The sequence below is a fragment of the Micromonospora sp. PRAS1 genome (genome assembly GCF_059553435.1).
Map to the genome: position 1 here is coordinate 169,473 of NZ_JCANNB010000004.1, position 106,454 is coordinate 275,926.

The 106,454-nt window shown below is 70.9% G+C and carries 103 protein-coding genes, 1 tRNA gene, 2 pseudogenes and 1 riboswitch (1 of these 107 only partly in view); of the genes and pseudogenes, 57 read left to right on the forward strand and 49 right to left on the reverse strand.

What is annotated here, in order from left to right; genetic code table 11:
* The 6 genes from AC507J_RS06075 to AC507J_RS06100 all read right to left on the reverse strand — a co-directional run.
* A protein-coding gene (locus AC507J_RS06075) for a hypothetical protein (RefSeq protein WP_496288063.1) crosses the window boundary here: on the reverse strand, window positions 1-717 show its 5' portion. It extends 618 nt beyond the left edge of the window; only the first 717 of its 1,335 coding nucleotides appear in the window; it begins with the start codon at window positions 715-717; the stop codon falls past the left edge of the window.
* A complete protein-coding gene (locus AC507J_RS06080) occupies window positions 714-1,514 on the reverse strand; it encodes an ABC transporter ATP-binding protein (protein WP_496288064.1) in 801 nt (266 codons plus the stop codon). Before AC507J_RS06080 ends, AC507J_RS06075 begins: the two co-directional genes overlap by 4 nt.
* Window positions 1,515-1,666: 152 nt before the next feature.
* Entirely contained in the window at window positions 1,667-2,470 is an 804-nt protein-coding gene (locus tag AC507J_RS06085) for a hypothetical protein (RefSeq protein ID WP_496288065.1), read from the reverse strand.
* A complete protein-coding gene (locus AC507J_RS06090; protein WP_496288066.1) occupies window positions 2,467-3,024 on the reverse strand; it encodes an RNA polymerase sigma factor in 558 nt (185 codons plus the stop codon). Before AC507J_RS06090 ends, AC507J_RS06085 begins: the two co-directional genes overlap by 4 nt.
* 60 nt (window positions 3,025-3,084) lie before the next feature.
* On the reverse strand, window positions 3,085-3,660 hold the full coding sequence (locus AC507J_RS06095; protein WP_496288067.1) for a hypothetical protein: 576 nt from the start codon (window positions 3,658-3,660) through the stop codon (window positions 3,085-3,087).
* A gap of 70 nt (window positions 3,661-3,730) precedes the next feature.
* Window positions 3,731-4,339: a TetR/AcrR family transcriptional regulator gene (locus AC507J_RS06100; RefSeq protein ID WP_496288068.1), complete on the reverse strand. Its 609-nt coding sequence runs from the start codon at window positions 4,337-4,339 to the stop codon at window positions 3,731-3,733.
* Between the two features lie 154 nt (window positions 4,340-4,493).
* Here AC507J_RS06100 and AC507J_RS06105 point away from each other — a divergent pair, with 154 nt between their 5' ends.
* On the forward strand, window positions 4,494-5,051 hold the full coding sequence (locus tag AC507J_RS06105) for a DUF6506 family protein (protein WP_496288069.1): 558 nt from the start codon (window positions 4,494-4,496) through the stop codon (window positions 5,049-5,051).
* Between the two features lie 24 nt (window positions 5,052-5,075).
* Here AC507J_RS06105 and AC507J_RS06110 read toward each other — a convergent pair whose 3' ends face one another.
* The 3 genes from AC507J_RS06110 to AC507J_RS06120 form a co-directional block, all read right to left on the reverse strand.
* Window positions 5,076-5,198, reverse strand: a complete 123-nt coding sequence (locus AC507J_RS06110; protein ID WP_496288070.1) for a hypothetical protein — start codon at window positions 5,196-5,198, stop codon at window positions 5,076-5,078.
* Between the two features lie 311 nt (window positions 5,199-5,509).
* Window positions 5,510-5,582, reverse strand: a tRNA-Arg gene (locus AC507J_RS06115).
* 374 nt (window positions 5,583-5,956) lie between these two features.
* A complete protein-coding gene (locus AC507J_RS06120; protein ID WP_496288071.1) occupies window positions 5,957-6,229 on the reverse strand; it encodes a hypothetical protein in 273 nt (90 codons plus the stop codon).
* Between the two features lie 15 nt (window positions 6,230-6,244).
* Between AC507J_RS06120 and AC507J_RS06125 the strand changes: the two genes are divergently transcribed.
* Window positions 6,245-7,069 (forward strand): helix-turn-helix domain-containing protein, encoded by an 825-nt coding sequence (locus AC507J_RS06125; protein ID WP_496288072.1) that lies wholly within the window; start codon window positions 6,245-6,247, stop codon window positions 7,067-7,069.
* 179 nt (window positions 7,070-7,248) lie between these two features.
* Here AC507J_RS06125 and AC507J_RS06130 read toward each other — a convergent pair whose 3' ends face one another.
* A complete protein-coding gene (locus AC507J_RS06130; RefSeq protein ID WP_496288073.1) occupies window positions 7,249-8,625 on the reverse strand; it encodes a macro domain-containing protein in 1,377 nt (458 codons plus the stop codon).
* Window positions 8,626-8,796: 171 nt separating this feature from the next.
* On the opposite strand from AC507J_RS06130, the gene AC507J_RS06135 reads away from it, so the two are divergent.
* The 3 genes from AC507J_RS06135 (at window position 8,797) to AC507J_RS06145 (ending at window position 12,677) form a co-directional block, all read left to right on the forward strand.
* Window positions 8,797-10,713: a 5'-methylthioadenosine/S-adenosylhomocysteine nucleosidase family protein gene (locus AC507J_RS06135; RefSeq protein ID WP_496288074.1), complete on the forward strand. Its 1,917-nt coding sequence runs from the start codon at window positions 8,797-8,799 to the stop codon at window positions 10,711-10,713.
* Window positions 10,714-10,783: 70 nt separating this feature from the next.
* A complete protein-coding gene (locus AC507J_RS06140) occupies window positions 10,784-11,356 on the forward strand; it encodes a hypothetical protein (RefSeq protein ID WP_496288075.1) in 573 nt (190 codons plus the stop codon).
* A gap of 43 nt (window positions 11,357-11,399) precedes the next feature.
* Window positions 11,400-12,677 (forward strand): DUF4407 domain-containing protein, encoded by a 1,278-nt coding sequence (locus AC507J_RS06145; RefSeq protein ID WP_496288076.1) that lies wholly within the window; start codon window positions 11,400-11,402, stop codon window positions 12,675-12,677.
* An 11-nt stretch (window positions 12,678-12,688) separates the two neighbouring features.
* Here AC507J_RS06145 and AC507J_RS06150 read toward each other — a convergent pair whose 3' ends face one another.
* Together AC507J_RS06150 and AC507J_RS06155 are read right to left on the reverse strand one after the other, a co-directional pair.
* The gene (locus AC507J_RS06150) at window positions 12,689-13,726 is read right to left on the reverse strand and encodes a macro domain-containing protein (protein WP_496288077.1); all 1,038 of its coding nucleotides are present in this window, start codon (window positions 13,724-13,726) and stop codon (window positions 12,689-12,691) included.
* Window positions 13,727-13,973: 247 nt separating this feature from the next.
* The gene (locus AC507J_RS06155; protein ID WP_496288078.1) at window positions 13,974-14,387 is read right to left on the reverse strand and encodes a hypothetical protein; all 414 of its coding nucleotides are present in this window, start codon (window positions 14,385-14,387) and stop codon (window positions 13,974-13,976) included.
* Window positions 14,388-14,861: 474 nt separating this feature from the next.
* Between AC507J_RS06155 and AC507J_RS06160 the strand changes: the two genes are divergently transcribed.
* From AC507J_RS06160 to AC507J_RS06175, 4 genes and pseudogenes are all read left to right on the forward strand, one after another.
* On the forward strand, window positions 14,862-15,902 hold the full coding sequence (locus AC507J_RS06160; RefSeq protein ID WP_496288079.1) for a macro domain-containing protein: 1,041 nt from the start codon (window positions 14,862-14,864) through the stop codon (window positions 15,900-15,902).
* 74 nt (window positions 15,903-15,976) lie between these two features.
* Window positions 15,977-16,366: pseudogene (locus AC507J_RS06165) on the forward strand (hypothetical protein); the annotation flags it as partial.
* A gap of 3 nt (window positions 16,367-16,369) precedes the next feature.
* Window positions 16,370-16,998 (forward strand): annotated as a pseudogene (locus tag AC507J_RS06170) (nucleotidyl transferase AbiEii/AbiGii toxin family protein).
* 623 nt (window positions 16,999-17,621) lie between these two features.
* Window positions 17,622-18,182, forward strand: coding sequence for a hypothetical protein (locus AC507J_RS06175; RefSeq protein ID WP_496288080.1), 561 nt, complete (start codon window positions 17,622-17,624; stop codon window positions 18,180-18,182).
* Between the two features lie 33 nt (window positions 18,183-18,215).
* Here AC507J_RS06175 and AC507J_RS06180 read toward each other — a convergent pair whose 3' ends face one another.
* From AC507J_RS06180 to AC507J_RS06195, 4 genes are all read right to left on the reverse strand, one after another.
* On the reverse strand, window positions 18,216-18,935 hold the full coding sequence (locus AC507J_RS06180) for a hypothetical protein (protein WP_496288081.1): 720 nt from the start codon (window positions 18,933-18,935) through the stop codon (window positions 18,216-18,218).
* Between the two features lie 128 nt (window positions 18,936-19,063).
* Window positions 19,064-19,645 carry an RNA polymerase sigma factor gene (locus tag AC507J_RS06185; RefSeq protein ID WP_496288082.1) on the reverse strand — a complete coding sequence of 194 codons (582 nt, stop codon included), beginning with the start codon at window positions 19,643-19,645 and terminating at the stop codon, window positions 19,064-19,066.
* Between the two features lie 130 nt (window positions 19,646-19,775).
* Window positions 19,776-20,066: a hypothetical protein gene (locus AC507J_RS06190; RefSeq protein WP_496288083.1), complete on the reverse strand. Its 291-nt coding sequence runs from the start codon at window positions 20,064-20,066 to the stop codon at window positions 19,776-19,778.
* A gap of 390 nt (window positions 20,067-20,456) precedes the next feature.
* The gene (locus AC507J_RS06195; protein ID WP_496288084.1) at window positions 20,457-21,044 is read right to left on the reverse strand and encodes a hypothetical protein; all 588 of its coding nucleotides are present in this window, start codon (window positions 21,042-21,044) and stop codon (window positions 20,457-20,459) included.
* A gap of 252 nt (window positions 21,045-21,296) precedes the next feature.
* On the opposite strand from AC507J_RS06195, the gene AC507J_RS06200 reads away from it, so the two are divergent.
* Window positions 21,297-21,656 carry a hypothetical protein gene (locus AC507J_RS06200; protein ID WP_496288085.1) on the forward strand — a complete coding sequence of 120 codons (360 nt, stop codon included), beginning with the start codon at window positions 21,297-21,299 and terminating at the stop codon, window positions 21,654-21,656.
* Between the two features lie 244 nt (window positions 21,657-21,900).
* Here the strand turns inward: AC507J_RS06200 and AC507J_RS06205 are convergent, their stop codons facing one another.
* Window positions 21,901-22,221, reverse strand: coding sequence for a DMT family transporter (locus AC507J_RS06205; RefSeq protein WP_496288086.1), 321 nt, complete (start codon window positions 22,219-22,221; stop codon window positions 21,901-21,903).
* Window positions 22,222-22,298: 77 nt separating this feature from the next.
* Window positions 22,299-23,168, reverse strand: coding sequence for an NmrA family NAD(P)-binding protein (locus tag AC507J_RS06210; protein ID WP_496288087.1), 870 nt, complete (start codon window positions 23,166-23,168; stop codon window positions 22,299-22,301).
* 88 nt (window positions 23,169-23,256) lie between these two features.
* Between AC507J_RS06210 and AC507J_RS06215 the strand changes: the two genes are divergently transcribed.
* Window positions 23,257-23,706: a MarR family winged helix-turn-helix transcriptional regulator gene (locus AC507J_RS06215; protein ID WP_496288088.1), complete on the forward strand. Its 450-nt coding sequence runs from the start codon at window positions 23,257-23,259 to the stop codon at window positions 23,704-23,706.
* Between the two features lie 120 nt (window positions 23,707-23,826).
* On the opposite strand, the gene AC507J_RS06220 is transcribed toward AC507J_RS06215, so the two are convergent.
* The 3 genes from AC507J_RS06220 to AC507J_RS06230 are packed head-to-tail and all read right to left on the reverse strand — an operon-like array spanning window position 23,827 to window position 26,461.
* Window positions 23,827-24,396, reverse strand: a complete 570-nt coding sequence (locus AC507J_RS06220) for a hypothetical protein (protein WP_496288089.1) — start codon at window positions 24,394-24,396, stop codon at window positions 23,827-23,829.
* On the reverse strand, window positions 24,393-25,730 hold the full coding sequence (locus AC507J_RS06225) for a hypothetical protein (protein WP_496288090.1): 1,338 nt from the start codon (window positions 25,728-25,730) through the stop codon (window positions 24,393-24,395). Before AC507J_RS06225 ends, AC507J_RS06220 begins: the two co-directional genes overlap by 4 nt.
* Window positions 25,727-26,461, reverse strand: coding sequence for an ATP-binding cassette domain-containing protein (locus AC507J_RS06230; RefSeq protein ID WP_496288091.1), 735 nt, complete (start codon window positions 26,459-26,461; stop codon window positions 25,727-25,729). Before AC507J_RS06230 ends, AC507J_RS06225 begins: the two co-directional genes overlap by 4 nt.
* A gap of 181 nt (window positions 26,462-26,642) precedes the next feature.
* Here AC507J_RS06230 and AC507J_RS06235 point away from each other — a divergent pair, with 181 nt between their 5' ends.
* From AC507J_RS06235 to AC507J_RS06275, 9 genes are all read left to right on the forward strand, one after another.
* Window positions 26,643-27,896, forward strand: a complete 1,254-nt coding sequence (locus tag AC507J_RS06235) for a sensor histidine kinase (RefSeq protein WP_496288092.1) — start codon at window positions 26,643-26,645, stop codon at window positions 27,894-27,896.
* Window positions 27,893-28,570, forward strand: a complete 678-nt coding sequence (locus AC507J_RS06240) for a response regulator (RefSeq protein WP_496288093.1) — start codon at window positions 27,893-27,895, stop codon at window positions 28,568-28,570. The genes AC507J_RS06235 and AC507J_RS06240 overlap by 4 nt, the downstream gene beginning before the upstream one ends.
* A 182-nt stretch (window positions 28,571-28,752) precedes the next feature.
* A complete protein-coding gene (locus tag AC507J_RS06245; protein ID WP_496288094.1) occupies window positions 28,753-29,454 on the forward strand; it encodes a GntR family transcriptional regulator in 702 nt (233 codons plus the stop codon).
* Window positions 29,451-30,425, forward strand: a complete 975-nt coding sequence (locus AC507J_RS06250; protein WP_496288095.1) for a carbohydrate ABC transporter permease — start codon at window positions 29,451-29,453, stop codon at window positions 30,423-30,425. Before AC507J_RS06245 ends, AC507J_RS06250 begins: the two co-directional genes overlap by 4 nt.
* Window positions 30,425-31,246, forward strand: coding sequence for a carbohydrate ABC transporter permease (locus AC507J_RS06255; RefSeq protein ID WP_496288096.1), 822 nt, complete (start codon window positions 30,425-30,427; stop codon window positions 31,244-31,246). The genes AC507J_RS06250 and AC507J_RS06255 overlap by 1 nt, the downstream gene beginning before the upstream one ends.
* Window positions 31,243-33,954, forward strand: a complete 2,712-nt coding sequence (locus AC507J_RS06260; protein ID WP_496288097.1) for a family 78 glycoside hydrolase catalytic domain — start codon at window positions 31,243-31,245, stop codon at window positions 33,952-33,954. Before AC507J_RS06255 ends, AC507J_RS06260 begins: the two co-directional genes overlap by 4 nt.
* A gap of 59 nt (window positions 33,955-34,013) precedes the next feature.
* The gene (locus tag AC507J_RS06265) at window positions 34,014-35,279 is read left to right on the forward strand and encodes an ABC transporter substrate-binding protein (RefSeq protein WP_496288098.1); all 1,266 of its coding nucleotides are present in this window, start codon (window positions 34,014-34,016) and stop codon (window positions 35,277-35,279) included.
* A 92-nt stretch (window positions 35,280-35,371) separates the two neighbouring features.
* Window positions 35,372-36,244 carry a dihydrodipicolinate synthase family protein gene (locus AC507J_RS06270; RefSeq protein WP_496288099.1) on the forward strand — a complete coding sequence of 291 codons (873 nt, stop codon included), beginning with the start codon at window positions 35,372-35,374 and terminating at the stop codon, window positions 36,242-36,244.
* 76 nt (window positions 36,245-36,320) lie between these two features.
* Entirely contained in the window at window positions 36,321-38,108 is a 1,788-nt protein-coding gene (locus AC507J_RS06275; protein ID WP_496288100.1) for an exo-alpha-sialidase, read from the forward strand.
* Between the two features lie 63 nt (window positions 38,109-38,171).
* Here AC507J_RS06275 and AC507J_RS06280 read toward each other — a convergent pair whose 3' ends face one another.
* Window positions 38,172-39,194, reverse strand: a complete 1,023-nt coding sequence (locus AC507J_RS06280; protein WP_496288101.1) for a LacI family DNA-binding transcriptional regulator — start codon at window positions 39,192-39,194, stop codon at window positions 38,172-38,174.
* 232 nt (window positions 39,195-39,426) lie between these two features.
* Here AC507J_RS06280 and rhaI point away from each other — a divergent pair, with 232 nt between their 5' ends.
* The 7 genes from rhaI (at window position 39,427) to AC507J_RS06315 (ending at window position 48,766) form a co-directional block, all read left to right on the forward strand.
* Window positions 39,427-40,620: an L-rhamnose isomerase gene (gene rhaI, locus AC507J_RS06285; RefSeq protein ID WP_496288102.1), complete on the forward strand. Its 1,194-nt coding sequence runs from the start codon at window positions 39,427-39,429 to the stop codon at window positions 40,618-40,620.
* A gap of 37 nt (window positions 40,621-40,657) precedes the next feature.
* Complete coding sequence (locus AC507J_RS06290) at window positions 40,658-42,691, forward strand: bifunctional aldolase/short-chain dehydrogenase (RefSeq protein ID WP_496288103.1); 2,034 nt, start codon at window positions 40,658-40,660, stop codon at window positions 42,689-42,691.
* Window positions 42,688-44,121, forward strand: coding sequence for a rhamnulokinase (locus tag AC507J_RS06295; RefSeq protein WP_496288104.1), 1,434 nt, complete (start codon window positions 42,688-42,690; stop codon window positions 44,119-44,121). Before AC507J_RS06290 ends, AC507J_RS06295 begins: the two co-directional genes overlap by 4 nt.
* Before the next feature lie 2 nt (window positions 44,122-44,123).
* Window positions 44,124-44,903, forward strand: a complete 780-nt coding sequence (locus AC507J_RS06300; protein WP_496288170.1) for a (Fe-S)-binding protein — start codon at window positions 44,124-44,126, stop codon at window positions 44,901-44,903.
* The gene (locus tag AC507J_RS06305; RefSeq protein ID WP_496288105.1) at window positions 44,900-46,330 is read left to right on the forward strand and encodes a lactate utilization protein B; all 1,431 of its coding nucleotides are present in this window, start codon (window positions 44,900-44,902) and stop codon (window positions 46,328-46,330) included. Before AC507J_RS06300 ends, AC507J_RS06305 begins: the two co-directional genes overlap by 4 nt.
* The gene (locus AC507J_RS06310; protein WP_496288106.1) at window positions 46,327-46,956 is read left to right on the forward strand and encodes a LutC/YkgG family protein; all 630 of its coding nucleotides are present in this window, start codon (window positions 46,327-46,329) and stop codon (window positions 46,954-46,956) included. Before AC507J_RS06305 ends, AC507J_RS06310 begins: the two co-directional genes overlap by 4 nt.
* Before the next feature lie 550 nt (window positions 46,957-47,506).
* Window positions 47,507-48,766: an SGNH/GDSL hydrolase family protein gene (locus AC507J_RS06315; protein WP_496288107.1), complete on the forward strand. Its 1,260-nt coding sequence runs from the start codon at window positions 47,507-47,509 to the stop codon at window positions 48,764-48,766.
* Window positions 48,767-48,785: 19 nt separating this feature from the next.
* Here AC507J_RS06315 and AC507J_RS06320 read toward each other — a convergent pair whose 3' ends face one another.
* The gene (locus tag AC507J_RS06320; protein WP_496288108.1) at window positions 48,786-49,253 is read right to left on the reverse strand and encodes a MarR family winged helix-turn-helix transcriptional regulator; all 468 of its coding nucleotides are present in this window, start codon (window positions 49,251-49,253) and stop codon (window positions 48,786-48,788) included.
* 169 nt (window positions 49,254-49,422) lie between these two features.
* Here AC507J_RS06320 and AC507J_RS06325 point away from each other — a divergent pair, with 169 nt between their 5' ends.
* Both AC507J_RS06325 and AC507J_RS06330 read left to right on the forward strand, forming a co-directional pair.
* Entirely contained in the window at window positions 49,423-49,731 is a 309-nt protein-coding gene (locus tag AC507J_RS06325) for a GNAT family N-acetyltransferase (protein ID WP_496288109.1), read from the forward strand.
* Between the two features lie 33 nt (window positions 49,732-49,764).
* Entirely contained in the window at window positions 49,765-50,184 is a 420-nt protein-coding gene (locus tag AC507J_RS06330; protein WP_496288110.1) for a (4Fe-4S)-binding protein, read from the forward strand.
* A 223-nt stretch (window positions 50,185-50,407) separates the two neighbouring features.
* On the opposite strand, the gene AC507J_RS06335 is transcribed toward AC507J_RS06330, so the two are convergent.
* The 4 genes from AC507J_RS06335 to AC507J_RS06350 all read right to left on the reverse strand — a co-directional run bounded on the left by AC507J_RS06335 (window position 50,408) and on the right by AC507J_RS06350 (window position 53,996).
* Window positions 50,408-51,130 (reverse strand): SDR family oxidoreductase, encoded by a 723-nt coding sequence (locus AC507J_RS06335; protein ID WP_496288111.1) that lies wholly within the window; start codon window positions 51,128-51,130, stop codon window positions 50,408-50,410.
* Between the two features lie 163 nt (window positions 51,131-51,293).
* On the reverse strand, window positions 51,294-52,463 hold the full coding sequence (gene grrM / locus AC507J_RS06340) for a cyclophane-forming radical SAM/SPASM peptide maturase GrrM/OscB (protein WP_496288112.1): 1,170 nt from the start codon (window positions 52,461-52,463) through the stop codon (window positions 51,294-51,296).
* Window positions 52,464-52,470: 7 nt separating this feature from the next.
* The gene (grrM, locus tag AC507J_RS06345) at window positions 52,471-53,670 is read right to left on the reverse strand and encodes a cyclophane-forming radical SAM/SPASM peptide maturase GrrM/OscB (protein WP_496288113.1); all 1,200 of its coding nucleotides are present in this window, start codon (window positions 53,668-53,670) and stop codon (window positions 52,471-52,473) included.
* 32 nt (window positions 53,671-53,702) lie between these two features.
* Window positions 53,703-53,996: a hypothetical protein gene (locus AC507J_RS06350; RefSeq protein ID WP_496288114.1), complete on the reverse strand. Its 294-nt coding sequence runs from the start codon at window positions 53,994-53,996 to the stop codon at window positions 53,703-53,705.
* Between the two features lie 236 nt (window positions 53,997-54,232).
* On the opposite strand from AC507J_RS06350, the gene AC507J_RS06355 reads away from it, so the two are divergent.
* The 3 genes from AC507J_RS06355 (at window position 54,233) to AC507J_RS06365 (ending at window position 56,367) form a co-directional block, all read left to right on the forward strand.
* Window positions 54,233-54,781 (forward strand): DUF5872 domain-containing protein, encoded by a 549-nt coding sequence (locus AC507J_RS06355; RefSeq protein ID WP_496288115.1) that lies wholly within the window; start codon window positions 54,233-54,235, stop codon window positions 54,779-54,781.
* Between the two features lie 82 nt (window positions 54,782-54,863).
* Window positions 54,864-55,574 carry a GlxA family transcriptional regulator gene (locus AC507J_RS06360; protein ID WP_496288171.1) on the forward strand — a complete coding sequence of 237 codons (711 nt, stop codon included), beginning with the start codon at window positions 54,864-54,866 and terminating at the stop codon, window positions 55,572-55,574.
* Entirely contained in the window at window positions 55,567-56,367 is an 801-nt protein-coding gene (locus AC507J_RS06365) for a DJ-1/PfpI family protein (RefSeq protein ID WP_496288116.1), read from the forward strand. Before AC507J_RS06360 ends, AC507J_RS06365 begins: the two co-directional genes overlap by 8 nt.
* A 40-nt stretch (window positions 56,368-56,407) precedes the next feature.
* Here AC507J_RS06365 and AC507J_RS06370 read toward each other — a convergent pair whose 3' ends face one another.
* Window positions 56,408-57,364, reverse strand: coding sequence for an LLM class flavin-dependent oxidoreductase (locus AC507J_RS06370; protein ID WP_496288117.1), 957 nt, complete (start codon window positions 57,362-57,364; stop codon window positions 56,408-56,410).
* Window positions 57,365-57,426: 62 nt separating this feature from the next.
* Window positions 57,427-57,720 carry a hypothetical protein gene (locus tag AC507J_RS06375; protein WP_496288118.1) on the reverse strand — a complete coding sequence of 98 codons (294 nt, stop codon included), beginning with the start codon at window positions 57,718-57,720 and terminating at the stop codon, window positions 57,427-57,429.
* Window positions 57,721-57,798: 78 nt separating this feature from the next.
* Between AC507J_RS06375 and AC507J_RS06380 the strand changes: the two genes are divergently transcribed.
* Window positions 57,799-58,575: a spermidine synthase gene (locus tag AC507J_RS06380; RefSeq protein ID WP_496288119.1), complete on the forward strand. Its 777-nt coding sequence runs from the start codon at window positions 57,799-57,801 to the stop codon at window positions 58,573-58,575.
* Window positions 58,576-58,610: 35 nt separating this feature from the next.
* On the opposite strand, the gene AC507J_RS06385 is transcribed toward AC507J_RS06380, so the two are convergent.
* Window positions 58,611-59,387: an IclR family transcriptional regulator gene (locus tag AC507J_RS06385; protein ID WP_496288120.1), complete on the reverse strand. Its 777-nt coding sequence runs from the start codon at window positions 59,385-59,387 to the stop codon at window positions 58,611-58,613.
* A 53-nt stretch (window positions 59,388-59,440) separates the two neighbouring features.
* Between AC507J_RS06385 and eda the strand changes: the two genes are divergently transcribed.
* The 3 genes from eda to AC507J_RS06400 all read left to right on the forward strand — a co-directional run bounded on the left by eda (window position 59,441) and on the right by AC507J_RS06400 (window position 63,534).
* Window positions 59,441-60,097 carry a bifunctional 4-hydroxy-2-oxoglutarate aldolase/2-dehydro-3-deoxy-phosphogluconate aldolase gene (eda, locus tag AC507J_RS06390; RefSeq protein WP_496288121.1) on the forward strand — a complete coding sequence of 219 codons (657 nt, stop codon included), beginning with the start codon at window positions 59,441-59,443 and terminating at the stop codon, window positions 60,095-60,097.
* A 6-nt stretch (window positions 60,098-60,103) separates the two neighbouring features.
* Complete coding sequence (locus tag AC507J_RS06395; protein ID WP_496288122.1) at window positions 60,104-61,204, forward strand: sugar kinase; 1,101 nt, start codon at window positions 60,104-60,106, stop codon at window positions 61,202-61,204.
* A 152-nt stretch (window positions 61,205-61,356) separates the two neighbouring features.
* Window positions 61,357-63,534, forward strand: coding sequence for a sigma-70 family RNA polymerase sigma factor (locus tag AC507J_RS06400; protein ID WP_496288123.1), 2,178 nt, complete (start codon window positions 61,357-61,359; stop codon window positions 63,532-63,534).
* A 31-nt stretch (window positions 63,535-63,565) separates the two neighbouring features.
* Here AC507J_RS06400 and AC507J_RS06405 read toward each other — a convergent pair whose 3' ends face one another.
* The 3 genes from AC507J_RS06405 to AC507J_RS06415 form a co-directional block, all read right to left on the reverse strand.
* Window positions 63,566-64,780 (reverse strand): ABC transporter substrate-binding protein, encoded by a 1,215-nt coding sequence (locus AC507J_RS06405; RefSeq protein ID WP_496288124.1) that lies wholly within the window; start codon window positions 64,778-64,780, stop codon window positions 63,566-63,568.
* Entirely contained in the window at window positions 64,777-65,181 is a 405-nt protein-coding gene (locus AC507J_RS06410; RefSeq protein ID WP_496288125.1) for a roadblock/LC7 domain-containing protein, read from the reverse strand. Before AC507J_RS06410 ends, AC507J_RS06405 begins: the two co-directional genes overlap by 4 nt.
* Window positions 65,182-65,244: 63 nt before the next feature.
* On the reverse strand, window positions 65,245-67,770 hold the full coding sequence (locus AC507J_RS06415) for a sensor histidine kinase (protein WP_496288126.1): 2,526 nt from the start codon (window positions 67,768-67,770) through the stop codon (window positions 65,245-65,247).
* A 390-nt stretch (window positions 67,771-68,160) separates the two neighbouring features.
* Between AC507J_RS06415 and AC507J_RS06420 the strand changes: the two genes are divergently transcribed.
* Window positions 68,161-70,266: a heavy metal translocating P-type ATPase gene (locus AC507J_RS06420; protein ID WP_496288127.1), complete on the forward strand. Its 2,106-nt coding sequence runs from the start codon at window positions 68,161-68,163 to the stop codon at window positions 70,264-70,266.
* On the opposite strand, the gene AC507J_RS06425 is transcribed toward AC507J_RS06420, so the two are convergent.
* From AC507J_RS06425 to AC507J_RS06445, 5 genes are all read right to left on the reverse strand, one after another.
* Complete coding sequence (locus AC507J_RS06425; RefSeq protein ID WP_496288128.1) at window positions 70,220-70,594, reverse strand: AraC family ligand binding domain-containing protein; 375 nt, start codon at window positions 70,592-70,594, stop codon at window positions 70,220-70,222. The genes AC507J_RS06420 and AC507J_RS06425 overlap by 47 nt on opposite strands.
* A 124-nt stretch (window positions 70,595-70,718) precedes the next feature.
* Window positions 70,719-71,885 carry an ABC transporter ATP-binding protein gene (locus AC507J_RS06430; RefSeq protein ID WP_496288129.1) on the reverse strand — a complete coding sequence of 389 codons (1,167 nt, stop codon included), beginning with the start codon at window positions 71,883-71,885 and terminating at the stop codon, window positions 70,719-70,721.
* The gene (locus tag AC507J_RS06435) at window positions 71,882-72,697 is read right to left on the reverse strand and encodes an ABC transporter permease (protein WP_496288172.1); all 816 of its coding nucleotides are present in this window, start codon (window positions 72,695-72,697) and stop codon (window positions 71,882-71,884) included. Before AC507J_RS06435 ends, AC507J_RS06430 begins: the two co-directional genes overlap by 4 nt.
* A 24-nt stretch (window positions 72,698-72,721) precedes the next feature.
* A complete protein-coding gene (gene modA / locus AC507J_RS06440) occupies window positions 72,722-73,492 on the reverse strand; it encodes a molybdate ABC transporter substrate-binding protein (protein WP_496288173.1) in 771 nt (256 codons plus the stop codon).
* 14 nt (window positions 73,493-73,506) lie between these two features.
* Entirely contained in the window at window positions 73,507-73,929 is a 423-nt protein-coding gene (locus tag AC507J_RS06445; RefSeq protein WP_496288130.1) for a TOBE domain-containing protein, read from the reverse strand.
* Window positions 73,930-74,201: 272 nt separating this feature from the next.
* Here AC507J_RS06445 and AC507J_RS06450 point away from each other — a divergent pair, with 272 nt between their 5' ends.
* Genes AC507J_RS06450 through AC507J_RS06460 form a run of 3 tightly spaced genes read left to right on the forward strand, consistent with a single transcriptional unit; the run spans window position 74,202 to window position 76,655 of the window.
* Window positions 74,202-74,801, forward strand: coding sequence for a copper chaperone PCu(A)C (locus AC507J_RS06450; RefSeq protein ID WP_496288131.1), 600 nt, complete (start codon window positions 74,202-74,204; stop codon window positions 74,799-74,801).
* The gene (locus tag AC507J_RS06455) at window positions 74,798-76,012 is read left to right on the forward strand and encodes a Dyp-type peroxidase (RefSeq protein ID WP_496288132.1); all 1,215 of its coding nucleotides are present in this window, start codon (window positions 74,798-74,800) and stop codon (window positions 76,010-76,012) included. Before AC507J_RS06450 ends, AC507J_RS06455 begins: the two co-directional genes overlap by 4 nt.
* A gap of 16 nt (window positions 76,013-76,028) precedes the next feature.
* Window positions 76,029-76,655, forward strand: coding sequence for a copper resistance CopC family protein (locus AC507J_RS06460; protein WP_496288133.1), 627 nt, complete (start codon window positions 76,029-76,031; stop codon window positions 76,653-76,655).
* Window positions 76,656-76,671: 16 nt separating this feature from the next.
* Here the strand turns inward: AC507J_RS06460 and AC507J_RS06465 are convergent, their stop codons facing one another.
* Window positions 76,672-77,772: an L-dopachrome tautomerase-related protein gene (locus AC507J_RS06465; RefSeq protein ID WP_496288134.1), complete on the reverse strand. Its 1,101-nt coding sequence runs from the start codon at window positions 77,770-77,772 to the stop codon at window positions 76,672-76,674.
* A 113-nt stretch (window positions 77,773-77,885) separates the two neighbouring features.
* Window positions 77,886-79,844, reverse strand: a complete 1,959-nt coding sequence (locus tag AC507J_RS06470) for an ABC transporter ATP-binding protein (protein ID WP_496288135.1) — start codon at window positions 79,842-79,844, stop codon at window positions 77,886-77,888.
* Between the two features lie 160 nt (window positions 79,845-80,004).
* Between AC507J_RS06470 and crcB (AC507J_RS06475) the strand changes: the two genes are divergently transcribed.
* Genes crcB (AC507J_RS06475) through AC507J_RS06495 form a run of 5 tightly spaced genes read left to right on the forward strand, consistent with a single transcriptional unit; the run spans window position 80,005 to window position 86,388 of the window.
* Entirely contained in the window at window positions 80,005-80,487 is a 483-nt protein-coding gene (gene crcB / locus AC507J_RS06475; protein WP_496288136.1) for a fluoride efflux transporter CrcB, read from the forward strand.
* Complete coding sequence (gene crcB / locus AC507J_RS06480) at window positions 80,484-80,858, forward strand: fluoride efflux transporter CrcB (RefSeq protein ID WP_496288137.1); 375 nt, start codon at window positions 80,484-80,486, stop codon at window positions 80,856-80,858. Before crcB (AC507J_RS06475) ends, crcB (AC507J_RS06480) begins: the two co-directional genes overlap by 4 nt.
* Window positions 80,849-81,103: a hypothetical protein gene (locus AC507J_RS06485; RefSeq protein WP_496288138.1), complete on the forward strand. Its 255-nt coding sequence runs from the start codon at window positions 80,849-80,851 to the stop codon at window positions 81,101-81,103. The genes crcB (AC507J_RS06480) and AC507J_RS06485 overlap by 10 nt, the downstream gene beginning before the upstream one ends.
* Before the next feature lie 60 nt (window positions 81,104-81,163).
* The gene (locus tag AC507J_RS06490) at window positions 81,164-83,608 is read left to right on the forward strand and encodes a glycoside hydrolase family 65 protein (RefSeq protein ID WP_496288139.1); all 2,445 of its coding nucleotides are present in this window, start codon (window positions 81,164-81,166) and stop codon (window positions 83,606-83,608) included.
* Window positions 83,605-86,388 carry a cation-translocating P-type ATPase gene (locus AC507J_RS06495; protein WP_496288140.1) on the forward strand — a complete coding sequence of 928 codons (2,784 nt, stop codon included), beginning with the start codon at window positions 83,605-83,607 and terminating at the stop codon, window positions 86,386-86,388. The genes AC507J_RS06490 and AC507J_RS06495 overlap by 4 nt, the downstream gene beginning before the upstream one ends.
* Here AC507J_RS06495 and AC507J_RS06500 read toward each other — a convergent pair.
* Entirely contained in the window at window positions 86,354-86,824 is a 471-nt protein-coding gene (locus tag AC507J_RS06500; protein ID WP_496288141.1) for a sensory rhodopsin transducer, read from the reverse strand. The genes AC507J_RS06495 and AC507J_RS06500 overlap by 35 nt on opposite strands.
* Window positions 86,824-88,044, reverse strand: a complete 1,221-nt coding sequence (locus AC507J_RS06505) for a D-arabinono-1,4-lactone oxidase (protein WP_496288142.1) — start codon at window positions 88,042-88,044, stop codon at window positions 86,824-86,826. Before AC507J_RS06505 ends, AC507J_RS06500 begins: the two co-directional genes overlap by 1 nt.
* A gap of 108 nt (window positions 88,045-88,152) precedes the next feature.
* Here AC507J_RS06505 and AC507J_RS06510 point away from each other — a divergent pair, with 108 nt between their 5' ends.
* Both AC507J_RS06510 and AC507J_RS06515 read left to right on the forward strand, forming a co-directional pair.
* Window positions 88,153-89,952: a glycoside hydrolase family 15 protein gene (locus AC507J_RS06510; RefSeq protein WP_496288143.1), complete on the forward strand. Its 1,800-nt coding sequence runs from the start codon at window positions 88,153-88,155 to the stop codon at window positions 89,950-89,952.
* 70 nt (window positions 89,953-90,022) lie between these two features.
* Window positions 90,023-90,835 (forward strand): zf-HC2 domain-containing protein, encoded by an 813-nt coding sequence (locus AC507J_RS06515; RefSeq protein ID WP_496288144.1) that lies wholly within the window; start codon window positions 90,023-90,025, stop codon window positions 90,833-90,835.
* Between the two features lie 46 nt (window positions 90,836-90,881).
* Here AC507J_RS06515 and AC507J_RS06520 read toward each other — a convergent pair whose 3' ends face one another.
* Window positions 90,882-91,463 carry a sigma-70 family RNA polymerase sigma factor gene (locus AC507J_RS06520; protein ID WP_496288145.1) on the reverse strand — a complete coding sequence of 194 codons (582 nt, stop codon included), beginning with the start codon at window positions 91,461-91,463 and terminating at the stop codon, window positions 90,882-90,884.
* A 116-nt stretch (window positions 91,464-91,579) separates the two neighbouring features.
* Between AC507J_RS06520 and AC507J_RS06525 the strand changes: the two genes are divergently transcribed.
* Together AC507J_RS06525 and AC507J_RS06530 are read left to right on the forward strand one after the other, a co-directional pair.
* Window positions 91,580-92,407, forward strand: a complete 828-nt coding sequence (locus tag AC507J_RS06525; protein WP_496288146.1) for an MEDS domain-containing protein — start codon at window positions 91,580-91,582, stop codon at window positions 92,405-92,407.
* The gene (locus AC507J_RS06530; RefSeq protein ID WP_496288147.1) at window positions 92,404-93,363 is read left to right on the forward strand and encodes an anti-sigma factor RsbA family regulatory protein; all 960 of its coding nucleotides are present in this window, start codon (window positions 92,404-92,406) and stop codon (window positions 93,361-93,363) included. Before AC507J_RS06525 ends, AC507J_RS06530 begins: the two co-directional genes overlap by 4 nt.
* 83 nt (window positions 93,364-93,446) lie before the next feature.
* Here the strand turns inward: AC507J_RS06530 and AC507J_RS06535 are convergent, their stop codons facing one another.
* The 4 genes from AC507J_RS06535 to AC507J_RS06550 form a co-directional block, all read right to left on the reverse strand.
* A complete protein-coding gene (locus tag AC507J_RS06535; RefSeq protein ID WP_496288148.1) occupies window positions 93,447-93,620 on the reverse strand; it encodes a CsbD family protein in 174 nt (57 codons plus the stop codon).
* Window positions 93,621-93,698: 78 nt separating this feature from the next.
* Window positions 93,699-95,948, reverse strand: coding sequence for a heavy metal translocating P-type ATPase (locus AC507J_RS06540; protein ID WP_496288149.1), 2,250 nt, complete (start codon window positions 95,946-95,948; stop codon window positions 93,699-93,701).
* Window positions 95,949-95,959: 11 nt separating this feature from the next.
* Window positions 95,960-96,940, reverse strand: a complete 981-nt coding sequence (locus AC507J_RS06545; protein WP_496288150.1) for a DUF8832 domain-containing protein — start codon at window positions 96,938-96,940, stop codon at window positions 95,960-95,962.
* Window positions 96,941-96,954: 14 nt separating this feature from the next.
* Window positions 96,955-97,182 (reverse strand): heavy-metal-associated domain-containing protein, encoded by a 228-nt coding sequence (locus AC507J_RS06550; RefSeq protein ID WP_496288151.1) that lies wholly within the window; start codon window positions 97,180-97,182, stop codon window positions 96,955-96,957.
* Window positions 97,183-97,300: 118 nt separating this feature from the next.
* Here AC507J_RS06550 and AC507J_RS06555 point away from each other — a divergent pair, with 118 nt between their 5' ends.
* The 3 genes from AC507J_RS06555 (at window position 97,301) to AC507J_RS06565 (ending at window position 100,600) form a co-directional block, all read left to right on the forward strand.
* Entirely contained in the window at window positions 97,301-97,597 is a 297-nt protein-coding gene (locus tag AC507J_RS06555) for a metal-sensitive transcriptional regulator (RefSeq protein ID WP_093408543.1), read from the forward strand.
* A 320-nt stretch (window positions 97,598-97,917) separates the two neighbouring features.
* Window positions 97,918-99,282: a YibE/F family protein gene (locus tag AC507J_RS06560; protein WP_496288152.1), complete on the forward strand. Its 1,365-nt coding sequence runs from the start codon at window positions 97,918-97,920 to the stop codon at window positions 99,280-99,282.
* Between the two features lie 166 nt (window positions 99,283-99,448).
* A riboswitch (cyclic di-AMP (ydaO/yuaA leader) is annotated at window positions 99,449-99,580 on the forward strand.
* Window positions 99,581-99,583: 3 nt separating this feature from the next.
* Complete coding sequence (locus AC507J_RS06565; protein WP_496288153.1) at window positions 99,584-100,600, forward strand: coiled-coil domain-containing protein; 1,017 nt, start codon at window positions 99,584-99,586, stop codon at window positions 100,598-100,600.
* Window positions 100,601-100,703: 103 nt separating this feature from the next.
* Here AC507J_RS06565 and AC507J_RS06570 read toward each other — a convergent pair whose 3' ends face one another.
* On the reverse strand, window positions 100,704-101,393 hold the full coding sequence (locus AC507J_RS06570) for a carbonic anhydrase (RefSeq protein ID WP_496288154.1): 690 nt from the start codon (window positions 101,391-101,393) through the stop codon (window positions 100,704-100,706).
* Window positions 101,394-101,585: 192 nt separating this feature from the next.
* Between AC507J_RS06570 and AC507J_RS06575 the strand changes: the two genes are divergently transcribed.
* The 3 genes from AC507J_RS06575 (at window position 101,586) to AC507J_RS06585 (ending at window position 103,412) form a co-directional block, all read left to right on the forward strand.
* Window positions 101,586-101,924: a helix-turn-helix transcriptional regulator gene (locus AC507J_RS06575; protein WP_496288155.1), complete on the forward strand. Its 339-nt coding sequence runs from the start codon at window positions 101,586-101,588 to the stop codon at window positions 101,922-101,924.
* Between the two features lie 114 nt (window positions 101,925-102,038).
* A complete protein-coding gene (locus tag AC507J_RS06580) occupies window positions 102,039-102,437 on the forward strand; it encodes a hypothetical protein (protein ID WP_496288156.1) in 399 nt (132 codons plus the stop codon).
* Between the two features lie 189 nt (window positions 102,438-102,626).
* Window positions 102,627-103,412, forward strand: a complete 786-nt coding sequence (locus AC507J_RS06585) for a hypothetical protein (protein WP_496288157.1) — start codon at window positions 102,627-102,629, stop codon at window positions 103,410-103,412.
* Here the strand turns inward: AC507J_RS06585 and AC507J_RS06590 are convergent.
* The gene (locus AC507J_RS06590) at window positions 103,375-104,601 is read right to left on the reverse strand and encodes an MFS transporter (RefSeq protein ID WP_496288158.1); all 1,227 of its coding nucleotides are present in this window, start codon (window positions 104,599-104,601) and stop codon (window positions 103,375-103,377) included. The genes AC507J_RS06585 and AC507J_RS06590 overlap by 38 nt on opposite strands.
* A gap of 92 nt (window positions 104,602-104,693) precedes the next feature.
* Here AC507J_RS06590 and AC507J_RS06595 point away from each other — a divergent pair, with 92 nt between their 5' ends.
* Window positions 104,694-105,314 (forward strand): CGNR zinc finger domain-containing protein, encoded by a 621-nt coding sequence (locus AC507J_RS06595; RefSeq protein WP_496288159.1) that lies wholly within the window; start codon window positions 104,694-104,696, stop codon window positions 105,312-105,314.
* Between the two features lie 83 nt (window positions 105,315-105,397).
* On the forward strand, window positions 105,398-106,454 hold a 1,057-nt coding region (locus AC507J_RS06600), incomplete at its 3' end, for an AI-2E family transporter (protein ID WP_496288160.1).

Below are 106,454 nucleotides of genomic sequence, written 5' to 3' on the forward strand. Positions count from 1 at the left end.
CCCGAGCACCAACGGCACCAGCGCCGCCGTACGGCCACGCCAGCCACCGGCCACGAACAGCAGCAGGCCGGTGACGGCGAGCGTGGCCATCGAGATCGCGAGCGCGCCGCTGACCCGGTTGTCGATCGTCTGATAGGCGTGGAACGGGGTCGAACCGTGGACCGGGGTGAGCGCCGCAGCCAGCCAGTCGTCCAGCCGGACGGCGCTGAAGAAGACGAGCAGGACGCCAGCCACCCCCAGCGCCGGGGCGGTCACCAGGGCGGGAAGCATGCGCCCGATGCCCAGTCCGAGCCAGGCCGCGGCGACCAGGGAGAGCGCACCTACCCCGGTGGCGACGGCGAAGTTCAGCAGGGGCAGGTGCTGGGCGGTGGTGATGATCCAGGCGATGCCCGCCGCGGTCACCAGCAGGTAGGCGATCGCGAGGGTGAGGGCCATCGCACCGAGGACCGGCAGCATCCGCTGAGCGCGGGGCCGGGCGGTGGTGGTGAAGAGTTCGCCGACCTTCGCCCGGTGCTCCCGGCGCCCCTGCCAGGCACCGGCGGCCAGGGCCAGCGGCCACAACAGGAGCAGGTACTCCCGGATGGACATGGCCAGTGCCATCCAGCCACTCGACCAGCGGCCGGTTGCGGCATAGAGCGCACCGACCCCGATCGCCACCGTGATCAACGCGGTGCCGAGCGCGGCGGAACGACGCAGTTCGAGACCCAGAATCCTCATCGGGCGGCCTCCTCGCGGTGCCGGCGCAGGATCGCGGAGTAGCCCCGCTCGGCCGGGCTGTCGCCGGCGTGCCCCTGGTCGCCCTGCCCGATCAGCACCTCGGGGGTGCCCTGCCACACCAGACGTCCCTCGTTGACCAGGACGACGTCGGTGCACGCCGCCGCGACATCCTCGACCAGGTGGGTGGAGACCAGCACGCAGCTGTCGGTGCCGAGGTCACGCAGCAGCTCGCGGAAGTCGAGTCGCTGTTCCGGGTCCAGCCCCACGGTCGGCTCGTCGAGCAGCAGGATCCGCGGGTCGTTGACGATGGCCTGCGCGATGCCGGCCCGGCGCAGCATGCCACCGGAGAGCGTCTTCATCCGGGCGTCGGCCTTGGCGGTCAACCCGACCCGGTCGATGGAACGCTGCACCGCCGCCGGGATGGCGGCCTTGGGCATCTCCTTCAGCCAGGCCATGTACCCGACGAACTCGCGTACCGTGAACCGTGGGTAGAAGCCGAAGTGCTGCGGCAGGTAACCCAGCGTGCGGCGCACCGTTCGCAGCTCGGAGCGGCCGTCGACCGAGTGCCCGAGCAGCGTCAGACGCCCGCCGGCCGGCGTCAGCACGGTCGCCAGGGCGCGCATCAGGGTGGTCTTCCCAGCACCGTTCGGGCCGAGCAGTCCGTGCACGCCGGTGGCCAGGGCCAGATCCAGGCCGTTGACGGCCAGGTACCGGCCGGCCCGGACCTTCAGGCCCTCCGCGTGGATCGCCCAGGGATGGGTGGTGGCGGCCGTCTCGACCGCGCTCACGGCACGCATCGTCATCATCTCCTTCATCGATCGCCAGCAATGCAGCGTGGCGGTGTCAGGGCATGGCGGTACTGCGGTGCGGCCGGATGGCCGTGGTGAAAGGTTCGGCGGTCAGTCGTGGTGGCAGGTTCGACGGTCAGTCGTGGTGGCAGGTTCGGCGGTCAGTCGTGGTGGGAAAGTCGCCGGAAGCCGTTGACCCGCAGGAGGGCCATGATGGTCAGCACGACGGTGGCCAGCGCCCAACTGCGGACACTCTCCGCCGCCAGCACCACCGGCATCCGGGCCGCGGCAAGGCTGGGTGCGATCACCGCGCACGTCCAGACCACGACCAGTCCGATGGCGGCCCGACGTACGCCGACGAGGGTTCCCAGCAGCAGGGTGGCGGCGGTGAACGCCAGGCAGGGCAGCAGCATCAGGGCCAACGACGCCCCGGTGCCGGCACCCGCCAGGACGAGCGCGGGAATGACGAAGACCAACACCGCCGCCGTACGCCGCAGCAGCATCGTCAGACCGGCGGCGGGGGTGGCGGCGATGAGTTCCCAGGCCGGATCGGCACGACGATGCCAGGCGACCGCCACGCCGGGCAGCGGAGCCAGGGGGGCGATCAGCAGCACCAGCGAGGGCGACCCGGTCCACAGCACGCCGAGCAGAGCAGCGCAGGCGAGCACCGTGGCGGTCATGGCCAGCCACGGCAACAGCGTGCCGACGAACCAGCGGTGCCGCAGCACCGACCAGGACCAGCCCGGGCCGGCGGGCGCCGGGGTGGCCGCAATCTCGCGATCCAGGCTCATCGCGACCTGCTCGATCACGGCCCGGGTGTCCGTGGTTGTGCTGCCGGCCAGCCGGGCCCGGCAATCGGGGCACTCCTCGAGGTGCACCTCGATCGCCCAGACGCTGGGCTCGTCGAGACCGGGGTCGCCGGCCGCGTACCTGTCGATCTGGGCAAGGGTGGGATGGGTGGTCATGACAGCGCCTCCCGCAGGGCGATCCGGGCTCGGCGTACGCGGGACTTGACGGTGTTCTCCGGTACGCCCAGCAGCACCGACGCTTCCCGGGGTGAGAGCCCGTCCAGGACCGTGGCCCGCAGGGCGGCCCGCACCTCGGGTGGCAGGACGAGCAGTGCCTGCTCCAGTTCCTGACCGACCCGGGCGGCCATCACCTCGTCCTCGGCTGCGGGTGCCGTGCTCGGCATCAGCTCCACCTGCGGCACCCGGGCCTTACGCGCCCGGCGGCGGAACGCGTCGACCAGCCGGTGCGCGGCGATCGTCCACAGCCAGCCCACCGCACTCCCCTTTGCCCCGCCGCTGCTCTTGGCCTGGACACCGGCGAAGCTGCCCGCCGCCCGCCAGACCGTCAGGTAGGTGTCCTGGAGCACCTCGGCGACCACGTCCGGGTCGGCGCAGCGGCGGCGCAGGCGCACCTCCAGCCACGGCGCGGTACGCCGATAAAGCTCGTCGAACGCCCGCCGATCTCCACGGGCGACGCGGCGTACAAGTTCGCCCTCGTCAGCCGCGTCCATGCCTCTCTTCACACCTGGTAAGACGACGGGCCCATCCGGCCAGGGTCCCGATCGACGCCACTATTTTTCCGTGCCGTCCGCGCCGACGACGACTGCGGTTGCCCAGAGCACGACGGCGGCACCGAACGCGGCGACGACCGCCGCGAGATCCGGCCTGCCCAAGACGTACGCCCCCAGGGACGCGCCGGCCACCAGGGCGAGCGCGAGCGCCGTTCCCGCGTACTCACGTTGCCGGAAGATCGCGACGAGCGGCACGAAGTGCGCCGCGACCACGAACAGGACGAGGGTGGGGATGAGCCTCGGCTGCCCGGCCGGCACGGCGACCAGGCAGACGCCCCCGATCAGCAGCCCTTGCACGATGCCGACCTGGTTGAATCGGCGCATCCAGTCCGCCGACAGCCGGCGGCTGCCCGACGGCAGACGGGTCAGCCGCAGGACGAGGACGACCGCGGTGACCACCCCGGCGGCGACGACGAGCGGGAGGCGCGCGGCGGCCGGCGCCAGGCCCGTCGCGGACAGCGCCCAGAGCAGCGCGAACCCGGCGAGCACGATCGTCCTGGTCCGGGCCAGCGACCGCGCGGAGACGCTTACGTCAGCAGCCGGGGTACGGGTCTGCGTGGAGGTTGTGGTGAACATGGCCGCCGCTCGTTCGAGGACTGGGTGAACTATCAGTCAGGATAGTGCACATCCGTTCACCCGCCACTTCTCAGTCGTCGGCCGGCGTCGGCTCCTGGATCGCGGCGCCGGAGTAGAGCCGGCCGATCGTCTCCCACCAGCGCCGCAGACCGTCCCGGCTCATCGGATCAGCACCGAGCACGTCGGCGATGCGATCCCGCAGCAGGATGATCGACAGCTCATGGGCCAACAGCACCACCGCAAGCTGCGCCCGGTCCACATCCCCGGCGACCGCGCCAGCGTCGGCCATCCGCCGCAGCAGCGAGTCGGCAAAACCCTGCAACATCCGGTACGCCTCAACCGAACGCGACGTGTTGCCGACGAGGAGATGCGCGAGATATCGGCTGGCCGCCGGTGCGGAAAGCGCGTCAGCCGAGGCGAGGAAGCCCTCGGGCGGACCGGCCCCGGCAGAGTCGGCGAGCGCCTCCAACGCGTTACCCAACACCCCGAGCACATGGGCGTCCACCGCCGCGACCAGGCCGTCACGCGACCCGTAATGCTTGATGATCAGCGACTGCGAAACTCCCGCCCGCTCCGCCACCTGCTTGAGTGACGCCGCCGCCGGCCACTGCTCACCGAAGAGCTCCAGGGCAGCGTCCCGAATGATCGCCTTCGCGGTGCGATCCTCCGGTGCATACATGTTCACCACCCTAGCCCGCAGCGCCGCGATAGCCGGACCGGGCCGCCCCCGACCAGCGGGCCACACCGCGTACGGCCGAATTGACCTCAACCTCGGTTGAGGTCATAACGTCGGCTGATCAAGCAAGCCCATTCCGACGCTCGGAAGGACCATTGTGGCCACCGAACTCTTCCTCGTCCTCGACCCCCATGTCACCGCAGGCGGCGAGCGCGAGCCGCTCACGGACACCTCTGACGTGGTATGGGTCCCCGATCCCGCCACCGCCGCGACCATCGCCGCCGACGGTGCCCGCTCCGAGGTGCGACTCATCGAGCTGTACGGCGGGTTCGGCTTCGCCGGTGCCCGGCAGGTGATCCACGCGGTCGACGGTCTCGCGCCGGTCGGCGTGACCGGGCACCCGGCACCACCGCGCGGGTCGTTCACCATCCTGATCGAGGACGACACCGCCGACCCCACCACCGACCGCCTCGTCCGACGACACGCGGACGGCACTCGTACCAGCATCATCCGCGTGCCGCGCGCGGACATGGCCGAACTCGCCGCAGCCGACATCGCCGGCGGCGCGACCCGCGTCGAGCTGTGCGGCGGCACCGACCTGGTGACCGCCGCCGACGTCGCCGACCGGGTCGGCCCTGACGCCGACATCGCGCTGGTCACCTGGCCGTTCGAGTCGATCAGAGGAGCCGCCGCCTACGCGGCCTCGTTCGCGTGAGCAGCTTGACGCGTCCCCACCAAGCTAAAGAAAGGGCCTCCGGACGGCGCCGACGACGCCGAGGGTGTCGGCGTCGGGGGTGGCGAGGGTGTGGGTGTCCACCGCAGCGGCCAGGCCAGTACGCAAGGCGGTGAGCCGGTGCGCCAAGCGGTGAGACTGGCCGAATCGGCCAGGGCAAGCAGCTCTCCGTTGTGCAGGTCGTGCAGCCAGACCACGCCGCGCAGGGCCAGCACGGCGTCGGGAAACTTCGCGTTGACTTTGAGCGGTCTACGCGGACACACCCGGTAGCAGGCAGCGTCAATCGGCGCTCGCCGCCGCCTGCCGGTGCTGCCCGCCAAGCGGGCAACCTCGATCGTTGGATGGGGCGAGGCGCAGTCGGCTGCCAGCGCGTACAGCTGTTACTGAAAAGGGGTCCGCTGTACCCGGCGGGCCCTGACCAGGGGAAGCAAATGAGTCGGTGCCCCCGGCAGGATTCGAACCTGCGACACACGGTTTAGGAAACCGATGCTCTATCCCCTGAGCTACGAGGGCGCGAGGGCCCAGTCTAGCGACCTGCGGGTTGACCCGGGGTGGCAGGGAGTGGCCCGCGTTGACCTGCGTTGTCCCGACCGGTCGGGGCGGCCCGTGACCACACGCTGATCACACGGGCCGCGCCTGCGGCCATGATCATTGGCCCGTGTTGACCCGGCGTGGCCCCGGTTGACCCACGGTGGCATCTGCTGGAGAGCACACAGCGCACACATCAAATCAAGATCGTGAGCCCCGCCAGCTTCCCCCGGCTCGGGCGTCGCCGGCTGGAGGAAACTGGCAGGCGTTGTCATTCCACTCGCGCGCAAGGACGACGTGGTTCGACCTCGCAACAGCCTGCCGGAACTTGAGGACGCTAAGAAATGGCGACAGACGGGTCAGGCAGCGTGATCGCGTGGCAACGCCTCTGCGGGCAGAACCAGCACCTTCCCGTCCGTGCGCTGGATGAGGCCGATCTCAACGTCGGGAAGCTCCGAGGCTGTCACCGACTCCTCGGCCGCTAGTTGCCGCAGGCGGCCCGGCCAGGCGAGTAGGTTGTTCACTTCACCTTGGGTCAGTAGACGGTCCGTGAAGCTTTTGGTGGGAGCACGGAGCCGGAGTTCCGCCAGGTCGACCAGCAGCGCGTGCAGTTCGCCCTGGAGTTCGTCCACGCTTCGCTGACGTGAATGACTACATCACCCGAAACGCCGGACCGAGGCGAGGAGCGGCCCGAGCCCGGCTGGTCCGTCCTGCTGACCCGGAGGGTTGCTGCCGAGGTCCGGTACTGGCGTGAGCGACGCGGCATGACTGCGCTCCAATTGGCGAGGAGAACCGCTCAGCTCGGATGTCAGTTGCCCCGCAGTGTCCTCGCGAACCTGGAGAACAACCGGCGCGACACCGTCACTGTCGCCGAGTTATTGATCTTGGCTGCCGCGCTTGACGTCCCCCCAGTTCTGCTCATCGCACCAGTAGGACGTAAACGCGAGATCGAGGTGTTGCCCGCAACGCGAACCACACCGTGGCAGGTCCGCGGATGGATCCACGGTGCGGTCGAACCCAACTACCATGGCTTTTCGGCCACGATGTGGCAACAGAGCAGGCGCGCCATCACGCTCTACGACATCCATCGACTTCTAGTCAGGGAACATCAACAGATTCAGCAACGGATTCAGCAGTTAGCCGATCAGGAGCATCTCGTCGTCGGTGAGATCGCATCGGATGACCTTCGTCTAAGCCGAGGCCCGCTGGCAGACTTCGTCAACGAACTCGCTTACAGTCTCGACCGCCTGCGCGTGCATCGCGGCTTGATCAATTCCGAGGGATTCCAGTTACCCGACCTGCCACCAAGTATTTCAGCGGCGCTCAAGGAGACCGCACCAAGCGGCAGGCACCACCAGGCAACCGGAGATCATCAGGATGATGGTCTCTTGCCTCCCCTGTTCTACCAGGAGTTGATGGCGTCCAGGCCAGATCTTGGCGGCGACGAACCGGAACAAGAATCGCGCGGGTGATCACCCTCATGACTGGCCCGGCTGGTGAGTCACCGCCAGCAAGCCAGTTTTCGTGGCATCAAAACGGGTCGCAACGGGCAGACCGCCCGCGCGAATGGGCAGACCCTCCAGGCCCTGGCAGTACTGGTCAGATCGGCGCTGGTCCGATCCGGGATGCCGGCCGAAAACCGTCGGCGACGCTATGAGCGCCGCAGCGACCGGCGGACCTGACCGGAGCCGCGATCGCCGGACGGCCGGTGCCCGCCGCCCGGTCTGGGCGGAACGGGTCCGCGCCGGACCTGGCCCGAACGGCTGGCGGGAACCTCCCGGGAGAGGGCCGGCACCTGGTCGAGTGCCCGCAGGCAGGCCCGCAGCTCGATGTCGGTATACGCGAGGAACAGCACGGTGGCGACCCGGCTCGCCGGCACGGAGCGGAGGTGGTTGACGGCGGTGTGGATCAGAGTCTGGGCCGTCGGTGCGAGTTCCCCGCCGGCCTCGCCGCAGCTCAACAGTGGGAACAGGACGGTCGCGGGGGACTCCGGGTGGATTAGTTCCTCCGCTGCGGTAAGGGCGTTCGCGACGCTGCGGCCGATCTCCTTAACCGGCTGGAATCCGGCCCCGGGCGCGCCGTGCACGGCTGCGGCGTGGATCACGAAGCGTACCCCGTTGCGGCGCGCCAATTCGCCGGCGCCGGTCACGACGACCTCGCCGGGGCCGAGCGGTCGCAGCGACGCGACCTTGGCTTCCAGTTCGTCGGCGATGTGGTCCACCACGACCCGGCCGCTCGCGTCCCGCTCGGCCCCCTCGTACCGGATGATCGCGGACACCGAGCACTCCTGCACGCGCGCCATGACCATGTCGGTGTTTTCAGAGTTCACCCAGATGTCAGCGCATCGAACCTGGCGGATGTCCGAGGTGACCACTCCGATCCGCAACCGGCGTCCGTCCGCGTCGGGCGGTAGTCGATAGGTGATCACCTCCTGCACCGTCAGCACCCGGCCGCCGCCGTCACCGCGGAGGCGGACCGCCTCTGCCGGCGATGCGACCGCCGGACGATCGCGGGTCTTCTCGTGCAGATGTACCAGCAGGCCGTGCTCGCGCCTCCAGTATTCAAGGTCAGCGGGAAGGGAAAGACTCGCGCGGTTGGCATGCGCCGTGCACTTCCATACAAAAGCCTGAACGAATTCCCAAGACGGCGGTAAGGAAACTCGACCGCGTAGGGTGTCATATATTTGACTGCGACCGAGTGGTATCCGGGAGTCTCTGGCGAACACCTCGACGCTGATTCCAGCCTCTCTGCGCAATCGGGAGAGCCGAGCACAGAAGTCGCCGAGCGTACGCGTGAAGTCACTTTCGGCACTGAGATGCGTAGCCACCTCTACGTCCGTCCGGGCGTCCGGTGCGTGTCCGGCCGCCGCGCCGGAGGCCCGCCCATTGAACTGGAGAATCTCGCCCGGCGCCCACATCTTCGTCCGGTGCTCGTCGCGCGACTTCGGCATGCTTGCCATGATCCTTTCTAGGTGGATCGAGGGGAAGCGAGTCCATTCGTGATGCGGGCCATTGGTAAAGCTGGCCAAGAGATTTCCCGTAAATGTTACTAGACGCCCCGCACGCCCGCGTGTTGAGCATTCGTGCCTACGGCGTGCGCCATTCGGCGCGCAAGGCATGGAAGTTCGATCGGGCAGAGCGGCAGAACGGGTGGCTGAACCGGCGGACTGGTCAGCGGACCAACGATGAGGAGGTGAGGTGTGGTGGTCGGCTTCGCGCAGTGCCGTGCCGCCGCCCGGGCGGCTCGCGCCGCGCCGCACGGCCGGGAGGCCGTCCGTGTCGTCCGATCCCGCAGCGTCTTAGGCATCGTCCGGTCCCGTGGTCCGCTGTCCGTGCTGCTGTGGGTGGCCGCGGCGGAGGGTCGGCTGGTCTGGCGAGGGCCGGACAGTTTCGCCTTGCTGGAGCGCCCGCCAGCCAGCCCCGTGCCAGCGGCGCGCGGCGGCCTCAGGCTGGGTGCCCTCCGGCTCGTCGACCAGCACTGGGACCTGCTCCTGCTCGTCGTGCCGCCAGCGCTCGGGCTGCTCGTCGTCGCCGCGGCGGCGTTGGTACCGGGTATACACGAAGCGCTCTCGCCGCCTGCCGTCCTCTGGCTCACGGTCGTCGCGGTGTCGTACGTCAGCGTCCTCATGCTCGGCCGACTGACGCACGAGTCGGCGTGGCTGCGCCGCACCATGGGCCGCCGGCCGCCTGAACTCGACGATATTGCGGCCTGTTCCTACCCGGGCTGGAACTGGTCAGTGCCGCTGTGCCACCACGTCGCGCCAGAACCAGGGCAGCGACTGATCGAGCTGGCCGCAGACCGGATGACCGACCTCGTCGGGAGGGATGCGCGCCACGAGGCCGAGCGGCGGGGCATAGAGACGGACCGAGTGCGCGTGCGGGAGGTGCTGGTGTTCCTCACCCGGGGCCTTACCACGGACGCCATGCGCAGCACCGTCGACGCGGCGCTGGCGCAGCCCTTCGGTCCGGGATCGCGAGTGGCGTTGCGGCTGCCGTCTGGGCCCGTTCAGGACTACCAGACCGCTCCCCGGGCCGGCGGCGGCTTCTTCGCGCTCTGGGTAGGTGTCGTCCTGATCGTCGTGCCCCTGCTGGCCTTTCTCGTGGCGTCCTGGGAGAGCCAGGCCTGCGGGGCGGGCACCTGCCCGGGGCGGCCAGCCGACTACCCGGCCGCCCTGGAATGGCTCGCTTGGCGCCTGCTGCTGACGAACACGCCCGGAGTCGAGCCGGCCACGGCTACGGCGTCGGCCTACGGCTGGCTGACCAGCCTGCTCGGGATCATGACCGTCCCGGTGGCGTGGGTCTCTGCGCGACTAGCAATCGCCCGACACGAGAGATCTTTGACAGTCTTCGATGAACTGAGGCGTTCCCTGATGAATACGCGGGTGCTGCTGCTGACGGTCACGCCCACCGAGCGGGACGCCGTCCTACGGACCGTCAACCGGGTCACCGGTCGGCCGCCCGAGCGGTCGTTTGTGGGCAACCTGGCGATCTACGAGCTCGGCGAGATCGGCCGTACGACGCTGGCGATGGTGCAGTGTGCGCGGCAGAGCGCCGGCGCGCCCGGCGGCGGCCAGGCGACGGCCACCGAGGCCATCGACCGCTGGCGGCCCGACCTCGTGATCATGGTGGGGATCTGCTACGGGCTGCGCGACGACTGGACGCCGCCGCACCGGCTGACGGACGTTGTCGTGGCGACCACGGTCTACGACCTCGACCACCGGATCCAGTACGACGACCGTGCCGAGTTGCTGGGTGACCGGGTGAGCACCGACTCGTCGGTGGTGGGGCGTCTTCAGGCCGCCTCGGTCGATTTTACGGACACGAGGGTGCACTTCGGGCTGATGCTGTCGTCCCGCACCCTCCTCGACTCCGCAGCGCTGCGCGACCAGCTCAAGCGCGAGCACAGCCGCGCCCTGTGCGGCGAGATGGAGGCCCAGGGCCTTTACGCGGCGGCGGCCGATGCCAAAGTGCCGTGGATCGTCGTCAAGGCCATCTCCGACTGGGGCGTCAACCGGGACGTCTACTACGAGCCGGTCGGCGCGGCGACCAACGCCGCGGCGTTCGTTCTGCACGCGATCGGCATCGGCGCGTTTGCGGCGAAACCGGAGGCGGTCTGACGGGCATCCGCACAACCAGCACCTGCGCTCCGTCCCCGGCGGCGCTCTCCCCTCTACAGGAAGGTCACCAATGACGCTTCAGCCGATTTCGCAGATGCCCGGCACCAGCCTCGATGAGCTCGAACAGGTCTCCAACGGCATGCAGGAGTTCATGCGCGCAGCCAGCGCCGAGGCGCGTGAGACCGCGTTAGAGACGATGAACCGCAGCGGAGTGTTCCAGCGGCTCTTCCCCAGCCGATACCAGAAGGAGACCCAGGAGCTCGCCGTACAGACGCTGCGCCAGTTCGGCGCGGCAAAGCGGGAGTTCATCGAGGTGTTTACCCGCACCCAGCTGGAGATCGCCCGGAAGCGGGCGGACGCGCTGATCGCAACCCAGGGCATGCACCTGCAGACGCAGCTGGCGCGTTTCGCCGCCGAGCGTATCCAAGACCTGAACGAGACCATCAACGCCGCACTGGAACGGTTCATGAGCCAAATGGCGCCGCAGTTCGACATGATCGAGCGGTTCCAGAACCGGCCGGAGCTCTACGAGCCGGCGCGCCGATCCCTGAACCACCAGATCAAGGTCTACTTCGACAGCACCAGCGCACTTCTCAACGGGTTTAACGAGTCCCTGCACAAGAAGGTCGGCTCGGCACAGTAGGGGCGGCCCGCTCCGTCGCCCCGAAATGGGAAGGATTGCAACCTTGCGCCGTGCGTTCACCTGGCTTTCCGGGGCCGACCCGACGATCCTGAAGGACTGTGCCTCGCTGTCCAACACCGAGAAGATTCGGTTCGCCGGTCTCGGCTCGCTGACCCTGATACCGGCAGTGTTAGGCACGTTCTCCATGGCTTACGCGATCTCCACCCTGACCCGGCACGCCGAGTTGTATGTCCTGGCCGGGGTTTGCTGGGGCTTCATCGTGCTTATGATCGACCGGTACCTCATCTCGACCCTGCACAAATCGACCGTGCCCGGGACGGGGGGCCGCGCCGTCCCGATCGTCGCCCGGCTGATGTTCGCGGTGCTGGTCGGAATCGCGGTCGCCCACCCGCTGGTGTTGTTGTGGTTCGACGACAGCCTGGTACAGACCATCGACGAGAACCGCCGGTCGAAGGTCGAGGAGCGCCAAGCCAAAGCGAAGGCCGACGTGGCAGCGGTCCCGGTTCCGGTCGCTTCGGCGAAGCCGCTAGAGGTTGAGCGGCTCGGACGCGTCGAGCGGCTGGACTGCCTCAGCCAGCTGAAGACCTACGAGCAGAGCAACGTGCAGAAACGACTGCCCTGCGGCATCAGCTCTGGCGAAAAGAATTGCGGTCCGCGCTGCCGCGACATTCAGCTCAAGTTCGACCAAGTCGCCGCCGGGATAAAGACGTTGGAAGACCGGATCACCAAGGCCAGAGAGGAGGATCAGACGGCGAAGGATACGTACGACGATCAGGTCCGGGACATCAGGGACCAGGCGGCGCAGGATGTCGCCGATATCAACGCGAGGCATAGCACCGACTACCTGGCCCGGGTCGCTGCCCTGGACCAGCTTAAGAAGGACAGCGGCCACGTGCTCGCGGTCGAATGGTTCATGATCTGCTTCTTCGTCTTCATCGACATCCTGCCTGTGACGATGAAGATCACCACGGGGGTGGGGGCGTACGAGCACGTCCGCGACTCGCGGCTGCTCCAGGTGATAGCGACGGAGCGGGCCCGGCAGGCCGTCATCGGCAGGACGGAGGAGTCGCTCGCGAGGGCGAACGCCGACGCAGAGCGGGTGCTGGGCGAGATGGAGGCGCTCACCCGCGTCCCGGTGGAGGTGCTGGCTGCCCGGGAGGCCCACGTAGCCGCCTTCGAACAGGGGGTGCGGACGCTGCGAGCCCGGTCCCGCAACGACCCGGCGAGCACCGAGGCGGAGATCCTGTACATTCGCGACCTCGACCAACAGGCGTTCGCCCGAGCTATGTCCCGCACCCAGGACTTCATTCGGCAGCGCTGACACCCGCCGAGTCAGGTCGGGCTACGCCGCCGCCGGACCAGGTCGGGCGACATGGCCAAGACCCGCAGGCACGCCGCCAACTCCGCGTCGGTGTACGCAAGCACGAGCACACGCTCCAGCCGGGGCGACGCGCCGCGCTTTAGATGGTCGACGACGGCGGCCATCAGCCGCTCGGCCGTCGCCTCGACTGACGCGCCGCCTGACCCCGCGCCAAGCAGCGGAAACAACATGGTGCGCGCCGGCTCAGTGAAGCCGGGTGCCGCCGCAGCGGCTAGCGCCCGGGCGACAGCTAAGCCCAAATCGCGGATCGGGCGATAGCCCGCCCCCGGCTGCCCCTCCACTGCCGCCACGTGGACGAGAAACCGCACCCCGTGGCTCTCGGCGAGCGCGCCGGAGGACGTGACGATCGCAGAACCGGGGGCCACCGGCCGGCGGTCCCGGACAGTCTCCGCCAACTCCTCGGCGATCAGGTCGTGCAGGACGTGGCCAGCGACATCGCGTCGGGCGCCCTCGTACCGAATGATGCTGGACACGGAGAAGTCGTGGACGCGGGCCATCACCATGCCGGTGTTCTCCGCGTTCACCCAGACATCCACGCCGCGGACCGCGCGCAGGTCGCCGGTGATGACGCCGACCCACGGACCTTTGGCGGTACCGTCCCTGACTTGAAACCAATGGGTGTTCTGCTGGACCAGCACGGCCGGCGTTGGCCGTTGGGCGTCCGTCGCAGCCCGGCGCGCCGCCGCCTCGACGCGCCGGGCTGCCTGCGCCTCGTGCGTATCCCGCCGGGCGGCGACGTTCCCCGCGCGTACCGCTGCCGTCCACAGCAGCAGGACGAAGGCACCCGCGCCGCCTAGGCTTATCCCCAGAACCGTGCCGTCCGCCGTGGTGGACGGGAATACAGAGAAGACCACCAGGGTGGCCGCCAACGCCGCACAAAGCCACGCGAACACGAAGAGGGTGTGCCGAATTCCGACCGCCGAGGCCCGGCTACCCCACGCGAAGCTGCCGAGGCAGAGCACGAGGAAGATGCTGGCTGCGATGCCCACCAATGTACGTCACCGTCCCAGAAGGTAGCCGAAGCCGCGTCCGGGCAACTGGAAGAAGCTCACCTACCTGCTGAGTCCGGGTGGGGTGGGGGCATGACGCCCCACCCCACCCGGATCGCCGATCAGTAATGGTCGATGCCGAGGCTATTCCTTATGTCGACGCAGGCCCTGCACGGAAGTCGAGTGACATTGGAGTATTTGGCCCTAATCGAATGCGGCAGCGGCGGTGATCCCACGTTGTCGCAGGTCAGCCGGCCGTGTAGGAGCCCGAGGGATATCCCATGAAGAACGTCTGTCCGGTTCGGACGGGCTTGATTGAGGTAGTCGCTCCCTGAGGCGTGGTCCTGCTGCACTGCACCGTCATCACGACGGTCTGCGACACGTTGAGGTTGACCTTTGCGTACACGATGTCGTCGCCGCTGTCGCCGCCACTACTGATGCTGGAGTTGACCCAGCCAACCCATGTGATGGCGTTGTTGCTTCCAGGGCACCATCCCCACCACTTGGGCGTCACGAGGTAGACGTAGCCCGTTGTGGCGGCGTTTGCCGGTGCAGGGGCGACGACGAAGGCCGCACAAAGGCTGGCCGCCGCAGCTAGCGCGCCGGCGAGTGAGCGTGAAAGCCGACGTCGGGATCGAGTGGTCTGCATGGTGACCTCCATAGGAACTGCTGGCAAGTGGTCCGAACACAGCATGCCCCGGGTTGGAAGGGACCAGCTCTCGCCTCGTACATCTGCGGTCAACCGCGGACAGGAATCCAGCGCAGTGACGAGGACTGGTTCAGCAGGCAGGCGAGCCACCCAGGCGGCGACGGACGATGGAGTGGCAGCCGCCACGCAGCCACACAGGATGAAACGAATGCGGCAGGAGTACCTCATATCCCAGCGGCATGCCATCACATCTGGTCTTTGATCGCGTTGCTGAGACGGAGCGTCGATGCGAGAGTGCGTACCCAGATGGCCGCGTGGCGGTCGCTTGAGACACTGGGGCACCCACGAACATACCGGCGCCGACATGCCCCGGCCCACTTGTGTGGAGTGCCGCTATCGGCGATCGACGGACAACCAGGTGGACTGACCGAAGGGGTTAGACGGATGGGTGACGGCGACAACGGGCCCGGGCCCAACCCTAGGCAGGTGCGGAATCTGTCTGATCTGGTCCAGCAGCTTGAACTGCTGCGTCGGCGGGCAGCGGGCACCGGCCAGGTAAGGCTCTCTCTTCGCGACATCAGCCGGCGTACCGGCTTGGCGCACAGCACGCTCGGTCCCTACTTCCGTGGCCAACGGATGTGCCCGATGAAATCGTTTGAGTTAATTCTCGCCGCACTCAGCGTGCCTTCGATGCAGATGCAGGCCTGGCTGACTGCGTGGGATCGGGTTGCCGACGGCCGGGTGGCTACGCGACCGACGCCTTTCGTGCCGTTGCAGGAGCCGCGGATGGCCGGTCACCGCCCCGCTCCGCGAGCGGTGGTGCGGCTTGTTGAGCACCGGGACGAGCAGTACTACAGCGTTCAAGGGGGACCGGCCAAGGTTGGCATCGTCTCTGGCAACCTGCGCGATGTTGACATCGCCGACATCTGGGTCAACTCAGAGAACAGCGACATGGAAATGTCGCGTCACAATGAGTACTCGGTCTCGGCAGTGATTCGGTTTGGAGGGGCCCGCCGCGACGAGACGGGCCGCGTGGTGGAGGACTTGATCGCCGATGAGCTACGTCAGCGGACGGCCGGACGCCGGCCGGTCTGCCCTGCGGCGGTCTTGACCACCAGGCCGGGTATGTTGGCCGAGAGCAACAGGGTCCGCCACGTGATCCATGTGGCGGCAGTACAGGGGGAGCCAACCGACGGGTACCGACAGGTCATCGACGTCGGCCGGTGCGTCAGCAATGTGTTAGCTGAGGCTGAGCGGCTCGCCTGCAACGATCGTGAGGTCTCAAGCGTTGTCTTGCCGCTTCTGGGTGTCGGGGCCGGCGGGGGCAACGTGAGCTCGACGGTGCGGGCCATGCTCGGCGCCTCCATTCAGCATCTTCGCCATCGTCACCACGGCGCGGCTGGACGCATCCAAACGGTCTTCTTCCTCGCTCACACCGAAGACGAACTGGAGGCATGTCAGGCAATCTTCGGAGCACACCCTGCCCTGTGCCTGGATGTCATTGTGCCGAAGGAGGTCGAGTCGTGATTGGCGAGCATCGCGGGCATCTGCCAACTGCGATCGCGGCGCAGATGACGGACCTGTCATCCTGGCGCTACCACCAACCGGAAGTCCGGCGGGCGACCAACATCAACCGGCGCAGGACATCACCCCAGCCGCCAGCGCACTACCGGCCCTACGGCGACCGAAAGCCCTACCTGGTGGCCGAAACCCTTGCCGCACTTCACGGCCCGACCGAAGGCACGGTGACGCTTCCGCGTCACCTCGACTGGTCCGGGCACGCCGAGTACGACCTGAACCGGACCGCACGCCTGGCCAGCATGTACAAGGTGGTGCTCACCGAAGCCGGCACGGTCGAGGACCTGAACACCTGGCTCGACGCCGACCTCCTCCGGCGACTCTGGCCCACCCTCTGGCTACCACCCCAACTGCGCCAACGCTGGGAGGAAGCCTTCCCCGAACTCACCGCGACCCGCAACAACGCGGCATAGTGGTTGGACCCCATCCACGAACGCCTCGCCGCACCGGGCTCGCCGCCGCCGACCGATACGGCTTCGCTCTGGCTGGCGGCGCCGCCGTCCAGGCCGCCGGACTTCTCGAACGACCCAGCGAGGACGTCGACCTGTTCACCGCCTGGGACCGCCGCGAGGAGTTCACCAGCGCCGTCCTGCACGCATCCCGAGGTGACGGCCTCACCGTCGAGACCGAGCGGCAGTACGACACGTTCGCCCGCCTGGCCGTCACCGACGGTGTGCGGGTTTCCAAGGTCGAACTCGGCGTGGACTGGCGTGCCAACGAACCGATCCTCATGGCGATCGGCCCGGTACTCCACCCCGACGACGCAGTCGCGAACAAGATGAGCGCCCTCTACGGACGAGCATTCGCCCGGGACTTCATCGACATCGACGCCACCCTCCGATCCGGCCGCTACACCCGCAACGCCCTTCTCGCCCTCGCGCAGCGCGCCGACCGTGGCTTCGACCGGCGAATCTTCGCCGACGCCCTCGGACAAGCCACCCTCCTCGATCCCGACGACTTCGCCCAATATGGCGTCACCGGCCACGCGCTAAAAAATCTTCGTAGCCGATTCACCGAATGGCGCCGTGAACTGCTCGGCGAGTAGAAACCCGCTCGACTTAAAACTGCTCGTCCGCTCATCCCGCAGCACTCCGTTGACGCCCGGAAGGCACCCTGCACTCTCGGCCAAATAAGGGCATTACCAGGACAAACGCCGCTTCAGCAATAGACCACAGCAGCGCCGCTAAGCGACAGGCGAACGTGGGGAAACTTGCGGAAAGTTGCCGGTAATCGGCCTGCATAAGGGGGCAGCGACCAGTATTAGGAAACCGATGCTCTATCCCCTGAGCTACGAGGGCGCGAGGGCCCAGTCTAGCGACCTGCGGGTTGCCCCGGGGTGGCAGGGAGCGGCAGGCGTTGACCTACGTTGTCCCGGCCGGTCGGGGCGACCCATGACCACACGCCGATCACACCGCCGGGCCTGCGACCATGATCATTGACCCGCGTTGACCCCGAGCCACCCCCGGCCCTGCCGCACGGCAACACCGAGCCTGCCGCCGTCGCCGGCCGGCACCCCGGACACGATGTGCGAGACCTGCACAGCATCAGCGCTTCACCGAGCGCGGGCAGGCGTACGGCATCTTGGCCCACGACGGCTGGTCGCCGGTCACCGCTCCGAGACCGGCCAGATTCCTACCCAACCGTCGCCGCAGCGGCTTGAATAGCGGTGTGCAGGTCAACAAGGACGGGCGGGACTGGCGCGTCGGCACCGCCGCCGACGTGGACTGGATCGCCGGGCACACCACTGCCGGCGTCTCGATCACCACCGCCATCCCGCCGGTCTTCGACGCCTACGCCACCACGTACCAGACCGACCACGTCACCGCCGCCGCCTACGAGCACGCCCTCATCGAGGACCTCACCACGCACACCTCCGACCAGCCGTGGTGGCTGGCCTACCTCGACACCGGCGCCCACGACGTCGTCTTCCCCCACGCCCCGAGGGTGTTCCTCTACTGGAACTGGCCGTACGTGTTGGTTCAAGCCGGCCCCGAGCAAGCCCTCACCTGGCGCAGCGGTGGTCACATCCGCCACCCGCACGGCGCGCTACCCGACCTGTTCTTTCCCGCCGACCGGTCATGGCTGGTCTCCGCGCTCTGGGACGACACCTGGACCTGCATCGGCGGCCCCGCAGCATTGATCCACACCCTGGAGCGCGACCCCGTGGCCAATGCCCGCCAGGTCCGACCCGACGAAGACGCGCTGCCACCGGGGCTGGTCCGCGAGTGACGATCCCCGCCCCGGGCAGCGGTCAGCCTCCGATCAGGGCTCACGCCCCCACTTCTCGGCGGCACGGCAATCGCTGGTCGGTTTGCCGTAGATCCGCTTCCCGTCCGGGCCCGCGTAACAGTGCTCGAGTTGGTCCTCGGCCTGGAACAGCGGACGCCTGTCGATCTCCGTCCCGTGGGCGTCGTAGCTGACCAATTCAGGGTCATTGCCGGCCTTGAGTCGGGCATCGCTGGTCATCAGGCCGAACACGCCCTCAGAGAGCCGCGCTGTGGTGGTGCGGCCGTCGCCGTGATCGAGCACGAGCCGGTGGACGCGGCTGCTGACCCGACCGCTGACGCTGACGTCTCCACCGTCGAACTCGGTGGAGGTCAGCAGCAGCCGCTGCACCGGCCCGGGCAACAGGTCACCGTGCGGCCACGACTTGGTGGCGCCCCCACCGGACTCCCGGGCCGTTCCCGCCCCTTCCACGTCGCAGGTGGCATAGCCGACGTCGTTCATGAACAACACCAGCGCGCGGTCACCTCGCTCCGTGGCCACTGCCAGGTCGGCCAGGGACACCGGGACGGGTTGCTCGCTCGGGTTCTGCCGCGTCTGCCGTTGCGGGGTATTCCACTGCATGCACCGCTCGGCCGCATCCCGCAGCGTCGGCGACAGTTCCCCGGCTCCCATGGCCAACACCTGCACAGTCGAGCGGTCCGGCCGGCCCCACACCACCGCCGCGGCACCAGATCCCACGGCCAGCAGCACCGCCACGGCCACGGCGATCCTCACTCGGGGAGTACGCGCTGGAGACGGGCTCGCGAAGCCGAGGAGCCGGGCCCGCATCGCGAGCGCTGCCTCCGGCGGCAGGTCCCGCTCCGCGGGCAGGTCGAGAATACTGTTCACCGTTTCCCCTTCTGGATCTCTTGCGGCATCAGACGGGCCAGGCGGCTGCGCGCACGACTCACCCTCGACCGCACCGCCACCTCGCTGATGCCCAAAACGACTGCCGCGTCCGGGTACGACACGCCGGACCACAGGCACAACGCCACCGCCTCCCGCTCGGCCGGCGGCAACCCGCGGACCACCGAGAGGACCTCGGTCATCCGCCTTTCGTCGTCGAGCCGCGCGCAGACGTCCTCGGCGAGGTCACCATCGGCAAAGCGCTCCGCCGGTAGACGCCGTAGCAGCGCCAGGCACCGGCGCGCCGACCGCCACTCGGAGCGGACCGCGTTCGTGGCGACGACCAGCAACCACGGCAGAGCCGATCCGTCCACGAGTCGGGCGTCGTGCCGGCGGCGCCATGCGACGAGGAACGTCGCCTGGGTGACGTCCTCGGCCGTCGACCACGACCCGGTCAACCGGAACGCGTGGTTGTAGACCGGACGGGAGTACCGGTCGAAGAGCCGACCGAACGCCACCTCGTCACCGGCGGTGATCGAAGACCACAGTTCCTCGTCCGACGGCCGTAACTGATGCCTCACACCACACTATGGCCGCGCACGCTGGATCTGTTGCAGGCCGACGGTCATCCTCTGAGGCCGTGGCGCCGGGCGCGAAAGCTGCAGCGCGTGTAGGCGATGGTGGCCAGCTCACCGGGCGGCGAATCATGCGTCAGGTTTCGAAGCCCGCGAGGTTGAGGCGTTCGAGCAGGCTGGGCTTGCGGGCGTGCACCGCCCGTAGCTCGGCCAGCCGGTCTCGGAACGATGCGCTGTCTCCGTCGCGTTCGCCGACGTCGCGCAGGTCGACGAGGAGTTGAACGGCGGTGTCGTACTCGCGGGGTTTCTTGGTGGAGATGAGTTCGTCGACCCGCTGCCGGGCGGCGGGTTGCTGGGAGGACGCCTTCCCCGAACTCGCCATCACCCGCAACAACGCGACATAGCGGTAGACCCCTGGCAAAAACACCTCAGAGTTCCCGCAAATCGAACACCAAGGAGCCGCATTTCGAACGCAGTATCGCCGCAAATCGAATGTGAATGCCCTCGCAGATCGAAACCAGCACGTTGCAAGAGACCGCAACAGCAGTCGATGGGAAAGTGGAGCTGAACAGCACTTATGCACTCCGCTGGGCTTTCGCAGGCGATCACAGCGGCGCGCGGGTGCGACCTACGGGTTGTCCCGGGGGTGGCAGGGAGCGGCAGGCGTTGACCTGGGCTGTCCCGGCCGATCGCGGCGGCCGATGACCACACGCCGAACACACGCGCCGCGCCTGCGACCATGATCATTAGGCCGCACTGCCCGGCGTGGTACCGGATGGCCCACGGTGGCACGCGCTGGAGAGCACACGCCGCACACTCACCCGAGATCGCGTTTTGCCGACTGCTGTGCCTTTAAGGCGTGTAGGACAAGAAGGGTCCAGAGCACGGATATGGCCAGGATGCCCACATACAGTCCCCAGTCGACGTCGTAGTGCAGGCCGTCGAGGTGCATGATCTGCAGCCGATCCCGAGGGATGTCGCCTACCTCGCCAGCGGCACCGCCGGTGGTCCATCCTCCGCTGACGATCGAGTCGATGCGGGGCAGGTCGATCCACGTCCAGAGCACGAGCGCGATGCTGATCAACCCCAGGGCCGGAGGCGTCCAACGCACGACGGCCCATCCGGACGGTACGGCGCGGTGGAGACGGGACAGATAGAGCGAGATCGCGGCTGCCGCCACGCTGAGCACCACGGCGATGCTCCATGCGCTGGAAGCGGCCCACGCCGATGCGGTGTTGGTCTCGTAGCTGTCCACACCGTCTGTGGACGCAGCCCACCCCGATTGAAACCAAGGAAGAAAACTGCTCACGAAGACAACGAGGCCGACCCCGATGATCATCCAAGGCAGCCGGCTCCGTCCACCGGAAGGCGGGCGCGACCCGGGTACCGACACGTCATTCGTCATCGTCATCAGTATCCGATATGGACTTTGGACTTCGGACTTCGGCGTCGTACTCGCGTGGTTTCTTCGTGGCGATGAGATCGTCGACGTGCTTTCGCCGCCATCTGGCGGTCCTCGCCAGGCCGATCGATCAGCCGCTATTTGCATGGTGCCGTACCAGCGCGTAGGGCGGACAATGAGGGGATGCTGGAGCGGATGGCGTTGAATGACGTCGGACCGACGGCACGGCTTGCTGCATCGATCCTCTGCAGACGGATGAGGCGCAGACACCAGTACATCCAGACGGTGGTCCGGCTGATGGCGGACGCGCGGGACGTACGGGTCTCGGCGCTGGCCGAGGCGACCCTCGCCGAGCCCTGGGCCAGCGATCCTGCGGCACCCAACCGCATCTGGGCCGCGCTGGTCGACAGGCCGAAGCCGGCGTTGCGGTTCCTGCTCGCGCCCGCGCCGGACTGTCCGTACAAGCCGGGGGTGAGGCTGGTCGTTGCGCCACCGGACGGCGGCCGGGTGCTGCGGACCGCGCTGGACTCCCCCGACCCGGAGTTGCGCGGGGCGCTGGCCGCTTTTTCTCTTCCGCACCGAGCAGTGGGAGCGGTACGACGCCCTGGACCCTGAGGGTGCCCTGCTGGACGAGCACTCCGCGGGGCTGGACGAGGACGTCTTGATCGAACTGATGGAGATCGCCCGGCGCAACGGACGGAAGGGGCCGCAGCCGAGATGGTCGTCGGGGACGCTTCTGACCGGCCCCGACCCGGACGTGCCGCCAAGTCGGGGGCCCGGCATCGAAATCTGGTGAGGTGGTGAATCCAGTCGACCTGCGGAGTCAACCTGCGGCCGATGGCGAGAGCGGCCGGGTGCCTCAGTGGGCTCCTCCGAGGTTGAGCACCACCAGGCCACTGACGACGAGCCCGATTCCCACCACCTTCGCGAGGGTGAGCGGCTCACCGAGGAAGACCGCTCCGATCGCCGCGATCGCCGCGGTGCCGAGACCGGCCCAGACGGCGTACGCCACGCTTACCGGGATGTGCTGTACCGCCCGGGCGAACAGATAGAACGAGGTCAGGTAGGCCGTGACGAGACCGAGCGTCGGCCACAGGCGGGTGAAGCCCGCGGTCGCCTTCATCAGGCTCGTTCCCAGGATCTCCGCGATGATCGCGAAGGCGAGCAGCAGGTATCCCATGCCAGTTTTTCTCCCGTACGCGAACACACTCGCGCCATAGTGGACGAACTATCGGCTTCAGGGGCGCTGCGCCACCGTCACCGGTCGACGGACCGCACCACCGCTCCGGTGCTGGCGAGGAAGGCCCGCAGGGTCCGGGCCGGCCGCCCGGTGACGCGCTCGACAGTGTCGGTCACCTCCGTGAAGCGCCCCGCCCGGACGCGCTCGAAGGTCAACGCGGTGAGATCTCGTTCGAAACCCGTCATGTCGGCGACCGCCTCGGCGATGGTCACCTCCCGGTGCGTCACGGGCCGTCCGGCGGCGGCGGAGAGCAGTTCCGCGGTGCGCGGCAACGACAGTGACTCGGGGCCGGTGAGTTCGTACACCTGACCGGTGTGCCCCTCATCGAGCAGGGCCCGTTCGGCCACTGCTGCGATGTCCCGGGCGTCGATCCAGGCCAGGGCCGCACCCCCGCTGGGGAAGGGGAGCTCTCCGGTGTCGACGATCGGGTCGCGGTAGAAGCGCGGATCGGTGAAGACCTGCATGAACCAGCTCGGTCGCAGGATCGTCCAGTTCCGGCCGCTGTCGCGTACCGCGCGCTCCGCACGCGGCGCCCATCCGTCCGGCCCGGTGTGGTCCGGATCCCGCTCGGAGAGCAGGACGACGCGGGCCCGGGCCGGGATCTCGGCAAGCAGCGCGCCGATCAGTTCCGGCGCGTCCGCTCGGTCCGGGCGGACCACGTACACCGCGTCGACGCCCTCGGCCGCCGCCGCCCACCCGGCCGGTTCGTCCCAGGAGAAGGCCGTCGGACGGACGTCGGCGAGGTGGATGGTGGAGGGGTCGCTGCTTCCGCCGCGCACCTCGACGCCCGGCCGCGCCCTGAGTAGCTCCGCCAGGGGCACACCTGTCTTGCCACGGACCCCGGTCACCAGCACCCGAGTCGTGTCGACCGCGCTTGCACCCTGCACCGTGAACCACCTCTCCCATACTTGAGTCACTAAAGCTATTGCCTCAAGCTACACATCAATGCCTGAGTGGGTCAAGTAATCTCGTCGTATGAGCGACGTGGCGGACAACCTCGGCCAGCAGGTGTGGGACTTCGTGTACGCCTACGATGCCGCCTACGACCGGGCGGCGCGGACGGCCGGGCTGAGCGCCGCGCAGGCCTGCCTGCTCGACCATCTGGAGAGCGGCAGCCGCACCATGGGTGAACTCGCCGCCGAGCTGCTCTGCGACGCCTCGAACGTCACCCAGCTCGTCTCGCGGTTGGAGCTCGGCGGGCTCGTCGACCGCGTACCCGACCCGGCCGACCGACGCGTCAAGCGGGTGTCGATCACCCAGGCGGGTCGTGGTGCCCGCCGTGACGTCCACCGGGCCTTCGACTTCCCCACCGCCCGGCTCGGCCGGCTCACCGAAGCGGAGCAGCGCCGGTTGTCGGAGCTGCTGGCCAAGACCCTCGCGCCCGACCCGCCCTCCAGCGGTCCGGACCGGGTCCCGCGCGGCTGACCCGCCTCCCAGGCGACGCGCGGGATGCCCTGGTCAGCGCGGACATGACGGAAACCCGATCTCCGACCCGGTCGGACCGCGAGCCCTACCCGAGGGGACAGGCGCGGCAGGAGCGCCCGGTCAGCTGATCCGGCGGGGGCCGTGGATCAGATAAGCGGCGACACCGGTGACCGCGAAGACGATGGCGGTCGTCAGGGCCGCAACGCTCTCCGACGGTTGGCCCGCCCAGGTGAGCAGGTACAGCGCGAACGGCTCCGGTGTGGCAGGGATGCCGGCGGAGACGCAACCCGTCACGACCGGCAGGGTCCAGGCCAGTCGCCGGCCGAACAGCGCTGCGGCCAGGGCGGCGAGCCCGGTGAAGCCCGCCGCGTCGCGCAGGACGACGCCGGTCGGGGCGGTTGACACGATCGTCACCACGGTGCCGGCAAGCACGGCTATCGAGACCAGGTGCAGCGCGCGGCGGGGCGCCCAGCGGATCGCGGCGGTCGCGTCCAGGGTGCTGTCCGGCCCGCCGAGGCCGTAGCCGAGAATGGCCACGCCCAGCGCCAGGGCGAGGGCGGCGGTCGTCACGGCGTGCCGCGAATCGGCCTGGCCGGCGCCGAACCAGGCGAGGACGGCCATGGCCGACACCGCCCAGAGCAATCCTCCCGGCACCTCACGGGAGCGCAGGAACAGGAGCAAGGGCGTCACCGGCCGGCTCCGATGCCGAGGGCGGCAGCCTGGTCGCCGCAGGTCAGGCCGGCAGCGCGTACCGCGGCGACCCGGCGTACCTGCTCGTCGGCCGGCAACGCGGCGAATGTCGTCCACAGCTCGTCTCGAATGGCCTGTTCCGCCCCGAAGAAACTGTGGCCGGGCACCGGGTGGCTGCCGTAGAGCCAGGCGGCCGCCACGGCTCGGGCGCGCAGCGCGTCGAGGTACGCGTCGTTGTCGGCTCGGACGCAGAGCGGCGTACCGGCGCCGGCCAGGATGCGGGCGGTCAGCTCGGCGGGGTCATCGGCCGCAGTGAGGTTGTCGGCGTCCAACCATGCTTCGGAGACCGGCTGTGGACGGCCGAGGCCGGGGGCTGCCTCGTGGACCGAGGTCGGCGCGTCCGGCAGCGCGGCGAGCAGGCGCAATGCTTCCCGGGCCGGTGCGACGAGAGCGGGTAGCTGCCGGCTGTGGGCAGCGGTGACACAGACCCGTGGCCCGCCGTCGGTGGTGCAGACCTCGGCGACCGCGGCCGGGTCTGCCGGGAAGGCCTCCTCCAGGGGGAGGGTAAGGATCGGCGCGGCAAGTGCCAGTCCGAGTGCCGGGGGGACGACGGCGAGCAGTCGTGCCAGCGGGTTCGTCGCGAGGTACAGCACCAGCCCGCCGAGGGCCAACCCACCGAACCACCAGGCCTGGCCCGTACTCACGGAGCCGGCGACCATCTCGAACTCGGAGATCGAGCTGGTGAAGAAGGGCAGCAGCAAAGCCGCACCGGGATCCGTGACCTCGCTGGGCCTGGTCGCCTCGATCGCCGCGAGGAGTGCGGCGAGACCGCCCACACCCAGAACCGCAGGAGTGTACGCGTACGGCAGCAGCCGGCCCACGCCGAGGCCGAGCCAGCCCGCAGCGACCAGGGCCAGTACGCCGACAAGCGTCACCGCCGGCCAACTGCTACCCGGGTAGCCGGCGGCGGTCGCGACCTTCGGTGCCCCGCCAGCCAGCACGAGCAGGTAGCCGGCAGCGAGACTGAGCGCCGTGACCACGGCGGACGGCCGCATCCGCTGCCATCGGGGAGCCGGTGTGGTGCCGAGCAGTTCCTCGACCCGGTTGCGCCGGTCCCGGCCGGCCTGCCAGGCACCGGCCGCCAGCGCCAGCGGCCAGAGGACCACCAGCATGATGCGCTGGAAGGTGGCGAGGATGTGCCACTGCTGGTCCCACAGGTCGGTTTGCCCGGTGAGCGCGAGCACGTAGAGCCCCGCCACGCCGATCGCGGCTGTCCCGGTCCCAGCGAGAAGTGCGCCGCAACGGCGCAGCTCGATTCGGAGGATGCGGTTCACGGCGCCACCGCCAGTTCGGCACGGTGTCGCGCGATGAGTGCCGAGTAGCCACGTTCGATCGGGCTGTCCCCGGCATCGCCGGTACCGCCGGCTGCCGCGATGTCGTCCGGCGTGCCGTGGATCACGATCCGGCCGGCGTCGGTCAGCACGACGCTCGAGCAGGCGGCAGCCACGTCCTCGACGAGGTGGGTCGAGACGACGACACAGGAGCGTTCGCCGAGGTCGCGCAGCAGTGCCCGGAAGTCGACCCGCTGCTGCGGGTCGAGGCCCACGGTCGGCTCGTCGAGCAGCAGCAGTTCCGGCTCGTTGACGATCGCCTGTGCGATGCCGGCCCGCCGCAGCATGCCACCGGAGAGGTCTTTCATTCGTGAGCCCGCCCGGTCGGCCAGACCCACCCGCTCGATCGCGTTGCGCACGGCACGGCGGCGCCTGTTGCCGGGCACGTCCTTGGTCCAGGCCAGGTACTCCACGAACTCGGACACGGTGAATCGCGGGTAGTAGCCGAATTCCTGGGGCAGGTAGCCCAGGCCCCGCCGTACCGCACGCAGGTCGGGCCGCCCTTCGATCGGCTGCCCGAGCAACCGGAGCCGGCCGTCGTGTGGGCGCAGCACGGTCGCCAGCGCGCGGATCAGGGTGGTCTTGCCGGCGCCGTTCGGGCCGAGCAGGCCATGGACGCCAGGACCCAGATCCAGGTCGATGCCGTCGACGGCCAGGTACCGGCCGGTTCTCACTCGCAGGCCCACTGCCTGCACTGTCGTCGCCACGGTCGTCCTCCGCTCGTCGGTCCGGTGCGGCTTCGATCGTGCGACGGTGGGGCGGCGGTACACCTCAGCCGGGTTACCGAGCGGCACTGCGGGGACTCGGCCGAAAGAACTACGCCGCCCGGCTGCCTGTGTCGTACCGTGGCCTTCCGTGCTGATTATCTTTCCGGGACCCCGGTGGCAGCGGGTGATGGTGGGGCTACTCGCCGCCGTTGCGGCGACCCTCGTCGTCATCGAGGGGCTGGACGGCCCCACCCTGCCCGCCAAGCTCTGCCTGATCGTCAGCGGGCTGCTCGCGGTCGCCGTGGTGCTGCTGGCCGAGGCCCGCCCGGTCGCGGTCGCCGTGGCCGCGACGGCGTCGCTCGCGGTTTCGGTCACCTTCGGGCTGGTGCCGGCGCTGCGCCCGGAGCACACGTTCGGCATCGTGGAGTTCACAGTGCTCTCGGTGGCGGCGATCCGGGTGGTCATGCAGCATCCGATCCGGCGCGCGGCGGGTCCGGCCGTGCTGACGGTCCTCGCGATCGGACTGCTGCCGATCCGGGTCCTGCTCCATCCGGTCAACGCGTCAATGATGTCGCAGGACGGTGGCCTGGTAGCCGCTGTGCTGACCGCCTGGGTGCTGTTCCTGGCCCTGCTCGGCCTGTACCTGCGCCTGCTGGAGCGCCGCCGGGTCGACCTCGACCGGCTGGCCCGGCAGGCGGAACGCATGGACCACGCCCGCGACCTGCACGACTACGTCGCCCATCACGTGACCGCGATCGTGGCGCAGACCCAGGCCATCCGGTTCGTCACGGGCGCGGGCACCGCGCCCTCGCCCAAGGATCTGGACACCTTGCTGGCCGGCGTCGAGCAGGCCGGCGGCCAGGCCCTCACCTCGATGCGTAAACTCGTCGGCATCCTGCGCGACGAGACACCCGCAACCGCGCCGGTGCACGCCAACCTCGACGAGATGCTGACCGCGGTCGTCGGCACCCTGACGCCCGGACACCCTCCGCCGACGATCTCGGTCGACGAGGCACTGTCCCACCGGCCGTGGCCCCCGGCCAGCCTCGACGCGGCGCACCACACCGTTCTGGAGGCACTGACAAACGTGCTGCGCCACTCCAGCGGGACGACAAGGATCGACATCCGAATCCGGTGCCACCCCGATCTGCCCGATCTCGCCGAGGTGTCGGTCCGCAACGACGGCAGGCCGGCCGGGTCGCCCCTGCCGGCCGGCGGCTTCGGCCTGACCGGGCTCAGCGAGCGGGTACGGGCCGCAGGTGGCGAACTCTCGGCCGGGCCTGTCGCATCCGGCTGGCAGGTCACCGCGGCTCTGCCGATCACCGACCGGCCCCCGGCCGCTCGATGGCGGTCGGGGCTGCGCCAGCCGGTGGCCGGAGCAGCCGGGCGGAAACTCCGATGACGATCCGGCTGCTGCTCGCCGACGACCAGGACATGATCCGTACGGCTTTCCGCATGATCCTGAACACCCAGCCGGACATCGAGGTGGTGGCCGAGGCGGCAGACGGTGAGACCGCCGTGGACCAGGCCCGCCGGCTACGTCCCGACGTGTGCCTGCTCGACATCCGGATGCCGAAACTCGACGGCCTCGAAGCGACCCGGCTGCTGGCCGGTCCGGCCGTCCGGAACCCGCTGAACGTCCTCATCGTCACGACCTTCGACCTCGACGAGTACGTGTACCGGGCGCTACGCAACGGCGCCTGCGGATTCCTGCTCAAGGACACGTCGCCCAACCTGCTGGTGGAGGCGGTACGGGCAGCCGCCGCAGGAACCACGCTGATCTCGCCGGCTGTGACCGTACGCCTGTTGGCTCACCTCGCTCCCCGCCGCGACGGCGAGCAGGAGGCGGTGGAGATGCCACCCACGGAGCCGCTCACCGAACGCGAGCTCGCGGTGGTCCGACTGGTGGCGCACGGGCACACCAACGACGAGATCGCCGGACGGCTCTACGTGACGCTGTCGACGGTCAAGACACATCTGGCCAACGTGCAACGCAAACTTTCCGCCCGCAACCGGGTCGAGATCGCGGCCTGGGCATGGCGTAACGACGTCTGCTCGGGGTCCCCGACCGATTGATCGAAGACGGCCGGGAGCAGACCGGTCGACAGGGCCACCAGGCCGAGTTGACCGGTCGTCGGGACCTAAATGCGGATATATCACCTTCAGATCCGACAGAACGGCTATTGTTTCGGGCTCTTGACCAGCATGTGTCAACCGTTTACGGTCCATCGTTAACGGTTCACGGAGAGGTAGACACAGTGGTCACGTCGCACAGGCCGACCCGAGCGCCGGCGCTGGGCGCCCAGCTCGCCGAGGTCATTCGGGACCAGATCGTCCGGCGCGCGGTGCAGCCCGGGACCCATCTCGTCGAGGACGCGCTGGCCTCGCAGTACGACGTCAGCCGGGGGCCGGTCCGGGACGCCCTGCGCCAACTCGAGTCCCAGGGGTTGGTCGAGTCCCGGCGGCGGGGCTACTTCGTAGCCGGGCTGAGCCAGCGCGACATCGAGGATCTGTACGAGCTGCGCGAGGCGATCGAGGTGGTGGCCGTGACCCGCGCCATCGAGCTCGCGACGCCTGAGCAGATCCAGGCCGGCCGCGACATTGTCGGCGAGATGGTCGCCGCAGCCGACCGCTCCTCCGCCGCCGAGTTCGCCAAGGCGGACCTGCGCTTTCACGCGCTGCTCTACCAGATGGGCGGCAACCGGCGCCTCGCAAACGTCTGGGGTGACTACGAGCCGGTGTTCGCGAGCCTGATGCAGCTCACCGTGGAGGAGGACATCGACCTGCACCCGTCCGCCAACGATCACGGGCTCCTGCTCGACCTCATCGTCGCGGGCGATCCGGTGGTCCTGGCGGCCGAGATGCGCGAGCATCTGCGCGGCGCGCTCGAACGGATGTCACACGCCATGCTCGCGGCCGGGCTGATTCATGGCGGTCGGGCCGAGCGGACACCGGCATGACCGGCACACCGGCCGAGGCGCCGCCGACTCGCGAGGCGCCGCCGGTCCGCGAGGCACCGGCCGGTGCGGTGCGCCAAGGTCGCAATCGCGGTCGGCGCAGTCCCGCCGCGCTCTCCCGCGGGCTGCTCTGGTTCACCGTGCCCGCGCTCGCCTTCTACGGCTTCGCGGTCGTCGTGCCGACAGTGCGCGGTGGCCAGCTCGCCCTGACCAACTGGGACGGGCTGTCGCGCAACTATGACTATGTCGGCTTCGACAACTTCGTACGCATCTTCACGACGGAGAGCTCACTCAACGCCCTGAAGATGACCCTCATCTTCGCGGGTGCCATCACGATCCTCCAGAACGGCATCGGGCTACTGCTCGCGCTCGGCGTGAACACCGGTCTGAAGTCGCGCAACTTCCTGCGCGTCGTGTTCTTCGCTCCCGTCGTCGTCACACCCGTCGTGGTGGCGTACCTGTGGAAGTTCATGCTTGCCCCCGACGGCGCCGTGGACAGCGCGCTACACACGGTCGGGCTCGGTACGTTCAGCCAGAACTGGCTCGGCGATCCCACCTGGGCGGCGATCTCCGTCGTCATGGTGGTGGTCTGGCAGCACGCCGGCTACTCGATGGTGATCTACCTGGCCGGCCTGCAGGGCGTGCCGCAGGAACTGCACGAGGCTGCGGCCGTGGACGGCGCCGGTGTGTGGCGCCGGTTCCGCTCCGTCACCTGGCCGCTGCTGGCACCCGCCACGACCATCAACGTGGTACTGACCATCATCGGCGGACTGAAGATGTTCACCGAGGTCTACGTCCTGACCGGCGGTGGGCCGGGCGGGGCCACCGAAACGCTCTCGACGTTGCTGTACAAGTCGGCATTCCAGTTCGACGAGTTCGGTTACGGCATCGCCCTCGCCCTGGTGCTGGCCGCCGTCGTCGGGCTCTTCTCCGTGGCGCAGTACAGGCTCTCCAGCCGGAAGGACGCCGACTGATGTTCCGCTACACCAAACGCAGTTTCCTCCGCGAGGTCCTGCTGTTCGGCGTCGCCGTGGTCTTCGCCTTCCCGCTCTACATCCTGGTGAACCTCTCCCTGCGACCGGGCAACGACGTCTCCTCGCCGCTGGTGCCCCCGACCTCGCCGACGCTTAGCAACTACGCCGCCGCCTGGCAGCAGGCCGGTCTGGGCAGCGCCCTGCTCAACAGCGCGATCGTCACGGTGGCGAGCGTCTGCACCATCGTGATCATCTCGTCGATGGCCGCCTACCCGCTCGCCCGGATCACCTCACGACTCTCCACGGGCATGTTCTGGCTGGTGATCGGCGGGATGCTGGTGCCGTTCCAGGTCGCGCTCATCCCGCTGTACCAGAGCATGCGTGACCTCGGACTGCTCGGCTCGCTGTGGGCGCTGGTGATCTTCTACAGCGGCGCGCAGGTGCCGTTCTCCGTGTTCCTCTACACCGGCTTCCTGCGGGCGCTGCCGAAGGAGTTCGAGGAGGCGGCGGCAATCGACGGCGGCGGTGCGGTGCGCACCTTCCGCAGCGTGGTCTTCCCGCTGCTGCGTCCGGTCACCGGTACGGTCATCATCCTCAACACGATCAACGTGTGGAACGACTTCCTCGTTCCGCTGCTGTACCTCAGCGGGACCCCGCAGCAGACGGTGACCGTCGCCCTGTACGCCTTCGTCGGGCAGTTCGTCTCCGACTGGCCGATCGTGTTCGCGGGCCTGGTCATCAGCATCCTGCCGGTGCTGGCCGTCTACTTCCTCATGCAGCGCCAGATCATCCGTGGCTTCGCCGGCGGGCTGAAGGGATGAGCGGCATGCGGGCGTACGCGCTGCGGGTGAACGGGCAGGACGAACCGCTCGGGGTGGTCGACGCGCCCGCCTTCTCCTGGCGGCTGGAGTCGCCGCGGCGCGGCGCGGGTCAACGCGCGTACCGCATCCGCGTGCACCACCTCCTGGCCACCGGCGGACGGGCGACCGTGTGGGACTCCGGTGACGTCGGGTCGGCGCTTACCGTTGGCGTCCGCTACGACGGAGCGCCGTTGGTGTCGTCGGCGGCGTACGAGTGGGAGTTGGAGGTCGTCGACGACCTCGGCGCCCGGACCCGCACCGACGCGCGGTTCGGCACCGGCATCGTCCACGCCGGCGACTGGCGGGCCGCGTGGATCGCCCGCAATCCCGTGTACCGCCAGGTCGCCTCGCCGCCGCAGGACACCGACATCAGCTACACGGTGAACAAACTGCAACCGGTACGCCGGTTCGTGCGCCGCTTCGACCTCGCCGCCCCGCCCGCGTCGGCTCGGGTGCACGCCTCGGCCAAGGGCATCTACCGCCTGTACGTCAACGGCCGGCGGGTCGGCCACGACGAACTCGTGCCCGGCTGGACCGAGTACCGGCAGCGGATCACGTACCAGAGCTGGGACGTGACCGACCTGCTCCGACCCGGAGCCAACACGGTCGCGGCGCTGCTCGGCGACGGCTGGTACGTCGGGTTCATCGGCACCGACCGACGTCACCAGGCCCAGCACTACGGCACCGAGCCGGCGCTGCTCGTCCAGTTGGTGCTGGACGGCGCGGACGGCTCTCGACGGGTCGTCGCCAGCGACGACGAGTGGCGTGAGTCGCCCAGCGACATCCTCTACGCCGACCTGCTGATGGGTCAGTACGAGGATTCCCGCCGCGCCGAGCCCGGTTGGCAGCTGCCCGGACACGACACCTCCGCCTGGTCCGAGGCGGTGACCGTGTCCCGGGACACGTCGCTGCTCGTGCCGGAGGTCGACCCGGCGGTGCGGGCGACCGAGCGGGTGGCGGCGGTCCGGGTCACCGCCCGCGGCGCTGGACGACACGTCGTCGACTTCGGACAGAACCTCGTCGGCCGGGTCGCGCTGACCCTGCGCGACCAGCCACCGGGCACACGCGTGCAGCTCACCCACGCCGAGGTGCTGGACGAGCACGGCGATCTCTACACCGCGAACCTGCGCACCGCCGAACCGGTCGACGTGTTCTGGACCGACGGCTCACCCCACCAGGTGTTCGAGCCGCGGTTCACCCTCCACGGGTTCCGCTTCGTCGAGGTCAGCGGCATCGCCGGTGACCTCGCCCCGGAGGACGTCGAAGCGGTCGTCCTGCACAACGCATTCGACCTGCACGGCGAGTTCGAGACCTCCAGCGCCGACCTGAACGCGCTCGCCTCGAACATCTCGTGGAGCCTGCGCGGCAACTTCGTGTCCATCCCTACGGACTGCCCGCAGCGCGACGAGCGGTTGGGTTGGCTCGCCGACGCGCAGGTCTTCACGCCGACCGCCCTGCTCTTCGCGGACGTGGCGCCGCTGCTCGGGCGGTGGCTGCGGGACGTACGCGGTGCCCAGTCCGCCGACGGGGCCTTCCCCGACATCGCCCCGCACCTCATCCATCTGCGGGAGGGTGCCCCCGCCTGGGGCGACGGCGGAGTGACGATCCCCTGGCACCTTCACCGTGCCACCGGCGACGCCACCCTGCTGCACGACGCCGCGGACTCGATGATCCGTTGGGTCCGCCACGTCGAGCGGCACAACCCCGACCTGATCTGGCGCGACCGGGTCGGCAACAACTACGGCGACTGGCTGCAACTGGGCGAGGAAACTCCCAAGGATCTGCTGGCCACCGCCTACTTCGCGCACAGCGCCGAACTCACCGCCCGCAGCCTCGCCGTGCTGGGTCGACCGGAAGCGACGGAGTTGGCCGACCTCGCAGAGCGCATCCGCCGCGCGTACCGGGCGGAGTTCGTCGCCCCCGACGGTCGGGTGCACGGCGACACTCAGGGCGGCTACCTGTTGACGCTCGCGTTCGAGCTCTGCGCTTCCCAGGACCGGGACCGGGTGGCCGAGCGGCTGGTCACCGCGATCGAACGGCGCGGCGTCTCGCTCACCACCGGATTCGTCACGGTCGGACTGCTGTGCCCGGTGCTCACCTCGATCGGTCGGTCCGACCTCGCGTACGCGCTCGTCACCAATGATCGCTATCCGTCCTGGCTCTTCTCGGTCCGGAACGGCGCGACGACGATCTGGGAACGGTGGGACGGCTGGACTCCCGAGCGTGGCTTCCAGTCACCACGGATGAACAGCTTCAACCACTACTCGCTCGGCGCGGTCGGCGAATGGCTGTTCACCGGGATCCTGGGCATCACCCAGGCAGCCGACTCCGCCGGCTACCAGCACATCCGGCTCGCCCCGCAGCTGAACGCGTCCCTCGACTGGGCGCGCGGGGCGATCGAGACACCGCGTGGACGCCTCGAAAGCTCGTGGCGTCGCAACGGCACCGAGGTGGAGTGGACCCTGCGAATCCCGCCGGGAGACGCCGCAGAGGCCGTCATTCCCGCTTCCTCGGCCACCAGCATCAGGGAAGGAGGCGAGACCGCAACCCGCTCGGAAGGAATCAGTTTGCTGGCACAACAACGGGGACACACCGTTTTGCGCTTGGAATCCGGAAGCTACCACTTCCGTTTTCCGGCTGAAATCCCCGCTATGACGCCGATCCGATAACCACCGATCCAACAACCGCCGGGGCACCCGCCCCCTTCCACCGACGGAGTATAACCACCATGAAATACCGCAGAGCCGTCGCCGCCGTCGGCGCCGCTGGGGTGGCCCTGGCGCTCGGCGCCTGTGGACAGTCCGACTCGTCCACCTCCGCGACCGAGGAGACAAACGCCCTCGTCATCGCCACCACCTCGAACAACAAGACGGCCATGGAGGCGGTGATCGAGGCGTACAAGGAGAAGACCGGCCTCGAGATCAACCTCACCGTCGCCGACACCGCGCAGTACCAGACCACGCTCCGCACCCAGCTGTCGTCGGGCACCGCTCCCGACGTGTTCACGGTCTGGGCCGGCAGCGGCAATCCCGGTGCCATCGACATCCTGCAGAAGGCCGGTTACCTGGCGGACCTCTCGGATCGGTCGTGGGTCGGCAACGTCGAGCCCGGCACCGCCGACACGCTCAAGGTCGACGGCAAGACGTACGGCCTGCCGTCGAAGCTCGACGCGATCGGCACCATCTACAACACCAAGACGCTCGACGATCTCGGCCTGCAACCGCCGACCACGTACACCGAACTGCTTCAGTACTGCCGGGACGTGAAGGCCAAGGGCAAGGTCGCATTCGCGCTGGGCATTCAGACCGACTGGGTCGGTCAGTTGATCCCCTACGCGCTCGTCGCCTCGACCGTGTACGGCAACACCCCTGATTTCAACGACCAACTGGCGTCCGGCAACGCGAAATTCGCCGAATCGGGCTGGACGGACGCGTTCGCCAAGTACCTCGAAATGAACGAGTCGGGCTGCTTCAACGACCAGCCGCTGGGCACCGACGTCACCGCCTCCTACAACCTGGTGAACACCGGTGCCGCCGTCGGCGTCGTGCAGGTGCTCGCGTCGTACCCGCAGATCGCCTCCACCGCGCCGCCCGGCACCGAGTTCGGCTTCTTCCCGCTGCCGGGTGACGACGACGCCAGCAAGAACCCCATCCCCCGGGGCATCGGCGTGAGCTTCGCCGTCAACGAGGCGGCGAAGAACAAGAAGAACGGGCTCGAATTCGTCGACTGGCTCGCCTCGGCCGAGGGCACCAAGGCCTGGTTCGACGCGGCGCCGGGCATTCCCGCCCTCCAGGGCACCTCGATCACCGCGAGCCCCGTCAACCAGGCGGCGATCGACATCATCGAGGCCGGGAACACCGCCCCGTTCCCGGACCAGAGCTGGCCGAACGCCAAGGTCCAGGCCGCCCACCTCACGGGCGTCCAGCAGCTCTTCTCCGGCCAGGCGACGGCCGAACAGGTACTGAAGTCGATGGACGAGGCCTTCGGCGCGTAACCCGCATCGCCACCGTTCGCCCCGGGTGCGGGACCGGTCGTTCCGCCCCGCACCCGGCCGTCCCAGCGGCCCGACACCCATCGAGAGAGCAGATGCGCACTCCGTCCCTTGAGATCATCACCGCCGTACCCGTGTCGTTCGGCGACGACGGCGCCCTGGACATCGCCGGGACCCGCGAGATCCTGCGCTACGTCGCGGGATCGGGAGTCCAGGGGGCACTCGTCCTCGGCACGACCGGCGAGTTCCCGGCCCTGTCGATCCCCGAACGCAACGCGGTCGCGGCGCTGGCCGTGGCGGAACTCCGCGACCTGCGCGTGATCATTCACGTCGGCGCGGCCAGCCGGTACGAGGTGTCGCAGCTCATCGAGGGCGCGCGGACCGCCGGTGCCCGCGAGATCGCCATCCTGACCCCGTTCTACCTGCCGACCCCGCCGGACGAGGTGTTCGCGTTCTTCCGCGACGCCTGCACCGAGGCCGACGGGCTGGGCGTGCATCTCTATCTGTTCGAAGCGCGTACCGGTGTGCGGGTGGACGTGGACCTGCTCGTCCGGCTCGCGCAGCTGCCGAACGTGGTCGGGGTGAAGGTCAGCGGCGAGCCGCTCGACCGGATCACGCTGTTCCGGGCGCGGCTGCCCGAGGAGTTCCGCATCTACACCGGCAGCGACCGCGAGTTCGTTGCGGCGGTCGCCGCCGGTGCCGACGGGGTCGTCTCGGGGGTGGCGTCCGCGTTCGCCAAACCCTTCGTCGAGATGCGGGCCGCGCTGCGACGCGGCGACACCGAGGCGGTCGCCCACCTGCAACACGACGTCGACGAGGCGGTCGCCGCGATCGCCGGCGAACCGACGCGGATGCGCGCCGTGCACCGCCTCGCCGGCCGGCCGGTCGGCCGTTCCCGCATGCCGATCCCGGAGCCGGACCCGGCGCAGTTGCACCACCTGGCCGAGGTCCTGCCCCGGTTCCACTGATTTTTCTTCGCACCAGGCAGAGGGCTGGCCCCCGCCGGCCCACGTCAACCGTTCCTTAAAGCAACGGAGACCAATCATGGCCCGTACCGCCCTACGGACATCGCTACGAACCACCACCCTGACCGCGCTGGCCGTCCTCGCGACGGCCGCAGTTCCCGCTCCGTCCTTCGCCGCCACCGAACCACCGCTGCGGGTGATCGACGGACTCGTCGACACCACCGACCCCGTCACCGTCGGCCTGCCGCGGGCCGCCAACGCCGAGACGATCACCGTCTTCGCCCCCGGCGACGACGACCTCAAGTACAACCACGGCGTCGTGCTGATGCCGTTCAAGAACCGCCTGTACGCGCAGTGGCAGAGCTCCGAGCGGGACGAGGACGCCCCCGACACCATCGTCGTCTACGCCACAAGCGAGGACGGGAAGAACTGGTCGGAGCCGATCCCGCTGACCGCGCCCCGCACCGACGGGTACACCTCCAGCGGCGGCTGGTGGACCGACGGCGAGACCCTGGTGGCGTACCTCAACGTCTGGCCGCGCGCCCTCACTCCGCGCGGTGGCTACACCGAGTACGTGACCAGCACCGACGGCGTGAACTGGAGCGAACCGAAGCGGGTGCTCGGTGCCGACGGTGAGCCGGTGAACGGCATCATCGAGCAGGACGTCAAGGCGCTGCCGAACGGGCGGATCCTGACCGCCTTCCACGTACAGCCGGGGCTGTTCGTCAAGCCCTACTACACCGATGACCCGCTCGGCGTCTCCGGGTGGAAGCAGGGCGATTTCACCAACCAGCCGAGCAACGCCGGGATGGCCCGCGAACTCGAACCGAGTTGGTACCAGCAGGCGGACGGGTCGATCGTGATGGTCTTCCGGGACCAGGGCGGCGGCACCTACCGCAAGCTCGCCGCGGTGAGCACCGACAACGGCGAGACCTGGTCGGACTCGGTCGTGACGAACGTGCCGGACTCCCGTACCAAGCAGAGCGCCGGCAACCTGCCCGACGGCACGTCGTACCTGGTCGGCAACCCCACCGGCACCCGCAACCGCTACCCGCTGTCAGTGCTGGTGAGCGCCGACGGGAAGACCTTCGACGTGGCCTACAACCTGCGCACCGCCGAGGACCTTCCGACCGTCCGTTACCCGGGGCTGTACAAGTCGGCCGGCTACAGCTACCCGAAGAGCATCGTGTGGCAGGACGACCTCTACGTCGCCTACGGCACGAACAAGGAGGACGTGCAGCTCAGCCGGATCCCGGTCGCCGACATCTCGCTGCGCCACGACGCGCCCGCCGTCCCCGGCAAGGGCGTGCTGTCGCACGACAACGGTTGGGACACCGGGCTGGGCGACGGGAACTACACCGTCACCATGAACCTCTGGTGGGGGCAGAACGCCAGCCACGTGCGGCTGTACGAGAACGGCGAGCTGGTGGCGTCCCGGACGGTGGCGTACCGCGGTGTCGGCGCGCAGTCCGTCGCCGTCCCGATCACCGGCCGACCCAACGGGACCTACGTCTACACGGCCGAACTGGTAAACCTGAAGGGCGTCACCACGACGAAGCCGCTGACGGTGAAGGTCACCAAGGCCACGCCGGCCAAGCCGGTGCTGAGCCACGACAACACCGACCGCGACGGCGCGTACCGGGTCACCGCCAACCTGTGGTGGGGCACCAACGCGACGTCGTACCGCTTCCTGGAGAACGGCACCGTCGCCGCCGAGGGTGAGCTCACCGCGAACACCCCGAAGGCACAGGCGGCGTCGCTTGCGGTGACCGGCAAGGCACCCGGCGACTACACCTACGTCGTCGAGTTCACAAACGCCGCAGGCACCACTGTCAGCGCACCGATCACGGTGACCGTGACCCGCTGAGCCTTTGCCGGCCGTGTCCCGGTTCCCCGGGGACACGGCCGGCACCGGGCCGGCGGACACCGGTCAGTACGACGGACGTTCGCTCGATCGGCGGACGACGAGTTCCGGTTCGAACACCACGTGCCGGTGCCGGTGTTCCTCACCGGCCACCGCCTCCTCGAGCAGCAGGTGGGCCGCCGTGCGCCCCAGTTGCTCACGTGGTTGCCGGACCGATGACAGCGGCACCGCTGCCGCGCCGGCGAACTCGATGTCGTCGTAGCCGACGATCGCCACATCGTCGGGCACCCGCAGCCCACGGCCGGTCAACTCCTGCAACACACCGAGCGCGAGCAGGTCGTTGGCGCAGAACACGGCGGTCGGCCGCTGCCGGGCAGGTAGGCAGATCAGTTCCTCGGCGGCGTGCCGGCCGGCTGCCACCGTCAGGGTGGTGGTGGCCGCCACCCGCAGTTCGGCGGCGCTGTCGCGGTCCGCAAGTGCCGCCGCCGCTCCGGCATGCCGGTCGGCCACCTGCTGCGTCGAGAACGGTCCGCCCAGGTACGCGATCCGGCGGTGGCCCTGGTCCAGCAGGTGCTCCATGGCGAGCCGGCCGCCCAGTACGTCGTCCACCGCGACCGAGCAGCGGCTGGCCCGGCCGGACCTCCGATCGACGAGCACCACCGGAATGCCCCGTTGGTGCAGCCGGTCGAGGTCGGGCTGGCGACCGTGGCCGACCGGTGTGATGAGCACACCCCGGACCCGCTGCTCCTCAAGTAGCTCAAGGTGCCGGCGTTCCCGGGCGCTGTCCTCGCCGCTGTTGCAGACCACGAGCATGGCGCCCGCCTCCTCGACCACCTGCTCCGCGCCGCGGACCACGTCGGTGAAGAAGGGGTTGGCCACGTCGAGGACGACGATGGCGACGGTGCGGCTCCGACCGGCGCGTAGCTGTCGGGCGGAGTCGTTGCGTACGTAGCCGAGTTCGGCGATGGCGTCGAGCACCCGCTGCCGGGTGGCCGCGGTGACGCTGTCCGGCCGGTTGAGCACGTTGCTCACCGTGCCCAGGGACACCCCGGCGTGCCGGGCCACGTCCTTGATGCTTGCCGCTGCCATCGCTCCCTCGCCGATCCGGTGCGGCTCCGGCGTCGGCACACGGCCGGCCGGAGTCGAGGGAGTCTACCCCGCTTTAAAACGTTTCACGCAGAGCCGAGGTTCTCCGGCGCGACCAGGGCGTGTCGCCACCCGGAAATCAGGGAGCAATGTCGGTGAAATCCTTGACTACCCCGAAGTGCTCGCCCTAACGTCCTAAGCCAGGTCCTTGTGAAACGATTCAGAGGGAGGTCGGATGAGTCCCGACACCGCCGGGCAGCGCGCCGCCACCCGCGACCAGGTCAGGCAGGCGCTGCGCGCGCAGCGCATCGAGACTCCGTCGTGGGCGTACGCCAATTCCGGCACCCGGTTCAAGGTCTTCCCGCAGGAGGGCGTCCCGCGCAACCCGTACGAGAAGATCGCCGACGCGGCCGTGGTGCACCGCCTCACCGGGGTGGCCCCGACCGTCGCGCTGCACATCCCGTGGGACCGGGTGGACAACTACGCCGGCCTGGCCCGGTACGCCGCCGACCAGGGCGTGGCCCTCGGCGCGATCAACGCCAACGTCTTCCAGGACAACGACTACAGGCTCGGCAGCGTCACCAACCCCGACCCGGGCGTGCGGCGCAAGGCGGTGGACCACCTGCTCGAGTGCGTGGACATCATGGACCGCACCGGCTCCCGGGACCTCAAGCTCTGGTTCTCCGACGGCACCAACTACCCGGGCCAGGACGACATCCGAACCCGGCAGGACCGGCTCGCCGCCGCCCTGCGGGAGACCTACGACCGGCTCGGCGACGACCAGCGGATGCTGCTCGAGTACAAGCTGTTCGAGCCGGCCTTCTACACCACCGACGTGCCCGACTGGGGCACCGCGTACGCGCACTGCCTGGAACTCGGGCCCAAGGCGCAGGTCGTCATCGACACCGGGCACCACGCGCCCGGCACCAACATCGAGTTCATCGTGGCGTTCCTGTTGCGGGCGGGAAAGCTCGGCGCCTTCGACTTCAACTCCCGCTTCTACGCCGACGACGACCTGATGGTCGGTTCCGCGGACCCGTTCCAACTGTTCCGCATCATGTACGAGATCGTCCGCGGCGACGCCCTGCGCCCGGAGGCCGGCATCGCCTTCATGCTCGACCAGTGCCACAACATCGAGTCGAAGATCCCCGCAATCATCCGCTCAGTGCTCAACGTGCAGGAGGCCACCGCCAAGGCCCTGCTCGTCGACGCCGACGCACTCGCCACCGCGCAGCGGGCCGGTGACGTGCTCGGCGCGAACGCGGTCCTGATGGACGCGTACCACACCGACGTGCGACCGCTGCTCGCGGAGCTGCGCGCCGACCTGGGCCTCGACCCCGACCCGATGGCCGCGTACGCGCGCTCCGGCTACTTCGAGAAGATCCGCGCCGAACGGGCCGGCGGCCAGCAGGCCGGCTGGGGCGCCTGAGCGCCATCCGAGAAACGCAGACAGAGGACGAGAGACGATGCACTCGCAGGTTCAGGCACTCGTGGCCCGCAGCAACCGGCTCGGCGCCGACCCGACCACTACCAACTACGCCGGCGGCAACACCTCCGCCAAGGGCGAGACAACCGACCCGGTGACCGGCGGCCCGGTGGAGCTGCTGTGGGTCAAGGGCTCCGGCGGCGACCTGGGCACCCTCACCGAGGCCGGGCTGGCGGTGCTGCGGCTCGACCGGCTGCGCGCCCTGGTCGACGTCTATCCGGGCGTCGACCGGGAGGACGAGATGGTCGCCGCCTTCGACTACTGCCTGCACGGGCGCGGCGGTGCGGCCCCGTCGATCGACACCGCCATGCACGGGCTGGTCGACGCCGCACACGTCGACCACCTGCACCCCGACGCCGGCATCGCCCTCGCCACCGCCGCCGACGGACCCGAACTCACAAAGGAGATCTTCGGCGACCGGGTGCTCTGGGTGCCGTGGCGGCGGCCCGGCTTCCAGCTCGGCCTCGACATCGCCGCCGTCGCGAAGGCCAACCCGCAGGCGATCGGCGTCATCCTGGGCGGCCACGGCATCACCGCGTGGGGCACCACCAGCGACGAGTGCGAGCGCAACTCTCTGGAGATCATCCGCGCCGCCCAGGCGTACCTCGACGAGCGGGGCCGGCCCGAGCCGTTCGGCCCGATGGTCGCCGGCTACGAGCCGCTGCCGCCGGCTCAGCGGCGCGCCCGCGCCGCCGCGCTGGCGCCGGTGCTGCGCGGGCTGGCCTCCACCGACCGGCCGCAGGTCGGGCACTTCACCGACAGCGACGTGGTGCTCGACTTCGTGGCCCGCGAGCGGCACCCGGCACTCTCGGCGCTCGGCACCTCCTGCCCGGACCACTTCCTGCGCACCAAGGTCCGCCCGATGGTGCTCGATCTGCCGCCGTCGGCGCCGATCGAGGAGACCGTCGCGCGGCTCAAGGAGTTGCACGCCGCCTACCGCGACGACTACCGCGCCTACTACGAGCGGCACGCGAGCCCGGACAGCCCGCCGATGCGCGGCGCCGATCCGGCGATCGTCCTCGTACCCGGTGTCGGCATGTTCAGCTATGGCGCGAACAAGCAGACCGCCCGGGTCGCCGGTGAGTTCTACGTCAACGCGATAAACGTCATGCGCGGCGCGGAGTCCGTGTCGACGTACACGCCGATCGACGAGGCGGAGAAGTTCCGGATCGAGTACTGGGCGCTCGAGGAGGCCAAGCTCGCGCGGATGCCGAAGCCGAAGCCGCTCGCCACCCGGATCGCCCTGGTCACCGGGGCCGGCTCCGGCATCGGCCGGGCCATCGCCCACCGGCTCGCCGCCGAGGGCGCCTGCGTGGTCGTCACCGACCGGGACGCCGCCGCCGCCGAGCGGGTCGCCGGCGAACTGGGCGGCCCGGACGTCGCGGTGGCCGTACCGGTCGACGTCACCGACGCCGCGGCCGTGACGGACGCCGTCCGCGCGGCGGTGCTGGCCTACGGCGGTCTGGACCTCGTGGTCAACAACGCCGGGCTGTCGCTGTCGAAATCCCTGCTGGACACCACCGAGGCGGACTGGGACATCCAGCACGACGTGATGGCCAAGGGCTCCTTCCTGGTCTCGCGCGAGGCCGCCCGGGTGCTCATCGACCAGGGCATGGGCGGCGACATCGTCTACATCTCCAGCAAGAACTCACTCTTCGCCGGCCCGAACAACGTGGCGTACGGTGCGGCAAAGGCCGACCAGGCCCACCAGGTCCGGCTGCTCGCCGCCGAGTTGGGCGGCCATGGCATCCGGGTCAACGGCATCAACCCCGACGGCGTGGTCCGCGGCTCCGGCATCTTCGCCGGCGGCTGGGGTGCCCAACGCGCCGCCGTCTACGGAGTGCCGGAGGAGCAGCTCGGCGAGTTCTACGCGCAGCGCACCCTGCTCAAGCGGGAGGTGCTGCCGGAACACATCGCGAACGCCGTTTTCGTCCTCACCGGCGGCGAGCTGTCGCACACCACGGGGCTGCACATCCCGGTGGATGCCGGCGTCGCGGCGGCCTTCCTCCGGTGAACGCCATCGTCGATGTCGCGGCGGTCGACCTCGGCGCGTCAAGCGGCCGGGTCATGGTCGGCCGCGTCGGGGCGGGCCGGGTGGAACTCACCGAGGCGCACCGGTTTCCCAACCAGCCGGTACGCGTCGGTGGCACCCTGCACTGGGACATCCTCGGCCTGTGGCGCGGCGTCCTCGACGGGCTACGGGCCGCCGAGCCGGTGACCAGCATCGGCATCGACTCCTGGGCCGTCGACTACGGTCTGCTCGATGCCTCCGGGACGCTGCTGGGCAACCCGGTGCACTACCGCGACCCGCGCACCGACGGGGTCGCCGCGCGGGTGGCCGAGCAGGTGGGAGAGGAACGCCTGTACGCCGCCACCGGGTTGCAGCAGCTGCCGTTCAACACCCTCTACCAGTTGGTCGCGGCGGCCGGCACACCACAGTTCGACATCGCCGACCGGCTGCTGCTGATCCCGGACCTGATCACCTACTGGCTCACCGGCCGGCTCGGTGCGGAGATCACCAACGCCTCGACGACCCAGCTGTACGACCTGCGCCGGCGCGCCTGGGCCACCGACCTGATGGCCGAGGCCGGCATTCCTGCCGGCCTGTTCCCGCCGCTGCACCCACCGGGCACCCGGATCGGGCCGGTCCGGCCCGACCTGGCGCTGCCCGGCACGCCGGAGGTGGTGGCGGTCGGTTCGCACGACACCGCCTCCGCTGTCGTCGGCGTCCCGGCGACCGGCGAGCGTTTCGCCTACATCTCCTGCGGCACCTGGTCCCTGGCGGGCGTCGAACTCGACGCGCCGGTGCTGACCGAGGCGAGTCGGCAGGCCAACTTCACAAACGAGACAGGTGTCGACGGCACGATCCGCTACCTGCGCAACGTGATGGGCCTGTGGTTGCTACAGGAGTCACTGCGCAGCTGGAACAGCACCGACCTGCCGGGTCTGCTACGGCAGGCGGCCGGCGAACCGGCCTTCCGGTCCATCGTCGACCCGGACGACCCGGTGTTCCTGCCGCCCGGCGACATGCCGGCACGGCTCGCCGACGCCTGCCGGCGGGCCGGCGAGCCGGTGCCGGAGAGCCGGGCCGCCACGGTCCGCTGCATTCTCGACAGCCTGGCGCTGGCCCACCGGCGAGTCGTCCGGCAGGCCCAGGAGCTGTCCGGCCGGGCGGTCGACGCCGTGCATGTGGTCGGTGGCGGCTCGCGCAACGCCCTGCTCTGCCAGCTCACCGCCGACGCCTGCGGACTGCCGGTGATCGCCGGGCCGGTCGAGGCCACCGCACTCGGTAACATCCTGATACAGGCTCGCGTGGCCGGCGCCGTCCACGGCGACCTACCGGCGCTGCGGGCCCTGCTGCGCGAAACCCAGCAACTCGTCCGGTACGAGCCACAGGGCGATCGGGCGGCCTGGACAGCCGCTGAGAAACGGATGGGTGGTTGAGGATGCGCGTCGCGCTCTTCGTGACCTGCCTCGCCGACACCTTGTTCCCGCAGGCGGCGGTGGCGACGGTGCGGCTGCTGGAGCGCCTCGGCCACGAGGTCGTCTTTCCCGAGGGGCAGACCTGCTGCGGCCAGATGCACGTCAACACCGGCTACCCGGACGACGCGCTACGGCTGGTCCGCCGACATGTACGCACCTTCGCGCCGTACGACGTGGTGGTGGCCCCCTCCGGTTCGTGCGTCGGCTCCGTCCGGCACCAGCACGCCATGGTGGCCCGGCGGGCGGCTGACGAACGGCTGGCCAGCCGAGCCGAGGAGGTCGCCGGCCGCACGTACGAGTTGTCCGAGTTCCTCGTCGACGTCCTCGGAGTCACCGACGTGCAGGCCTACTACCCGCACCGGGTGACGTACCACCCGACCTGCCACTCGCTGCGGATGTTGCGGGTGGGCGACCGGCCGCTTCGACTGCTGCGTGCGGTACGCGGGCTGGATCTGGTGGAGTTGCCGCAGGCGGAGCAGTGCTGCGGCTTCGGTGGCACGTTCGCGGTGAAGAACGCGGACACCTCGACGGCGATGCTTGCGGACAAGATGCGCAACGTGCTGGCCACGCGGGCGGACGTCTGCACCGCCGGGGACGCCTCCTGTCTGATGCACATTGGCGGCGGCCTGTCCCGGCTGCGCGCCGGCGTCCGGACCGTCCACCTGGCCGAGATCCTGGCCAGCACCGAAGTCGACCCGGCCGGCGAGCCGGATGCCACGCCGGCCCCCGGAGGCACGAGATGACCCGGTCCTTTCTCGGCATGCCCGCCACCGCCCCGCCCGGTGTCGGCCACCTGCGCGGCACCGAGCCGTTCCCGGTCGCCGCCCGGCGGGCGCTCTCCGACGCCCAGCTACGCCGCAACGTCGGTCACGCCACCAGCACGATCCGCGGGAAGTCGGCCGCGGTCATCGGCGAGCTGCCGGACTGGCCGCAGCTGCGGGCCGCCGGGCGGGCGATCAAGGCCGACACGATGGCTCGCCTTCCCGAGCTGCTGGAGCAACTCGAGGCGGCGGTCATCAGAGCCGGCGGAACGGTGCACTGGGCCGCCGACGCGGTAGCGGCAAACCGCATCGTCACCGAGCTGGCCCAGGCGGCCGGCGCCGACCGGGTGATGAAGGTCAAGTCGATGGTCACCCAGGAGATCGGCCTCAACGAGGCCCTGACCGATGCCGGAATCGAGCCGGTCGAGACCGACCTCGCCGAGTTGATCGTGCAGCTCGGCGACGACCGACCGAGCCACATTCTGGTACCGGCGATCCACCGCAACCGGGCGGAGATCCGGGAGATCTTCCTCCGGGCGATGCCGGGCGTCGACCCGACGCTCACCGACGAGCCCGCGGCCCTGGCCGCCGCCGCACGCCGGCACCTTCGGGAGACGTTCCTGAGCACCCGGGTGGCGGTGTCCGGAGCCAACTTCGCCGTCGCCGAGACCGGGACGCTCGCGGTGGTCGAGTCCGAGGGCAACGGGCGGATGTGCCTGACGCTGCCGGAGACTCTGATCACCGTCATGGGCATCGAGAAGGTCGTGCCGACCTGGCGCGATCTGGAAGTCTTCCTCCAGTTGCTGCCCCGGGCCTCGACCGGTGAACGAATGAACCCGTACACCTCGATGTGGACCGGTGTCACCCCGGGCGACGGGCCGCAGTCGTTCCACCTGGTGCTGCTGGACAACGGCCGCAGCGCCGTGCTCGCCGACCCGGTCGGACGGCAGGCGCTGCACTGTATCCGCTGCTCCGCCTGCCTCAACGTCTGCCCGGTATACGAACGCACCGGCGGGCACGCGTACGGATCGGTCTATCCGGGACCGATCGGGGCGGTGCTCTCCCCGCAGCTCACCGGCGTCGCGGACAATGCCTCCCTGCCGTACGCGTCGACGCTCTGCGGTGCCTGCTACGACGCCTGCCCCGTGATGATCGACATTCCGTCCATCCTGGTCCACCTGCGCGGCCAGGCACCCCACCCGCGTGCGGAGGCGGCGACGATGGCGGCTGCCGCGTACACGATGGACCACCCTGCCCTGTACGCGGCCGCGCAGCGCGCCGCGCAGCTGAGCCGGCTCGCCGGTCGGCGCGGACGTGGCCTGCCACCGCCGCTCTCCGACTGGACGGCCAGCCGCGACCTGCCGGAGCCGCCCCCGCAGACCTTCCGCCAGTGGTGGGCCGACCGGTGACCGCCCGGGAGACGATCCTCGGTCGGCTCCGCGCCGCCCTCGGCGAACCACGGCCGGACGCCGCTCTCGGCGAACCACGGCCGACGCCGGACGAGGTGCCCCGGGACTACCGGGCCGCCGGTACCGTCGCCGCTGACCTGGACCTGCTCGTAGACCGGCTCACCGATTACCGGGCCACCGTGCACCGGTGCCGCGACACCGACGTTGCCCGCTTCGTCGCCGAGGTGCTCGGCGGCCGGCAGGTCGTGGTACCGCCCGGGTTGCCCCGGCACTGGCTGCCCGACACCGTCCGCGCGGTGCCGGACGACGACCTTCCGGCGGCGTCGATCGCTACCGCGGACGGGGTGGTCACCGCGGCGGCGGTGGCCGTCGCGGAGACCGGCACCATCGTGCTCGACGGCGCCCCGGACCAGGGCCGCCGGATCATCACGCTGCTGCCCGACGTGCACGTGTGCGTGCTGCGGACCGACCAGGTCGTCGCCACCGTGCCGGACGCCCTCGTCCGGCTCGATCCGCATCGGCCGCTTACCTGGATCAGCGGCCCCTCGGCCACGAGCGACATCGAACTCAACCGGGTCGAGGGGGTTCACGGCCCCCGGAATCTTCATGTGATCATCACGACCTGACACGGGCGGCATCGAGCGCGGGGGGTGGAGTAGTCACTCGGGCGTTCCTTCGGGTCGAAGTCATGAGTCCTGACCGGGCGGCGGGTCGTGGTCCACGCGGAACACGACCCGCCCCGCTCGCCGGGGTGAGCCAGCCTCGATCCACTCGGGAAGCTCCGTCCACGGTCTCGGGTCCAGTTGCGCCCAGCCACCGCCAGCGCCGAGAAAGAGGACGGCGCTCACCTGCACGCGGCCCGCGACCGTCTGGGGCGGCGCGGAGCACGACGCCGCTGCCGTCCCAACCGGGGACCGTCCGTGGTGCCGCGCCGGGAAGCGCGGCGACGTCGCCGGGGTTCGGCGCGAAGGCGTCGACCCGAACGAGCGTCTCGTGCGGTAGCGGATCAGGGTCCGCGACGTTGCCGAGCGTGATCCCGCCGGGTACGTCGGGTTGAATCGTCCATGCCAGCATGCTTGTCCACCTGGCCTTTCTGTCCGGTACGGAGAAGTGCTGTACGACCCCATGTGACGTGGTGTCACTGGTCGGGTCCGCCGGCCGCCGGATACTGGGATGGTGACCGCGGGAAAGCCCCGCTGCACGGTGTCGACGCAGGGACGGGTGCGTGCTCCGGCGCTGGCCGACATCGACCGACGGAACGAGACCATGCCTTCCACCTGGATCACCACGCCCATCACTACGGACCTCCTGCGCGGCGCGCTCGACCTGCAACGCACCGCGCGGGGTGTGCTGCCGCACCGGCTACCCGCCTGGGCCCGCGCCCAGAACACCGACGGGCAACTCGCAATGGTGGAGGCCCAACCCGCCGGCGTGCGGCTGGCCCTCCGTACCCGGGCCACCGCCGTCGAGCTGGACACGCTGCCCACCAGGCGGGTCTACGCCGGCCTCCCGCCCCGCCCGGACGGGGTGTACGACCTGCTCGTCGACGGCCAGCTGACCGACCAGGCCAGCGTGACCGGCGGTGACACGGTGACCGTCGACATGGCCAGCGGTGCCGCCGAGCACCGGTCCGGCCCGCCCGGCACCATCCGCTTCACCGGCCTGCCCGACCGGATGAAGGACCTGGAGATCTGGTTGCCGCACAACGAGACGACCGAGCTCGTCGCCCTGCGCACCGACGCCCCTGTCGCACCCGTACCCGACCGGGGCCGCCGAAGGTGGCTGCATCACGGCAGTTCCATCAGCCAGGGCTCCAACGCGACCAGCCCGTCCACCACCTGGCCGGTCCTCGCCGCCGCCCTCGGCGGCGTCGACCTGGTCAACCTCGGTCTGGGCGGCGGCGCCCTGCTCGACCCGTTCACCGCCCGCACCATGCGGGACACCCCGGCCGACCTGATCAGCGTGAAGATCGGCATCAATCTGGTCAACAGCGACCTGATGCGACTGCGCGCCTTCACCCCGGCCGTGCACGGCTTCCTCGACACCATCCGCGACGGCCACCCCACCACACCGCTGCTTGTCGTCTCGGCCATCTACTGCCCGATCCACGAGGACACCCCGGGCCCGGGCGCGTTCGACCTCGCCGCCCTCGCCACCGGGCAGGTACGGTTCCGGGCCACCGGCGACCCGGCGGAACGGGCGAGCGGAAAGCTCACGCTCGGGGTCATCCGCGACGAGCTGAAGCGGATCACCGCCCAGCGGGCAGCCGACGACCCGAATCTGCACCACCTCGACGGCCTCGACCTCTACGGCGAGGCCGACTCCGTCGACCTGCCGCTGCCCGACCAGCTTCACCCGGACACCGCCACCCACCGACTCATCGCGGAACGCTTCGCCGAGCGGGCGTTCAGCCCCGGTGGCCCCTTCGCGGAGTGAGTGGCCCTGCCGGTGGTGGTCAGTCGGGCTGTTTCTCCATGTGCGCGAGCACTCGTCTCGAGATCCGGGCGAGGGTGTCGAGGTCTTCCTGGGTGAGGGCGTCGATGAACAGTCGGCGGACGTGTTCGACATGCACGGGGGCGGCTTCATCGATCGCCTGGACGCCGGCCGGCGTGGCGACGATGAACGCTCCGCGTCCATCGTCGGGACATTCCTCCTTGGCCACCAAGCCGCGCTTCACCATCCGCCCGACCTGGTGGGACATGCGGCTCTTCTCCCACTCCAGCAGCTTGGCCAGGTCCATCAGGCGCATCCGCCTGCCGCCGCTCTCGGTGAGCTTGGCCAGCACGAGGTAGTCGGCGGCCGACATGCCGGAGTCAGCCTGGACCCGGCGGGAGAGTAGCCCGATGAGCTTCTCCTGCATGCGGATGAAACTGTCCCAAGCGACCTGCTGTTCCGAGGTGAGCCAGCGAGGCGTTGCGTGCATGCAGGGAGCGTAACCAGGTCGTGGACAGACTCGTCCCGGCCGGCACCGAATCGAGCAACTGCTTGACGCATCAACCAACGGCACCTAGTGTGGTTGACACATCAACCAAATGGAGCCGAACTCCTCGCCGGCCACGCCGGTGCCAACGTCTAGATCTGAAGGAGCACACATGACTGTGAATGTGATCGATGTTCCCGAGGCCAGGCAGTACGAGGCCCGGGTCGAGGGAGATTCGAAGGTCGCGGGCGTCGCGCAGTACATCCGTACCAAGGAACTCGTGGCGTTCGTGCACACCGAGGTCTCGCCGGAGTACGAGGGCCGAGGGATCGGGGCTGCCCTGGCCCGCGCCGCCCTCGACGAGGCCCGCGCCGCGAACCTGCTGGTCCTGCCCACCTGCCCGTTCTTCGCGGGGTGGATCGCCCGCCACCCCGAGTACCAGGACCTGGTGTACCAGTCCCGCAGCAGAGTCAGCGACTGAACGGAACCGGGCACGGCAGCAACGGAGGTCGGCATGAGCAGCGAAACCACGAAGAGGGCGTACAAGGGGCAGTCGATCACCGTGACCTTCGAGGCCAGGCGCTGCCTGCACGCCGCAGAGTGCGTCCGCGGCCTGCCTGAGGTCTTCGATCCGAGTCGACGCCCGTGGATCCGACCCGACGACGCCGAGGCCGAACGCCTGGCCGAAGTCGTACGACGCTGTCCCTCCGGAGCGTTGCAGTACGAGCTCCTGGACGGCGGGGTGGAGATCCCGGACCGGCCCACCCAGATCACCCGCAACACCACCGGACAGTTGGTCGTGCGCGGCGAATTGAAAGTGGACACTCCGCACGGTGCGCGCACCGAGACCAGGGCCATCCTCTGCGGGTGCGGGCAGAGCCGCCTTCAGCCGTACTGCGACAACGCGGGGCCGTGCGGCCAGACCGCGCAGTGAGTCATGGAGTCGTCCAGGACCTCGTTCCCGCCGAGGCGACCGTAAGCGGCAACCCGATGCTCTGACACCACTAAGTCCAGCGGGGAACGGCACATCGGCGCCGTTCCCGGTACCTGGGTACGAGCAGCGGAACCGCGAAGAAGGCGGACGAGGACCGGTCGATCGCCGTCACCTTCGAGCCGGGTCCATGACCCGGCGATCCTGCTGCGTTCGATGCCGGACGTCAGCCTCGCTGCCGGGTCGGGCGGACGATGATCTCGTTGACGTCGACGTCCGCCGGCTGGGCGATCGCGAAGGAGATCGCGCGGGCGATCGCCTCGGGCGGGATCGAGTGCCTGCGGTATTCCGTCATCGCCGCGCGGGCACCCGGGTCGCTGATCGTCTCGGCCAGCTCGGACTCGACCACCCCGGGCGAGATCGTGGTGACCCGCAGGCTCGGGTCGGCCTCCAGGCGCAGGCCCTCGGTGATCGCCCAGGCGGCGAACTTCGTGGCCGAGTAGACCGCCGAGGTCGGCACCACCTCGTGCGCGCCTACCGAGGCGACGGTCACCACATGGCCGCTGCGCTGCTGCTGAAAGACGGGGAGGACGGCGGCGATGCCGTGCAGCAGGCCGCGTACGTTGACGTCGAGCATCCGGTCCCACTCGGCTACCAGCAGCGCGTCGAGCCGGGACAGCGGCATCAGGCCGGCGTTGTTGACGAGCACGTCGACCCGACCGAACTCGTCGACCGCGCTGCCGACGAACCTGGTGACATCGGCGCGGTCGGTGACATCGAGTCGCCGTACGCGAATGTTCTGGTGGCGCTGCGCGAGGATGTCCAACCGCTCCTGGCGCCGGGCGCCTGCGACGATCCGGTGTCCCTCCTCGGCGAGGCGCAGCGCGACTGCCGCCCCGATGCCGCTGCTCGCGCCGGTGACCAGGACAACCTTGCTTGTGGATTCCATGCGTTCCACCCTCCCGACCAGGCGGGCGGCCAACCAGGGTGTGATGCGCCCTGGATAGCGGGGGTCTCCTCCGGGCTCTGCACTTGACTGAGTGCAGTCCCTTTTGTGTCTGTTTAGTCCGGTATTCATGAGCTGTCCAAGTCCAGAGCCCCGGGGCGCCGCGTCAGTCAGTCTGCGCACAGTTCTGATCCGGCCGGGCCAACTCGGCCACGATGACATCGGTCAAGGCCTGCCGGTGCAGGCGACAGGTGAGCGTCTCCGTGGCGAAGAAGTTTCCGTGCTCCGTGAACCGGTTGGACTGGAACGCCGCGCCGCAGACCGGGAAATAGCCACACTCCTCGCGGCAGCGGTCCCGCCCTGACGCGATGTCGCGGTGCAGCCGCTGGAACGCGACGCCTCGCGCGACCTGGCCGGGCGTGTCGGCCAAAACGTTGCCCAGCACGAACCCCCCGTACTCGGGACTCGGCGTGGAGGCCAACTCGGGAGAAAAGGTGCCGACGGCACCGTCGCGGCGGATGGTGAGGATCCGGAAGGGTACGGTCTCCGCTGGTTCCCGGACGAAGGCGGCGTCTTGGCGCAGCCTCGCGAGGCAGCCCAACAGCTGGTGGAACTCGCGGATCTCGATCGTGCACCGATCGCTCCACCATCGTTGCCAGATCCGCCTCATGAACGCCGCGTATGACTGAAGGACATCATCGGGCCCGGATCGGAGCAGCTCCGAGCGGAGGTACACGCCCTCAGACTCCTCGACGTTGAAAGCGACCGACGCGAAGCCGGACCCGACGAAGAAGTCGTAGATCCGATCCGGGAACTCGAACGATTCGCGCCGCAGCACGCATATCGCGCCCGGCGAGATCCCGTGATCCCGCAGTAGGCGGTAACCCGCCATCACCCGGGCGTGAGTTCCCCTGCCCGACCGGGTTCGTCGGCTGCGGTCGTGAAGGTCGGCGGGACCGTCGAGGCTGAGCCCGACCTGGACCCCGTACTCGGCCAGAAGTTCGCACCACCTGTGGGTGATGAGCGTGCCATTGGTCTGGATGCTGTGCCGCAACCGCACGCCGGGCGGGGCGCGTTCGGCGAGCACGGCAAACGCGCGTTCGTAGAACGCCAGACCGGCAGCCAGCGGTTCACCCGCATGCCAGTGGAACTCGATCTCACCAGGCGGAAGGTGACAGCCGAAGATGAAATCCGCACTCGCGTCGAGCACCTCGGCGGTCATCACGGCCCGGTCGCGGCGGTCCGGCACGTAGCAGTAGGCGCAGTCCAGATTGCAGAGCGCGGTGGGCTGCACAACCACGGTCCGCGGCGCCACCCGCGGCACGGCGGGACTCATCGGCACCCTAGCCGTCGCCGACGCCGGTGGTCAGCTGCACTCTGCCCGACCGTCGCCGGCGGCTCTCCGATGCCAGTTCGCCGACGACGACGTCGGCCAGCGTCTGCCGGTGAAGCCGGCAGGTCAGGGTCTCCGTGGCGTGCAGGGTGCCGTGCTCGGTGAACCGGTTCGACTGGAACCCGCCGCCACACAACGCGTAGTAGTCGCAGCCGCTTCGGCAACGGTCCTGCCCGATCGCCACGTCGCGTCGCAGCCGCCCGAACGCCGCTCCCTGCGCCACCTCAGCAGGCGTGTCGACGAGGACGTTGCCCACGATGAAGTTCCCGTACTCCCCGCTCGGGGTCGAGGCCAGTTCGGGCGAGAAGGTGCTCAGCCGCCCGTCGCGGCGGATCGTGAGGATCGAGAACGGAACTGCTTCCAACGGTTCCCGGACCCGCTCGGCCTCCTGCCGCGTCCGCAGGATGCCGCCCAGCATCTCGTGGAACTCCCGGATGATCATCTCCGAGCCGTCGGCCCGCCAGCGCTGCCACACCCTCCGCATGAACGAGTCATAGGACTTTCGGAGCTGGTCGGCGTCCATGTCCCGGAGTCGTGAGTGGCGGTACACGCCCTCGGACTCCTCCACGTTGAAACCGACGGACCGGAATCCCGCGTCCCGAAAGAACTCGTACATCCGGTCGGGCCAGTTGAGCGACTCGGAGCTCAGGACGCACAGCGCCCCGGGTGACAGCCCGTTCCGGCGGAGCAGGTGGAAACTCTTCATCACCCTGGCGTGGGTCGGCCGCCCGGACCAGGTTCTCCGGTTCGCGTCGTGGATCTCCGCCGGGCCGTCCACGCTCAGACCCGTGTCCACCTGGTACCTGACGAAGAGGTCGCACCAGGCCTGGTTCAGGAGTGTGCCGTTCATCTGGAGGATGTGTTGCACCCGCAGTCCCGCCGGGGCACGCTCGGCGATCAGGGCGAAGGCCCGCTCGTAGAAGGCCAGTCCTGCGGCCAGCGGCTCCCCGGCGTGCCACAGAAACTCGATCCCGTCGCCGGTGAGGTCGCACGCGAACACGAACGAGGCGGCCGCGTCAAGCACCTCATCGCTCATCAGTCCCCGGTCCTGTCGATCGGGGAGGTAGCAGTAGCTGCAGTTCAAGTTGCACCGGGCGGTCGGCTGAAGGATCACCAACGAGGGCCTGACGGGCGGTACGCCGAGAACCATGCGGATCCTTTCGTTCGCGGCTGGCCGGCGCCCTACTTGGGCGGGGGAGACTGCCCCCAGGTGTTGGTCCAGGTGCCGGTGTCCCGGAAGGCGTTGTTCCAACTCGACTGGTTCCAGCGCACCAGATTTGCGAGGTCCGAGCCGGGTATCGATGTCTCGGCGTACGCGGCGGAGAGCGCTTTCGCCCCGTCCGGATTGCCGCTGGCCACCACCACCAGCAGTTCAGGGTCGATTTCCGCCAGCCGCTCCCGCAGGTTCCTGCCGACGGCGCTCCCGATGTCACGCACCCGGTCGAACGGCGCTCCTGCGCTTTCCTGCGCGGTCACTTTTCCTCCACTGGCACTCCGGACACCGTCGCAGCGCGGAAATCCAACCTGTGCGGTGTCGATCGACGTGGTGGCGAGGGCTCCTCCGAAGTTGACTCATGCTACCGGGCAGATGGGTGGTTAAACGCCAAAACGACCAAGCTTCGCCAGTACGCGAAGATGCTGTCATCCTGTCCCCTGCCGCACCCGGGCGGGCTGTCGTGAGTACGCTGCGCCCGCCCGGGTACCCAGCGGATATGGCGCGATACACGGAGCCTGAGCTGCGCGAACAGCTCAAGGAAGAGATCAAGGCGTCCGACCGGGGCGGTCGACCGGGACAGTGGTCGGCACGCAAGTCCCAGCTGCTCACCAAGGAGTACGAGAAGCGCGGCGGCGGCTACCAGGGACCGAAGGACGAGCGCCAGAAGTCCCTTCAGCGCTGGGGCGACCAGAAATGGCAGAACAGGCGGGGCACCACCCGGGCGCGACATGACGGCGAAACCGAGCGGTACCTGCCCGAGCAGGCATGGAAACAGCTCTCCCCCGAGCAGCAACGCGCGACCGACGCGAAGAAGCGCAAGGAGTCGAAGTCCGGCAGGCAGTACGTCGCCAACACCGGGCCAGCCAGGCGCGCGCGTCGGAACGCCGCGGCCGTGCCGCTCACCGAACTGCCGGTCGCCGAGGCGGCCCGACAAGTCCGCGACCTCGATGCCGGTCAGCTCCGGGCGGCACTACGCGCGGAACGCGCCGGGAAGGGGCGCAAGACGCTGATCCAACGACTGGAGTCGGCGCTCGACCGCCGCTGACCGGATGCGGCGGCAAACGCCAACCAGTCGAGGAGGTCACCCGGAAAACCCGGTGCGGTGCCGGAGGCACTGTCCCGAGTTGGTGCCGCTCGCCCAGGCGGTCCGCCGGGTACGCGAGCGGTGCACGGTGGTGGCATCGGTGTGCATCGGCGCGTTCGTGCTGGCCGAGGCCGGCCTGCTCGACGGCCGGCGAGCGACCACCCACTGGGCCTTCCATCGGGAGCTGAGCCGGCGGTATCCGCAGGTCACCGTCGAGTCCGACGGGATGTACGTGCGCGATGGCGAGCTGTACACCGCCGCCGGAGTGACCGCCGGCATCGACCTCGCTCTGGCCCTGGTGGAGCGTGACCATGACGGTGCGCTCGCCCGGCAGGTCGCCCAGTGGCTGGTGGTCTTCGTGCAACGGCCAGCCGGTCAATCGCAGCTGTCGGTACGCGGCCGGACCCGGGCGACCCGCCAGCCGGCGCTGCGGGTGGTACTCGACACGGTCGCCGAGCAACCGCACGCCGATCACTCGCTGGCCGCGATGGCCGCCCGCGCCGCGGTGAGTCCACGTCACCTCTCCCGCTTGTTCAGCGACGTGCTGGGCACCACGCCCGGTCAGTACGTCCAACGGATCCGCGTCGAGGCCGCCCAGCAGCTTCTCGAAGCAGGCGATGACCCCGTCGAGGTGGTGGCCAAGCGGTGCGGCTTCCGCAACGTCGAAACCATGCGGCAGGTCTTTCATCGGGTTCTGGGAATGGCCCCGACCACCTACCGCGAGCAATTCCAGAAGGGAATGTTCCATGCCTGACAACAACCCGAGCCGACGGCAGCTGCTGACCATCGGAGCAGCGCTCGCCGCGACCGGACTCGCCGTCGGCACTGCCGGCCCCGCCTCAGCCCACCAGCCGGCACCGGCAGGCGGCGAACAGCCGCTCGACATCGCGTTCCTGGTCTTCAACGGGCTCGTCCCACTCGACCTGATCGGTCCGCTGGGTGTCCTCGGCGCCGCCCAGCGTGCCGGCGGACCGCCGGCCCGGCTGCACTTCGTCGGCCCGGACCGCACGCCCATTCCCGGCGGCGAAGGATTGCAGTGGGTACCGACCGCCACCTACGACACGCTTCCCCGGCCCGACTTGCTCGTCGTGCCGGGCCCGGGATCGCCGAGCATTCTGATGCGGGACCGCCCCATTCTGGACTACATCCGGGCGGCACACCCGCACACCCGCATCACGTTCGGCATCTGCACCGGCGTACTGCTGATGGCCGCCGCAGGCATCCTGCGTGGCCGCTCGGCGACCACCTACTGGGCGTTCGCCGACGAGTTGCCCCTGTCCGGCGCGCGGTTCAAGCGGCGGCGCTGGGTGGTCGACGGGCGGATCGTCACAAGCGCCGGCATCAGCGCCGGAATGGACGCCGCGCTGGTGGTGGCGGCGCGCCTGTGGGGTGAACGGGCCGCCGGCCGGGGGCAGGCGTTCCTGGAGTACGACCCCGCGCCGCCGTTCGACTACGGTCAGGTCGAGAATCTGCCGGATGCGGACGAGGCCCATCTCTGGAGCCTGTTCCAGGCGGAACGTGAGCGGGTCCGTGAGGTGCTCACCTGAGGGACGAGCCGGCCGGCCCGGGCGTTGCCGATGCGGAAGATCAATCGTTCGGTTGCCTGAGGACCCAGGCCAGGCGGGTCAGCGCGTCGAGGCGATCGGGTTCGGCCGGGACCAGGACGACGCTTGTGGCTCCGGCGGCATGCCGGGCCGCGATCTGGGCCGCTACCTCGTCGGGAGTCCCGGCGAGCGACAGCTGTCGTACCCATTCGTCCGGCATGGTCGCCGCGAACTCCTCCGGGCCGGCCGACGCCGTGCGATGCCGTGCCAGTTCGGCCGCGAAGGGCAGCGTGGCCAGGTGCGGTGCCCAGTCCGGCTCACCGAGCCAGGCCAGGCCTGGGCGGACGAGGTCGCGCGCCGCCCGCCCGTCGTCCCCGACGACGGCGGCGTCGTAGGTGATGACCTCCGGCGATGCCGACCCGAAGCGCTTGATCGAGTCCGCCACGTAGGGCGGTGCGGCCGGCTCGGCCAGCAGCAGCCCGTCGGAGACCTGCCCGGCGAGGGCGATCGACTTCGGGCCGCGCACACCGAGCACGACCGGCGGCACCGTCTGCGGCACCTCGCCGATCACCACGCCTTCGACGTCGACGTACCGGCCCGCCGCCGGTCCCGGCTCGCCGCGGAGCAGGGTGCGTACGGCGACCGTGTACTCGCGCAGCCGGGTGAGTGGGCTGGCCGGCCATGCCCCGACCTGCCGCATCCAGTCCGGCATGCCGTGCCCGATGCCCACGATCAACCGGCCGGGGAAGAGCTGCGCGAGCGTCGCAAGTTCCATCGCGGCGAACGCGGCGTTGCGCGCCCCGGCCGGCAGGATCCCGATCCCCACCACGATCCGTGAGGTGGTCGCCAGCACGGCACCAGCCTGCGCCACGCCGCCCCGGAACCCCAGATCCTCCACCACCCACAGCTCGTCGAAGCCGAGTTGCTCGGCCCGCCGGGCGAAGGACAGCACCTGGTCCGCGGGAAGGTCCCGCGGCAACATCACACCGACACGCGCCATGACTGAAGGCCTCCTGGGTGCAGCGGAACCGGCAATTGAACTGGCGGGCTGGGGCATCCCGGTCACACCCATCGGACGACGGTGCCGGCGGCGACGAGGGCGTTCGTCTGCTCGGGCCCGGCGTCGTCGGTGGTGACGACCATGCTGAGCGCGGAGACGGGCGCGACGAAGGCCAGCGCGGTGCGGGAGAACATGGTCGGATCGGCGACCGCGATGAGGCGGTGGGCGGCGGCGATGATCGCGCGTTTTACCGCCGCGTCGGCGAGGTCGTAGGCGGTCACCCCGTCGGCGGTCAGCCCGCAGCAGCCCAGTTGCACCGCGTCGAGGATTCGCCGGTGGCGGCCGCTGATCGTCATGGCGCCATTGAACACCGCCAGGCCGTCCGGTAGCCCACCCCACCAACCGGCGTCACCGCCTGGTTAGCCTGCCTGGTCATGGAGGCCTCCGCCGACCGGCTCGAACTCGCCGTCGATCCGGGCCGCCCCACCGGGCGTACGCTCCTGGCCGGCGGCGTCGAGCAGTCCTACGTGGACACCGCTGACCCGACGTACCTGCACTTCGAGTACGTCCGACGGATGGCCGCCCTGGTCGACCTCGCCGCGCCGGCCGGCGAACCGCTGGACGTGCTGCATCTCGGTGGCGGCGCGCTGACGCTGCCGCGCTACATCGCCACGACCCGGCCCGGCTCGGCGCAGGTGGTGGTCGAGCGGGACCCCGCAGTGGTCGAACTGGTGGCGCGTGAGCTGCCGGCCCCGCCGGCCGAGGTCGAGGTGCGTATCGCCGACGCGCGGGAGGCCGTCGCCGACGCGCCCGCCGAGGCGTACGACCTGGTGCTCGCCGACATCTACCGGGCGGCCCGGATGCCGCCGCACGTGGCCACCGTGTCGTTCGCCGCCGAGGTCGCCCGGGTGCTGCGGCCCGACGGCAGCTACCTGGTAAACGTCACAGACCTGCCGCCCCTGGTGGCCACCCGGGTGCAGGCGGCCACCCTGCGGGCAGTCTTCGCCGAGGTGTGCGTCGTCGCCGAGCGGAGGATGCTGCGCGGCCGGCGGTACGGCAACGTGGTGCTCGCCGCGGCCCGGCGCCCGCATCGGCTGCCCGTGGCGCGCCTGGCGGCGCGGGTCCGGCGCGATCCGCTACCGGGCGACGTACTGCACGGGCCGGCGCTCGACGCGTTCGTCGCCGGCGCCCGGCCACGCACCGACGACTGAGGCCATCCATCGACGTACGGCCGGAGCCCCGGCCGTCAGGTGGCCGTGAGCAGGCCGCGTGCGGCGCGTACCTGGTCGACCGAGCGGCGCAGCGATTCCACCACCCGCTCCTGGAGTTGCCCGTCGAGCCGGGCGACCGGTATCGACAGACTTATCGCGTCCACCGCGGGCGTGTGCAGGGGTACCGCCACCGCGAAACACACGATGCCCTCGGTGTTCTCCTCGTGGTCGACGGCGTACCCCCGTTCGCGGCTGGCCGCGAGATCGGCGTGCAGGGCCGCGAGGTCGGTGATGGTGTGCCGGGTCAGCGCCGCTGGCGGTGTCCCGACCAACTGGTCGACCACCTCGTCGGCGCGCTCGGCGAGCAGGGCCTTGCCCAGCGCGGTGGCGTGTGCCGGCAGGCGTCTGCCGATTGCGCTGTAGAGCCTTAGCGGGTGCATGGACTCCCGCTTGGCGGTGTAGACCACGTGCGCCCCGTCGAGCCGGCCGAGATGGACGGTCTCGCCGAACTGTCGCGACAGGTCGTCGAGTACGCCGGTCAGCAGCCCGACCGCGTCGTCGGTGTCCAGGTACGCGGCGCCGACCTGGAGCGCCCGCACCCCCAGCCCGAACCGGGTGCCGGTGTCGTCGGCCTCCACCCAGCCGCGCTGGATCATCGTGCGCAGGATGCCGTGCAGGCTGCTCTTCGGGATGCCAAGGGTGCGGGCCAGGTCACCGAGGGAGCGCCGGCCGCCGGAGGCGGCGAGCGTCTCCAGCACCTCCAGCGTGCGCCCGGCCGACTTGACCGGCTGGAAGCCCTCGGCGGATGTCATGGCGTCACTGTAGCGGGATTGACATCGCCAGGATCAGCAGTAGGGTCACATATGTGACTGCCGTTCATCCTTCTGAACAGCCCGCCGGCGTTTCGCAGACCCTGGCCGCGGGGCGGATCCTTCCGGTCGTCGTGCTCGACGACGCCCGCGCCGCCACTCCCCTCGCCGCCGCGCTGACCGCAGGTGGCCTGCACAGCGTCGAGGTGACCTTCCGTACCGACGCCGCCGCCGACGCCATCCGGGCCATGTCCGAAGACCCCGACCTGCTCGTCGGGGCGGGCACCGTGCTGACGCCGGGCCAGGTGGACGAGGCCGTCGCGGCCGGCGCCCGGTTCATCGTCTGCCCCGGCTTCAGCCCGCTCGTGGTGGCCCACTGCCAGCAGGTGGGCATCCCCGTCTTTCCGGGTGCGGCCACCGCAACGGAGATCCAGATGGCCGTCGACGCCGGCCTCGACACCGTCAAGTTCTTCCCCGCCGAGCAGCTCGGCGGAGCCACGATGATCAAGGCGTTGGCCGCGCCCTTCCGGTCCGTCCGGTTCATCCCCACCGGCGGTGTCAACACCGGCAACCTGCGCGACTACCTCGCCCTACCTGCCGTTCTCGCCGTCGGCGGCACCTGGATGGTCGCGCCCAGCCTGCTCGCCGAGGGCCGCTGGGACGACGTGACCAAACTGACCGCTGCCGCCGTGACCGCCGCCCAGGAGAGCTGATCCGCGATGCCCCTTCTCGACCTGCGCCCCGCCGACCAGTGCCGGTACGACCTCGTCTCGCTCGGCGAGGTGATGCTCCGGCTCGACCCGGGCGAAGGGCGGGTACGCACCGCCCGCAACTTCCGCGCCTGGGAAGGCGGCGGGGAGTACAACGTCGCCCGCGGCCTGCGCCGCTGCTTCGGCCTGCGCACCGCCATCGTCACCGCGTTCGCCGACAACGAGGTGGGGCGGCTGATGGAGGACCTGATCCTCCAGGGCGGGGTGGACACCTCCTTCATCAGCTGGCTGCCCTACGACGGCATCGGGCGCAGCGTCCGCAACGGCCTCAACTTCACCGAGCGCGGCTTCGGCGTACGCGGCGCCGTCGGCACCTCGGACCGGGGCCACACCGCCGCCAGCCAGCTCCGCGCCGACGACGTGGACTGGGATCACCTCTTCGGCGACCTCGGGGTGCGCTGGCTGCACACCGGCGGCATCTACGCCGCGCTGTCCGAGACCACCCCGGAGACCATCGAGGCCGCCATGATCGCGGCGCGCCGGCACGGCACGGTCATCTCGTACGACCTCAACTACCGGCCCAGCCTCTGGAAGGCGGTCGGCGGGCAGACCCGCGCCCAGGAGGTCAACCGGCAACTCGCCCGGTACGTCGACGTCATGATCGGCAACGAGGAGGACTTCACCGCCTGCCTCGGCTTCGAGGTGCCGGACACCGACGCCAGCCTCGCCGAGCTGGAGGTGACCAACTTCCGCCGGATGATCGAGGAGGTCACCAGGGAGTTCCAGAACTTCCGGGTGGTGGCCACCACGCTGCGCACGGTACGCACCGCGACCGTCAACGACTGGGGCGCCATCGCCTGGGGCGGCGGCGAGTTCGCCGAGGCGACCCACCGCCCCGGTCTTGAGATCATGGACCGGGTGGGCGGTGGGGACAGCTTCGCCTCCGGCCTGGTCTACGGGCTGCTGGAGAAGGGCGACCTGGCCGTCGCCGTGGAGTACGGTGCCGCCCACGGCGCACTCGCCATGACCACCCCCGGCGACACCTCGATGGCCGACCGCAGGGAGGTCGAGGCGCTGATGCGGGGTGCCGGAGCGCGGGTGCAACGCTGACCGGACGGCTGCTGCCGAACAACCACGGCGCACCGGAGCCTGCTCGGTCGGAGTTGATAGCGACGGACATTTACAGTTCCGCTACAAGCGTGTGAACATATGCTCTCTATCGACGTCGGTCGACGAGCCGGCTGGCGAGGGAGTGCGCGGCGGTGCGGGACAGCGAGGTCGACGGCGAGGCGGTGCAGGCCCTGGTCGTCGCCGCCCGGGCCGGTGACCGGTCGGCGCTGGCGGAGCTGGTGCAGGCACACCTCCCGCTCGTCTACAACCTGGTCGGGCGGGCCCTAGCGGGCCGCCCGGACGTCGACGACGTGGTCCAGGAGTGCATGCTGCGGGTCATCCGTGGCCTGCCGCAGCTGCGGCAGGCCGACCGGTTCCGGTCATGGTTGGTGTCGATCACCTACCGGCAGCTCCGGGAGTACTGGCGCGGGCTACCCGACGAGCTTCCCCTGCATCGCCACGACGAGGAGATTCCGGACGCGGGCGGCGACCTGGCCGAGCGGACCACGGCGGAGGTTGTCCTCGATGGGCAACGCCGGGACCTGGTGACGGCGAGCCGTTGGCTGGACGCCGAGGAACGCAGCCTGTTCGCCCTCTGGTGGCAGGAGTTGACCGGAAAGATCAGCCGGGCCGAGGTGGTGGCCGCGCTGGGGGTCACCGGCCCGACCGCCGCCGTCCGGCTGCACCGGCTACGCGGCCAGCTCGACGCCCTCCGGGGGGTCGTCACGGCGTTGCAGGGCGGCAACCGGTGCCCGGATCTGTCCGGACTGGCCCGGACCTGGGACGGCGAGGTGTCGGCACTGTGGCGCAAGCGGTTCATCCGGCACGTGCGTGACTGCCAGGTTTGCGCCCGGCACGGCGACGGCCTGGTTCCGCCGGAACACCTGGTGCTCGGGGTGGCGGCTCTACCGGTCTCCGCAGCGGCCCTGGCGGCGGCGCGGGCCGCCGCCGAGGGGTCCGCCGTGACCCCAGTCGCGTCGACCCTCGGCCAGGCTGCCGTCGCCAGCACCCACGGCCGGTGGCAGAGCCCCAGTCAGGTCAGTACGGCCGCCGCCATCGTGGTCGGTGTCGCCGCGCTGGCGGTCTGGCTGGTGCCGGCCGAACCGGAGGAGGAGTCAGTGGTGTGGGTGCCAACCCCGCCGGGGCCGGCGGTGACCACGTCATCAATCCCCCCGACGGCCGCTACGGCCACGCCCTCGGCCGGCGCGACGCCCGCGACTGCCCGGCCACCGGCCGCAACCATCGGCGTTAGCAGCGCCGACATCTTCGTCGCCACGAACGGCAGCGATGCCGGCGACGGCAGCATCGCCCGCCCCTTCGCCACCCTGAACCGGGCGGTCGAGGTCGTCCGCCCCGGCCAGACGATTGCCGTCCGGGGCGGCACCTACCGCCTGACCCGGCCCGTGGAGATCACCACGAACGGCACCGAGGATCGCCGGATCGTGCTCAGCGCCTATCGGGACGAACGGGCGGTACTGGACGCCGGCGCGGTGCCCGACGACGAGTGGACGGTGACCCAGCAGACCCGCTTCTGGACCGTGCAGGACCTTCAGGTGCAGGGTTCGCGCAGCCACGCCTGGGTCTGCCGGGCCTGCGCGTACACCACCTTCCAGCGGATGTCCATGCACGACAATGCCCGGTCCGGCCTGCTGCTACGGGACCCGGGCACAGTCGGCAACCAGGTGCTCGACAGCGACTTCTTCCGCAACCACGAGCCGGGCGAGAACGGCAGCGTCGGTATCGGGCTCGGGGTGAAGTTCGGTGCGGGCGCCGGCAACCTCGTCCGGGGCAACCGGGCCTTCCACAACGCCGACGACGGCTTCGACTTCGGCGCCTTCGACAGCCCGATCACCATCGAACGCAACTGGGCCTTCGGCAACGGCCAGAATCGTTGGGCAGTGCCGGACTGGGCCAGCAACGGGTACGGCTTCTCACTCGGCGGCGGGCCCGAGACGACCCGGTCGGATCACCGGCTACGGCACAACGCGGCGTGGGGTAACCGTGGACACGGCTTCGGGGCCGAGGCGAACCGGGGCCGGCTCACCCTCACCCGGAACACCGCCTTCGACAACGGCGGAGCCGGGTTCGATCTGCTCGGCAACGGAACAGCACGCGCGAACCTGGAGATCGACAACGAGCGTACGGCGAACGTGGGTGCCGGCGTGGCCAGCGAGGGCAACTCCTGGGACGCGGGCCGGTGGACCCGGGCCACGTTCAGGTCGACGGACGCCACCACGGCCGAGGGCGACCGCCCGCCGGACGGCACCCTGCCGGCGACGGATTACCTGAGTACCCGGGAGAACATCGGCGCGGACCTTGCCGCGTCCTGATCATCCGCCGTACCCGGCGGTCGCCCAGCGGTCAGCCGCCGAGCGTGGCCAGCTCCGAGACCACGACGTTGGTCAGTGCCCGGCCGTCCCGGCGGACCTGACGCAGGTACCACTTCTGGATCGGCGCGTGCGTGGACTTCGCGAACTGCCACGGCCCGCGTGGGCTGTTGAGCTGCCCGAGCCCGGCGATCGCGGTGTTGATCGCCTCCGGGCTCGGGTTGGTGCCGGCCGCGGCGATCGCCCGGTCCAGCACCGCCGCCGCGTCGTACGACGCCATCACGATCGAGGTGGGCACCCGGCCCGGGTACGCCGCGTTCCAGGCGGAGACGAACTCCCGGTTCGCCGCGTTGTCGAGGTCGGGCGAGTAGTTCAGCCCGTTGTAGATGCCCTCCGCGGCGTCGCCCTGCTCGGCCAGGCTCGCCGGTTCGGTCACGAAGCCCGCCGCGTAGAGCGGCAGGTGGGACACGTCCGACTCGGCGTACTGGTTGACGAAGGTGATGGCGTTCTGGGCGTCGAAGAAGCAGTAGATGGCCGCCGCACCGGACTCGGCGATCTCCTCCAGGTACGGGCCGAAGTCCTCGGTCACCGGGAACGGGCTGAAGACCGCCTCACCGGTCGGGTTGGCCAGCCGGCCACCCAACTCGGTGAAGGTCTCCACGAAACCGCGCAGCTCATCCCGGCCGCTCTGGAAATCCGGCCCGATGGCGTAGACCGTGCCCCGCTTGACCTGCTGCTTCACGAAGGGTGCCATGGCCACGCCCGGCTCGACGGAGATCAGGTTGGTGTGCCAGACGTAGGTGACGTCGGTAAGCGCCGGCCGGCCCAGCCCGCCGACAAGCGGCACCTTGTGCTGGTTGATGAGCGGGAGGATGGCCGACACGCTTCCGCCGTTGATGATGCCGGTGATCGCCGAGACGCGATCCTGCTCCAGCAGCTTCGTGGCGGACTCGGCGGCCACCCCGGGTTCGTACCCCTCGGTGGCGACGATCAACTCGGCCGGGTGGCCGCCCAACCGGCCGCCACGCATGTCCAGGTAGAGCTGGAACCCGTCGCGCAGCTCGGAACCGGGTGCCGCGAGTGAACCCTCCAGGTTGGTGAGCATCCCGATCCGGATGGTCTGCGCCTCGGCGTCCGATCCGCCGTCGCAGGCGGCGGCGCTACCGAGCACCAGCACGCCGGTCAGCAGGGTCGCGACCAGACGGCGGGCAGCCGGAAGGGCCCGTCGGGCCGGGCGGGCGGCGGTCACAGCATCCCCAGCAGATGGGAGCGGACGGCCGGGGTGAGGGCCTCGCCCATCCGGTTCGCCAGGTCGGTCATCTCGTACGACACCTGACCCACGTCGCAGGTGGGTGAGGCCAGCACGAGCAGCGACGCGCCGTCGCTGAACGCCATGCAGAACATGAAGCCACCCTCCATCTGGGTCACGTTGGAGATCACCGATCCGGCCTGGAAGAACCGGGCGGCCCCGACGAGCAGGGCGATCAGTCCGCTGCCGGTGGCCGCGAGCTGGTCCGCCCGGTCCCGGGGCAGGCTGTGGTTGTGCGCCAGGACCAGCCCGTCGGTCGAGATGGCGAGGGCGTGGCTGACCTCCGGGGTCCGGTTGACGAAGTTCTGCAGTAGCCAGCTCAGGTCGTTCGGGCTCGTCACAGCGTCACTCCAGGTGAGGGGGTGGGTCAATTGGCGACGGGGCAGGGGTCTGGTGATTCAGCGTCAGAAGGCGGCGGGGGTCCGACGACCGGCGACGCCCTTGGCGTACGCCGACATCGCCGCCGCCACGGCGGCCGGATCGAGCTTGCGTGGCGCGTCGGCAGCCGGTTGCCGGGCGTCGGGGATCAGATGCGGCTGCGGTACCCGCCGAGGCAGCCCGACCTCGGTCGCCGACGGTGCGGCCTGGGTGGTGGGTAGGGCCATCGTGGCGGCTGCCCACTTCTCGCCGGCATCGACCGGCCAGGTGACCGCCACCGAGTCGCCGTCCAATGCGGTCTTGAACCAGCCGTTCACCGCGCGCTGGTTCGACGAGGCCGTACCGGTCTCGGCCGCCGGCTGGAACAGCGGGGCGGGCGCGGGGAGCGCCGGGCCGCTACCGGCCAGTGCCGCTGCCCGCCCGGCACCGGCCGGGCGAGCGACTGCGGGCACCTGTCCGGTACCGGGCATCGCCTGCCGGCCGGGGGCCACGCCAGCACCGGCGGGGGCCACGGCGGTGCCGGCGCGGGAGGTGGCGGGCATGCCCGGATGAGCGGCGGGTCGCCCCGTCCCCACCATGGGCATCAGCTGCTCCGGCTGCTGCACCGGCCGGCGTACGACGATCGCCGCCGGCATCACGATCTCGGCCACCGTGCCGCGGGTCGGTCCGGGCCGCAGTTCGACCCCGACGCCGTGCCGGGCCGCGAGCCGGGCGACCACGCTCAGGCCCATCGCCCGCACACCGGACACGTCGACCGACGCCGGGTTGGCGAGCGCGGCGTTTAGCTGTTCGCACCGCTGGGGGGAGAGCCCGACACCCTGGTCCACCACCTGCACGATCGCCCGATCGGAGAGCGCGTGCCCGGTGACCAGTACCTCGGTCTCCGGCGGGGAGTACCCGGTGGCGTTGTCCAGCAACTCGGCGAGCAGGTGCACGATCTCGTCGACCGCAGGGCCGGCGACACACAGCTCCCGGTCGATGGTGCCGATCCGGACCCGGGTGTAGTGCTCGATCTGGGAGAGCGCGGCCTGGGTCACGTGGTCCAGCGGGACCGGCTCCTGGCGTACCCGGGAGATGCCGGAACCGCCGAGCACCAGCAGGCTCTGGTTGATCCGCGCCATCCGGGTGGCGAGATGGTCCAGCTGGTACAGCTGCTGGAGGCGCTCCGGGTCGGCCTCGTCGCGCTCCACCTGGTCGACCTGGGCGAGCATCGCGTCGACCAGTCGCTGCTCGCGGCGGGACAGGTGGACGAAGATCTCGGCGATGTTGGCCCGCATCACCGCCTGCTCGCCGGCGATCCGGACCGCCTCCCGGTGCAGGGCCCGGGTCGCGGTCGCCACCTCGGCGATCTCGTCGGTACCGGTGATCCGGAACTCCGACACCGAGCGGTCGGCCACCTCGTCCGGCCGCACGCTGCCGGGCGGCGCCGAGTTGAGGTCACGGACCACGGCGGGCAGCCGGTCGTACGCCACCTTGGTCACCGTGTTGCGCAGGGACCGCAGCCGGCGGGTGATCCGCCGGGCCACCACACCGGTGAGTACGGCGGTGATCACCAGTACGACCAGGATGCCGACGCTCTGCAACACCGCGTCGCGGAGCAGTTGTCCCCGTTCGGCCGCCACCCGGTCGGCGACCGCGGCGTCCACCTCGCCCTGGATCTGGAACATCCGGCCGATCCAGCCGTCGGTGGCCTCCACCCAGGCGTTCGCGTCGACCACGAGCCGTTCACCCGGTAGCGTCCGGCCCACCTGGTCCTGAAGTCGCTGCGCGGCGACCACCTGCTGGTCGGTGCCGATCTGCTCCCAGCTCGCCACCCATCCCGGCTCGGCGAGGGCCAGGAACGCGTTGCTGGCCTCGGCGAACCGGGCCTGGGCACCGACGCTCTCCTGCTGTCCGGCCGGGGTCACCTCACCGCCGGCCAGGCTACGCAGCACGATGACCTGGAGTTGCCCGATCGCCTCGCCCGCCTCCGACACCGCCACCGCGGCCCGGACGTCGTCGGCGATCCGGTTCGAGGTGTCGGTGGCCACGGAGGCCCGGAAGGTGAGCAGGTCGGCGATGAGGATCCGATAGCTGAAGGCGATCGCGGAGAGCGAGGCACGTGGGCTGGAGCGCACCTGCTCCCGTACGGTGCTCAGCGCGGTCAGCCCGGCGTCGACCCGTTGCAGGGCGGGGAGCGCGGTCTGCACCTCGGCGCGCCGCCGCTCGAACTCGGCGATCTCGGCGTCCGTGCGTGCCACCTGTTCGTCGAAGGTGGCGCTGGCGGTCTGGCTCTGTGTGGTCAGCTCGACCGCGGCGGTCACCCGCTCGGCCTGAAGGGCACGGGCCAGCGCGCCGGCCTGGGTGGAGAGCGTGACCCTGTCGTGGACGGTGCCCGCGTTCAGCACCTGGCGGACCGTCCCCTGTAGGGCCAGGCCGGCGAACCCGACGACGGCGACCAGCGGCACCGCGACCAGCAATCGCAGCAGGCGGACAATGCTGCCACGGGCCAACCAGCCCTGACGCGCTTCGCCATGTCTGCGCACCGCACCCGCCGCTACCGCACGTTTCACCGGCCTGCTCCGCCCCCTTGCGTCACCGACGTTGATCGCGGCAGGACCCGACGGGTGTGTCGGGTACATGGTGGAGTGTGGGTGCACTGCCCACGTCGAAGCGCATTCCTACCATGAGGCGGCGGGCACGCGCAGGATCATGATTCGGCTTCCGGAAAGTGATTGCCGGGTCGGTCGAGACTTGTGTACACGACCGGAACACCCGCACCGTCGATTGTCGTACATTAATGTCCGGACAGTCGATACCCTTCCTGCTCCTGTCCGCTACGCCCGGCGGATTCCTCGGAACTCGACGCGAGCCAACCTTCGGCGGACCGGCCCTGGCACCGCGATTCTCGCGCCACTTGATACCCCCACCGGGTATATGGTGAGGGAGAAGGGGGTGGCGAGATGCATGGGGGGCATGGGGGGCCAGCAGAGCACGGCGGGCACGGCGGGCACGACAAGCATGCCGGGCATGATCCGGAGGTGTTCCGCCGGAAGTTCTGGCTGAGCCTGGCGCTTACCGTGCCGATCGTGGTCACCAGCCACATGGTGATGGACTGGTTCGGCTACCGGCTGGATTTCCCCGGGATCGGTCTGGTCGGTCCGGTGCTTGGCACAGTGGTGTTCGGGTACGGCGGGTGGCCCTTCCTCCAGGGCGCGGTACGCGAGATCTCCGATCGCGCGCCGGGCATGATGCTGCTGATCGCGATGGCCATCACCGTGGCGTACGTGGCGTCGCTGGCCACCGCGTTCGGCGCGTTCGACCTGGACTTCTGGTGGGAACTGGCCGCCCTGGTCACGATCATGCTGCTCGGGCACTGGCAGGAGATGAAGGCGATCGGGCAGGCGCGGGGGGCCCTGTCGGCGCTGGCCGCGCTCCTGCCCGACGACGCGGAACGGCTGGACCCGGACGGCCAACCGCAGCGGGTGCCGGTGGCGGAACTGCACGTCGGTGACCTGGTCCTGGTACGACCGGGCGGGCGGGTGCCGGCGGACGGGCAGATCGTCGACGGCCGGGCCGAGTTGGACGAGTCGATGATCACGGGCGAGTCGAGGCCGGCGGCCCGCTCGACCGGTGACCGGGTGGTGGCCGGCACGGTGGCCACGGACGCGGCACTGCGGGTCCGCATCGACGCCGTGGGCGACGACACCGCCCTGGCCGGCATCCAGCGGCTGGTGGCGCAGGCACAGCAGTCCAGCGGCCGAGCACAGGTGCTGGCCGACCGCTTCGCGGCCTGGTTGTTCTACATCGCCACCGTCACCGCGCTGGTCACGCTCGCGGTATGGACGGTGCTCGGCAGCCTGGACGAAGCGGTCGTCCGCACGGTGACGGTGCTGGTCATCGCCTGCCCGCACGCGCTCGGCCTGGCCATCCCGCTGGTGATCGCGCTCTCCACGGCGGTGGCCGCGAAGGGCGGCATCCTGGTCAAGGACCGGCTGGCGCTGGAGCGGATGCGCACAGTGGACACCGTGCTGTTCGACAAGACCGGCACGCTGACCCGGGGCGAGCACGCCGTCACAGGCGTCGCCGCGACCGGCAGCGGCGAGGCGAGCACCGCCGGCAGCGCAACGAGCAGCGCCCCGAACGCCGCCGCCGGCAGCGGCGAGGCGGACGTACTCGCGCTCGCCGCCGCGGTGGAGGCGGACAGCGAGCATCCGCTGGCCCGGGCGATCGTCGCCGCCGCCGCGGCGCGCGGTGGTCGACGGAGCGCGACGGGTTTCCAGTCCCTCGCCGGCCGGGGGGTACGCGCCGAGGTCGACGGGACCGGCTACGCCGTCGGCGGCCCGGCGCTGCTGCGGGAGTTCGACGCGACCGTGCCGGACGACCTCGCCGGCCGACGGGACGACTGGTCCCGACGGGGAGCGGCGGTGCTGTACCTGCTGCGGCTCGACGACGAGCGGGCCCGGGTGCTCGGCGCGTTCGCTCTGGAGGACGAGGTACGGCCGGAGGCCCGCCAGGCAATCGCCGACCTGCGGGAGCAGGGCGTCCGGAAGATAGTCATGATCACCGGGGACGCCCGCCCGGTCGCCGAGGCGGTCGCCGCCGACCTTGGGTTCCGCCCCGGCGAGGACGAGGTCTTCGCTGAGGTGCTGCCGGCGGAGAAGGACGACGCGGTGGCGGACCTGCAACGCCGGGGACTTCGGGTGGCGATGGTGGGCGACGGGGTCAACGACGCTCCCGCCCTGGCCCGCGCGAACGTCGGCATCGCCATCGGCGCCGGCACCGACGTCGCCATCGAGTCCGCCGGGGTGGTGCTCGCCTCCTCCGACCCGCGCGGTGTGACCGGGGTGATCCGGCTGTCCCGGGCCGCGTACCGGAAGATGATCCAGAATCTGGCCTGGGCCGCCGGTTACAACGTGGTCGCGCTGCCGCTCGCCGCTGGCGTCCTCGCCTGGGCCGGGGTGACGCTGAGCCCGGCCGTCGGCGCGGTGCTGATGTCGGCCTCCACGATCGTCGTCGCGCTCAACGCCCAGTTGCTACGCCGGGTCCAGCTGCGTCCAGCGGGCTGACGGTCGGGGTCGTAGAAGCCGGCCACCACGGCCACCGCTCCGGCCGGCGTCCCCTCCGCCAGCAGCCGCCGGGCCAGATCCACCCGACGGGAGTGGCCGGGCAGCCGTTGTGCGCGACGCCCGGCGGCAGCAGCGTCACGACCTGCCGGAACGCGCCATGTTCGTGGCGGTCGAGGTCGTACCGGACGACTCCGTCATCGACCACGAGCAGGGTCCAACTGCCGTGGGTGTGCATGGGGTACGCGTGGTCGGTGAACCGGGCGTGCAGCACCTCGGTTATCCCGCTGACCGGGGGCACCCAGACCCGTACGTCCTGCCCGGTGGACACCTGTCGAACTGTAACCCGGGCACCCGGTGATTCCGGCGAACGGGCGCCGGCCGTCCGACGCGGAAAAGCACCAGTCACAGGCGCTGCGGTGGACACCGGTCACACGCGGCGCGGTGGACACCGGTCAGCCGGCGGGGTAGGCGCGGGTCTCGGCGGCCTTGACCGCGGCCCAGACCGGCTGCCCGGGTGTCAGCCGGAGCTGGGCGGCGGCGGCCGGGGTGACGTCGGCGGCCACCTCGATCGGGCCGGTGAGCTGGATCCGCAGGTTGTCGCCGTGCCGCTGCACACCGGCGATGGTGGCCGGCCAGCTGTTGCGGGGACTGCCGTCGGGCTGGCGTGGGTGCAGGGCCACGGCCGAGGGCGGGAAGGCCACGAAGACCTCGCCGTCGTGCCGGTCGCCGGTGGTCAGCCCGAAGCCGTCGGTGAGCCGGACCTGCTGCCCGCTGGCCCGGCCCCGGTAGAGGTTGAGCCCGACCAACCGGGCCACGTAGTCGGTGCGGGGCTGGGCGGTGATGGTGGCGGCGCTACCCGCCTGGACCACTTGGCCGTCCTCGACGATGACGAGCCGGTCAGCGAGCACCAGGGCGTCGAGCGGATCGTGGGTGACCAGCAGGGTGGCTCCCGGATGGGCGGCGAGGTGCTGGTGCAGTTGGGCTCTGGTGTCCAGCCGGGTACGCGCGTCGAGGGCGGCCAGCGGCTCGTCGAGCAGCAGCAGCGCCGGCTCGACGGCGAGGGCGCGGGCCAGGGCGACCCGCTGGGCCTGCCCGCCGGAGAGTTGCCGGGGCTTGCGGCGAGCGTGCTCGGTCAACCCCATCCGGGCCAGCCAGTCGGCCGCCCGCTGCCGGGCCTGCTGCCGGCCCAGGCCCTGCCGGCGCGGGCCGAAGGCCACATTGTCCAGCGCGCTCAGGTGCGGAAAGAGCAGGTAGTCCTGGAAGACCACGCCGATCGAACGCCGCTCGGTGGGAACCCACGTCCGGCGGCCCGGATGGTCCAACTCCCGCCCGGCCAGGGTGAGCTGCCCGGCCGAGAGCGGGAGCAGGCCGGCGAGGGCGCGCAGGGCGGTGGTCTTGCCGGCACCGTTTGGCCCGAGCAGCGCGACGACCTCGCCCGGGTCGATGGCCAACGGCAGGTCGAGCCGGAAGCCGGCCCGCTCCACCACCAGGTGGGCGTCGAGCAGCCGCCGCCCGGCGACCGCCGACGGACCGGCCGCTGTCGGCGGATCGGCCTCAGCAGACGAATCGACCGCTGCCGGCGGGTTGGCCGCTGCCGGCGGATCGGCGCGGCCGGTCATCCCCTGACCCAGCGGTCGCGCAGGCTGGCGAGGATCACCACGGAGACGGTGAGCAGGATCAGGCTGAGCACGATCGCGGCCTCCAGGTCGGTCTCCAGGGCGAGGTAGACGGCCACCGGCATGGTCTGGGTACGACCCGGGTAGTTGCCGGCGAAGGTGATGGTGGCGCCGAACTCGCCGAGGGCGCGGGCCCAGCAGAGCACGGCTCCGGCGGCCACCCCGGGCGCGACGAGCGGCAGCGTGACGTGGGTGAAGGTGGTCCAGCGGCCGGCGCCGAGGGTGGCCGCGGCCTCCTCGTACCGGGTGTCGGCAGCACGCAGCGCCCCCTCCACCGCGATGATCAGGAACGGCATGGCGACGAACGCCTCGGCGAGCACGACCGCGGTGGTGGTGAACGGCAGGGTGATGCCGAACGTCGCGTCGAGCCAGGAGCCGACCAGCCCGCGCCGCCCGAAGACCAGCAGCAGGGCCACGCCGCCGACCACCGGCGGCAGCACCAGCGGGACGGTGACCAGGGCGCGTACCAGCCGGCGACCGGGAAAATCGACGCGGGCCAGCAACCAGGCCAGGGGTACGCCGAGAGCCAGGCAGAGCAGGGTGGCGAGGGTGGCGCTCTGGATGGACAGCCGCAGCGCGGTGAGCACTGCCGGTTCGGTGAGCCGCTGCGGCAGCGTGCTCCACGGGGCGCGGGCGAGCAGCCCGACCAGCGGCAGCACGAGGAAGAGCAGTCCGAGTGCGGCGGGCAGCAGCAGGGCCACCGGTATCCGGCTGGTACGCCGGGCGGGTGCCGCGACCGTGGGCAGCCGGGACAGCGCGCCATCGGGACGGGACACCGGCTACGGCACCTGGAACCCGGCCGCGGTGAGCACGCCACGACCGGCGTCGGAACTGACGTACTCGACGAAGGCTTGAGCGGTCGCCCTGTTGGCCGACTCCCGCAGCACGACGATCGGGTAGTCGTTGACCGCCCCCGCCGATTCGGGGAACTCGACGCTCGCCAGCTCGTCGGCGGCGCGGGCGTCGGTGCGGTAGACCAGCGCCGCGTCGACCTCACCGAGCCGCACCTTGGCCAGCGCCGCCTTGACGTCCTGTTCGAGGGTGACCGGCGTGAGCGCCACACCGGCGGCGTCCAGCGCGCGGCGGGCCGCCGCACCGCACGGCACCTGTTCGGCGCAGAGGGCGACCTTCACGCCGGGTCCGGCGAGGTCGCGCAAGCCGGTCACCCGCTCCGGATTGTCCCTGGGTACGGCGATGACGAGCTGGTTGCGGGCGAAGGTGACCGGCGCACCGTCGCCGTTGCCCGCCTCGGTGACGGTGGCCATGTTGGTCGGGGCGGCGGAGGCGAAGACGTCCGCCGGTGCGCCCTCGTTTATCTGGTTGGCCAGGGCGGAGCTGCCGGCGAAGTTGAAGACCACCTCCACCCCCTGGTGGGCCGCCTCGAAGTCCTTACCGAGCCGGGTGAACGACTCGGTAAGCGAAGCGGCCGCGAACACGGTGAGTTCCCCGCCGATCCCGTCGCCACCGGTGGGCGGGTCGCTGGCGTCGTCGCCGCACCCGCTCAGTCCCACCACCGCGAGCGCGGTGATCGCGGCCAGGAGTGCGCGCAGCCGTACGCCTCTCATCAGTTGGCCCTTCCCCGGCTCGCCGCCGGCACCGCAGGTTTCTCCACCACGACGGTGGTCGACTTGATCACCGCGACCGCCACCGATCCGACCTCCAGGCCGAGTTGGTCGACCGCCTCCCGGCTCATAAGCGACACCAGCCGGAACGGGCCGGCCTGGATGTCCACCTGCGCCATCACCCCGTCCTTGACCACAGCGGTGACGATGCCGCGCAGCCGGTTACGCGCCGAGGACTCCTCCGCGCGCCCCTCCGGCCCGCCACCCTGGGCCCGCACGAACTCGGCCAGGTCGACCCCCTCGATCACCCGGTGCCCGTGCTCGTCACGCCTGGCGGCGAGCCGCCCCCCGTCCACCCAGCGGCGCACCGTGTCCACGCTCACCCCGAGCAGCTCCGCCGCCTCGCCCATCCGAAACCCCGCCACCCCCACACCCTACCCCCGCACCCGCAACCCCAATTCCCTCCAACTCCCCCGCACCCACACCCCAACCCCCCACCCCACCCTCGCACCCGCCACCCCTCCCCTCACGCCGTCGATCTTGCACTTTCGGTCGCCCTCCTGCCCCTTTCGTCGGCTTTTGCGGGGGCAGAAAGTGCAAGATCGCGGAGGAGAAGGGTGGGGTGGGGGTGGGCGGGGGAACTTTTGGGTGGGGTGGGGCGACCAACCTGACGACATCGATCTTCGAGGGGAAGTACATGCCCACCACGTCGTCCCGCCGGCTCGTCCGCCCGACCGCCCTGTTCGCCGCGGCCGTACTCGCCGCGTTCGCCGCCGGCTGCGGGTCGTCCGACGACGCCTCGACCGGCGCGCCCGACCCGACCCCCACCGCCGCCACGACCGCCACCCAGGACGCCGAGGCCGGGGTGCTTACCGTCCGCGATCCGTGGGTGAAGGCGGCCGACGAAGGCATGACGGGCGCGTTCGCCACGCTTGTGAACGAGAGCGACAGCGACGTCACCCTGACCGGCGCGGCCACCGAGATCTCCCCGGTCGAGGTGCACGAGATGGCCATGCAGGACGGGAAGATGGTCATGCAGGCCAAGGCCGGCGGCGTGGTGATCAAGGCCCGCAGCGAGCAGAAGCTGGAGCCCGGCGGCGACCATCTGATGCTGATGAACCTCGCCCAGCCGGTCAAGGCCGGTGACGAGGTGACCTTCACCCTCACCTTCGGCGACGGCCGGACGCAGACCTTCACCGCGGTGGCCAAGCCGTTCACCGGCGCCCAGGAGAGCTACGCACCCGGCCACGGCGAACCGGCGCACGACACGCCGGCCAGCCCCAGCCCGGCGCCGTGACCCGGGTCAGCCGGCGTGGCCTGCTCACCGGCGGGGCAGTCGCCGCCGGGGGCACGCTGGTCGGCGCCGCCTCGGTCGCCGCCGTCCGTTCCGACCAGCCGCCGGTACGCGCGCCCCAGCCGGTGCCGGTCGCCGCGAACGTCGGCGGGGCGGTCGAACCGTTCCACGGCGAACGGCAGTCCGGGATCGACACCGAGCCCCAGGCGCACGCGGCGTTCGTCGCGTTCACCCTGCGTGCCGGCACCGACCGGGCCGCCCTCGGTCGAATGCTGCGACTGCTCTCCGACGACGCCGCCCGCCTCACCCAGGGCCACCCGGCCCTGGCCGACACCGAACCCGAGCTGGGACTGCTCCCGGCCCGGCTCACCGTCACCTTCGGTTTCGGGCCCGGCCTGTTCACCGCCGCCGGGCTGGACGACCGCCGCCCGCCCTCGGTGGTCGACCTGCCGCCGTTCCCGATCGACCGGCTGCAAGCCCGCTGGTCCGGTGGGGACCTGCTGGTGCAGATCTGCGCCGACGACCCGGTCACGGTGGCCCACGCCCAACGGGTGCTGGTGAAGGACAGCCGCCCGTTCGCCACCGTCCGCTGGGTGCAGCAGGGCTTCCGGCGGGCTGCCGGCGCCGAACCCGGCCGCACCCAGCGCAACCTGTTCGGGCAGCTCGACGGCACGGCCAACCCGAAGCCGGGCGTACCCCTGGAGACCGCCGTCTGGATCGGCGACGGACCGGACTGGCTGCGCCACGGCACCACCCTGGTGGTCCGACGGATCCGGATGGACCTGGAGACCTGGGACCTGCTCGGCCGCACCGACCGGGAGCTGAGTGTCGGGCGACGCCTGGACACCGGTGCCCCGCTGACCGGCACGACCGAACACGACGAACCGGACTTCGCCGCGCTGGGCCCGGACGGGCTGACGGTGATCCCGGACTTCTCCCACCTGACCCGGGCGCACGTCAGCGACGACCGGTTCCGGATCCTCCGCCGCCCCTACAACTACGATGGAATGCCCGGTGCCGACGGCACCGCCGACAGCGGGCTGATCTTCGCGTCGTACCAGGCGGACATCGCCAGGCAGTTCCTGCCCATCCAGCGTCGGCTCGCCGAACGGGACCTGCTCAACGAGTGGACCACCCCGATCGGCTCGGCCGTCTTCGCTGTACCGCCCGGCTGCCCCGAGGGCGGCTGGGTCGGCCAGCAGTTGCTCGACTGACGAGGAGAATGGACCCATGCTTCGCCACCTCCGCCGCCCGTTCGCCACCGGCCTCGCCGCCACGCTGGCCGTCGCGGCCCTGTTTGTCGCGCCCGCCTCGCCCGCGTACGCGCACAACGTCCTGCGCAAGGCGACCCCCGCCCAGGACGCCGAACTGGACAGCGCCCCCGGCAAGGTGACGTTGGAGTTCATGCAGAAGCTGAACCCGCAGTTCACCACCATCACGCTCAGCGACGCCGACAAGCAGCCGGTGGCCACCAGCGAGCCGGAGGTCTCCGGCACCAAGGGCACGATCACCATCGACGCGCCGCTGGCCAACGGCGTCTACACCGTCGCGTACCGGGTGGTCTCCGTCGACGGGCATCCGGTGCAGGGGTCGTACAAGTTCACCGTCGCCGATCCCGCCGCGACCGCCGAGCCCTCGCCCAGCGCGAGCCCGGAGCCGAGCGAGCCGGCGGAGACGACGCCCGCAGCCCCGACCACCGCGCCCACCTCCGCCGCTGCCGCCAGCCCGGCGGCCGGCAGCTCGTCCACCACGTCGGGCGTGCTGATCGGGCTGGGCGTCGGCCTGGTGCTTGTCGCCCTGGTCGTCGGCGCGGTGCTCTTCCTGCGTCGGCGCGGCAACACCGGTTCGCCGTCCTGACCGCAGGGGCGGGCGCTCAGCGCAGCAGCACCGGCCCGGCATCGATCCGGGTGCGGAACAGCGCGTACGGCTTGCGCCGCAGGTCTTGACCCCGGTGGTAGTTGGCCTGCCGGTGCAGCTGGTTGGCGGTGAGGTAGAGGTACCCGTCGGTGGCCACGAACATGGTGTCGGGCCAGAGCAGTCGTGGATCGTGCAGCACCGTCTCGTACTCGCCGTCCGGGCGGCGGCGCAGCACCGCGTTCTGCTCGTACGAGGTGAGATAGATGCGCCCGGCGTCGTCGGTCTCCAGACCGTCCGACCCGCCGCCCTTGTCCCCCTCGGACACCACCGTCGCGGCGACCTCGTCCTCGTTCAGCGCGGCGTCGGCGAGGGCGTCGGTGGCGACGCTGTACCACCGGCGGGAGGCCAACGCACAGTAGTAGAGCCGGGTGCCGTCGGCGGAGATGGCGATCCCGTCGGAGCCGATCAGCACCGGTTCCGGGGGGCCGTCCGCCGGCCGTTGCAGGAAGGGGCGGCCCTCCACCACCGGCCGGAAGTCCGAGAGCGGTTCCGCCTTGGTGGACGGGTGGTCGTGCAGCCGCCGCCAGGACTCTCCGGTGGCCAGGTCGACCACGATGATCCCGTTCGGCCCGGCGATCGCCGAGTCGGTGATGTACGCGATCCCGGCCTCGCCGCGCCGCAGGTCGAACCGCACGTCGTTGAGGTACGTGGTGGGCAGCGCCACGTCCGGCGGGAAGGTGATCACCTGGGCGACGCTGTCGCCGTCCAGGTCGATGCGGACCAGCTTGGGGCCACCGGGCCGGGTGGGCCGGAACATCGGGCTGCCGGTGTCGAGCACCCAGAGCCGGTCGACGGGATCGACCACGATGTTCTGCACCGAGACGAACGCCCCGGCGTCGTCGTCACCGCTCGGCTGGTTCCATGCCTCGTCCGGAAACGGCACCTCCCGGCCGTCCCGCAGCTCGACGACAGTGGCCGGCACCTCGTCGCCCCACCTCGGGAAGTTGACGAAGATCCGGCCGGTGTGCGAAACACTCACCCCGGTCGGCATCGGCCCGGTGAAGGCGTGTACGAGTGCCAACTCGCCGACGGGCTCGTCCGAGACCGGCTCGTTCATCCGCAGCTCCTGACTCTGGGGCTTCGCCTCCGGTTTTCGCCACTCTGGGGCTTCGCCCCCCGGTTCCCGCCCTCGAATGGCCCAAACGTGCCCCGTGCCCACCGGACGGACCGTCAACCGGGTGGGGCCGGGCGTGGGGCGGGCACCCGGTCGGCCGCCGCGTAACCGGCGGCCTGGATGCTGAACAGTTCGGCGTAGCGGCCACCGGCGGCCATGAGTTCGTCGTGCGTGCCCGCCTCGACCAGGCGGCCGTGATGCAGGACGAAGATCCGATCCGCGTGCCGGACGTTTGCCAGCCGGTGGGTGATCAGGATGGTCGTCGCCCGGCCCTGCCGGTCGCGGATGGCCTGGAACAGCGCATCCTCCGCGCGGGGGTCGAGCGCGGAGGACGGCTCGTCCATGACCAGCAGTTCGGCGTCGCGGAGGAACCCACGGGCGGCGGTGATCCGTTGCCACTGCCCGCCGGAGAGATCCTGACCGTTGGCGAAGGTGCGGTCCAGCAGAGTCTCGTAGCCGTACGGCAGCTCACGGATCATCTCGTCGGCCACCGCGCGGGCGGCGGCGGACTCGATCCGGTCCTGCCGGGCCTCGGTGTCGATGTCGCCGATGGCGATGTTGGTGGCCGCGGTGAACGGCCACTTGTGGTACTCCTGGGTGACCACCGCGATGCGGCTGCGCAGCCCGTCGCGGTCCCACTCCGACAGCGGCACGCCGTTCCACCGGATCACCCCGTCGGTGGGCGTACGCAGCGTGGCGATCATCGCGGCCAGGCTGCTCTTGCCCGACCCGTTCTCGCCGACGAAGGCGACCGTCTGACCGGCCTCGACGGTAAGCGTCACGCGATCCACCGCCGGGCTGTCCCGCTCGGGATAGCGCAGGCTCACCTCGTCGACGGAGAGTACGCGCAGCCGGTCCAGCGGCTCGGCGTCCGACTGGCCGGGCAGGTAGGCGGCGGCGCGGGTCATGAACCCGGTGTAGTCGCGGAAATGCTGACCATCGGTGTAGACCCGGTCGACCTGGAAGGTGACGGTGGCGAGCGAACGCTGCGCCGCCTGCACCCCGATCACGCAGGTCGCGGCGGCGGCGAGCGGGATCTGCCCGTCGATGAGCAGCACGCCGAGCAGGACGTAGACCACGCCGGTCGCCACTCCCCCGATCATCGCGCCAAGCGTGGTGGTCGTGGTGACCCGGCGGGCCAGCGCGAGCTGGATCTCGGTCTCCACCCCCATCACCCGGTCGTACTGGTCGAGCAGGAACCGGCGCAGCCCGTACGACCGCAGTTCCGGGGCGGAGGCGCGTTCGGCCATCAGCCGGTGCAGCAGCCACTGCCGGCGGCGACGGACCGAACCGGCGATGTAGGTCTGGTACCGCAGGTGTCCCGCCCGCAGCGACGCCCACGCGTTCGGCACCGTCGCCACCAGCAGCGCGAGCAGCAACAGCGGATGGATCACCGCCACGGCGACCGCCACCGCGATCACCCCGACCAGCCCGGCGAGCAGGTTCATCGACGCCTGCACCAGGTCGATCGCGGAGTCCGTGCCCCGGGAGGCGCGTTCCATGTCGTCGGCGAAGGCGTCCGCGTCGAAGGCTTCCAACCGCACCGCCGTGGTCACCTCGAACAGGCCCCGCTCGACCTCGCGGCTCACCCTCGGCGTCAGCCCGTTGAGCGCGTACCCGGTGGCGATGCCCATCCCGGCACGTATCGCGGTCGCGCCGGCAAGTGCCCCGAGCGCCGGCAGGGCCGCGACCACCTTGTCCGCGGTCGGCCCGCCCGCGAACAGTTCCACAAGCACCCGCTGGGCGGCGAGCAGCCCGAACGCGGCCATCAACCCGGCACCGACCGTGGCGACGGCCACCACCGAGGTACGCAGCCGGTCCGCCCGCCAGCTGATCTGGAGGGCCACCCAGACCAGCCGGGGCAGTTCCGCGAAGACGGCGAAGAGTCCGGCCTCCGCCCGGGCCCGCACGCCCGTCTCCCACCACATCGCCCGCAGTTCCGGCAGCACCGACTCGGTGACCGTCGGCTCGGGTTGCCGAGTTCGGGTACGACGCCAGGTCGGAACAACAACCATGAGGTACCTCCACGCAGTCGACCAGCTACATATGGTCACTGCCGGTCCGGCCGGCGGTCCACCCCTGTCGGCGCGCCGAATCGCCTGGCCAGGAGCGGGTGAGCCGGCCCGGATGCCAGGTCGGTGGGGCTATACCGTGCACTGACAGGGAGGTGGAGCTGTGCGGCCTGACCGACCGCCTACCGATCCGGATGTCGACCTCGGCGTGGCGCGCCAACGCGCGGAGCTGCGGGTCGGCAGCGCCAGCCTGCTCGCCGCGATCGCCGTCGGCGGCGCGGTCGGGGCGGTGGCGCGGCACGGGCTGGCGGTGGCCTTTCCGCATCCGCCCGGCGGCTTCCCGTGGGCCACCTTCGCCGTGAACGTCTCGGGCTGCCTGCTCATCGGCGTGCTGATGGTCCTGATCACCGAGGCATGGCGGGCACCGCGACTGGTCCGGCCCTTCCTCGGCGTCGGCGTCCTCGGCGGGTACACCACCTTCTCCACCTACGCGGTCGAGGTGCAGCAGGCGGTGGCCGTGGGCGCGGCGCGGACCGGGCTGCTGTACCTCGCCGGCACCCTCGTCGCCGCACTCCTCGCGGTCCGGCTGGGCATATCGCTGACCCGCCTGGCCAGCGGCACCGGGCGACGCCGGAGCCGTGGATGACGATCATCCTGGTGGCGCTCGGTGCCGCACTCGGCGCGCCGCTGCGCTATCTGGTCGACCGGGCCGTGCAGGCCCGGCACGGTTCCGCGTTCCCCTGGGGGACCCTTACCGTCAACGTCGTGGGCTCGCTCGTCCTCGGCGTGCTCATCGGTGGTGCCGCAGTCGGCGCGGTACCCGGTTCCCTGGTCGCCCTGCTCGGCACCGGGCTGTGCGGGGCGCTTACCACCTACTCGACCTTCGGCTACGAAACCGTCCGGCTCTTCGAGGACGGTGCCCACCGCTACGCGCTGATCAACGCCGGCGTGAGCGTCGGTGCCGCGCTCGGCGCCGCCTTCCTCGGGGTCACCGTCGCCGAGGCACTGTGGTCCTGACCTGCTTCGCCGATCCAGCGGTTCATCCCCGGCTGGACACCCACCCACCGCACGAGATCGCCGACGCGCTCGCCCGGCTCGACGGCGTAGTCGCCGGAGTACCGTTCCGGCTGCTCGACAAGGACCGCGCCCTGCTGGTGTTCGAGGAACTGGCGCCGGTCGACCAGCAGGTCATCCTGCTCGGCCTGCGCGACCAGGCGTTCCGCGACCTGGTGGCTCTCCACCCCGGGTTTGCCGGTCCGTAGGGCGGGTAGCCGGACCGGACTCAGCCGCTGGAGCTGCTCTGACCTGGTGAAGGAGGCCCGGTGCGGGGTGAGCTGGACCCCGGCTGCGGATTGTGCACCGGCGGGCTTCCCGCGTCCTGGGTGCTGTCCTACACCGACGACGATCCGGCGGGCGAGGGCACCCGGGAGACGATGCTGACCCTGGGCAACGGGTACCTCGCGGCCCGGGGCGCCGCCCCCGAGGCGGTGGCCGACGGTGTCCACTACCCCGGCACGTACCTGGCCGGATTCCGGAATCGCCGGCCGGAGCCGGACGGCCGCGAGGAAAGCATCGTCAACCTGCCGAACTGGTTGCCGCTCACCTTCCGTCCCGCCGCCGGCCAGTGGCACGCCCCGGGGCACGGCCGACGCCTGCACGAGCATCGGGCACTGGACCTGCGGCGCGGGCTCTACCTGCGCGAACTCCTGGTGGTCGACCCGCAGCGGCGGCGTACCCGGATCCGGCAGCGGCGCCTGGTCTCGATGGCCGCACCGCACCTCGCCGCGCTGGAGACCACGCTCGTCGCGGAGAACTGGTCGGGCCGGATGGAGATCCGTTCCGGCCTCGACGGCGGCGTGCGGAACGCGAACACGCCCGCCGAGGCCGGCATGTGCGGCCACCACCTGACCGGGATCGTCACCGGCGCCGACGGTGGCGACGTCACCTGGGTGACCGCGACGACGACCGAGGCGGCACTCCAGGTGGCGGTGGCCGCCCGGACGACGCTCACCGGCGGCGGGGCGGCCGGTCGCCGCCAGGTGGGCGGCGCGGCGGACATCGCCCAGGTCGTCGCCGTCGACGTGGGCACCGGAGAACAACTGGTGGTGGAGAAGACCGTCGCGGTCTTCTCGTCCCGGGACACGGCGGTGGACGAACCGCTCGCCGCCGCCCGGGAGGAGGTCCGCCGGGCCGGTCCCTTCGCCCTGCTGCTCGCCGAGCACACCGCCGCGTGGCGGGACCTCTGGACCCGGTTCCGGCTCGACGTGGGTGAGGGGCACGCCTGGCAGTTGCCGATCCGCGTACACACCTTCCACCTGTTGCAGACCCTGTCGCCGTACGCGGCCGAACTCGACGCGGGAGTGCCGGCGCGCGGGCTGCACGGTGAGGGCTACCACGGGCACATCTTCTGGGACGAGCTGTTCGTCTACCCGTACCTCAACCTGCGCTTTCCCGAGTTGACCCGGGCCCTGCTGGAGTACCGGCACCGGCGGCTGACCGCCGCGCGACGGCAGGCGGCCGACACGGGCGGTCAGGGTGCGCTCTTCCCCTGGCAGAGCGGCACCAGCGGGCGGGACGAGAGTCCGCGACGCTCGGTGAACCCGGTCAACGGCGAATGGGTCGCCGACTACACGGGTCGGCAGCCGCACACCAACCTAGCCATCGCCTACTCCGTCTGGCGGTACTGGGAGACCACCGCCGACCTCTCCTTCCTCGCCTCGTCCGGGCTCGAACTGCTTGTCGGTACGGCCCGTTACTGGGCGGCGGTGGCCCGCTACGACCCCGCCGACGACCGGTACGACATCCGTGGCGTGACCGGGCCCGACGAGTACCACGACGGCTACCCGGGGCGGCCCGGCGAAGGGCTGGACAACTGCACGTACGTCAACGTCATGGTCGCCTGGGTGCTCGGCCGGGCCGAGGAGGCGTACGCGATCGTCGGCCGGCATCCCGGGGCCGTGCCGTGGCGGACGATCGCCGTCGACGGCGCGGAACGCGACCGGTGTGCGCGCCTCGCCCAGCGACTGCGGCTGGCCTTCCTTCCGGACGGGACACCCGCCCAGTTCGAGGGCTACCAGGACCTCGCCGAGCTGGACTGGGACCGCTACCGGCGGCGCTACGGCGACCTGCGCCTGCTCGGCTCGCAGTTGCAGGCCGAGGGGGACGACCCGAACCGGTACAAGATCTCCAAGCAGGCCGACGTGCTGATGCTGCTGTACCTGTTCAGTGCCGAGGAGCTGACCGCGCTGGTGCGCCAGCTCGGCTACGCCTTCGACCCGGCCCGCATCCCGGCCATCGTCGACTACTACCTCTCCCGGACCACCCACGGCTCCACGCTGAGCCGGATCGCGCACGCCTGGGTGCTGGCCCGGACGGACCGGCGGCGGTCCTGGGAGATGCTGCTCGTCGCGCTCGGCACCGACCTGATCGACCCGGCGCACAGCAGTACCCGGGAGGGCATCCACCTCGGCGCGACCGCGGGCACCCTGGACATCCTCCAGCGCTGCTACACCGGCCTGGAGGTACGCGGCGACGTGCTGCGACTCAACCCGCTGCTGCCCGACTGCGTCGACCATCTCGACTGCGTGATCCGGTACCGGAACCGGCTGATCGAGCTCCGGATCGACCACCACAACGTACGGTTCAGCACGCCACCGGGGGCGGACCCGCCGGTCACCGTGCTGGTCCACGAGCGACCGGTCGAGCTGGCCGCCGGCACCACCGTCACCGTCGGGCTCGGCCGGACCCCGGCCGGGACGGTGCCGTGAGCACGACCCGGGCGCGGTCCGAGGACCGGCCGGACCTGGATCCCCAGGCGCCGCTGCCCGATCTGCTCCACCGGCTGGACGCCAGCGAGCAGGGCCTGGCCACCGAAGAGGCCCGCCAACGGCTCGCCCGGTACGGGCGGAACGAGCTGCGCCGGCAACGCAGACGCAGCTGGTGGCGGGAACTCGGGCGGCAGCTCGTGCACCCGCTCGCCCTGCTGCTCTGGGTGGCCGCGATCCTCGCCTGGGTGGCCGGTACGGCCGTGCTCGGTGTCGCGATCCTGGCGGTCATCGCGCTGAACGCGGTCTTCGCCGCGGTGCAGGAACGGCAGGCGGAGCGGGCGGTCGAGGCGCTGACCCGGTACCTGCCCCAGCAGGCCCGGGCGCTGCGCGACGGGCGGTGGCAACAGGTACCCGCCGCCGAACTGGTCCCCGGCGACGTCATCGCCCTCGGCGAGGGAGATCGGGTCAGCGCCGACGCCCGGCTGGTCGACGGCGGCGTCGAGATGGACCTCTCCGCGCTTACCGGCGAGTCCCAGCCCGCCTACCGCAGCGCCGAGGCGACCGGCCGGGCCGGCAGCCTGACCGAGGCGAGCAACCTGGTCTTCAGCGGCACCTCCTGCGTGGCGGACGAGGCGCGTGGCGTGGTCTACGCCACCGGGATGCGTACCGAGTTGGGCCGGATCGCCGCCCTGTCGCAGCGGGTGGGGCGGGAGGAGAGTCCGCTCGAACGGCAGGTCCGCCGGGTGGCCTGGCTGATCGCCGCGGTGGCGGTCGGTGCCGGCGTGGTCTTCTTCCCGATCGGGGTGTTCGCCGCCGGCATGCCGGTCTCCGACGCGTTCACCTTCGCGATCGGGCTGCTGGTGGCCAACGTTCCCGAGGGACTGCTGCCCACCATCACCCTCGCGCTGGCGGTCGGCGTACGCGGCCTCGCCCGGCTGGGTGCCGTGATCAAGCGGCTCAGCGCGGTGGAGACGCTCGGCTCCACCACCGTCATCTGCACCGACAAGACCGGCACCATCACCGAGAACCGGATGCGGGTGGTGGCCGTACGCGCCGGAGACCGGTTGCTCGATCCGCTGCCCGATCCACCTCCGCCACCCGGTCCCGCCCTGCGCGCCCTGGCCGTGGCGGCGGTCGCCTGCAACAACGCCGAGCTGCGGCCGGACGGCGACGCCGGGGATCCGACCGAGACCGCCCTGCTCCGCTTCGCCTCGACGCTCGGCGAGCCGCCCGGCGGCCAGCAGCCCGGCGACCAGCGGGACGGCGGCCAGCCGCCCGGTGTCCGGCGGCGGGCGCAGTTCCACTTCGATCCGCGACTGCGGCTGATGTCCACGATGGACGAACGTGGCCCGGAGCTGTGGCTGCACACCAAGGGCGCACCGGAGGAGGTGCTGGGCCGGTGCACCCGGATGATCGGCGCGGACGGCGAGGACCGGCCGCTCGACGAGGCGGCCCGTGCCGTACTCACCGACGCGGTCACCGGGCAGGCCCAGCAGGGCCGCCGGGTCCTCGCCCTGGCCCGACGCCGCCTCGCCGGCCCGCCCGCCGACCGGCCAGAGACCGGGAGAGCCGAGCAGCGGGCGGAGGCCGAGCGGGAGCTGACTTTCCTCGGCTTCGTCGCGATGGTGGACCCGCCCCGGGCGGCGGTGCCGGACGCGGTGGCCAGGTGCCACACCGCCGGGATCCGGATCATCATGGTCACCGGCGACCACGGGCTGACCGCGACCGCCATCGCCCGGCAGGTCGGGATCACCCGGACCGAGCCCACCGTGCTGACCGGCACGGACCTCGACGGCATGACCCCGCAGGCGCTGCGTGACCGGCTCGCCGAGGACCGCGAGGTGATCTTCGCCCGGGTGTCGCCCGAGGCGAAGCTGCACATCGCCGAGGCGCTTCGGGCCGACGGGCAGATCGTCGCCATGACCGGTGACGGGGTCAACGACGCACCGGCCCTGCGGCAGGCCGACATCGGCGTGGCGATGGGGCGGGCCGGGACGGACGTCACCCGGGAAGCGGCGACCATGGTCCTCACCGACGACAACTTCGCCACGATCGTCGCCGCGATCGGTGCCGGCCGACGGGTCTACGCCAACGTCCGCAAGTTCATCCTGTACATCCTCGCCCACACCACCCCCGAGGTCGTGCCCTTCCTGATCTTCGCGCTCTCCGCCGGGGCGGTGCCGCTGCCGCTTACCGTGTTGCAGATCCTCGCCATCGACCTGGGTACGGAGACCCTGCCCGCACTGGCGCTCGGGCGCGAGCCGGCCGAGCCCGGGTTGATGGACCGGCCGCCCCGCAGGCGTACCGACCGGGTGATCGACAGGCGGATGCTGCTGCGCGCCTGGGCGTTCCTCGGGCTCATCTCCGCCGTGCTGGTGATGGCCGGATTCTTCGCCGTGCTATTGGCCGGTGGCTGGACCCCGGGCGCGCCGACCGGGTCGGGCAGCCCGCTGCACGAGACCTACCTCCAGGCCACCACGATGACCTTCCTCGGCATCGTGGCCTGCCAGGTCGGCACCGCCTTCGCGGCGCGTACCGAACGGGCGCCGTTGCGGTCGGTGGGCGTGTTCACAAATCGCCTGCTGCTCTGGGGCATCGCCTTCGAACTCGCCGTCGCCGCCGCCATCGTGGCCGTACCGCCACTGCCGGACCTCTTCGGCACCCGGCCGCCACCGGCGTGGGCGCTCGTACTGCTGCTGGTGTTCCCGGTCGTCGTCTGGGGGACCGACGAACTGCGCCGCAGGCTCACGAATCGGCGGGGTACGCCATCATGCCGGTGAGTGCCACCGTGTTCGGCAGCCGGGTGTCCTGGCGCAGGAACTGCACCACCACCGGCACCGGGGAGCGCAGCAGGCAGCCGTACGGGCGGTCGAGGCGGACCGCCTCCGGATCGATCAGGTCGTTGACCCGTACGTGCCGGATCCGCCGGGCACCCACGACCAGCCGGTACGGCCCGACCGGGTCGCTGTCCTCGTAGTAGAAGTCCAGCGACAGCTCCGCCGCGCGGTCGGCGGTGTTCAGCACGCAGAGCTGGTCGAAGCTGGTGAACTCCGGTTCGGCGGCGGGGCCACCGCTGAACTCCGGCCCGGCGGCGGGACCACCGCTGAACTCCGGCCCGGCGGCGGGGCCACCGCTGAACTCCGGCCCGGCGGCGGCGCCGCCGAAGGGGATGCGGCCACCGGGCACCAGCCACACCCGCGCGCCGAGTTCCGCCATCACGCCTCCCCGAGCAGCCGGGCCAGGTAGGGGGTGCGGAACACGCCGTCCGGGTCGAGCCGGCGCCGTGCCGCCTGGAAGTCGTCCCAGCGGGGCAGCAGGGGACGCAGCTCGCGGGCGGTCAGCCAGTGCTTCTTGCCCCAGTGCGGCCGGCCACCGTAGTGCCGGAAGACCGATTCCATGTCGCGGAAGTAGTCCTCGTACGGCAGCGAGGTGTTCTGTAGGCAGGCGATTGTGGTGGTGGGCCGGCCGTACGCGTTGCTCAGCCAGATGTCGTCCGCGGCGATGGTGCGTACCAGCACCCGCCAGGCCACGGTCCGGCGATGCCGGCTCAGGATCCGCCGCCGCACCTCGGCGAAGCAGGCCGGGAACGCCTCCGACGGGAGCATGTACTCGATCTCCTCGAAACGCAGCTCCCGATTCTGCGGAATGGTCCGGTGGGTGGGTCCGGTCTCCAACTCCCGCAGTTGGGCCGAGGGGTCGGCCTCCAGCACCTGGCGGGCCGTCCACCGCTCGCCCTCGGCCGCCTCGTCGGCCCGGTTCATGGTCCGGATCTGCGCCAGGTCGCTGCGCGGGTACCAGTAGAAGTCCATGTTGCGGTTTGTGTGTTGCAGCTCGGCGAGGTGGTCCAGGGTCCACGCGATCGGCGCGCACCAGGACCGCCGGTGCAGTTCGTAGCGCGGCTGCACGTCCAGGGTCAGCTGGGTGACCACACCCAGCACGCCGAGCGAGAGCCGGGCGGCGGGCAGCAGGTCGGCGTTGTGCTCCGCCGATATCTCCAGCACCTCGCCGGTCCCGGTGACCAACCGCACCCCGGTCACCTGGGTGGAGAGGTTGCCGAAGCCGAGACCGGTGCCGTGCGTACCGGTCGCGGTGGCGCCCCCGATCGACTGGTAGTCGACGTCACCGAGGTTGTCCATCGCCAGTCCGGCCTCGTAGAGCCCCTCGCCGAGCGCCTTGAGCCGGGTACCCGCCCAGGCGGTGGCCGACTCACCGACCTGGTCGATCACCCCCGCCAGCCCGTCGAGCCTGACCAGGAGGCCGTCGTCGGTACGCACCAGCGGGCTGGACGAGTGTCCGGAGCCGATCGGGCGCAGGGTGGTGCCCGACTCGCGGGCCCGCAACACCAGTTCCCGCACCTCCTCCTCGGTGCTGGGCTCGGCGTAGCCGGCGGGGGTGAAGGCGAGGCTGCCGGACCAGTTCACGAACGGGCGCGCCACCCCGCCACCTTCCCTCCGCCGGCACTCCTGGAGCGGACCGGGCGCTTACCCCCGACCAGGCGGGGTAGTCGTAAATATTTCGCCCAACCAGAACCTCCCGGAGCTGCGATGAACTATCCCCCCATCGACTCGTACGCCTTCCTCTCCGACACGCACACCGCCGCGCTGGTCGCCGCAGACGGCGCGGTCGAGTGGTTCTGCGTACCGCACTTCGCCGGGGACGCGGTCCTCGCCCGCCTGCTGGACCGGCGCAGCGGCGGTGTCCTCGACCTCTCGGTGGCGGGCTGCTCCGGGCCGAGCCGGCGGTACCTGCCGGACACTCTGGTGCTGGAGAGCCGGTGGACGACCCCGCACGGGTCGGCGGTCGGCCACGACTTCCTGGCGGTGGCGCCCGGCGACGGACCCCAGCCGCTGCGCGCGGACAAGGTGCTGGTGCGCCGGATACGGGTCGAGCAGGGCACGATCCGGCTGGCGGTCCGGGTCCAGCCCCGGCCGGGGTACGGCGCCCGGGAGGTGACCTGGGAGCAGGTCGACGGGCGCTGGCGGGCCGCCGACACCCCGCTCTGGGTCGGGTCGGACCTGCCCTGCCAGGTGACCGACGGGGTGCTGCGGATCGAGGCGGAGCTGACCGCCGGCGAGACGGCGGTCGTGCTTGTCGGCTACGACGACGACGCCACCGACGAGGTCGACCCGGAGGAGTTGCTGGCGCGTACCTGCCGGACCTGGCAGGCGTGGTCGGAGCGCAGCGACTACGCCGGCTTCGGCGCGGACGCCGTGCGGCACAGCGCGCTGGTGCTGCGCGGGCTCTCCTTCGACGAGACCGGCGCGCTCATCGCCGCGCCCACCACCAGCCTGCCCGAGGAGATCGGCGGGGTCCGCAACTGGGACTACCGGTACGCCTGGCACCGGGACGCGGCACTGCTGCTGCTCGCGCTCTTCCGCCTCGGCCACGCCGAGGAGGGCCGCCGCTACCTGCACTTCCTGATCTCGATCTGCACGGGTGAACTGCTGACCCCGTTGGTAAGCATCCACGGCGGCACCGCCGAGGAGCGCGAACTGCCGCACCTGGAGGGGTACGCCGGCTCGCGGCCGGTGCGGATCGGCAACGAGGCCGCCGAACAGGTGCAGTTCGACACGTACGGGCACATCCTGGATGCCGCGCTGGCGTACCACCAGCTCACCGGCGACCTCACCGAGGAGCAGTGGGCGCTGCTGCGCCGGCACGTCGACGTGCTGGCCGACCGGTGGCAGGAGCCGGACAACGGCATCTGGGAAGTCCGTGGTCCTCGTCAGCACTACGTCAACGCGAAGGTGATGATCTGGGTCTGCCTGGACCGGGGCATCCGCCTGGCGGAACTGCTCGACGACCGGACCGCGGAGGTGGACCGGTGGCGCGAGGCGCGCGACGCGGTGCACGCCGAGGTCCTGGAACGCGGCTTCGACCCGCAGGTGGACAGCTTCGTGATGGCGTACGGCTCGACCGACCTGGACGCCTCGCTGCTGCGAATTCCACTTGTCGGGTTCCTACCCGGCGACGATCCCCGGGTGCTGGCCACGATCGACCGGCTGCGCCAGGAGTTGGAGATCGGCCCCGGCCTGCTGCTGCGCTACCGGGCCGACGACGGCCTGCCCGGCGAGGAGGGTGCCTTCCTGCTCTGCTCGTTCGAGCTGGTCTCGGCGCTGGTGCTGGCGGGCCGGCGGGACGAGGCCGCCAAGGTCTTCGACCAGCTCGGCAAGTACGCCGGCCCGCTCGGCCTGTACGCCGAGCAACTCGCCGCCGACGGAACGGCGCTGGGCAACTACCCGCAGGCGTTCACCCACCTCGCCCTGATCGAGGCCGCCCTCAACCTGGACGGGGCGGGCGACCGGGAGGCGCTGCACGCCTGGGCGGCCCGCGGCGGCTCCTGAGCAGGGTCGGCACCGACACCGGAGGGCACCCGGCGGGAACCACTCCGGGCCCTGGAGCGACTACCGGTACATGGGGTGTGAGCAGTGGCGGGAGATCCTGTCGGCGCAGTTGGACGGTGAGGCGACGGCGGAGGAGCAGCACACGGTCGCCGGGCACCTGGAGACCTGTGCCGGCTGCCGTGGCTGGCTGGACGCGGCGGCGGCGGTGACCCGGCGGACGCGTACCCAGGTGGTGACCGACCTGCCGGACCTGAGCGAGGAGATCCTCGCCAGCGCACCGCCGCCGCGCCCCCGGCGGTGGCGCAGGCCGTTCGCCGCCCGCGTGCCGCACCTTCAGCGCCGGCTCGTGTCGCTCGCCGAACGGGTCACCGGGCTGCGCGTCGCGCTGGGCCTGCTGGGTGCGGTCCAACTGGTGCTGGGGCTGGCCCAGATCGGGCGGGCCGAGGTGGCCGAGCACCTGCACGCCACCGGCCAGCACCTGTGGCACGAGTCCGCCGCCTGGAACGTCGCGGTCGGCGCCGGATTCCTCTTCGTCGCGCTGCGCCGGACCTCACCGTCGGGGCTGCTGCCGATGCTCAGCGCCTTCGTGGCCACTCTGGTGCTGCTCTCGGTGAACGACCTCGTCGCCTCGCAGGTGGCGGTGGAGCGGCTGGTCAGCCACGGCTTCCTGGTGGTGGGGTATCTGATCACCGTGTTGCTGGCCGGCAGCTCGCGGCAGCCCGGTGACCCCAGCGACCGGCACCGGCCCGAGCGGTCCCGCTGGCGGCTCCGGCTCGACGAGACCGACGAGCCCGCTCCGCTGCGCCTGGTGCCGCCCTACTCGGCACAGGCCCGCCACGGCTCCGCCCACCCGCAGGAGCACGACCACCGCCACGCCGCCTGACGCCGTCCAGCCGCCGGCCGGGCCGGTCACGTCGGGATACGAGGGGTCAGCCGGTCGCGCCGGGGCGGTCACGCCGGTGGTCGGGGGTGGCCGATCGCATCGCGGCGACCAGGTCCTCGCGCGCCCGGGCCACCCGCGACCGGATGGTGCCGACCGGCACGTCGCAGACCTGCGCGGCCTCGGCGTACGACAGGCCGAGCAACTGGGTGCTCACGAACGCCTCCCGACGTTCGGGGGCGAGGCCGTCGAGCAGACCGTGCAGCACCACCTGCTCGTCCACCCCGGCGCACACCCCGGCCGGCATCGCCTCGGCGGCGGCCTGCCAGTTGGTCAGGTTCGCCGTACGGGGCCGGCAGGTGGCTGCCCGCACCTGGTCCACCGCGACCCGCCGCGCGATGGCGAGCAGCCAGGTCCGCGCGGTGGAGCGGCCGGCGAACGACGGCAGTGCCCGCCAGGCGCGCAGATACGTCTCCTGGACCAGGTCGTCGACCTCCCGCACCCCGGGCAGATGCGCCAGGAACCGCCGCACGTCGTGCTGGGTCGCGCGGACGAACGCCGCCGCGGCGGCGTGGTCGCCCCGGCCCGCCGCGAGGGCGTACCCGGTGATGTCGTCGGTCACGGCTGTCATTGCCGTATTGGTCGGCCGACGCCCCGGATTGGTTCCCGGCGCGCCGGAAACTCGAAAGATCGGCTGACCAGCCACGACCGGTAAGCGGCATAGACTGCGGCGGTGGAGCAGGTGAGGTGACCGACACGTGGCGGTCGTACGGCCATCTGTGCTGGGCGTACGACGATCACCCGGCCGGGTTCGCGACCCGCGCGGAGGAGTTCCTGCGGGCCGGGCTGGTCGCCGGTGAACAGGTCTGGTATGTGGTCTCCGGCCCGCCCGAGCCGGTCCGGAACCGGCTGCTCGGGCTCGACGGCTTCAAGGAGGCGATGCGGAGCGGGGCCGCCGAGGTGCGCCCACTCTCCGGCGCGTACACCGACGTGACGGCGATCGACCCCGCCGATCAGGTGGCGATGTTCCAGGCGGCCACCCGGAAGGCGCTGGCCACCGGCTACACCGGGCTGCGGGTGGCCGCCACCTGCACCGACCTGGTCCGGACGCCCGGTCAACGGGACGTGTTCGCCCGCTATGAACACCAGGTCGACCGGATGATGCGCACCGAGGCGTTCCAGGCCATGTGCGGATACCACCGGCCGGAGCTGGGCGAGCGGGCGATCGCCGAGTTGGCCTGCCTGCACCCGGAGCACAACGTTGACGACCTGCTGTTCCAGCTCTACGCCGCCCCGCCGCAGGAGGGTCAGGCGGCGCTGGCCGGCGAACTCGACCCGTCCACGCACGATCTGCTCCGCACCACGCTGGACCGCGCGGACCTGCGGCCGGTCGGCGGCGAACTGGTCCTGGACGCCAGCCGGCTCCGCTTCGCGGATCACCGGACGCTGCTGCGGCTGGCCGAGTACGCCCGGGAGCGCGCGACCGTCCTCGTGCTGCGCGCCGCCAGCCCCGGCCTGGCGCGGCTCGCCGCCCTGCTGGAGCTGCCGACGCTGCGGGTGGAGGTGATCCGGTGAGGACCGGGCCCGCCGCCGGGCGCACCGGCTACCACCACGAAGCCCTCTGCTACGGCTCCGACGAGGAAATGCTTGCGGTCGTGCTGCCGTTCCTGCTCGGCGGGGTCGAAGCGGGTGAGCCCACCTTCGTGGCGTTCGGCGAGCGCACCGCTGGGCTGGTCCGCTCCGCCCTGCCCGCCGACGCGAAGGTCGAGTTCCTGACCGGTGGCGACATCTACGCCCGGCCCGCCGTCGCCATCCGGACCTACCGCCGGCTCCTCGCCGACCTGACGGCGGACGGGGCGACCCAGATCCGGATCATCGGGGAGGTTCCCCGGATCGCCCTCGGTCCCACCTGGGACTGGTGGGCGCGCTACGAGGCGGCCATCAACCGGGCGTACGACGACTGGCCACTGTGGAGCATGTGCGCGTACGACACCCGGATCACGCCGGAGGCGGTGCGGGCCGACGTCTGCGTCACCCACCCGTACCTCGTGACGCCCGACGGCCGGTGCCTGCCCAACCCCGACTATCTGCTGCCCGAGATGTTCCTGCGCCAGCAGCGGCCCGTACCACCCGACCCGATCCAGGCGTCCCCGCCGCTTGTCGAGTTGATCAACCCGACCGCCGGCCAGGCCCGGGCGGCGGTACAACAGGCCAGCCATGGACTGCTGCAGCAGGACGAGTTCGACGACTTTATGGTCGCCGTGAGCGAGATCGTGACCAACGGGCTACGGCACGGCCGACCGCCGGTCCGGCTGCGACTCTGGGTGGGTACGGACCGCGTGGTGGCCACGGTCAGCGACAGCGGCCCCGGACCGGACGACCCGTACGCGGGGCTGCTTCCGTCCGGTGCCGGCGAGGTGGGCGGGCTGGGTCTCTGGATCACCCACCAGTCGTGCAACCACGTCACCCACTACCAGGACGCGGACGGCTTCACGTTGCGACTCACCGCCGGCCGGCCAACCGCCGGATAGCGGCGGCGGCAGCGCACCGGACCCGGTGCAGACGCGACCGCCGGGCCGGCGGTCGCCGGCCCGGCGGTTGGTCGATCGTCCGATCAGCTCCGGAACGCGTCCTTGATCTTCTCGCCGGCCTGCTTGAGGCTGGACCGCGACTGGTCGGCACGCCCCTCGGCCTCCAGCCGCTCGTTGTCCGTGACGCGGCCGACGCCCTCCTTGACCTTGCCGGCGGTGTTCTCGGTGCTGTTGTTGAACTTGTCCTCGACACCCATGTCAGCCTCCCAGGATCTGCGTCTCAGTGGTACATCAGGACAGGTACCCCAGCCGGCCGCAGGTCAATCACCCACGGCTCAGGTGACCGGGCGGAACCGGCGCAGCCGGAGGCTGTTGGCCACCACGAAGACCGAGGAGAAGGCCATCGCCGCACCGGCGATCATCGGATTGAGCAGACCCGCGGCGGCCAGCGGCAGCGCCGCGACGTTGTACGCGAACGCCCAGAACAGGTTGCCCTTGATGGTGCCCAGGGTGCGGCGGGCCAGTCGGATGGCGTCCACGGCGGCCAGCAGGTCGTCGCGGACCAGGGTGAGGTCGGCGGCCTCGATCGCCACATCCGTACCGGTACCCATGGCCAGCCCGAGATCGGCCTGGGCGAGCGCGGCGGCGTCGTTGACCCCGTCGCCGACCATCGCCACCACACGGCCCTCGGCCTGGAGGCGGGCGACCACCTCGACCTTCTCCGCCGGCAACACCTCCGCGATCACCTCGTCGATGCCGACCTCGGCGGCCACCGTCCGGGCGACGGTGGCGTTGTCGCCGGTGAGCAGCACCGGGGTCAGACCGAGGGCGCGCAGCCGCCGCACCGCCTCCCGGCTGGTCGGCTTGACCTGGTCGGCCACGGCGAGCAGGCCGCGCGCCCGGCCGTCCCAACCGACAAGCACCGCCGTACGTCCCGCCGCCTCCGCGTCGGCCGTTGCCCGGGCCAGCTCGTCCGGTACCGCCAGTCCCCGGTCGCGCAGCAGCCGGGGCCGACCCGCCAGCACCTGGCGACCGTCGACCGTGCCGGTCACGCCGAGCCCTTCGACGTTTGCGAAGCCGGTGACCGAGGGGAGTTGACCAGCTTCGGTGGCACCGGCCACGATCGCCCGCGCCACCGGGTGTTCCGAGCCGGACTCCAGGGCGGCGGCCAGCCGTAGCACCTCGGCGGGCTGCTCGCCCGCGCCGGGCGTCACGTCGAGCAGGGTCATCCGCCCGGTGGTGACCGTGCCGGTCTTGTCCAGCACCACGGTGTCCACCCGTTTCGTGGACTCCAACGCCGCCGGCCCCTTGATCAGGATGCCGAACTGGGCGCCCCGCCCGGTGCCGACCAGCAGCGCAGTGGGCGTGGCCAGGCCGAGGGCGCAGGGGCAGGCGATGATCAGGACGGCCACCGCCGCGGTGAACGCGGCGCCCGGCCCGCCACCGGCCCCCAGCCACCAGCCCAGGGTGGCGGCGGCCAGCGCGATCACGATCGGTACGAAGATCCCCGAGATGCGGTCGGCGAGCCGCTGCACGGCTGCCTTGCCGGTCTGCGCCTGCTCGACCAACCGGGCCATCTGTGCCAGCTGGGTGTCGGCGCCGACCCGGGTGGCGGTGACCACCAGCCGACCACCGGCGTTGACGCAGCCGCCGACCACCGGGTCACCCACGCCGACCTCGACCGGCACCGACTCGCCGGTCACCATGCTCGCGTCAACCGCCGAGCTGCCCTCCGCCACCGTCCCGTCGGTGGCGATCTTCTCGCCGGGACGGACCAGGAAGGTGTCCCCCACCACGAGCTGGTCGACCGGGATCCGGGCCTCCACCCCGTCGCGCAGCACGGAGACGTCCTTGGCCCCGAGTTCCAGCAGCGCCCGCAGCGCCGCCCCGGCGGTCCGCTTCGCGCGGGCCTCGAAGTAGCGCCCGGCGAGGATGAAGGTGGTCACCCCGGCCGCCGCCTCCAGGTAGATGTTGCCGGCGCCGTCGGTACGACCGATGTCGAAGCTGAACGGGTGGGTCATGCCCGGCGTACCGGCGGTGCCGAGGAAGAGCGCCCACAGCGACCAGCCGAAGGCGGCAAGCGTGCCCACCGAGACCAGGGTGTCCATGGTCGCGGCGCCGTGCCGCAGGTTGACCAGCGCGGCCCGGTGGAACGGCAGCCCGCCGTAGGCCACGACCGGTGCGGCAAGCGTCAGCGACAGCCACTGCCAGTAGGTGAACTGCCAGGCCGGCACCATGGCCAGCGCGATCACCGGCACGGTCAACACCACCGACACCCAGAGCCGGGTACGCAGGCTCCGCAGCTCGTCCGCCGGTTCGGCGGCCTCCGGCCCGGTGGTGCCGGGCGGCGGTGGCAGCGTCGCCCGGTAGCCGGTCTTCTCCACCGTGGCGATCAGGTCGTCCGGCGTGACCGGCGCGTCGTAGGAGACGGTGGCCTTCTCGGTGGCGTAGTTGACGGTGGCCTGTACGCCGTCCATCCGGTTCAGCTTCTTCTCGATCCGGGCGGCGCAGGAGGCACAGGTCATGCCGCCGATGGCGAGCTCGATCAGGTTCGTCGCCGCCGGCAGCGGTCTGCTCGTGGTCATCGCTGGTCCGATCAGTCGTGCTCGTGTCCGGGTGCGCCGTGCCCATCGTCGGGCGCGGCGCTCTGCGGTGCGGGCAGCTCACCCGGATCGCCGACGTGCACCGTGAACTCGGCGGTGCGTACCACCCCGCCGTGCTGGAAGTCGAGGTAGAGCCGGTACGCCCCGGCCGAGGGGAACTCGGTGGCGAAGCTGACCTGTGGACCGGGCGGCGTCCGGCCGTCGCCCGGAGTCCCCTCCGGATGGACGTGCAGGTACGCGAGATCGCCCCGGCGCAGGGCCACCAGGTGGCCGTACGCACCCAGGTAGGGCTCCAGGTCGCCGACCGGTACGCCGTCGCGGCTGACGGTAAGCGTCAGCGTCGTGCTGCGGCCGGGCTGTGGCGTGCCGTCGAGGTCGACGGTGTAGCCGTCGACCGTGGTGCTGCTCGCCGGGGCGGGCAGCGGCACCTCGGCCAGCCCACCCGGGACGGTGACGTCGACGCCGAGCGTCAACGGCTCGCCGCCGGTCGGGGTGAAGTCGGCGAACGCCCGCCACACTCCCGGGCCATCAAGCGGCGAGGCGACCCGCCAGGTGCCGTCGGGTGACATCTCCGGGTGCACGTGCCGGAAGCCGGAGAGGTCGCGCCGGGCGACGATCAGGTGCATCCGCTTGTCGTGGCTGACGTCGTACCCGGTGACCGGCTGGCCGTCGGGTCCGACGATCCGGAAGGCGAACTCGCCCGTCGGCGCCGCCACCGGCGTCAGGGTGTGGCCCCGGTCGGAGACGAGCAGCCCACCGGGCAGGTGGTCGCCGCCCGCTGCCGGCTCGTGGCCGGCGCTGCCCTGGTCGTGACCGGGCGCGGCGGAACCGTCGGCGGAGTGGCCGCCGTCCGCCTCGTGGCCGGCGGTGACCACCGGGGCGACGGGGCCGGCCAGCTGACCGGCTCCGTACGCCGCGCCGAACACCAACGCGACGCCGAGCGCGAAGCCGCCCAGCTTGGTCGCCGTGTTCATCGGGACACCCTGGCCTACCGCCGCTGGTCGGCGCCGCCGCCGACCAGCTCGTATCCGGCCTCGTCGACGGCCGCGCGGACCACGTCGTCGTCCAGCGGCTGCTCGCTGCTGACGGTGACCCGACCGGCGGCGAGATCGACCTGCACCTCGTTGACGCCGGGAAGCGCACCGACCTCGGCGCTTACCGCGTTGACGCAGTGCCCGCAGGTCATGCCCTGCACCTGGTACGTCGTGGTGACCATGGAACTCTCCTCTCCACGCCCGACCAGGGGTGGACCGGGCGACCCGTCCAAATACCCGCCGGGGGTATCCGTCCCGTCGACCGTAACATACCCCCAGGGGGTACGTTATGCTGGCCGCATGAGCACTCCTGCGCCGATCCGCGGCTACACCGCCAGCAAGGACCAGCTGCTCGCCCGGCTGCGCCGCGTCGAGGGCCAGGTCCGTGGCATCGAGAAGATGGTCGACGAGGACCGCTACTGCATCGACGTGCTCACCCAGATCTCCGCCATCCAGGCCGCGCTGGACAAGGTCGCCCTCGGCCTGCTCGACGGGCACGCCCGGCACTGCATGCACGAGGGTGCCGCCGAGGGGCGCGCCGACGAGATGGCCACCGAGATGATGGCCGCCGTCGGCCGCCTGATGAAGCGCGGCTGACCAGCCGACACCACCTCAGGCCCCGGCGCGCCACGAACCGCCGACAAACCCTCGCGACAGGCGTTCGGATGCCGGGCTGGCTACCATTCGCTCACGATGCCCAGCCGACATCCGTGTCCCGCGGCCCGCGCCCGCCCCCGGGCGTCCGCCTCCCCCGCCGCACCGCGGCGGCCGTCGAGAGCCGGCCCGGACATCACGGTACGCAGCCACTTCACCACGCTCCGGCAACCCGTGCCGCGCCGCGCGACGGCGGTGCGAAGGCACTGAACCGACCCGGCCGCCGGCACGTACTCCGCCCTGGAATCGTTGGGAGACATTGAATGGGCGCCGACCACACCCGTTCCGCTCCGCCCACCCCGCCCGGGGTGCGGCGGATCCTCATCGTGACGGTGGTCCCCCTCTTTCTCGTCACCCTGATCGCCGCCCTGGTGCTCTGGCCCAGGGACGCCCCCCGGCCGGAGGCCGCCGACGACACCCCCCGCTACCACGGCACGGTCACCCGGGTGGTGACCGAGACCTGTCCGCCCAACCCGGCGGTCCCGGAGGGCACGCCGACGGCGGCGGCCGGTCCGTGCGGCACCGTCACCGTCCAGGTGCAGGACGGCCCCGACGCGGGCCAGGAGGTGCAGACGCCCATCCCGGACGGGCCGGGGGCACCCCGGGTCAGCACCGGCGACGAGATCATCCTGGTCGCGCTCTTCGACCCGGAGGATCCGTCGATCAGTACGTACAACATCGCCGAGCACCAGCGGGGCACGCCGCTGATCTGGCTGGCGGTGCTCTTCGCCGCCGCCATCGTGGCCTTCGGACGGCTGCGCGGCCTGGCCGCCCTGGCCGGCCTGGCCGCCAGCTTCGCCATCCTGCTGACCTTCGTGCTCCCCGGCATCAGCGCGGGCAGTCCGCCGCTACTGGTCGCCATCGTCGGCTCAGCGTTGATCATGTTCGTGGTGCTGTACGTGACCCACGGCATCTCCGCGCAGACCTCGGTTGCCGTGCTGGGCACCCTGGGCAGCCTGGTGCTCACCGGGCTGCTCGGCCTGGCCGCGACCAGAGCCACCCACCTGACCGGCTTCGGCAGCGAGGACGCCACCACGCTCTCCATGTTCCGGGCCGACGTCGACCTGCACGGCCTGCTGCTGGCCGGCATCATCATCGGATCACTGGGCGTGCTCGACGACGTCACGGTCACCCAGGCCGCCGCGGTCACCGAGTTGCGGCACGCCAACCCGAACTTCTCCCGCCGCGAGCTGTACCGCTCGGCGACCCGGGTGGGGCGGGCACACATCGCCTCCGTGGTCAACACCATCATCCTGGCGTACGCCGGAGCGTCGCTGCCGCTGCTGCTTCTGCTCACCGCCGACTCCCGCGCCCTCGGGCAGATCGTGACGAGCGAGTTCCTCGCCCAGGAGATCGTCCGCAGCGTGGTGGCCACGCTCGGGCTGATCGCCGCCGTGCCGCTCACCACCGCCCTGGCTGCGCTGGTGACCACGGCCGGACAGCAGCGCGGCAGGGTCGGCGGCGACCCCGGCGGCCCGGACGACGATGACACCTCCACGGTTTCCCGGCCGGCGACGGACCGGGCCGAGGCGCTGCACGCCCTCAGCACACCGCGTACCCGCAACACGCCCACCGCCACCCCGCCGGGGTGGCCCGACCCGGACAGGAGCACGGACACCACATGGTGACACTCCTCAACGTGACCGCCTCGGCCGGCACGGCCAGCACGAGTGTCGCTGGTCACTCACCGCGATTACGAAATGACGCATCTGGCCCGGTTCGGGGTGTAGAAGCCCGGATCGACTCTCGGGTAACCTCACTGCCGGTCACCGCCGAAGGCGTACCCCAGCGCCTGCGGTGCCGCCGCCCAATCGCCACCAGGCGAACCGGGGACCCAGGTACGTGGGGTGAATCCGCGACTGCGGTAGGGGCCGCTTCCGTCCCGAACCCGTCAGCTAACCCGGTCGGCGGTCGATGGAAGGGAAAACAGTGACGGCACCCCTACGCCGCTGGTTGACACCCGTGGTGGCCGTGTGCGCCGCGTTCGCCGTGTTCGCGGGGCCGATGCCTGCGACGGCCGCGCCGAAGCCACCCGCACCGGCGGAGCACGACGACGACCCGCCGATGCTCAACGACCTGATCGAGGCGACGAACCGGGACTTCACCAAGGCCAAGGCGAAGCTCGAAAAGTCCAAGAAGAAGCAGCTCGAACTCGCGGTGGAGGTCCGCCGCGCCCAGGCTGCCCTGGACGAACTCTCCCCGCAGGTCGCGGAGATCGCGACGCAGTCGTACCGGACCGGTCGGGTGGGCGCGATCGGCATGCTGTTGCAGAGCAACGCCCCTGGCTCGTTCATCGACCGGGCCTCCGCGCTCGACGAGTTGAACCTGGTCAACGACAAGAAGCTGGCCGAGGTCAACGCGGTGAAGCTGCGCGCCGAGACGGCAAAGCTCGCGCTCGACGCCGAGGTACGCGAGCAGCGGAAGCTGACAAACGACATGGCCCGCAAGAAGACCGAGGCAGAGAAGTCGCTCCGGCTGGTCGGTGGCGAGGGCCTCACCGGCGGCCTGGTGGCCGCCACCTCCCCGGTCGCCCGGATCGCACCGAACCGGGCCGCGGACGGCGGCTGGAAGCCCGAGTCGTGCAACCAGAACGACCCGACCACGTCGGGCTGCATCACGCCCCGGACGCTGCACATGTACAAGGAGGTCAAGCGGGCCGGTTTCGACCGGTTCGTCGGCTGCTGGCGCCCCGGTGACAAGTTCGAGCACCCCAAGGGCCGGGCCTGCGACTGGTCGTTGCAGAACAGCGGCTTCGCGCCGTGGCACAACAACGACACCCGGATCTACGGCAACAACCTGGCGGCCTTCCTGGTCCGCAACGCCGACCGGCTGGGCATCTACTACGTGATCTGGAACCGGCAGATCTGGTTCGCGGCGACGGAGCGCTGGAGTTCCTACAGCGGCCCGTCCAACCACACCGACCACGTACACGTGTCACTGCTCTGAGCGCACCCGGAAGCGACAACCGAGGGCCGTTCCGCCAGCTGGCGGAACGGCCCTCGGCGTCAGTCAGGCGGCCCGGAACGGCCCTCGGCGTCGGTCCGGCGGCTCAGGCGGGCGCACCGGCCAGCTCGGCCGGCCGCGCGGTGACCGCCCGCACCTCACCGGCGGCCAGCCGGTACGACATGCCCACCACCGCGCACCCGCCAGCGGCCACCTCGGCGGCGAGCGCCTCGGAGGACTCCAGCATCGCCTCCACGGTCTGCGCGATGTGGATGTCCACGATCCCGTCCAGTTCCTCGATCCCCGCCTCGCGGGCCCGACGCAGGCTGGGCACCACCGCGTCCACCACGGCTCCGAGGTGACCCGGCGGAGGCGTGCCGGTGGCCACCGACGCGCGGGCCGCCTGCACGGCGCCGCACGAGTCGTGCCCGAGCACCACCACCAACGGCGTACGCAGCACGGTCACCGCGTACTCGACGCTGCCCAGCACCTCGGGCCCGACCGTGTGCCCGGCGGTCCGGACCACGAAGAGGTCGCCCAGCCCACGATCGAAGATGATCTCGGCAGCGAGCCGGGAGTCGGAGCAGCCCACGATCACCGCGAAGGGGTGCTGTTCCGCCGCGACGGCGGCCCGGTGGCTGGCGTTCTGGTTGGGATGCCGGAGCGCGTCGGTGACGAACCGGCGGTTACCGGCGATCAATTCGGCAAGCGCGCGCTCCGGGGCACCCGGTACGTCGGCCGTGAGGAACTCCCGCTCCGGTCCTCGCTGCTCGCTTATCGATCCGGGTCGACTCATCCGGCGTCACCTCGTCTCTCGGTGTAATGCCTGGTCATCCCGGCCGACACTGGTCACGGGCCGCCACCACCGTCACACGCACCGCAAAGCTACGTCAAGCTATGCGTGATATGCATTTCAGGTATCCCGCAACGCTTGCCAACGGCGGGACAGCAGGGCACAGCAGGCTGCGCCCGGAGCGGCGGACATACGATGGCCAGCATGGCGACCACAGGCGAACGGGAAAGTGCCCGAAACTGGACTTTCCTCACGAATCACGCCCACGTACTGCTCGCCATCGCCCGCAACCCGACCGCCCGGCTGCGCGAGGTGGCAGTCGAGGTGGGGGTCACCGAGCGGGCCGCCCAGGCCATCGTCGCCGACCTGGAGGCGGGCGGCTACCTGCGGCGCACCCGGGTCGGCCGGCGCAACGAGTACACCCTCAACCCGGCCGGCCGGTTCCGCCACCCGGCCGAGGCCGACCGCCAGGTCGGTGACCTGCTGGCGCTGTTCACGAACGAACCGGTGAGCGGCACCGCCGAGCACCGGTGAGCCCTCCCCTGGCCGGCACGTCCTGACCGTCCATCCTGGACGAAGTGGTGTGCTTCACGATCCGCGTACCGCGTTGGCACTGCGATCTCGGGGACAGAGCGATAGGTTGGACGCGTGCCGTCTCCCGCGTTCGCCCGTCCGATGTGGCCGGCGACGCTGCGCGCGCTGCGGGAGCTGACCCGCCTCGCGCTTGCGGCCCTCGTGCTCGTCGTCGGCTTCGGCGGGGCAGTCGCGGCCGGCCTCCCAGGTCAGCCCGCAGCCCTCGATCTTCCGGCCCGGCCGGCCGCCGCCACGGTCGCGGCTCGACCGGTTGTCGAGCCCGGCCAGGCGACCGACGAGGCAGCGACCCGGCAGGAGCGGATCACGGCGCAGGAGCCGGCGACCGGCCCGGCCCGAGCCGACCTCGCCGACGCCCGCCCCGCCCCGGCCCCCGCCGTCCCGGCCGACCTCGCCGGCCCGCGTGTCGCCGCCGGTGCGGGCGAGCCGACGCGACGCGGTCCACCCGCCGCCTGACCGACGGCCCCGGACCGCTTCGCCGTCCGCCGCGGTTTCACCCGCCGCTCGTCCCCGGGCGTTCGACCCGCCGATGCCGGTCGGACCCGGCGATCACCGGCGCGATCCCGCGATCTCCGGCAGCGGACCAGCCGTCAGACACCAGTCCCGCCCAGTCGACGACCCTCCTTCGACCGCGAGGTGTTGATGATGCGAACCGCTCTCTCCTCCGTACTGCTCGATGTTCCCCGCGCCGCCGCGATCTGGCTGAGCCTGCTGGGCGTGCTGACGCTCGCCGTCGGCGGGCTGCTACTGCGTCCCCGGCGTCTCCGCTTCGACGCCGGTGCCCGGATTCTCGACGCCGCCCTGCCCACCCCCGACGAGCACGCCGACCGGCAGCGCGACCAGGATCGCTGGACCGGGGAGGTGGCCGTCGCCGCCGAACGGGCCGAGGCGACGGCACGCCGCCGGCGCGACGAATGGGTCGCCGCGCAGGACGAGGCCGAGCGGTCCTGGCAGGCGTACGAGGCGGCGGAGGCGAACGTCCGCCGGCTGTCGGACGCCGCCGCCATGCCCCTGCCGCAGACCCCACGCACCCCCGCCGAGTACGCCGACCGTGAGCGCTGGCTGCACCGGGCGGCGCTGGACGCGTACTGGCTGCGGGAGCTGTCGGTGGAACAGCTCAGCGACGTCTTCGCGCACCGCGGTTGGGATCCCCGGCTGCACCCGGTCGAGCAGGAGTTGCGGCTGCGCCGGGCGGTACGCGACCACCTCTTCGCCCGACAGCGGGCGGCCCGGGAACAGGAGCAGGCGGCCTGGCGGGCCGCGGAGCTGGCCGGCGCGGCGGCGCACAGCCTCCGCGAGGAGATGATCGCCGCGCTGCTCCCGCCGATCGAGGAGCGCGAGTCGGTGCTGCCGCTGGTCGGGCTCGGCGACACCGAGCAGACCCGCGACCTCCCTACCGTGGTCGTCGGCCGGGCACCGGTGCCCGCCTAGCAGGTTGTCGCTGAACGTCGTCGACACTGCCGGCGGGCCGCCCGGCGGCGGGAGGGATGAATCGCTCCCCGAGGGCCAGCAGCAGAGCGACGCTGCCCAGTAGGGCGCCGATCAGCATCGTGCTGCGTACGCCGTGACGCTCCAGGCCGATCCCACCGACCAGGGCACCGGCGGTGATGCCCACGTTGACGGCGGCGGACAGCGTGGCCGCGGCCAGGTCGGACCGTCCGGGCGCCACCTGGAGGACGAGACCGCCGAGCGTCGCGGTGAACGCGGCGAACGCCAGCCCGCTCAGCGCGAGCAGGACGACGGAGGCGGCAGGCCGGTGCCCCAGGGCGTACAGCCCGAGCAGCGACACCGATTGCAGCGTGACGACCGCGCACAGGGCGAGCCAGGGGCTGCGGTCCACCACCGCGGTGACGGCGAGGATCCCGAGCACGCTGGCGATGCCGCGGGCCAGCAGGATGGCCCCGACCGACGAGACGGCGAACCCGCTGACCTCGGTGACGAAGACAGCGACATAGGTGTACGCGGCGATGGCACCGCCGGTGGTCAGGACGGCGACGGCGACCAGCAGCCAGAAGCGGCGGGCGTCGGGTGCCGCGCCCCGGGCGGCATGCCCCTCATCGGGCCGGGCCGAGGGCAGCAACGAGGCCACCGTCACGAGCACGATCGCGCCGAGCCCGGCCACCGCCAGGTACGAGATCCGCCAGCCGGCGCGCTCGCCGAGCCAGGTGCCCGCCGGCACGCCCAGCAGCAGAGCGATGTTGCCGCCAGCGAACACGATGGCCACCACTCGCCCGCGCAGCTCGGGTCGGAACAGTTCGGCCGCAGCCGGTACGACCACCGCCCAGAACAACGCGTGGGTCGCCGCCGTCACCACCCTGGCCGCCAGCACGAGCGGGAAGGTGCTCGCGAAGGCAGTGACCGCGGTGCTCACGACGAAACCGGCAAGCAGCGCCGACAAGAGTGGGCGGCGAGGCATCCTCCTGGTCAGCGCCGTCAACGGGACCGAGGCGACGACCACCACCGCGCCGTACGCGGTGACGAGCATGCCCACCTGAGCCGGCGAGACGGCGAGGTCCGTAGCCATCGTGAGCAGCAGCCCTACCGGCAGCGCCTCCGCCGTGGTGTAGAGAAACGTGCCGCCGGACAAGCCGACCAACGCCGCCACAGCCCGCCCGCGCATCATCCGGACTCCTCGTTACCAGCTAAACAAGTTACGGTGGAAACATGCTAGACAGCCCAAGCCGGCGCGGGCAACTGGTAAAGTCGGTTTCGATGGAAACAGCAGGTGACGTCACGCGGATGCGCCTGGTGGGCGGCAATCTCGCGCTGGACCTCATCAACACCCGGAGCGGTCCGCCGGACGGACCGCCGGACGACGACGTGTTGACGAGCTATACCGAGCTGGTCGCGTGGGGCGTCTACGCCGGCACCCTGACCGACACGGAGGCGGTGGCGTTGCACGCGCTGTCGCGTGACGATCCGAGCGGCGCACACGCCGCCTTCGCGCAGGCGTTGCGCACCCGCGACCACCTCGATGAGATATTCCGGCCGTTGGCCGCCGGCCGCTCCCCGAACACCCGGGCGCTGGACCGGTTGCGCGATGACGCGGCGGAATCGCTCGCCCACGCACAACTCGAAGGTGACGGCAGGTTCGCCTGGACCTGGCGGCACGACCGGACCTTCGCGCGGCCACTGAGGCCGGTGGCGCACGCCGCCGTTGACCTGCTCACCACCGGGACGTTGAACCGGATCAAGGCATGCGCAGGATGCCGCTTCATCTACCACGATGAGAGCAAGAACCGCAGTCGGCGCTGGTGCAGCATGGACGACTGCGGTGCCGCAGAGAAGATGCGGCGCTATGTCGCCGCCCGACGGACGCGGGCGACCCGCTGAGGGCTGACCGGCTCGATCGGGCCGGATCGGTGTCGGCGGGCCGCAGGACGGGTACCGACCTCGCCGACACGAGGAGGACCACCATGGTCGCAACGCGTGCCGGGCGTACGCCCGAGGACAGGCCGGACCGGGGCGCCGGACCACGACAGACCTGGGCGGCGCTGCCGTGGCTGGTCCGCACCGCGGTGGTGTGGAGCGCCTGCCTGGTGGTGATCTCCGCCGGCTTCTACCTGCTGGCCCGGATCACCATGCTGATCACCCCGCTGGCCATCGCGGTGGCCGCCACCCTGTTCCTCGCCGCCCTGCTCGACCCGGTGCAGCTGGCGCTGCGCCGACTGCGACTGCCCCCCGCGCTGGCTGCCCTGCTCACCGTGCTGCTGCTGCTCGGCATCCTAGGCGGCGTCGGGGTGCTGGTCTGGAACCTGACCGCGAACCAGTTCAGCGAGCTGGCCGACGAGCTGCGCCAGGGCCTGGGACGCACCCGCGACCTGATCACCTCCACGCTGCCGGTCACCAACGAGCAGCTCGACGGGCTGCTCAACCAACTGCGTCAGGCCGCCACCTCGCAGGAGGTCGACCCGGTCTCCAGCGCCCGCACCGTCGCGGAGGTGTTCGGCTCCGCGTTGCTCGCCCTGGTGCTGCTCTTCTTCCTACTCAAGGATGGCCGGGAGATGTGGCACTGGGCGCTGGGCCGGATGGCCGGGCGGAACCGGGAGATCGCCGCCGAGGCCGGTCGGGTCGGCTGGCGGACCCTCGGCTCGTACAGCCGGGGCACCATGCTGATCGCGGCGATCGACGCGATCGGGATCGGCCTGGCCCTGGTCCTGCTCGGCGTGCCGCTGGCGTTCCCCCTCGCGTTGATCACCTTCATCGGCGGATTCGTACCGATCATCGGCGCCACCGTGGCCGGCGCGGTCGCCGTGCTGGTGGCGCTGGCCGCCGACGGCCCGACCACCGCCCTGCTCACCCTGGCGGCGGTGATCGCCGTCCAGCAGATCGAGGGCAACCTGCTGGAACCACTTGTCATGAAGCGTCAGGTACGACTGCATCCGGTGGTGATCCTGGTCGCGGTGACCGCCGGCACCCTGATCGCCGGCATCGCCGGCGCCTTCGTCGCCGTCCCGATCGCCGCCGTCGCCT

Bases quoted from the DNA above. Each gene is read 5' to 3' on its own strand.
- AC507J_RS06140 (WP_496288075.1), top strand. From the start codon at position 10,784: ATGACGCTTCAGCCGATTTCGCAGATGCCCGGCACCAGCCTCGATGAG.
- AC507J_RS06215 (WP_496288088.1), top strand. From the start codon at position 23,257: ATGAGCGACGTGGCGGACAACCTCGGCCAGCAGGTGTGGGACTTCGTG.
- AC507J_RS06280 (WP_496288101.1), bottom strand. From the start codon at position 39,194: ATGGCAGCGGCAAGCATCAAGGACGTGGCCCGGCACGCCGGGGTGTCC.
- AC507J_RS06080 (WP_496288064.1), bottom strand. From the start codon at position 1,514: ATGCGTGCCGTGAGCGCGGTCGAGACGGCCGCCACCACCCATCCCTGG.
- AC507J_RS06470 (WP_496288135.1), bottom strand. From the start codon at position 79,844: ATGGTTGTTGTTCCGACCTGGCGTCGTACCCGAACTCGGCAACCCGAG.
- AC507J_RS06155 (WP_496288078.1), bottom strand. From the start codon at position 14,387: ATGGAGGTCACCATGCAGACCACTCGATCCCGACGTCGGCTTTCACGC.
- grrM (WP_496288113.1), bottom strand. From the start codon at position 53,670: ATGGTTCTCGGCGTACCGCCCGTCAGGCCCTCGTTGGTGATCCTTCAG.
- AC507J_RS06240 (WP_496288093.1), top strand. From the start codon at position 27,893: ATGACGATCCGGCTGCTGCTCGCCGACGACCAGGACATGATCCGTACG.
- AC507J_RS06385 (WP_496288120.1), bottom strand. From the start codon at position 59,387: ATGACATCCGCCGAGGGCTTCCAGCCGGTCAAGTCGGCCGGGCGCACG.
- AC507J_RS06540 (WP_496288149.1), bottom strand. From the start codon at position 95,948: ATGACCACGAGCAGACCGCTGCCGGCGGCGACGAACCTGATCGAGCTC.
- AC507J_RS06320 (WP_496288108.1), bottom strand. From the start codon at position 49,253: ATGCACGCAACGCCTCGCTGGCTCACCTCGGAACAGCAGGTCGCTTGG.
- AC507J_RS06325 (WP_496288109.1), top strand. From the start codon at position 49,423: ATGACTGTGAATGTGATCGATGTTCCCGAGGCCAGGCAGTACGAGGCC.
- AC507J_RS06265 (WP_496288098.1), top strand. From the start codon at position 34,014: ATGAAATACCGCAGAGCCGTCGCCGCCGTCGGCGCCGCTGGGGTGGCC.
- AC507J_RS06095 (WP_496288067.1), bottom strand. From the start codon at position 3,660: ATGTTCACCACAACCTCCACGCAGACCCGTACCCCGGCTGCTGACGTA.
- AC507J_RS06370 (WP_496288117.1), bottom strand. From the start codon at position 57,364: ATGGCGCGTGTCGGTGTGATGTTGCCGCGGGACCTTCCCGCGGACCAG.
- AC507J_RS06250 (WP_496288095.1), top strand. From the start codon at position 29,451: ATGACCGGCACACCGGCCGAGGCGCCGCCGACTCGCGAGGCGCCGCCG.
- AC507J_RS06510 (WP_496288143.1), top strand. From the start codon at position 88,153: ATGAACTATCCCCCCATCGACTCGTACGCCTTCCTCTCCGACACGCAC.
- AC507J_RS06270 (WP_496288099.1), top strand. From the start codon at position 35,372: ATGCGCACTCCGTCCCTTGAGATCATCACCGCCGTACCCGTGTCGTTC.
- AC507J_RS06560 (WP_496288152.1), top strand. From the start codon at position 97,918: ATGGGCGCCGACCACACCCGTTCCGCTCCGCCCACCCCGCCCGGGGTG.
- AC507J_RS06330 (WP_496288110.1), top strand. From the start codon at position 49,765: ATGAGCAGCGAAACCACGAAGAGGGCGTACAAGGGGCAGTCGATCACC.
- rhaI (WP_496288102.1), top strand. From the start codon at position 39,427: ATGAGTCCCGACACCGCCGGGCAGCGCGCCGCCACCCGCGACCAGGTC.
- AC507J_RS06545 (WP_496288150.1), bottom strand. From the start codon at position 96,940: ATGAACACGGCGACCAAGCTGGGCGGCTTCGCGCTCGGCGTCGCGTTG.
- AC507J_RS06575 (WP_496288155.1), top strand. From the start codon at position 101,586: ATGGCCAGCATGGCGACCACAGGCGAACGGGAAAGTGCCCGAAACTGG.
- AC507J_RS06550 (WP_496288151.1), bottom strand. From the start codon at position 97,182: ATGGTCACCACGACGTACCAGGTGCAGGGCATGACCTGCGGGCACTGC.
- AC507J_RS06255 (WP_496288096.1), top strand. From the start codon at position 30,425: ATGTTCCGCTACACCAAACGCAGTTTCCTCCGCGAGGTCCTGCTGTTC.
- crcB (WP_496288137.1), top strand. From the start codon at position 80,484: ATGACGATCATCCTGGTGGCGCTCGGTGCCGCACTCGGCGCGCCGCTG.
- AC507J_RS06570 (WP_496288154.1), bottom strand. From the start codon at position 101,393: ATGAGTCGACCCGGATCGATAAGCGAGCAGCGAGGACCGGAGCGGGAG.
- AC507J_RS06555 (WP_093408543.1), top strand. From the start codon at position 97,301: ATGAGCACTCCTGCGCCGATCCGCGGCTACACCGCCAGCAAGGACCAG.
- AC507J_RS06100 (WP_496288068.1), bottom strand. From the start codon at position 4,339: ATGTATGCACCGGAGGATCGCACCGCGAAGGCGATCATTCGGGACGCT.
- AC507J_RS06200 (WP_496288085.1), top strand. From the start codon at position 21,297: ATGAGGCGCAGACACCAGTACATCCAGACGGTGGTCCGGCTGATGGCG.
- AC507J_RS06375 (WP_496288118.1), bottom strand. From the start codon at position 57,720: ATGACGATCAGCGGCCGCCACCGGCGAATCCTCGACGCGGTGCAACTG.
- AC507J_RS06595 (WP_496288159.1), top strand. From the start codon at position 104,694: ATGGAAACAGCAGGTGACGTCACGCGGATGCGCCTGGTGGGCGGCAAT.
- AC507J_RS06500 (WP_496288141.1), bottom strand. From the start codon at position 86,824: ATGGCGGAACTCGGCGCGCGGGTGTGGCTGGTGCCCGGTGGCCGCATC.
- AC507J_RS06515 (WP_496288144.1), top strand. From the start codon at position 90,023: ATGGGGTGTGAGCAGTGGCGGGAGATCCTGTCGGCGCAGTTGGACGGT.
- AC507J_RS06395 (WP_496288122.1), top strand. From the start codon at position 60,104: ATGCCCCTTCTCGACCTGCGCCCCGCCGACCAGTGCCGGTACGACCTC.
- AC507J_RS06520 (WP_496288145.1), bottom strand. From the start codon at position 91,463: ATGACAGCCGTGACCGACGACATCACCGGGTACGCCCTCGCGGCGGGC.
- AC507J_RS06090 (WP_496288066.1), bottom strand. From the start codon at position 3,024: ATGGACGCGGCTGACGAGGGCGAACTTGTACGCCGCGTCGCCCGTGGA.
- AC507J_RS06380 (WP_496288119.1), top strand. From the start codon at position 57,799: ATGGAGGCCTCCGCCGACCGGCTCGAACTCGCCGTCGATCCGGGCCGC.
- AC507J_RS06450 (WP_496288131.1), top strand. From the start codon at position 74,202: ATGCCCACCACGTCGTCCCGCCGGCTCGTCCGCCCGACCGCCCTGTTC.
- grrM (WP_496288112.1), bottom strand. From the start codon at position 52,463: ATGAGTCCCGCCGTGCCGCGGGTGGCGCCGCGGACCGTGGTTGTGCAG.
- AC507J_RS06420 (WP_496288127.1), top strand. From the start codon at position 68,161: ATGCATGGGGGGCATGGGGGGCCAGCAGAGCACGGCGGGCACGGCGGG.
- AC507J_RS06335 (WP_496288111.1), bottom strand. From the start codon at position 51,130: ATGGAATCCACAAGCAAGGTTGTCCTGGTCACCGGCGCGAGCAGCGGC.
- AC507J_RS06195 (WP_496288084.1), bottom strand. From the start codon at position 21,044: ATGACGAATGACGTGTCGGTACCCGGGTCGCGCCCGCCTTCCGGTGGA.
- AC507J_RS06300 (WP_496288170.1), top strand. From the start codon at position 44,124: ATGCGCGTCGCGCTCTTCGTGACCTGCCTCGCCGACACCTTGTTCCCG.
- AC507J_RS06260 (WP_496288097.1), top strand. From the start codon at position 31,243: ATGAGCGGCATGCGGGCGTACGCGCTGCGGGTGAACGGGCAGGACGAA.
- AC507J_RS06430 (WP_496288129.1), bottom strand. From the start codon at position 71,885: ATGACCGGCCGCGCCGATCCGCCGGCAGCGGCCAACCCGCCGGCAGCG.
- AC507J_RS06290 (WP_496288103.1), top strand. From the start codon at position 40,658: ATGCACTCGCAGGTTCAGGCACTCGTGGCCCGCAGCAACCGGCTCGGC.
- AC507J_RS06205 (WP_496288086.1), bottom strand. From the start codon at position 22,221: ATGGGATACCTGCTGCTCGCCTTCGCGATCATCGCGGAGATCCTGGGA.
- AC507J_RS06460 (WP_496288133.1), top strand. From the start codon at position 76,029: ATGCTTCGCCACCTCCGCCGCCCGTTCGCCACCGGCCTCGCCGCCACG.
- AC507J_RS06275 (WP_496288100.1), top strand. From the start codon at position 36,321: ATGGCCCGTACCGCCCTACGGACATCGCTACGAACCACCACCCTGACC.
- AC507J_RS06590 (WP_496288158.1), bottom strand. From the start codon at position 104,601: ATGCGCGGGCGGGCTGTGGCGGCGTTGGTCGGCTTGTCCGGCGGCACG.
- AC507J_RS06305 (WP_496288105.1), top strand. From the start codon at position 44,900: ATGACCCGGTCCTTTCTCGGCATGCCCGCCACCGCCCCGCCCGGTGTC.
- AC507J_RS06535 (WP_496288148.1), bottom strand. From the start codon at position 93,620: ATGGGTGTCGAGGACAAGTTCAACAACAGCACCGAGAACACCGCCGGC.
- AC507J_RS06365 (WP_496288116.1), top strand. From the start codon at position 55,567: ATGCCTGACAACAACCCGAGCCGACGGCAGCTGCTGACCATCGGAGCA.
- AC507J_RS06355 (WP_496288115.1), top strand. From the start codon at position 54,233: ATGGCGCGATACACGGAGCCTGAGCTGCGCGAACAGCTCAAGGAAGAG.
- AC507J_RS06085 (WP_496288065.1), bottom strand. From the start codon at position 2,470: ATGACCACCCATCCCACCCTTGCCCAGATCGACAGGTACGCGGCCGGC.
- AC507J_RS06585 (WP_496288157.1), top strand. From the start codon at position 102,627: ATGCGAACCGCTCTCTCCTCCGTACTGCTCGATGTTCCCCGCGCCGCC.
- AC507J_RS06125 (WP_496288072.1), top strand. From the start codon at position 6,245: ATGACTACATCACCCGAAACGCCGGACCGAGGCGAGGAGCGGCCCGAG.
- AC507J_RS06465 (WP_496288134.1), bottom strand. From the start codon at position 77,772: ATGAACGAGCCGGTCTCGGACGAGCCCGTCGGCGAGTTGGCACTCGTA.